General features: G+C 64.9%; 73 protein-coding genes and 1 tRNA gene. 50 read left to right on the top strand and 24 right to left on the bottom strand.

Going from position 1 to position 83,148, the window contains the following annotated elements:
- Window positions 1-174 precede the first annotated feature (174 nt).
- The 3 genes from B2W22_RS23620 to mpl form a co-directional block, all read right to left on the bottom strand.
- A complete protein-coding gene (locus tag B2W22_RS23620; RefSeq protein WP_175139137.1) occupies window positions 175-2,076 on the bottom strand; it encodes a ribonuclease catalytic domain-containing protein in 1,902 nt (633 codons plus the stop codon).
- A gap of 75 nt (window positions 2,077-2,151) precedes the next feature.
- Window positions 2,152-2,751, bottom strand: a complete 600-nt coding sequence (locus B2W22_RS23615; protein ID WP_175186478.1) for a YqiA/YcfP family alpha/beta fold hydrolase — start codon at window positions 2,749-2,751, stop codon at window positions 2,152-2,154.
- Window positions 2,752-2,883: 132 nt separating this feature from the next.
- On the bottom strand, window positions 2,884-4,254 hold the full coding sequence (gene mpl, locus B2W22_RS23610) for a UDP-N-acetylmuramate:L-alanyl-gamma-D-glutamyl-meso-diaminopimelate ligase (RefSeq protein WP_286939732.1): 1,371 nt from the start codon (window positions 4,252-4,254) through the stop codon (window positions 2,884-2,886).
- A gap of 97 nt (window positions 4,255-4,351) precedes the next feature.
- Between mpl and B2W22_RS23605 the strand changes: the two genes are divergently transcribed.
- From B2W22_RS23605 to B2W22_RS23545, 13 genes are all read left to right on the top strand, one after another.
- Window positions 4,352-4,885 carry a TlpA family protein disulfide reductase gene (locus tag B2W22_RS23605; protein ID WP_218342186.1) on the top strand — a complete coding sequence of 178 codons (534 nt, stop codon included), beginning with the start codon at window positions 4,352-4,354 and terminating at the stop codon, window positions 4,883-4,885.
- An 89-nt stretch (window positions 4,886-4,974) separates the two neighbouring features.
- Complete coding sequence (gene aroQ / locus B2W22_RS23600) at window positions 4,975-5,409, top strand: type II 3-dehydroquinate dehydratase (protein WP_175126271.1); 435 nt, start codon at window positions 4,975-4,977, stop codon at window positions 5,407-5,409.
- An 88-nt stretch (window positions 5,410-5,497) separates the two neighbouring features.
- Window positions 5,498-5,953 carry an acetyl-CoA carboxylase biotin carboxyl carrier protein gene (gene accB, locus B2W22_RS23595; protein ID WP_191578217.1) on the top strand — a complete coding sequence of 152 codons (456 nt, stop codon included), beginning with the start codon at window positions 5,498-5,500 and terminating at the stop codon, window positions 5,951-5,953.
- A 9-nt stretch (window positions 5,954-5,962) separates the two neighbouring features.
- Window positions 5,963-7,309, top strand: coding sequence for an acetyl-CoA carboxylase biotin carboxylase subunit (accC, locus tag B2W22_RS23590; RefSeq protein ID WP_175126241.1), 1,347 nt, complete (start codon window positions 5,963-5,965; stop codon window positions 7,307-7,309).
- 110 nt (window positions 7,310-7,419) lie between these two features.
- Window positions 7,420-8,349 carry a 50S ribosomal protein L11 methyltransferase gene (gene prmA / locus B2W22_RS23585; RefSeq protein ID WP_175186482.1) on the top strand — a complete coding sequence of 310 codons (930 nt, stop codon included), beginning with the start codon at window positions 7,420-7,422 and terminating at the stop codon, window positions 8,347-8,349.
- A 24-nt stretch (window positions 8,350-8,373) separates the two neighbouring features.
- Complete coding sequence (locus tag B2W22_RS28560; RefSeq protein WP_286939727.1) at window positions 8,374-9,894, top strand: DUF3426 domain-containing protein; 1,521 nt, start codon at window positions 8,374-8,376, stop codon at window positions 9,892-9,894.
- A gap of 12 nt (window positions 9,895-9,906) precedes the next feature.
- On the top strand, window positions 9,907-10,848 hold the full coding sequence (locus B2W22_RS23575; protein WP_175126238.1) for a carbohydrate kinase family protein: 942 nt from the start codon (window positions 9,907-9,909) through the stop codon (window positions 10,846-10,848).
- Window positions 10,849-11,052: 204 nt separating this feature from the next.
- The gene (locus B2W22_RS23570) at window positions 11,053-11,556 is read left to right on the top strand and encodes a glycine zipper 2TM domain-containing protein (RefSeq protein ID WP_175126237.1); all 504 of its coding nucleotides are present in this window, start codon (window positions 11,053-11,055) and stop codon (window positions 11,554-11,556) included.
- Window positions 11,557-11,884: 328 nt separating this feature from the next.
- On the top strand, window positions 11,885-12,124 hold the full coding sequence (locus B2W22_RS23565; RefSeq protein WP_008159625.1) for an acyl carrier protein: 240 nt from the start codon (window positions 11,885-11,887) through the stop codon (window positions 12,122-12,124).
- Window positions 12,102-13,289 carry a D-alanyl-lipoteichoic acid biosynthesis protein DltD gene (locus B2W22_RS23560; protein ID WP_175126236.1) on the top strand — a complete coding sequence of 396 codons (1,188 nt, stop codon included), beginning with the start codon at window positions 12,102-12,104 and terminating at the stop codon, window positions 13,287-13,289. Before B2W22_RS23565 ends, B2W22_RS23560 begins: the two co-directional genes overlap by 23 nt.
- Window positions 13,286-13,459, top strand: a complete 174-nt coding sequence (locus B2W22_RS23555; RefSeq protein ID WP_175126235.1) for a hypothetical protein — start codon at window positions 13,286-13,288, stop codon at window positions 13,457-13,459. Before B2W22_RS23560 ends, B2W22_RS23555 begins: the two co-directional genes overlap by 4 nt.
- A gap of 7 nt (window positions 13,460-13,466) precedes the next feature.
- Window positions 13,467-14,594: an MBOAT family O-acyltransferase gene (locus B2W22_RS23550; protein ID WP_175126234.1), complete on the top strand. Its 1,128-nt coding sequence runs from the start codon at window positions 13,467-13,469 to the stop codon at window positions 14,592-14,594.
- Between the two features lie 16 nt (window positions 14,595-14,610).
- Window positions 14,611-16,059 carry a D-alanine--poly(phosphoribitol) ligase gene (locus B2W22_RS23545; RefSeq protein WP_175126233.1) on the top strand — a complete coding sequence of 483 codons (1,449 nt, stop codon included), beginning with the start codon at window positions 14,611-14,613 and terminating at the stop codon, window positions 16,057-16,059.
- Between the two features lie 76 nt (window positions 16,060-16,135).
- Here B2W22_RS23545 and B2W22_RS23540 read toward each other — a convergent pair whose 3' ends face one another.
- The 5 genes from B2W22_RS23540 to B2W22_RS23520 all read right to left on the bottom strand — a co-directional run bounded on the left by B2W22_RS23540 (window position 16,136) and on the right by B2W22_RS23520 (window position 25,930).
- A complete protein-coding gene (locus B2W22_RS23540; RefSeq protein ID WP_056566878.1) occupies window positions 16,136-16,696 on the bottom strand; it encodes a YggT family protein in 561 nt (186 codons plus the stop codon).
- A 190-nt stretch (window positions 16,697-16,886) separates the two neighbouring features.
- Complete coding sequence (locus B2W22_RS23535) at window positions 16,887-17,618, bottom strand: histone H1-like DNA-binding protein (RefSeq protein ID WP_286939723.1); 732 nt, start codon at window positions 17,616-17,618, stop codon at window positions 16,887-16,889.
- Between the two features lie 350 nt (window positions 17,619-17,968).
- Entirely contained in the window at window positions 17,969-19,168 is a 1,200-nt protein-coding gene (locus B2W22_RS23530) for a ribonucleotide-diphosphate reductase subunit beta (protein WP_286939721.1), read from the bottom strand.
- A gap of 20 nt (window positions 19,169-19,188) precedes the next feature.
- Complete coding sequence (locus B2W22_RS23525) at window positions 19,189-22,119, bottom strand: ribonucleoside-diphosphate reductase subunit alpha (RefSeq protein ID WP_286939719.1); 2,931 nt, start codon at window positions 22,117-22,119, stop codon at window positions 19,189-19,191.
- 304 nt (window positions 22,120-22,423) lie between these two features.
- Complete coding sequence (locus tag B2W22_RS23520; protein WP_286939717.1) at window positions 22,424-25,930, bottom strand: indolepyruvate ferredoxin oxidoreductase family protein; 3,507 nt, start codon at window positions 25,928-25,930, stop codon at window positions 22,424-22,426.
- A 130-nt stretch (window positions 25,931-26,060) separates the two neighbouring features.
- Between B2W22_RS23520 and B2W22_RS23515 the strand changes: the two genes are divergently transcribed.
- The 3 genes from B2W22_RS23515 (at window position 26,061) to B2W22_RS23505 (ending at window position 28,547) form a co-directional block, all read left to right on the top strand.
- The gene (locus B2W22_RS23515) at window positions 26,061-26,510 is read left to right on the top strand and encodes an Lrp/AsnC family transcriptional regulator (RefSeq protein ID WP_175126229.1); all 450 of its coding nucleotides are present in this window, start codon (window positions 26,061-26,063) and stop codon (window positions 26,508-26,510) included.
- A 232-nt stretch (window positions 26,511-26,742) separates the two neighbouring features.
- A complete protein-coding gene (locus tag B2W22_RS23510) occupies window positions 26,743-27,249 on the top strand; it encodes a hypothetical protein (RefSeq protein WP_175186489.1) in 507 nt (168 codons plus the stop codon).
- Window positions 27,250-27,347: 98 nt separating this feature from the next.
- Entirely contained in the window at window positions 27,348-28,547 is a 1,200-nt protein-coding gene (locus B2W22_RS23505; protein ID WP_286939716.1) for an MFS transporter, read from the top strand.
- Between the two features lie 181 nt (window positions 28,548-28,728).
- Here the strand turns inward: B2W22_RS23505 and gltX are convergent, their stop codons facing one another.
- Window positions 28,729-30,135, bottom strand: a complete 1,407-nt coding sequence (gene gltX / locus B2W22_RS23500; RefSeq protein WP_279974955.1) for a glutamate--tRNA ligase — start codon at window positions 30,133-30,135, stop codon at window positions 28,729-28,731.
- 134 nt (window positions 30,136-30,269) lie between these two features.
- Here gltX and B2W22_RS23495 point away from each other — a divergent pair, with 134 nt between their 5' ends.
- A complete protein-coding gene (locus B2W22_RS23495; protein ID WP_175125499.1) occupies window positions 30,270-32,708 on the top strand; it encodes a GNAT family N-acetyltransferase in 2,439 nt (812 codons plus the stop codon).
- Between the two features lie 75 nt (window positions 32,709-32,783).
- Here the strand turns inward: B2W22_RS23495 and B2W22_RS23490 are convergent, their stop codons facing one another.
- From B2W22_RS23490 to yjgA, 6 genes are all read right to left on the bottom strand, one after another.
- Window positions 32,784-33,476 carry an isochorismatase family cysteine hydrolase gene (locus tag B2W22_RS23490; RefSeq protein ID WP_175125495.1) on the bottom strand — a complete coding sequence of 231 codons (693 nt, stop codon included), beginning with the start codon at window positions 33,474-33,476 and terminating at the stop codon, window positions 32,784-32,786.
- 9 nt (window positions 33,477-33,485) lie between these two features.
- A complete protein-coding gene (locus B2W22_RS23485; RefSeq protein WP_286939715.1) occupies window positions 33,486-34,322 on the bottom strand; it encodes an ABC transporter permease in 837 nt (278 codons plus the stop codon).
- A gap of 3 nt (window positions 34,323-34,325) precedes the next feature.
- A complete protein-coding gene (locus tag B2W22_RS23480) occupies window positions 34,326-35,141 on the bottom strand; it encodes an ABC transporter ATP-binding protein (protein ID WP_056564409.1) in 816 nt (271 codons plus the stop codon).
- Complete coding sequence (locus B2W22_RS23475; protein WP_414632015.1) at window positions 35,141-36,145, bottom strand: ABC transporter substrate-binding protein; 1,005 nt, start codon at window positions 36,143-36,145, stop codon at window positions 35,141-35,143. Before B2W22_RS23475 ends, B2W22_RS23480 begins: the two co-directional genes overlap by 1 nt.
- 382 nt (window positions 36,146-36,527) lie before the next feature.
- The gene (locus B2W22_RS23470) at window positions 36,528-37,202 is read right to left on the bottom strand and encodes an alpha/beta hydrolase (RefSeq protein ID WP_175125489.1); all 675 of its coding nucleotides are present in this window, start codon (window positions 37,200-37,202) and stop codon (window positions 36,528-36,530) included.
- 19 nt (window positions 37,203-37,221) lie between these two features.
- Window positions 37,222-37,773 carry a ribosome biogenesis factor YjgA gene (gene yjgA / locus B2W22_RS23465; protein WP_175125487.1) on the bottom strand — a complete coding sequence of 184 codons (552 nt, stop codon included), beginning with the start codon at window positions 37,771-37,773 and terminating at the stop codon, window positions 37,222-37,224.
- 58 nt (window positions 37,774-37,831) lie between these two features.
- On the opposite strand from yjgA, the gene pmbA reads away from it, so the two are divergent.
- The 12 genes from pmbA (at window position 37,832) to erpA (ending at window position 49,003) form a co-directional block, all read left to right on the top strand.
- Window positions 37,832-39,196: a metalloprotease PmbA gene (pmbA, locus tag B2W22_RS23460; RefSeq protein WP_175125485.1), complete on the top strand. Its 1,365-nt coding sequence runs from the start codon at window positions 37,832-37,834 to the stop codon at window positions 39,194-39,196.
- Between the two features lie 196 nt (window positions 39,197-39,392).
- Window positions 39,393-40,487 carry a TRAP transporter substrate-binding protein gene (locus B2W22_RS23455; RefSeq protein WP_286939712.1) on the top strand — a complete coding sequence of 365 codons (1,095 nt, stop codon included), beginning with the start codon at window positions 39,393-39,395 and terminating at the stop codon, window positions 40,485-40,487.
- A 254-nt stretch (window positions 40,488-40,741) separates the two neighbouring features.
- Window positions 40,742-41,896: an ABC transporter substrate-binding protein gene (locus tag B2W22_RS23450; protein WP_175139118.1), complete on the top strand. Its 1,155-nt coding sequence runs from the start codon at window positions 40,742-40,744 to the stop codon at window positions 41,894-41,896.
- Window positions 41,897-42,064: 168 nt separating this feature from the next.
- Window positions 42,065-42,946: a branched-chain amino acid ABC transporter permease gene (locus tag B2W22_RS23445; RefSeq protein ID WP_286939711.1), complete on the top strand. Its 882-nt coding sequence runs from the start codon at window positions 42,065-42,067 to the stop codon at window positions 42,944-42,946.
- 3 nt (window positions 42,947-42,949) lie between these two features.
- A complete protein-coding gene (locus B2W22_RS23440; RefSeq protein WP_105237282.1) occupies window positions 42,950-43,825 on the top strand; it encodes a branched-chain amino acid ABC transporter permease in 876 nt (291 codons plus the stop codon).
- Complete coding sequence (locus B2W22_RS23435; protein ID WP_286939709.1) at window positions 43,818-44,606, top strand: ABC transporter ATP-binding protein; 789 nt, start codon at window positions 43,818-43,820, stop codon at window positions 44,604-44,606. Before B2W22_RS23440 ends, B2W22_RS23435 begins: the two co-directional genes overlap by 8 nt.
- A 55-nt stretch (window positions 44,607-44,661) precedes the next feature.
- Complete coding sequence (locus B2W22_RS23430; protein ID WP_175139116.1) at window positions 44,662-45,372, top strand: ABC transporter ATP-binding protein; 711 nt, start codon at window positions 44,662-44,664, stop codon at window positions 45,370-45,372.
- Between the two features lie 290 nt (window positions 45,373-45,662).
- Window positions 45,663-46,091: a 50S ribosomal protein L13 gene (gene rplM / locus B2W22_RS23425; protein WP_056564379.1), complete on the top strand. Its 429-nt coding sequence runs from the start codon at window positions 45,663-45,665 to the stop codon at window positions 46,089-46,091.
- A 9-nt stretch (window positions 46,092-46,100) separates the two neighbouring features.
- The gene (rpsI, locus tag B2W22_RS23420) at window positions 46,101-46,493 is read left to right on the top strand and encodes a 30S ribosomal protein S9 (protein WP_008163098.1); all 393 of its coding nucleotides are present in this window, start codon (window positions 46,101-46,103) and stop codon (window positions 46,491-46,493) included.
- 195 nt (window positions 46,494-46,688) lie between these two features.
- A complete protein-coding gene (gene argC, locus B2W22_RS23415; RefSeq protein ID WP_175125472.1) occupies window positions 46,689-47,753 on the top strand; it encodes an N-acetyl-gamma-glutamyl-phosphate reductase in 1,065 nt (354 codons plus the stop codon).
- Between the two features lie 42 nt (window positions 47,754-47,795).
- A complete protein-coding gene (locus tag B2W22_RS23410) occupies window positions 47,796-48,545 on the top strand; it encodes a DUF6776 family protein (RefSeq protein ID WP_175186499.1) in 750 nt (249 codons plus the stop codon).
- An 86-nt stretch (window positions 48,546-48,631) separates the two neighbouring features.
- Window positions 48,632-49,003 (top strand): iron-sulfur cluster insertion protein ErpA, encoded by a 372-nt coding sequence (erpA, locus tag B2W22_RS23405; RefSeq protein ID WP_063951957.1) that lies wholly within the window; start codon window positions 48,632-48,634, stop codon window positions 49,001-49,003.
- A gap of 159 nt (window positions 49,004-49,162) precedes the next feature.
- Here the strand turns inward: erpA and B2W22_RS23400 are convergent, their stop codons facing one another.
- Together B2W22_RS23400 and B2W22_RS23395 are read right to left on the bottom strand one after the other, a co-directional pair.
- The gene (locus tag B2W22_RS23400; protein WP_286939706.1) at window positions 49,163-50,296 is read right to left on the bottom strand and encodes an anhydro-N-acetylmuramic acid kinase; all 1,134 of its coding nucleotides are present in this window, start codon (window positions 50,294-50,296) and stop codon (window positions 49,163-49,165) included.
- A gap of 87 nt (window positions 50,297-50,383) precedes the next feature.
- Complete coding sequence (locus tag B2W22_RS23395; protein ID WP_175125466.1) at window positions 50,384-51,793, bottom strand: M23 family metallopeptidase; 1,410 nt, start codon at window positions 51,791-51,793, stop codon at window positions 50,384-50,386.
- A 256-nt stretch (window positions 51,794-52,049) separates the two neighbouring features.
- On the opposite strand from B2W22_RS23395, the gene tyrS reads away from it, so the two are divergent.
- From tyrS to nrdR, 4 genes are all read left to right on the top strand, one after another.
- Window positions 52,050-53,279, top strand: a complete 1,230-nt coding sequence (gene tyrS / locus B2W22_RS23390) for a tyrosine--tRNA ligase (RefSeq protein ID WP_175125464.1) — start codon at window positions 52,050-52,052, stop codon at window positions 53,277-53,279.
- A gap of 71 nt (window positions 53,280-53,350) precedes the next feature.
- Window positions 53,351-54,004 carry a YbhB/YbcL family Raf kinase inhibitor-like protein gene (locus tag B2W22_RS23385; RefSeq protein ID WP_175125462.1) on the top strand — a complete coding sequence of 218 codons (654 nt, stop codon included), beginning with the start codon at window positions 53,351-53,353 and terminating at the stop codon, window positions 54,002-54,004.
- Window positions 54,005-54,285: 281 nt separating this feature from the next.
- A complete protein-coding gene (glyA, locus tag B2W22_RS23380) occupies window positions 54,286-55,536 on the top strand; it encodes a serine hydroxymethyltransferase (RefSeq protein WP_175139111.1) in 1,251 nt (416 codons plus the stop codon).
- Between the two features lie 225 nt (window positions 55,537-55,761).
- Complete coding sequence (gene nrdR, locus B2W22_RS23375; RefSeq protein ID WP_056327845.1) at window positions 55,762-56,241, top strand: transcriptional regulator NrdR; 480 nt, start codon at window positions 55,762-55,764, stop codon at window positions 56,239-56,241.
- A 49-nt stretch (window positions 56,242-56,290) separates the two neighbouring features.
- Here the strand turns inward: nrdR and B2W22_RS23370 are convergent, their stop codons facing one another.
- A complete protein-coding gene (locus B2W22_RS23370; RefSeq protein ID WP_286939704.1) occupies window positions 56,291-57,283 on the bottom strand; it encodes a GlxA family transcriptional regulator in 993 nt (330 codons plus the stop codon).
- 19 nt (window positions 57,284-57,302) lie between these two features.
- Complete coding sequence (locus B2W22_RS23365; RefSeq protein WP_175125459.1) at window positions 57,303-57,866, bottom strand: cysteine hydrolase family protein; 564 nt, start codon at window positions 57,864-57,866, stop codon at window positions 57,303-57,305.
- Window positions 57,867-58,079: 213 nt separating this feature from the next.
- Between B2W22_RS23365 and ribD the strand changes: the two genes are divergently transcribed.
- From ribD to B2W22_RS23320, 9 genes are all read left to right on the top strand, one after another.
- On the top strand, window positions 58,080-59,195 hold the full coding sequence (ribD, locus tag B2W22_RS23360; protein ID WP_414632017.1) for a bifunctional diaminohydroxyphosphoribosylaminopyrimidine deaminase/5-amino-6-(5-phosphoribosylamino)uracil reductase RibD: 1,116 nt from the start codon (window positions 58,080-58,082) through the stop codon (window positions 59,193-59,195).
- 755 nt (window positions 59,196-59,950) lie between these two features.
- A complete protein-coding gene (locus tag B2W22_RS23355) occupies window positions 59,951-61,867 on the top strand; it encodes a PrkA family serine protein kinase (protein ID WP_414632016.1) in 1,917 nt (638 codons plus the stop codon).
- Window positions 61,868-61,879: 12 nt separating this feature from the next.
- The gene (locus tag B2W22_RS23350) at window positions 61,880-63,139 is read left to right on the top strand and encodes a YeaH/YhbH family protein (protein WP_175125456.1); all 1,260 of its coding nucleotides are present in this window, start codon (window positions 61,880-61,882) and stop codon (window positions 63,137-63,139) included.
- Window positions 63,136-64,689, top strand: coding sequence for a SpoVR family protein (locus B2W22_RS23345; protein WP_175125455.1), 1,554 nt, complete (start codon window positions 63,136-63,138; stop codon window positions 64,687-64,689). Before B2W22_RS23350 ends, B2W22_RS23345 begins: the two co-directional genes overlap by 4 nt.
- 145 nt (window positions 64,690-64,834) lie before the next feature.
- Window positions 64,835-64,925, top strand: a tRNA-Ser gene (locus B2W22_RS23340).
- 115 nt (window positions 64,926-65,040) lie between these two features.
- Window positions 65,041-65,973 (top strand): LysR substrate-binding domain-containing protein, encoded by a 933-nt coding sequence (locus tag B2W22_RS23335; protein WP_175125454.1) that lies wholly within the window; start codon window positions 65,041-65,043, stop codon window positions 65,971-65,973.
- 196 nt (window positions 65,974-66,169) lie between these two features.
- Entirely contained in the window at window positions 66,170-67,108 is a 939-nt protein-coding gene (locus B2W22_RS23330; RefSeq protein ID WP_286939700.1) for a hydroxymethylglutaryl-CoA lyase, read from the top strand.
- Between the two features lie 29 nt (window positions 67,109-67,137).
- Window positions 67,138-68,316 (top strand): CaiB/BaiF CoA transferase family protein, encoded by a 1,179-nt coding sequence (locus B2W22_RS23325; RefSeq protein ID WP_286939698.1) that lies wholly within the window; start codon window positions 67,138-67,140, stop codon window positions 68,314-68,316.
- Window positions 68,317-68,385: 69 nt separating this feature from the next.
- Window positions 68,386-69,351, top strand: a complete 966-nt coding sequence (locus B2W22_RS23320; protein WP_175139102.1) for a Bug family tripartite tricarboxylate transporter substrate binding protein — start codon at window positions 68,386-68,388, stop codon at window positions 69,349-69,351.
- Between the two features lie 52 nt (window positions 69,352-69,403).
- Here the strand turns inward: B2W22_RS23320 and B2W22_RS23315 are convergent, their stop codons facing one another.
- Complete coding sequence (locus B2W22_RS23315) at window positions 69,404-69,631, bottom strand: hypothetical protein (protein ID WP_175125437.1); 228 nt, start codon at window positions 69,629-69,631, stop codon at window positions 69,404-69,406.
- 222 nt (window positions 69,632-69,853) lie between these two features.
- Here B2W22_RS23315 and B2W22_RS23310 point away from each other — a divergent pair, with 222 nt between their 5' ends.
- The 3 genes from B2W22_RS23310 to B2W22_RS23300 all read left to right on the top strand — a co-directional run bounded on the left by B2W22_RS23310 (window position 69,854) and on the right by B2W22_RS23300 (window position 72,756).
- Entirely contained in the window at window positions 69,854-70,783 is a 930-nt protein-coding gene (locus tag B2W22_RS23310; protein ID WP_286939696.1) for an NUDIX hydrolase, read from the top strand.
- An 82-nt stretch (window positions 70,784-70,865) separates the two neighbouring features.
- Window positions 70,866-71,750 carry a carboxylating nicotinate-nucleotide diphosphorylase gene (gene nadC, locus B2W22_RS23305; protein WP_286939694.1) on the top strand — a complete coding sequence of 295 codons (885 nt, stop codon included), beginning with the start codon at window positions 70,866-70,868 and terminating at the stop codon, window positions 71,748-71,750.
- Between the two features lie 19 nt (window positions 71,751-71,769).
- Window positions 71,770-72,756 (top strand): tripartite tricarboxylate transporter substrate binding protein, encoded by a 987-nt coding sequence (locus B2W22_RS23300; RefSeq protein ID WP_175139100.1) that lies wholly within the window; start codon window positions 71,770-71,772, stop codon window positions 72,754-72,756.
- Window positions 72,757-72,842: 86 nt separating this feature from the next.
- Here B2W22_RS23300 and B2W22_RS23295 read toward each other — a convergent pair whose 3' ends face one another.
- Complete coding sequence (locus B2W22_RS23295; protein ID WP_175139099.1) at window positions 72,843-73,520, bottom strand: tellurite resistance TerB family protein; 678 nt, start codon at window positions 73,518-73,520, stop codon at window positions 72,843-72,845.
- Window positions 73,521-73,729: 209 nt separating this feature from the next.
- Between B2W22_RS23295 and B2W22_RS23290 the strand changes: the two genes are divergently transcribed.
- Window positions 73,730-74,128: an OsmC family protein gene (locus B2W22_RS23290; protein ID WP_056327870.1), complete on the top strand. Its 399-nt coding sequence runs from the start codon at window positions 73,730-73,732 to the stop codon at window positions 74,126-74,128.
- Window positions 74,129-74,209: 81 nt separating this feature from the next.
- Here B2W22_RS23290 and fabI read toward each other — a convergent pair whose 3' ends face one another.
- The 3 genes from fabI to gloB form a co-directional block, all read right to left on the bottom strand.
- Complete coding sequence (gene fabI, locus B2W22_RS23285; RefSeq protein WP_286939692.1) at window positions 74,210-74,995, bottom strand: enoyl-ACP reductase FabI; 786 nt, start codon at window positions 74,993-74,995, stop codon at window positions 74,210-74,212.
- 140 nt (window positions 74,996-75,135) lie between these two features.
- On the bottom strand, window positions 75,136-76,554 hold the full coding sequence (locus B2W22_RS23280; RefSeq protein WP_175139097.1) for a transglycosylase SLT domain-containing protein: 1,419 nt from the start codon (window positions 76,552-76,554) through the stop codon (window positions 75,136-75,138).
- A 7-nt stretch (window positions 76,555-76,561) separates the two neighbouring features.
- A complete protein-coding gene (gloB, locus tag B2W22_RS23275) occupies window positions 76,562-77,383 on the bottom strand; it encodes a hydroxyacylglutathione hydrolase (RefSeq protein ID WP_286939691.1) in 822 nt (273 codons plus the stop codon).
- A gap of 20 nt (window positions 77,384-77,403) precedes the next feature.
- On the opposite strand from gloB, the gene B2W22_RS23270 reads away from it, so the two are divergent.
- From B2W22_RS23270 to B2W22_RS23255, 4 genes are all read left to right on the top strand, one after another.
- Window positions 77,404-78,183 carry a class I SAM-dependent methyltransferase gene (locus B2W22_RS23270; RefSeq protein ID WP_175139096.1) on the top strand — a complete coding sequence of 260 codons (780 nt, stop codon included), beginning with the start codon at window positions 77,404-77,406 and terminating at the stop codon, window positions 78,181-78,183.
- Window positions 78,184-78,233: 50 nt separating this feature from the next.
- Window positions 78,234-78,695, top strand: coding sequence for a ribonuclease HI (gene rnhA, locus B2W22_RS23265; protein WP_286939690.1), 462 nt, complete (start codon window positions 78,234-78,236; stop codon window positions 78,693-78,695).
- 198 nt (window positions 78,696-78,893) lie between these two features.
- A complete protein-coding gene (locus B2W22_RS23260) occupies window positions 78,894-79,976 on the top strand; it encodes an efflux RND transporter periplasmic adaptor subunit (protein ID WP_286939689.1) in 1,083 nt (360 codons plus the stop codon).
- 30 nt (window positions 79,977-80,006) lie between these two features.
- Window positions 80,007-83,105 (top strand): efflux RND transporter permease subunit, encoded by a 3,099-nt coding sequence (locus B2W22_RS23255; protein ID WP_286939688.1) that lies wholly within the window; start codon window positions 80,007-80,009, stop codon window positions 83,103-83,105.
- The last annotated feature ends 43 nt before the right edge of the window (window positions 83,106-83,148 follow it).

Here is an 83,148-nt window from a genome sequence, read left to right as displayed (position 1 = left end):
TCCGGACCGCAATCGTGGGCGATCGCCTCCCCGGTGACCGCGGCGTCGGGCGACCTACGAAGAACTGAAGAAAGCGACCTACGAAGAACGGATAAACGCGACCGACGAAGATCGGATAAACGCGACCGACGAAGATCGGATAAACGCGACCGACGAAGATCGGAAGAATGCGACCTACGAAGCCGCAGCCTCCCCCTTAACTTCGCCCACAAACCGACAATCCAACTCCAGAGACAACTCATCCATCCCCAGAATATCCACCTCAACCGCAGTCCCGCGCTCAAACTCGGGCATCCCCCCCACCCGAGTCACCAACGGCGCATTCGCAAACCGCACCAGGTCATCCCGGAGCACATGCGCCACCGTCCGCGTCACGCCGTTCTGCTTCAGCCAGCGCAGGCACCAGTAGCGTTCCATTGCGCTCTGGAACTCGGCCCAGGCCGCGTATTGCGCGTCGAAGGCGCCGATGATGGCGAACAGGTCTGCGTCGCGCGGCTTGAAGGGGGCGATCAGGCGGGCCGAGACACCGTGTTCCACCGCGGCGATCAGTTGCCATTGGTTGACCAGGTCGACGTAGCGGCGCAGCGGCGACGTGCTCCACGCGTATTGGGGAACGCCGATGGCCTCGTGGGGCAGCGCCTGCGTGCTCATGCGCACGCGGCCAGCTTGCTGTGAGCGGTAGATGCCCGGCACACCGTGCTGGTTCAAGAGGCCGCCCCACAGGTTGTTGGCCAGGATCATGTATTCGGCCACCATGCGATCCAGCGGCGCGTTGCGCTGGCGCGGGACCAGGCGCACGGGGGTGTCGGGATCGTCGGGGTTGCCGTCCAGGTAGAAGCTGTATTCCACCCGGGAATTGTTTTCCGGCTTGCCGCGGACGTTTTCGCGTTGCGCGGACAGAGCCTGCGCCAGCTTCCAGAGCGGGCGCAGCCAGTGGCCGTAGGGGAGGTCGGCGTCCGGATCGGACAGGCTTGCCTCGGTGACCTGGCTGTCCAACATGTTGTGGCGCAGGTTTTCGCGCACGACGATGCGTTCCAGGCGGGTTTCCGATTCGATGACTTCGCCGGTTTCCGGATTGGCGGTGACGTACAGCGATAGCGCGGGCACTTCGCGGCCGGCGTCCAGGGAGAACGCCTGGATGACGCTGTCCGGCTGCATCGGGATCTTGTCGCCGGGCATGTAGACGGTGGACAGGCGGGCGCGGGCCAGCTTGTCCAGTTCGCTGTCGCGGGTGACGGACAGGCCGGGCGCGGCGACGTGGACGCCGACGCGCACGCGGCCGTCGGGCAGCATGGAGACGGAGAGCGCGTCGTCGATTTCTGTGGTGGTGACATCGTCCACGGAATAGATTTCGGCGTCGGCAAGCGGCAGTTCGCGGTCGATGGGCGGCAGTTCCACGTCGGGGAAGGCCAGGCCGCGCGGGAAGTTGACGGCCAGGAAGCGGCGCTTGTGCAGCGCGAGCGCGTGCGGCCAGGCGCCCAGTTCGAGCAGCAGGCGGTCAGGTGTCTTGCCCAGTTTGGCGCACGCGGCGTCCAGGGCCTTCCATTGCTGCGAGTTCTTGTCCGGACGGATCAGGAGCGATTCGGCGGCCTGGGCGATGGGTTCGGGCAGGCGGCCCGCGGCCATTTCGTCGACCCATTCCTGCTGCTGTTCGGCCTGGCGCTGCTTCTTTTCCAGCGCGGCGAGCGCGGCGGCCAGGATGTCCGGCGGGGCGGGGCGGTAGCGGCCCTTGCCGCGGCGGTGGAAGTACGCCGGGGCGCCGTGCAGGCGCATCAGCAGCGCGGCCTGCTCGACGGGCGTGGGGGCGTGGCCGAAGTAGTCGGCGGCCAGGGCGGGCGAGTCGAATTCCTCTTGCGGCGCGCATTCCCACAGGAATTGCAGATCCAGCGTCTCGGCCGTGGCGGCCGCCTGGGTCATCAGGGCTGCCGGATCCGGCGAGGCGAAGTTGAACAGGGTATTGGCGCGCTTGATTTTGCTGCGCTTGCCCGACTCCGACTCCACCTGCAGGCTGGCGTCGGTCTCGGACAGGATATTGCCGGCCTTGAAGCTGCCGTCATCTTCGTAAAACACATACATGGTGGGGATCGTCCTGGGCGGCGGCCTCGCGCCGCCTTGCGCAGCTTTGTGGGTGTTGAAAGTCGATATTGATTATCAGGTGCGTACCGGCTTGCCGCCTAGGGCGAATTCAAGCACTTCGGGCATCCAATCCGCGAAATCGGACAGGCCGTGGTCGCTGCCTTGCACGATGCGCTGGCGGCAGCCGGCGTATCGGTCGCGCATCTCGCGCCAATCCAGCACTTCGTCGCCGGTCGCGGCCACCAGGAAATACCGGTCGGGCTGCGTGATGCGCGGCGCATGGATGGCGGCCAGTTCGTCCACATATTCGGGCAAAAAAACGAACGGCGCGCCGGAATGATACATGTGGTGCTCGCCGACCTGGGTGGCAAGGTCGCGCGCGGCGTGGACGGCGGGATTCAGCAACACGGCCTTGCAGCCCAGCTGCTCGGCGATCCAGGTGGCGTAGAAACCGCCCAGCGACGAGCCGATGACAGTCAGTTCGCGCGGCGAATCGGCGTCCGCCAGCCGGTCGCGCGCCATGCCCAGCGCCAGGTCGATGGCTTGGCGCGGGCTGGCGGGCAGTTGCGGGCAGGCCCACGCATCGGTCAGACCGCGTGCGGCCATGGCGTCCGCCATCAGGCGGGCCTTGAATGAATCGGGCGACGATCGGAAACCGTGTAGATAGAGGATCATTGTTTGCTGTTTCCGTGTGCGTTGCGGAAGGCGGCCGGCTGAGGGCTTGAATTCCGGACATGCGGGTCTGGCAGGGCCAGCCCGGCATGTCCGGCAGGGCGCGCTTTGCCGGGATCGGCCAAGCGGGCGGGATCAGCCGCGCGCCTGCAGCGCATCCAGCAGCTTGCCATGGATGCCGCCGAAGCCGCCATTGCTCATCACCAGCACCTGGTCGCCCGGCCGGGCGGCGCCGGCAACGGCGTCGACGAGCGCGCCGATGTCATCGTAGCTGGAAGCCCGGCCGCCCAGGGGGGCCAGCACTTCAGCCGGGTTCCAGCCCAGCGCATGCTTGCCCTCGCTGGCGCCAAAGCAGAACACCAGGTCGGCGTCGGCCAGCGCCTCGGGCAGCCGGGCGGCCATGGTGCCCAGCTTCATGGTGTTGGAGCGCGGCTCCAGCACGGCCAGGATTCGCGCTGACCCAACCTGACGGCGCAGGCCTTCCAGCGTGGTGGCGATGGCGGTGGGGTGGTGAGCGAAGTCGTCGTAGACCTTGATGCCGTTGACCGTGCCGCGCAGCTCCATGCGACGCTTGACGCCGCCGAAGCGGGTGAGGGCGTCGATGCCCTGTTCTGCGGGCACGCCAACGTGTTCAGCGGCAGCCAGGGCGGCCAGCGCGTTCATGCGGTTGTGTTCGCCGGTGAGCGACCAGCGGACGGTGCCGGCGTGGACGCCGGCGCGCGTGACCTCGAACGCGCCGTCAGCGTCCGGTGGCGACGCCCGCCACTGCCCTTGCGGGCCGAACGTGACGGTATCCGACCAGCATCCCCGTGCAATCACGCGGTCAAGCGCGTCCGATCGCGTCGGTCGGACGATACGGCCCGAGCCGGGGATCGTGCGAACCAGATGGTGGAACTGCGTTTCGATCGCCGTCAGATCGGGGAAGATGTCGGCGTGATCGTATTCCAGGTTGTTCAGAATGGCGGTGCGCGGGCGGTAGTGAACGAATTTGGAGCGCTTGTCGAAGAACGCCGTGTCGTATTCGTCCGCTTCGATGACGAAGGGGCGGCGCGCCGGGTCGTAGCGGGCAGATACGTGCAGGTCCTGCGCGACGCCGCCGATCAGGAAGTTCGGGGCCATGCCTGCGGCTTCCAGCACCCACGCCAGCATCGAGCTGGTAGTGGTCTTGCCGTGCGTGCCGGCCACCGCCAACACGTGCGCGCCTGGCAGGATGTTGTCGCCCAGCCATTGCGGCCCGGACACATAGCGCGCCCCGGATTCCAGAATGGCTTCCATCAGCGGGTTGCCACGGCTGACCACGTTGCCGATGACGTACAGGTCAGGCTTGAGCGTCAGTTGCTCGGCGCCAAAGCCTTCGATCAGTTCGATACCCTGTTCGGAAAGCTGGGTGCTCATCGGCGGGTACACGCCGGCGTCGCAACCCGTGACTTTATGGCCGGCGGCGCGCGCGATCAGCGCCAGTCCGCCCATGAAGGTGCCGCAGATGCCAAGAATGTGCAGGTGCATTGATAAATCTCCTGCCCCGCATTGTATATATAGCGGCCCGACAAGCCGGCGCCTCGCGCCTGCGGCGTAAAACGGCCGCAACGGTTATCATCGCGCCATGAATCGACGCCTACTTCTTTCCGCCGCCGTGGCGGTGGCCGCGACTGTCGCGGGCGGCTATACGCTGATGGGCCGCAAGCCCAAGAACGATGCCGCGCCGGCTGACGCGGGCGATCCGGTCGCGGGACTCATGCAGATGCAGCTTCCGGATCTGAACGGCGCCTCGCATTCGCTGGCCGGCTGGAAGGGTCAGCCCATCGTGGTCAATTTCTGGGCAACGTGGTGCGCGCCGTGCGTCAAAGAGATGCCCGCGCTCGACGCTTTGCAGAAAAAATACCCGCAAGTACGCTTTGTTGGCATCGGCGTTGATTCTGCCGCCAACATGCAGAAGTTTGTCGAGAAAGTACAGGTTTCATACCCTCTATGGGTAATCGGCGCCGGCGCCATCGATACGCTGCGTAAGCTGGGGAATCCTAGCGGTGGTCTGCCTTTTACTATCGTTTTCAACGCAGATGGCAGCATTAACCGGAAGATATTGGGTGAAGTCCAGCCCGACGATCTGGATCGCACCCTTTCGGGTTTGAAGGCGTAAGTCTGTTGGACAAATAGTAGGAATTGGCGTAAAAAGCTGGTTTATCGGCTCTTTTGCCAACAATTGGCAATCCACAATTTGGCACGCGCATGGCGCAAAACATACTGGTATTGCATGGCCCGAACCTGAACCTGCTTGGCACCCGGGAACCTCATATCTACGGCAGTCTTACTCTGACCCAGATCAATGAGCGTCTCGAGCTGCTCGCGGGCGAATTGGGCGCCACGCTGACTGCGTGGCAAAGCAATCACGAAGGTGCGCTGGTTGACCGCATTCAGGCGGCACGGCAGGACGGCACGGACTTCATCATCATCAACGCAGCGGCATACACGCACACCAGTGTCGCGATTCGCGACGCGCTGGCCGGGGTCGCGATCCCATTTATTGAAGTACATTTGTCCAATCTGTATAAGCGAGAGCCGTTCAGGCATCACTCTTATCTGTCCGACTTGGCGCAGGGCCTGATCAGCGGCCTGGGCGCGGACGGCTACGAGGCCGCGCTGCGTTACGCAGTGCGGCACTGATCTCGCATCAATTCAACGCTTTTACATCTTATACGGCGCGAACCCCGACGCTGGGACGACGCCGACACTATCTCGGGAAGCAGCTTCTATGGATCTTCGAAAACTCAAAACCCTGATCGACCTGGTGGCTGAATCGGGCATCGCCGAGCTGGAAATCACCGAAGGCGAAGGCAAGGTCAGAATCGTCAAGTTCTCGCAGACGCTGCAGCCGGTGGCCTACCACCAGCCCGAAGCCGGCGTGCCCGCCGCGCCCGTCGCCGCCGCCGCGCCCGCCGCTGCGCCGGCCGCGCCCGCTGCCCCGGTCATTCAAGGCCACGTCGTGAAGGCCCCGATGGTCGGCACGTTCTACCGTTCGCCGAACCCGGGCGCCGCCCCGTTCATCGACGTGGGCGCCACCGTCAAGGAAGGCGACCCGCTGTGCATCATTGAAGCCATGAAGCTGCTCAATGAAATCGAAGCCGACAAGGCCGGCGTCATCAAAGAAATCCTGGTCGAAAACGGTGAGCCCGTCGAGTACGGTCAACCCCTGTTCGTCATTGGCTGATAGCTGAACATGTTCGAAAAAATCCTGATCGCCAATCGGGGCGAAATCGCCCTGCGCATTCAGCGCGCCTGCCGCGAGCTGGGCATCAAGACCGTCGTCGTGCACTCCGAGGCCGACCGCGAAGCCAAGTACGTGCGCCTTGCCGATGAATCCGTGTGCATCGGGCCCGCGCCGTCGCGTGAAAGCTACCTGAACATGCCGGCCATCATCTCGGCCGCCGAAGTCACGGATTCCGAGGCAATCCACCCGGGTTACGGGTTCTTGTCCGAAAATGCCGACTTCGCCGATCGCGTCGAGAAGAGCGGTTTCGTGTTCATCGGCCCCCGCCCGGACACGATCCGCCTGATGGGCGACAAGGTCAGCGCCAAGCGCGCCATGATCGAAGCCGGCGTGCCGGTGGTGCCGGGCTCGGAAGGCGCATTGCCCGACGATCCGCAGGAAATCCTGCGCACGGCGCGCGAAGTCGGCTATCCGGTCATCATCAAGGCAGCAGGCGGCGGCGGTGGCCGCGGCATGCGCGTGGTGTACACCGAGGCCGCGCTGCTCAATGCCGTCACGATGACGCGTTCCGAAGCAGGCGCCGCGTTCAACAACCCGGAAGTCTATATGGAGAAGTTCCTCGAGAACCCGCGCCATATCGAAATCCAGGTGCTGGCCGACGGCGGCCGCAACGCGGTCTGGCTGGGCGAGCGCGATTGCTCCATGCAGCGCCGCCACCAGAAGGTCATCGAGGAAGCGCCGGCGCCCGGCATTGCCCGCCGCCTGATCGAGCGCATTGGCGACCGCTGTGCCGACGCCTGCCGCAAGATGGGCTATCGCGGCGCCGGCACGTTCGAGTTCCTGTACGAAAACGGCGAGTTCTATTTCATCGAAATGAACACCCGCATCCAGGTCGAACACCCGGTCACCGAGCTGATCACCGGCATCGATCTGGTGCAGCAGCAGATCCTGATCGCCGCCGGCGAGAAGTTCACGCTGCGTCAGCGTGACATCACGTTCAGCGGCCATGCGATCGAATGCCGCATCAACGCCGAAGATCCGTTCCGTTTCGTGCCCAGCCCGGGCCGCATCACGAACTGGCATACGCCGGGCGGCCCTGGCGTGCGTATCGACTCGCACGCGTTCAATGGTTACTTCGTGCCGCCCAACTACGATTCGATGATCGCCAAGGTCATCACGTACGGCGACACGCGTGACCAGGCGCTGGCCCGGATGCGCATCGCGCTGTCGGAAATGGTGGTGGAAGGCATTTCCACCAACATCCCGCTGCACCGCGAAATGCTGCAGGACGCCCGCTTCATCGAAGGCGGCACCAGCATCCATTATCTGGAACACAAGTTGGCGCAGCGTCCCTGACCGACTCTGGGGCCTCACGGCCCCTTTTGCGTTTTACCTTGTTGATGTTTTAAGGTTGATCGGGCCGCGGCGGATGCCGCGGCCCGTTGACCAGATGGAAGAGAAAAATCATGCGTGAACTCGTGCTCCATTGCTCGGAGACGCAGGCCGAAGCCCTGTCGGACGCCTTGCTCGAAGCCGGCGTGCTGTCGGTCTCCGTCGAAGATGCCGACTTCGGCACCGAAGTCGAGCGCCCGTTGTTCGGCGAGCCCGGCACCGAGCCCGACGTCCAGGCATGGGACCGCAATCTCGTCGTCGCCTTGCTGCCCGACGGCGCCGATCCCGCGCAGATCATGGAAGAAGCCGCCCAAACCGGGGAGCTCGATGCATCGGTGTTCGACGGCTGGAGCCTGCGCGACGTGCCGGACGCCGACTGGGTGCGCCTGACGCAATCGCAGTTCGGCCCGATCCACATCGCCGAACGTCTCTGGATCGTGCCCAGCTGGCACCGCGACAATCCCGATGTGCCCGGCCTGGACACGGCCTTGCCCGACCAGGACGGCGCCATTCATATCGAACTGGACCCGGGCCTGGCGTTCGGCACCGGCAGCCACCCGACGACACACCTGTGCCTGGCGTGGCTCGAAGCCGAGCTTCCCGCCGGCGCGACCCTGCTGGACTACGGCTGCGGATCCGGCATCCTGGCCATCGCGGCGCGCAAGCTGGGCGCCGGCCCCACGCAGGCGGTCGATATCGACGCGCAGGCGGTGCAGAGCACGGTGTTCAACGCCGAAGTCAACAAGGTCGAGCTGCAGGCCATGCTGCCCGACGGACTGGCGGACGGCACGTTCGAAGTCGTGGTCGCCAACATTCTGTCCAACCCCCTGAAGGTGCTGGCCCCCATGCTGGCTGGCCGCGTTGCCGCGGGTGGCCACCTGGTGCTGTCGGGCGTGCTGGAACGCCAGGCCGAGGAGGTCGCGGCCGCCTATGCGCCCTGGCTGGCCATGTCGGTCTGGCGTGCGCGCGACGGCTGGGTCTGCCTGCACGGCAAGAAGCCCTGAGTCCCGGCAGCAGGAGCACGCCTCATGGCTCTGACCACCCGCTGCCCGCAGTGCGGCACCTCGTTCAAGGTGGTGCCTGATCAGCTTCGGGTCCGCAATGGCCTGGTGCGTTGCGGCGCCTGCTCGACCGTTTTCGATGGCCGTGCGTGCCTGGTGTCCGCGCCGGGTGCGCCTGTCGCGATCACCCCGCCGGCCGCGGCGCCGCTGCCATCGTCCGCCGCGGCCGTGGCCGCGCCCGTGCTCGCCGCGCCCGAGCCGCATCCGCCCGCCGCACCGTTTCCGGAACCGGCCTTTACGCCGGTGTCGACACCGGCCCCGGCGCCTGCACCGGCGGTCACTCCGGCGCCTGCCCCCGCCTTCACCCCGGTGCGTCCGGCGGCGGTTCCGCCGCATGTGCCGCCGCATGTGCCGCCGCCCGCCATCGTGCCGCCCCGCGCAACGCCCGCCGTGCCGGTTGAGCCGCGTGTGATTCTGCCCTGGGAAGACGAGCCCGAGGCGCCGCCCGCCCCTCCGATTCCGACGGCGCCTTCGATTCCGCCCGCCGTGCTGCGCGGCCGCGACGACATCCGCAAGCGCGCCGAGCCGGAAGCGGCCATGCCGGATGACCACGCCGAAGACGACGACTATCTCGACGATGACGGCGAACCATTCCTGCGCGAGCCGGAGCCGCCTCGCACCGCGCCCGCGCCGCGGCCCCCCGTGTTTCGCAACGAACCCATCGTCGCCAGCCGGTCCGGCGAGCCAACGCTGGACTGGCGCGCCGGGCAGCCGCGCAGCGACGTGCGCAGTGATCCGCGCCATGATGTTCGCCACGACCCGCGCCAAGGCCCCCGCCAAGATCCTCGCCACGACATCTCCGACGACTTTCGCGACCAGCATCGCGACGATGTCCGCGACATCGAGCGCGACGACGAGTACGAGGACGAAGACGACCTCGATCACGCCGCCCACGAACCGGTGCTGGGCGACACGCGCACCCGTTATTCCAGCGCCACCGACGTGGGCCGTGCGCCGCCCGAGTTCCTGGACCAGGACCGGATCGAGCGCAGCGGCCTGGTGCGCAAGCTGTGGGCCTACGCCTGCCTCATCGGCCTGATCGTGCTTGCCCTGCAACTGCTCTACGCATACCGCACCGATATCGCCAATTCCGTGCCGGCGCTGCGACCAGTCCTGGAGGCCGTCTGCAAGCCGCTGGACTGCACGGTCGGCTACGCGCGCCGCCGCGATCTCATCAGCATTTCATCGTCGTCATTGCAGCCGCCCAAGGGTGCCGCCGCCATCGATGACGGCCGCACCCGCCTGGTGCTGACCGTGATGCTGCACAACCGCTACGACAAGCCGCAGCATTGGCCGGCGCTGGTGCTTGAACTGAACGACCTGTCGGATACGGTGGTCGTGCGCAAGGTGCTGATGCCCGAGAATTACCTCACGCCCGAGCAGTTGAAGGGACCGTTCGGTCCCCAGGGTGCATTGAAGATTTCAGTCCCCATTGAAGTGACCGGCGTTCAGGTCAATGGCTACCAACTCGACAAGTTTTTCCCGTAAAGGATGACAAGCATGGCAACTCCTGTTCTGGTCTGCGGTTCGATGGCGTTCGACACCATTGCGGTGTTTGAAGGCCGCTTCAAGGAACACATTCTTGCCGACCGCATCCAGTCGCTGAGCGTGTCGTTCCTGGTCCCCAGCATGCGCAAGGAATTTGGCGGCTGCTCGGGCAACATCGCCTACAACATGAACCTGCTGGGCGGCGCGCCGGTGCCGGTGGCCACTATCGGTGAAGACGCCGGCGAATACATGCAGCGGCTGTCGGGCCTGGGCATCGACGTCAGCCGCGTCAAGGTCATTCCGGACACGTTCACCGCACAGTGCTTCATCACGACCGACCTGGACGACAACCAGATCACTGCCTTCCACCCGGGCGCCATGTCGTTTGCCGCGCAAAACGACCTGAGCGACGCAGACGCCGCCTGGGCGATCGTTGCGCCGGACGCGAAGGAAGGCATGTTTGCCCACGCCGAGCGCCTGCACAAGCGCGGCATCCCCTTCATCTTCGACCTGGGCCAGGCCATGCCGCTGTTTGACGGCGCCGACCTCGAGCGCATGCTCAAGCTGGCGCAGGCCCTCACGGTCAACGACTACGAAGCCGGCGTGGTCGAGCAGCGTACCGGCCGCAGCGTCGCGGACATTGCGCGCACGCTGCAGGCGGTGGTCGTGACGCGTGGCGCCGAAGGCGCCACCCTGCACACCGAAGGCAAGACCATCCAGATCGAACCCGTGCGCGCCTCGCAGGTGGTGGATCCCACCGGCTGCGGCGACGCGCAGCGCGGTGGTCTGCTGTATGGCCTGACCAGCGGCTGGAGCTGGGAAGACAGCTGCCGCCTGGGCAATGTCATGGGCGCCATCAAGATCGCTTCGCGCGGCCCGCAGAACCATGTGCCGACGCGTGCCGAGATCGACGCCGTGCTGCACGCCACCTACGGCATCCATCTGCCTGCCTGATCGGCCAGGACTCCCGGGAACCGACACCTCGCACACAGGTCGAACGTCAGCGCATATTCAATGGCAACGGGCTGTAGCCCGTTGTTTCGCGCCTGAGTTTGCAGCTTCTGGCGGAGCGTTTCAGTCTGTTGCGGGTGCGCTTGCCGGGCGTTGCGGGCGGAGTATCATCAGTCACCGTCGGTCGTGCCCGAATGAGGAGTCCAAATGAATCATATAAAGTCTTTTTCCCTGGTGACGCCGCGTACCGGCCGTTGGCTGGCTGTCGCGGCTGTGGTGACGTCGATGGCAGTGCTTGGCGGTTGCGCAAACCCCAGCGCCTCCAGCGGCGTGTACAGCTACGATCAAGCGCAGCGCGAACAGATCGTCCGTAACGGAACGGTCACCGGCGTGCGTCCGATCGTCATCCAGAACGACAAGTCCAGCGGCGTCGGCATGGTGGCCGGCGGTGCGTTGGGCGGCGTGGCCGGCAACGCGATCGGCGGCGGCACGGGCCGCACCATCGCCACGGTCGGCGGCGTCATCCTTGGCGCGCTGGCCGGCAACGCCGTCGAAAACCGCGCACAGAAGAATTCCGGCCTGGAAATCACGGTGCGCCTGGATAACGGCGAGACCCGTGTGGTCGCCCAGGAAGCCGACGTGCCCATCAGCGTGGGCCAGCGCGTCCAGGTGATCAGCGGCGCCGGGCCGACCCGCGTCACGCCGATGTAAACGGCCCAGCCCCCAATCAAAAAGCCCGCGCAAGCGGGCTTTTTTGTCGCTCGCTCGCAACGCAGCCCCCCGGGATTTACCCGCGAACGTTACCTTTCCAAGCGTTTTCTCGCCATTTCCTCCATAAGTTTCATGGCGATTCGACGGCCGAAGTGCAATGATTGCGACGGCGCGGCAGTCCGGATTTAATGTAACCACGTGCTTCCGGAAGCCCCGCTTGCTGGCTGGAATTTTTCAGTTTGGTTTCAGCTGTTTTCTGTATCCTCGTCGCCTGAATCCCGGGGCGGGGGATGGTTTGCCGAACAGGCAACGTTACGCTGCAATACCTATGCATACCGAGCAAGAACTCCACACCAAGATCGGCGAGATCGTCGAGTCGATCGTCATGAAGAAAGTCACCCCCGACACGCAACTGATTGCCACCGGCCTGGTCGATTCGCTCGCCGCCGTGGACATCACGCTGGCGGTCGAGTCCGAGTACGGCTGCAGTATCCCGGCTCCCGAAATCGCAGAGCACCTTCAGTCGGTCCGCGTGCTTGCCGGCTATGTCGCTGCCCATACTTCGTAATACCCGGTTCCTGTCGCACGTTGCGGCGGCAGCGACGGCGGTGGCGTTGGCGGTAGGGGCGTATTGCGGGGCGGACGATCTGCTCAGCCGCGTCGTCAATCCGTCGTCATCGCCCTCGGCCATCGCGGCCGACAAGAGCAACTATCTGCCCAACCTCGGGCCGGACTGGGGCACCCAGCACGTCAACCTGAACCGTCTGGGCAACGCGCTCAGCGACGGCACGCTGGTGGTGCTGGGCTCTTCCGAGCTGTCCAGCCACGACCTGCGCTTCGTTCCCTACCGCTTCTTTCCCGAAGAGCTGAAGGTGCCGACGCTCGCGTACGGCCACGCGATGTTCCAGTCGTATGGCATCGTCAGCGTGCTGGAATCGGTATCTGATTCGCTCACGCCCAACACGCGCCTGGTCATCATGCTGTCGCCGGCCTGGTTCGCGTCGGGCGGGCAGCTGCCGCGCAGCGCGTTTGCCGAGCACGTCACGGGACCGGTCTGGGACCGGTTGTGGGACCAGCCCAGTACGCGCGAGCAGATGCAGAACTGGATCAGCGACAACGCGAACTGGGGGTTGCTGTGGCTCATCGCCAATGGTCAGGTGTCCGAGCTGAAAGACAAGCTGGCGCTGTGGTGGCATGCCCGCCAGGAGCCGGCGCCGGACAAGCCGCGCACCAAGCTGTCCGTGCCCGCGCACCGCTACGTGTCCTGGCCGATGTCCGCCCGCCTGAATGCCGGACAGTGGTCGCGGATCACGCACGAAGCGCGCGTCGTCGAACACAACCTGGGCGGCAACAACCCCTACGATGTGCGCGACGACTACTACCAGCAGTACCTCGCGCCGCTGTACTCGCCCGCGCGCAATGAATTCGCGGACGTCGATCCCATCACCCGCACCGAGCTGGGCGACCTCTCACGCGTGATGGCGCTGCTGCAAAAGCGCAAGGTCAAGGCGTACTTCGTCATCCAGCCGTTCAACCCCAAGCTCATCCTGGACGTCGAACGGTTCGACCCCGTGGTGGCCGCCATCACCGGCATGTGCACGCGCTATCAGATGGGGTGCCTCGATCTTTACAGCATTCCTTTCGAGCCGGGCATGCTGCGCGATGACATGCACCTGGCCGAACTTGGCTGGGCCATGGCCGATCAAGGCATTGCGGAGTATTTTTCCCGATGAAACTCTTTCGTAAAGACGAAGCCCGTAATGCGGGCGTGGCCTGGGCGCGCCGCTTCTTCTGGCACCTGTGCCTGTACGTGGGCGTGATCCTCGTGTTCGTGCTGCAGGCGCAGCCCACGACGGGCAGCGGCGGACCGATCAAGGTCGAATTCCAATACCAGCAGTTCTGAGCGCACCATGGAACTCTTCGCAAGCTTGAGCTTCTTCGGCGGCGCCCTGTTCGGCGGCCTCGGCCTGGTCGCCTACCGGTCGTCCGGCATGCCGCTGCGCATCGGCTATCGCCACATCATCGGCGTCATCTGCCTGGGCGTCTGGATGGCGGTGTTCTGGGCGCGGCCGTACCAGCCCATCGCGCTCTTCGCCATCTCCGGCGCGGCGCTGTGGGCCATGCGCCGCAACTACATCCCGACCTGGCTGGCGGTGATCATCACGATGACGCCGTTGCTGCTGGTCAAAACCGGCGTATCGCACCTGGGCGCCATGCTCGGGTTGTCCTTCGCCACCTTCCGCGCCATCGACGTGCTGCTGTTCGCGCCGCGCAACGAGCGCGTCTCGCCGCTGGATTACTTCATCTACCTGTTCTTCCCGCTGACGCTGCTGGCCGGTCCCATGTACCGCTGGCGGGCCTTCCAGGCCGATCTGAAGCGCGGCTATGAAGGCGTCAACCTGAACACCTGGCTGACCGGGCTGGAACTCATCATGGTGGGCGTGATCCAGAAGTTTGGCCTTGCCGAACTGATCTGGCGTTACGGGCTGGCCACGCTGGACGCGCACGACTATTCGTTCACGGGTGTGGCCCTGAATGCCTCGCTCTACAGCGCCTACCTGTTCTTCGATTTTGCCGGCTACTCGACCATGGCGATCGGCATCGGCATGCTGTTCGGCTTCACGCTGCCCATCAACTTCCGCAACCCGCTGGCCACGCTGAATCCGCAGGATTTCTGGCGGCGCTGGCACATCAGCCTGTCCGAATGGCTGCGCGATGTCGTGTTCATGCCGATTTACAAGGCGTTGAGCAAGACCAGCTTCTTCGGCCGCCATCGCCTTGCGGCGCAGAACATCGGCATCTTCGCGACGCTGCTGGCGATGGGCGTGTGGAACGGCCTGTCGCTGCACTACATCGTCAGCGGCCTGATGTTCGGCGCGTATTCAGTGGGCCACAACCTGCTGATCAACGCCGCGCGCACGCGGCCCGGTCTGCAGGCGCTGCTGGCCAAGCCCGTCATGCGCTTTCTGGGGCGCGTGCTCACCCTGATTCTGGCCGCGCTGGCGCTGTACGTGTTCAGCGGCCGCAGTCCCATCTGACGCCGGGAGCTTCGGCATGCGTTTCGACTTGAAGTCCTTCCAGTTCGCCGACGACGGCCGCGCGCCCGACGCGCTGGCCGTCGCCGCCGCCGACCGCAGCCTGACCTGGGCGCAGTTGCGCACCGAGGCCGAGGCCTGGGCCGACGCCGCCCGCCAGCACGGCGTGGCGCCCGACGTGCCGGTGGCCATCTACGGTCACAAGGAAGCCGCGTTCTTCGTCGCGATGGTCGGTGCGCTGCTCATCGGCGCGCCGTTCGTGCCGGTGGACACCATCTACCCTGCTGAGCGCCTGCGCCGCATCGTCGAGATCGTGCGCGCCGCCGCCGTCTTCGATGCCGCGGCCGGCACCTTCACGGCGGGCGAGGGCGAAGTGCTGCAAGAGCGTGGCCTGGCCTACGTGATGTTCACGTCGGGCAGCACGGGCGATCCGAAGGGCGTGCAGATCGGCCGCGAAAGCGTCGGCCTGCTCGGCGACTGGATGCTCGGCAGCTTTGGCCTGGGCGAGGCGCCCGTCTTCATGAACCAGGCGCCGTTCAGTTTCGACCTGTCGATGTACGAGGTCTTCGCCACGCTGGCGTCCGGCGGCAGCTGCGTGCTCAACGCGCGCGAACAGATCGCCGCGCCCGGCCCGTGGATGGAACGGCTGGCCGGCCACGGCATCACGGTGTGGGTGTCCACGCCGTCGTTCGCCCACCAGCAATTGGCCAACCGCGACTTCTCGCCCGTCACGCTGCCGACGCTGCGCACGTTCCTCTTCTGCGGCGAGCCGCTGCCGGCGGCGCTGGCCAAGAAGCTGCGCCAGCGTTTTCCCGACGCATCCATCCTGAACACCTACGGCCCGACCGAAGCCACGGTCGCCACCACCTGGATCGAAGTTACCGATGCGGTGCTGGCGGCGCACGATCCGCTGCCGGTCGGACACGCCAAGCCCGACAGCGTGCTGCTCGTGGACGAGGGCGAGATCTGCATCGTGGGAGACCACGTCATGCGCGGCTACCTGAACCGCGCCGACCTGAACGCGGCCAAGCTCTACACCTATGACGATGGCCGCCGCGCGTTCCGCACGGGGGACCTGGGTCTGATGGAAGAGGGCGGGCTGCTGTTTTGCCGCGGCCGGATGGACGATCAGATCAAGCTGAACGGCTACCGTATCGAGCTGGCCGAGATCGACGAGGCTTTGCACGGCCTGCCGGGGGTGGAAGGAAGCGCCTGCGCGGTGCTGCGCCGTCCCGACGGCACCGCGGTGCGGTTGATCGGCTTCGTGACTGGGCTGGACGGTGCGGGACAGGAGGCGTCGCTGCTTGCGCCGGAGACCTTGTCCGGCTGGAAGGAGCGGCTGGCCGAGCGCCTGCCGCCGTACATGGTGCCGTCAGAGCTGGTTGCCTGCCCGGCGCTGCCGATGTCGAACAACCACAAGATCGATCGCAAGAAGCTGATCGAGATCTACAGCGCCATTCCGGTCTAGCGCAAGACGCCGGCGGCCGGATGGACCAGCGCCCCGCTGATGGGGGCGCTGTGCAAAGCAATGGTGCGGCGGGCGATTACACGCCCATCATGCCGTAGCTCAGGCGAGCCAGGACCATCAAGAGGATCTGCGCGGCCACCAGCAGGATCAGCGGCGAGAAGTCGATCGAGGTGCGCGGCAGGATGCGGCGGATGGGATCGAGCAACGGCGCGGTCAGCGACTGCAGCAGCGGCATCATGGGCGCCATCGGGTTGACCCACGACAGCACGGCCTGGATCAGTGTCAACCAGACCACCAGATTCAGCGCCCATTTCGCGGTCATGATGAGCGCCGAACCCATGGCGGCGGGCAGCAGTGCGGCGGGAATCAGCGCGCCGATGGCCACCAGCCACAGCAGCACCAGATAGACCAGCGCCGACAGCCATGCGCACACGAGGCTGGTCCAGTCGATCTTGTTGCCCGCGGGAATGATCTTGCGCAGCGGCATCACGAGCCAGTTGGTGGCGCCGTAGATCGCGCGCGCCAGCGGGTTGAAGGGATGCAGCCGTATCGCGTGCATCCAGGCGCGGGCAATCAGTGCCGCGCCAAACAGCGTGAACACGATTTCGAGAAGGAAGCGGAAGATTTCACCGAGCATGGACGCGATCACCCCAAAAAAGAGGAGTCAATTGTCGCACGGCCAGACGTAAAAATTGCGTACGGTCCTAGTGCTTCAGGCCTAGTGCAAAGGGGCAGCCATTTGGATGGCATTGACGCGGGGACGACAAAAAAGCCGCCCGGTAAATACCAGGCGGCTCTGATGAAGCTAACGCTTCGGCGCGTCCGGATTAGGGACGGCCACCCGTCGGGAACGGCCACGACGCGGCGGGGTTCAGCGCGGTCTTCGCGCCCGGGGCGGCAGCCGTGGTGGGCGGCGTGGCGGGCTTCTTCGGAGCGGCTTTCTTCGCAGCGGGCTTCTTGGCGGCGGCGGGCTTCTTTGCGGCGACAGCCGGCTTGGAAGCGGGAGCCTTCTTGGCAGCGGGAGCCTTCTTGGCAGCCGGGGCCTTCTTGGCTACGGCCTTCTTGGCAACCGCTTTCTTGGCGGCCGGGGCCTTCTTGGCAGCAGCCTTCTTGGCTACGGCTTTCTTGGCGGCCGGGGCCTTCTTGGCGACAGCCTTCTTGGCAACAGCCTTCTTGGCGGCCGGGGCCTTCTTGGCTACAGCTTTCTTGGCAACCGCCTTCTTGGCGACAGCCTTCTTGGCTACGGCCTTCTTGGCGACGGCTTTCTTGGCAACTGCCTTCTTGGCAACGGCCTTCTTGGCGACAGCCTTCTTGGCGGCCGGAGCCTTCTTTGCTACGGCCTTCTTGGCGACTGCCTTCTTGGCAACGGCCTTCTTGGCGGCCGGCGCCTTCTTGGCGGCAACCTTCTTCACGGCCGGCTTCTTGGCGGCTGCGACTTTCTTCACTGCGACTTTCTTGACGGCAGCTTTCTTGGCCGGAGCGGCCTTCTTTGCTGCTGCCTTCTTGGCGGCGGGTTTTTTCACCGCTGCTTTCTTGACGGCTTTCTTGGCTGTTGCCATGGTCATGCTCCTTAGGTTCAGGGGTCCCAGAACTTAAACCCGTGCCCCGACCCGCCAATTGGCGGACCGTGCCCGGGCTATTCATCGGCGCATGCCGCTGTTCTGTGCGAGCAACAGCTACTACGGTTTGCGCTAATGAATTCGGCACAGCCATTTGATATGGCCCCCGCTCCTTTGGCGCGAGCCATTTCAAATGGCGCCGGCAGGCAGCCTGTCCACAGGCCGCCGACCGCTTGTTCTACGTGTTCGAAGACACCCTGACCAAGGAGATTGCCATCAAGCCTGTCGCGAACGCGACGCCCATCAACGAGAAGAGGGCGTGCCCGCGCCGGGCTCGATGGCGTACTGCGTTACTCCCAGCTCAGCGTGCCACCGGTTTGGTATTCGATCACGCGAGTTTCAAAAAAGTTGCGTTCCTTTTTAAGGTCGATCATTTCCGCCATCCACGGGAAGGGATTTTCTTCCTGGGGGTACAGAGGTTCGATACCGATCTGCTGGCAACGACGGTTGGCGATGAAGCGCAGGTAGGATTTGAACATGGGTGCGTTCAAGCCCAACACGCCGCGCGGCATCGTGTCTTCGGCGTAAGCGTATTCGAGTTCGACCGCTTTGCGGAAGAGTTCTCGAATTTCTTCGCGGAATTCCGGCGTCCAGAGATGCGGATTTTCCAGTTTGACGGTGTTGATCAGATCGATGCCGAAGTTGCAGTGCATGGATTCATCGCGAAGGATGTACATGTACTGCTCGGCAGCGCCGGTCATCTTGTTCTGGCGGCCAAGCGCCAGGATCTGCGTGAAGCCAACGTAGAAGAACAGGCCTTCCATGAGGCAAGCGAAAACGATCAGCGACTTCAGCAGCGTCTGGTCGGCTTCGGGCGTGCCCGTCTTGAAGTTGGGATCAGCGATCGCGTCGATGAACGGGATCAGGAACTCGTCTTTTGCCCGGATGGACGGCACTTCGTTATAAGCGTTGAAGATCTCGGCTTCGTCCAGATCCAGGCTTTCGACGATGTATTGATAGGCGTGCGTGTGGATGGCTTCTTCGAAGGCCTGGCGCAGCAGGAACTGGCGGCATTCGGGAGCCGTGATGTGGCGGTAGGTGCCCAGCACGATGTTGTTGGCGGCCAGCGAGTCGGCGGTCACGAAGAAGCCGAGGTTGCGCTTGACGATGCGGCGCTCGTCCTCGGTGAGCCCGTTCGGGTTCTTCCAGAGGGCGATGTCGCGCGACATGTTGATCTCTTGCGGCATCCAATGGTTGGCGCAAGTGGCCAGGTACTTTTCCCACGCCCACTTGTACTTGAAAGGCACAAGCTGGTTGACGTCGGTCTGGCCATTGATGATGCGCTTGTCGGCAACCTTCACGCGCTGCGAGGTGGCGGCGCCGCTGCTGGCCAGACCGGCCGCGTGTTCAGGCGCGGCCGGCGTGGGCATGGCGGTGTCGCCGAAAACACCCGTCGCCGCCCGGACTTCCGGGGCAGCCTGACCGCCCGCCGCGGGCGCGGCAGGTTGTGCAGGTTGCGTGGCGGTGGTGTCGTCGTCCCAATTAATCATGATTCATTCTCCGGAGGCGGTTATTGGCAGGCTTCGCACTCTTCGAAGCCGGGGTCGCCCGGCCGCATGGTGCAAACCGCCCCGAGAACTTCGGGTTCCGGCAAAACAGGTGCTGCGGCAACGGCGGAAGCAGTGGACGGATTGCCTGCGCTGACGGCGTTCAGTTCGCCGCCGCGTCCGGTGGACTTCTCGGCGCTGGTCGCGCCAAGGGTGCGCAGGTAGTACGTGGTCTTCAGGCCACGCGTCCATGCCAGCTTGTAGGTGTCGTCCAGTTTCTTGCCCGATGCGCCGGCCATGTAGATGTTCAGCGACTGGGCTTGATCGATCCACTTCTGACGGCGCGACGCGCATTCAACCAGCCAGCTCGGTTCGACTTCGAACGCGGTGGCGTAGAGTTCGCGGAGTTCGGACGGAACGCGATCGATTCGGGACAGGCTGCCGTCGAAGTACTTGAGGTCGGCGACCATGACTTCGTCCCAGAGACCGAGTTTCTTCAGGTCACGCACGAGGTAATCGTTAACGACCGTGAACTCGCCGGAGAGATTCGATTTGACGTACAAGTTCTGGAAAGTGGGTTCGATGCACGCAGATACGCCAATGATATTGGAAATAGTGGCGGTTGGGGCGATTGCGATGCAATTGGAGTTGCGCATGCCGTGTTCTTTGATGCGCGTGCGCAACGTATCCCAATCGAGCGTGCTCGATTCATCAACCTCAACGTGACCACCACGTTCATCACGCAGCATCTTCAACGTGTCTTGCGGCAAGATGCCACGCGACCACAGCGAGCCTTCATACGATTGATAGCGGCCGCGTTCTTCAGCGAGCAGGCTCGACGCGAAGTACGCGTGATAGCACACCGCTTCCATCGAACGGTCCGCGAATTCAACAGCGGCTTGCGATGCGTACGGCACGCGCATCATCTGCAGGCAATCCTGGAAGCCCATGATGCCCATGCCCACCGGACGATGGCGCGCGTTGGAATTGCGGGCCTTGTCGACGGCGTAGTAGTTGATGTCGATCACGTTGTCGAGCATGCGCATGGCGATGCTGACCGTGCGCTTGATCTTGTCGTGGTCCAGTTCGAAACCGCCGCCGGCAGTCGGCTTCATGTGTGCGACCAGGTTCACGGAACCCAGATTGCAAACCGCGATTTCGGATTCGTTGGTGTTCAGCGTGATCTCGGTGCACAGGTTCGAGCTGTGGACGACGCCCACGTGCTGCTGCGGCGAACGGATGTTGCACGGATCCTTGAACGTGATCCACGGGTGGCCGGTTTCGAACAGCATCGACAGCATCTTGCGCCACAGCGTCAGCGCCGGCATCTTCTTGAACAGCTTCAGTTCGCCGCTGGCGACGCGGGCTTCGTAGCCCACGTAGGCTTCTTCGAACGCGCGGCCATACTTGTCGTGCAGGTCGGGGCAGTCGGACGGCGAGAACAGCGTCCACTCACCGCCTTCCATGACGCGCTTCATGAACAGGTCGGGAATCCAGTTCGCCGTGTTCATGTCGTGCGTGCGGCGGCGTTCGTCGCCGGTGTTCTTGCGCAGTTCCAGGAATTCTTCGATGTCCAGGTGCCACGACTCGAGGTACGTGCAGACCGCACCCTTGCGCTTGCCACCCTGGTTCACGGCGACGGCCGTGTCGTTGACGACCTTCAGGAACGGCACGACGCCCTGGCTTTCGCCGTTGGTGCCCTTGATGTGGCTGCGCAGCGCGCGGACCGGGGTCCAGTCGTTGCCCAGGCCGCCGGCGTACTTGGCCAGCAGCGCGTTTTCCTTGATGGCGTCGTAGATGCCTTCCAGGTCGTCCGAGACGGTGGTCAGGTAGCACGACGACAGCTGCGAGTGCAGCGTGCCCGAGTTGAACAGCGTGGGCGTGGAGCTCATGAAGTCGAACGAGGACAGGATCTCGTAGAACTCGATGGCGCGCGTTTCGCGGTCGGTCTCGCGCAGCGCCAGGCCCATGGCCACGCGCATGAAGAAGACCTGCGGCAGTTCGATGCGGGTGCCGCGGATGTGCAGGAAGTAGCGGTCGTACAGGGTCTGCAGGCCGAGGTAGCCGAACTGCAGGTCGCGCTTGGCATTCAGTGCCTTGCCCAGCTTGGTCAGGTCATAGTTGGCCAGTTCGGGCGACAGCAGGCCGCCTTCGATGCCGCGGGCAATGAACGTGGGGAAGTATTCGGCGTAACGCGCGCCCATGCCGTCTTGCGAGACTTCCTCGCCCAGCACTTCCTTGCGGATCGTGTGCAGCAGCAGACGGGCGGTGACCTGGCTGTAGGCCGGATCCTTTTCGACCAGCGCGCGCGCGGACAGGATGGCGGACTTGAAGACTTCGTCGACGGGGATGCCGTCGTACAGGTTCTTGACCGTTTCCTTCAGGATGGCTTCGGCGTCGATGAATTCAGACAGGCCTTCGCCGGCGGCGACGATGGTCGCGCGCAGTTCGGCGACGTCCAGCGGACGGCGCACGCCGCCGTCGGTGACGTTCAGCACGTGTTCCTGCGGCGCGGCGGCGGCCTTCTGCTGGCCTTCGGCGGCAGCGGCGGCGGCGCGTTCCTGCGTGCGCTTTTCGCGGTACAGGACATAGGCGCGCGCGACGTCATGCTCGCCAGAGCGCATCAGCGCCAGTTCGACCTGGTCCTGGATGTCTTCAATATGGAAGGTGCCGCCGTTGGGGCGGTTGCGAACCAGCGCGTTGACGGCTTGGCCGGTCAGCGTTTCGACGAGTTCGCGCACACGGGCGGATGCGGCGCCTTGGCCGCCATTGACGGCCAGGAAGGCCTTGGTCATGGCGATGGCAATCTTGCTGGGCTCAAAGCCAACCACCGAGCCATTGCGGCGGATGATGTTGTAGCTGGCCCATTTGCCGCTATTGGCGTCGGCGGGGGAGTCGGTTTGGGAGGGCGGCACGGCCGAAGGCCGGGTCACAGAGGCGATCGTAGTCTGCATGGAAGCTCCTGTGCGTAAAAGCGCGTAGATAACGGCATGACGGCGTCATGTCGGGTCAAAATTGGATCTTGTAATGGGGGTCGCAACGTCCGGACGGGCTAGTCCGTAAGGCGTGGCCGGCGGGAATCCGCGCTTGGGCGACCACAAGATGTAGTGTAGCACCCCTCGTTGGCCACTAATTCTAGTGATCGAGGTTTACAGGGACAAGAAGAAGATAAGACGAATCCCACAAAAGATTGTAACCAAATGCACTAGGCGCGCCCCGTAAGGCGCGCCCAGGTCAGTGACCACTCAGACCGGCTGTTTATGCGGTTTTCCGCAAGGCGATGGCGTGCGAAGCCGGTGCTGTATAGCTCTGCATGAGTCGGGCCGATTCGGTCCGATACTTGTCGACATTCGCGGCCTTCACGTGGCCAAAACCGCGAATGTTTTCTGCCAGGGCGGCGATTGTAGCCGCTTGCGCGAGGTTGTCCGAGGTCAACCCTGCAACGAGCTGGTCTATGGTCTGGCGGTACTCCTGGACCAGCGCCCGTTCCATCTTGCGCTCGGCCGTGTGGCCGAACGGATCGAACCACGTGCCGCGCAGGCCCTTCAGACGCGTCAGCAATTTCAGTGCCGACATCGTGCGCGGACCCAGCGTCATCTTGCGCGGCACCCCGGTGCGCGGATCCTTGCGCGCGAAGATCGGCGGGGCCATGTGAAAGCGCAGGCTGTACTCGCCTTCGAACTGACCCTCCAGCTGCGCCTTGAACGCGTCGCCGGTATAGAGGCGCGCTACTTCGTATTCGTCCTTGTAGGCCATGAGCTTGTACAGGCCGCGCGCCACCGCCATCGCCAGGCGCGGCGACTTGGCATCCGGCGCCAGCTCCCGCTCGCGTGCCGCGACGGCGTCGACGACCTGCTGGTAGGTGCGGGCATACGCGGCGTCCTGATAAGCCGTCAGGTCTTCGACACGGCGCGCCACGGCGCGGTCGAACGTTTCGGGGACGTGAAGCTGCACGACCTGGGCCCGGGGACGCAAGGCGCCTTGCAGCGCGTCAGGTTGATGCGCCGCGAGCCGGCCGTTGTCGAAGGCGGCGCGATTGGCCGCGACCGCCACGCCGTTCAGTTCGATCGCGCGGTAGATGGCGGCCTGCGACAGCGGCACGCCGCCGCGTTGCCAGGCATAGCCCAGCATGAACATGTTCGACAGGATGCTGTCGCCGAAGAGCGCGAGGGCCGCTTCGTGCGCGTCGATCGCCGCGGTGTGCGTGTCGCCGGCCGCGTGGCGGATCTTGGCGAGCAGCGCTTCCGGGCGCATCGCGGCATCGGGATTGCGCGTGAAGTCGGAGACCGGCGCCACGTAGGTGTTCACCGTGACCTTGGTGTGGCCGCGGCGCAGGGCGCCCAGCGAATCGGGCGCGACGGCGGCGACCGGATCGCACAGGATGGCCGCGTCGGCCTGCTGCCAGTCCAGGCGCACGGGGCCGGCGGTTGCGCCGGCGGGTGCAAGACGGATGTGGCTGACGACGGTGCCGCCTTTCTGCGCCAGCCCGGTCAGGTCCAGCACTGCTGCGGACAGGCCTTCCAGATGCGCGGCCATCGACACGATGGCGCCGATGGTGATGACGCCCGTGCCGCCCATGCCGGCGACCAGCAGGCGATAGGGATGCTCCAGCGCGTGGATGTCGGGCAGCGGCAAGCCGGCGATCAGGCCTTGCAGGCGTTCCTGGTCGGCCTTCGGCGCCGCGCTCTTTCTGGGCTTGCCGCCCATCACGGACACGAAGCTGGGGCAGAAGCCCTCCGCGCAGGAATAGTCCTTGTTGCAGCTGGATTGATCGATCGCACGCTTGCGGCCATAAGGCGTTTCCAGCGGAACGACCGACAGGCAGTTCGACTTCACGCCGCAGTCGCCGCAGCCTTCGCACACCGCGCTGTTGATCAGCATGCGGCGCGCCGGATCCGGGAACTGGTTCTTCTTGCGGCGGCGGCGCTTTTCGGCGGCGCAGGTCTGGTCATGGATCAGCACGGTCACGCCGGGAATTTCGCGCAGCTCGCGCTGCAGCGCGTCCAGCTCGCGGCGGTGGTGGACCTTGATGCCGGGGCCCAGGTCCACGCCCTGGTACTTCTCGGGCTCGTCCGTGGTGACCACGATGCGCGCCACGTTCTCGCCGCGCAACTGCTGGCAGATCTGCGGGACCGAGATCGGGCCATCGACCGGCTGCCCGCCCGTCATCGCCACGGCATCGTTGAACAGGATCTTGTAGGTGATGTTGGCGCGCGCCGCGACGGCCTGGCGGATGGCCAGGTAACCCGAGTGGTAGTACGTGCCTTCACCCATGTTCTGGAAGATGTGCGGCATCTTCGTGTAGCGGGACAGGCCGATCCAGTCGACGCCTTCGCCGCCCATCTGCGTCAGGCCACCCGTGTCGCGGTCCATCCATGCAGCCATGTAATGGCAGCCCACGCCGGACAGCGCCTGGCTGCCCTCGGGCACCTTGGTCGACGTGCTGTGCGGACAGCCCGAGCAAAAGTAAGGGCGGCGGCGCATCCCGTCCGCGTCGTTGGACAGCGGGGCCTGGCATTCGAATGCCGACAGGTCGCGGTTCACCGGAAGTCCTGCGGCGCGCGACAGCCAGCCGGCCAGCGGCGCGGCCAGCAGCGACGGGCGCAATTGGCCGGCCGACGTCACCATCGGCTCGCCGTCCAGACCCTTCTTGCCGACGACCGTGGGGCGCTCGGGCAGGTTGAACAGCATGTCCTTGATCTGGAGTTCGACCACGGCGCCTTTTTCTTCGACGACCAGGATGTGCGACAGGCCGCGTGCAAATTCGAGCAGACGGCCCTCGTCCATCGGCCAGGTGAGACCCGGCTTGTAGATGCGTACGGGCGCGTTCGCCGTGACCGTATCCACGCCCAGTCGCGCCAGCGCTTCCATGGTGTCCAGGTGCGCCTTGCCCACGGTGACGATGCCCACCGTTGCCTTGGGCGCCGGACAGGTCAGCTTGTCCAGGCTGTGGCGGCGCGCGAAGGCAGCCACCGCCTTCATGCGCTGGTTCATGCGCGTCTCGACCGCCAGGGACAGAAAGTCGCGGGCCGAATATTCAAGCGATCCGGACGGCATGTCCGGATCCGCGGGCATGTCGTAAGTCTGGATCGGGGCAGGAGTGAACGAGTGGCCGCTTTCGATGGTCTCGGACACCGCCTTGAAGGCGACCCAGGTGCCGGCATAACGCGACAGCGCCCAGCCCCACAGCGCGAAGGTCTCGTATTCGTCGATGGACGTCGGATGCACGATGGGCATCTGCCAGCCGATCAGCGAGGCCTCGCTGGCGTGCGGGATCGAGGAGGACACAGCGGTGTGGTCGTCGCCCACCACCACCAGCACGCCGCCGTTGCGCGAGGCGCCCGCGGCATTGCCATGATGCAGCGCGTCGCCGGCGCGATCCACGCCCGGGCCCTTGCCGTACCACATGGCAAACACGCCATCGACATTGCGGTCGTCGCGCACGCCGGCCTGCTGCGTCCCCATCACCGCGGTGGCGGCCATGTCTTCGTTGATGCCCGGCAGGAAGGTGATCTGGTTGGCGTCCAGCGCCTTCTGCGCCTTCCACATGGCCATGTCCACGCCGCCCAGCGGCGATCCGCGGTACCCCGACACGAAACCGGCCGTGTTCAGACCGCGCTCGCGGTCCACCCGGCGCTGCGTGAGCATCATGCGCACCAGGGCCTGCGTGCCGGTCAGGAAGATGCGGCCGGACTCGCGCGTCAGGTTGTCGGCGAGCTGATACTCAAGGTCCAGCTCGGGTGCGGCGGCGGGGGTACCGTCCATAGTCAATGCTCCTCGTATTTGGCACCATGATAGGTTCGCGAGGGATCAGGTTTATTGCGTTTTTGGATCGTGCTATCCCTATAATTCGCAATGAACATTTCGTATTCCAAAAAAATCAGGAGACAAACGAATGGACAAGACCGATATCGGCATCCTCAAGGCCCTGCAGGAAGACGGCCGGGCCTCGGCGCAGCAGCTTTCCGAGAAGGTGGGGCTGTCCGCCGCGCCGGTGTGGCGGCGGGTGAAGGCGATGGAGGCGAGCGGGGTGATCCAGGGCTACAGCGCCCAGGTCGACCGCAGCAAGGTGGGGCTGGGCTGCATGTTTGCGCAGATCAGCCTGGAGCGGCACTCGGCCAACACCGTTGAACACTTCGAGCGGTCGGTGCGCGATGCGCCGGAAATCCTGGAGTGCTATGCGGTCACCGGGGATTCGGACTTCCTGTTGAAGATCCTGGTGGAAAGCCCCGAAGCCTATGACCGCTTCCTGCACCGGTTCCTCTTCAACATGCCGGGCATCCGCCAGACGCGCACCATCGTGGCGCTGCGCGAGATCAAGCACGAACAGCGGCTGCCGCTCTAGCCGTTTCGGGGCACTCTATATATAGAGAGGCTCTGTCGCTTGAAACCAACGCATTTTTGCGGTTTCCGCGCGGATTCCGGGCGCGCTCGCGGCCGCACTGTTGCGCATTTGCACACGGCGCGGATCCTCGTTGATTCTTCCCTGGCGCCTATTTAGAGTGCGTGAAGTCCGCTGCGCCTGGGACGTGCCGGTGTGATCGGCGCGGCGCGTCGGCGGACGTCTTGAGGAAGTCATGAGCAGTGTGTTTTTGCGTACGGCAGGCGTTGCCTGCGCCCTCGTGATCCTGGCCGGTTGCGCCGCCAGGAAGCCCGCCGCCATCACCGAGGCCCAGCCTGCGGATCCGCCCAAGCCGGTGGCTTGCACGCCCGCCAAGGCTGGTGACCCGATGGTCGGCACCTGGTTGTCGAATTCGCGTCCGCGCGACGTGGCTGGCGACATGCAAGCGCTGATCGTGCTGTCAGCCGACGGCACGATGTCCTACGAATCCCTGCTCAAGATCGGCCGCAAGACGCGTCCCGCGCTGCGCGAGACGGGCTGCTGGAGCGTGGAGAACGGCGTCTACACGATGCGCACCACCAAGTCGGCGGGCGAGCCGGTGGACCCCACCGATCCGATCTATCTGAACCGCTACCGCGTCGAAAAGGTCGAGCAATCCAAGCTGTCGCTGCGTGAACTCAAGAGCGGCGGCATGCTGCTCACGGCGCGCCGCATGCCGGCGGGCTATCGCCTCGCCTACTGAGCGTTGCGCCGGGCGGACACTTCGCCCGGCGGTTTCGCCAAGCCGGCCGCGCTGCGGTAAGGTGCGGGCTTCGACTTTCGCCCCGCCGCCGGTTATCCATGCCCGCCCTGTCCTCCGAAGCACGCGCGATCGCGTTGCTGGCGCTGGCCGCCTTCGTCAGCGCCAGCGCTTTCCGTATCTGTGATCCCATGCTGCCGCAACTGGCGGCGGAATTCGGCACCACCACCGGGCAGGCCGCGCGCGCGGTCACGGCGTTTGCCGTGGCGTATGGCGTGCTGCAGATGTTCTTCGGTCCGGTGGGCGACCGTTACGGCAAATACCGCGTGGTCAGCGTCGCCACCGTGGCGTGCGCGCTGGGCAGCGCCGGCGCCGTCATGGCCGGATCGCTCGATATGCTGGTGTTCTGCCGCGCCTTGTCGGGCGCCGCGGGCGCTGGCATCGTGCCGCTCTCCATGGCCTGGATCGGCGACAACGTCCCCTATGAACGCCGGCAGGCGACGCTGGCGCGCTTTCTGACCGGCACCATCCTCGGCATGTCCGCCGGCCAGCTTGCGGGCGGCCTGTTCGCCGATACCGTCGGCTGGCGCTGGGCCTTCGCCGCGCTCGTGGCGGGCTATCTGATCGTGGGCGTGCTGCTGCATCTGGAAGTGCGTCGCCAGCGCGCGGCCGGATTTGCGCAGGTCGATCCCAGTGCGCCACGGCAAGGTTTTATCGCGCAGGCGCGGCTGGTGCTCGGCACGCCATGGGCTCGCGTGGTGCTGGCGACGGTGTTCATCGAAGGCTTGCTGGTGTTCGGCGCGCTGGCCTTTGCGCCGTCGTACCTGCATGAGCGATTCGATATCTCGCTGACGGCCGCGGGCGCGCTGGTGGCCGTGTACGCGGTGGGCGGGCTGATCTACACGGTCGTCGCGGGGCGCATCCTGAAGCGGCTCGGCGAGCGCGGCCTGGCTGTCGCGGGCGGACTGGTGCTGGGCGTGGCGTTCCTGTCGTACCTGTTGGGACCGGTGTGGATGTGGAGCCTGCTGGCAAGCGTCCTGGCGGGTTTTGGGTACTACCTGCTGCACGCGACGCTGCAGACGAACGCAACACAGATGGTGCCGTCGGCGCGTGGCACGGCGGTCGCGTGGTTCGCGTCGTGCCTGTTCATGGGGCAGGCGGCCGGCGTGGCGCTGGCGGGGGCGGTGGTGGACGAGATCGGACCGGGCGCGCTATTCGGCGGCTCGGCCGTGCTGTTGCCGCTGCTGGGGGCGTTCTTTGCCCGGGCGCTCAAGGCGAGGGCGGGGATGCAGCAGGGGTGAGGGCGTTGGCGTTACGCCAGATTGAAAACAGAAAGGGCCTTGTTCATCGTTGGATGAAAAGGCCCTTTCTTTATGCAGGTGTCAGACACCCTGCCGAGACCGTCGCGGGTTTGTGGCGTTATCTCTCAAGGGTGTCAGACACCTGGGCAGTAGGCTTTCGGAGAGTGTCTGACACCCGGATTCAAATCGCCGACAGCCGCTTGAGCACGGTTTCCTTGCCCAGCAGTGCCAGCACCGCATCCACCGCAGGCGTCTGCGTCTGACCGGTGACCGCCACGCGCAGCGGGATGGCCAGTTGCGGCATCTTCAGCCCGCGGTCGGCCAGCACGCCCTTGATCAGCGCGGACAGCGCTTCGCGCGTCCACTCCGAATCCTGCGCGCGCTGCGCGAAATCGGCCAGCGCCTCGCGGGCCGGCGCGGTCAGGTGCTGTTCGGCCAGCTCCGCCGGTGCGCCCTTGAATTCGCCGCAGAACAGCATGGCGCCGTCGGCCAGTTGCTCCAGCGTCTCGGCGCGGTCCTTCAGGAGGCCCATGACGCCCGGCAGGTCGATCTGCTCGGGATAACCGCCGCGCGTCGCCACGCGCGTGGCGACGCGTTCGGCCAGTTCGGCGTTGTCCATCTGCTTGATGTAGTGGGCATTGACCCAGTTCAGCTTCTTGGGATCCCACTGCGACGCGGACTTGGACAGATGCTTGGTGTCGAACCACGACACGAGCTGGTCGCGCGAGAAGAGCTCGTCGTCGCCGTGGCTCCAGCCCAGACGGGCCAGGTAGTTGATCATGGCTTCGGGCAGATAGCCCTCGTTGTCGTACTCCATGACATTGACCGCGCCGTGGCGCTTGGACAGCTTTTCGCCGTCCGGGCCCAGGATCATCGGCACGTGGCCGTATTCCGGCAGGGTGGCGCCAAGCGCGCGCAGGATGTTGATCTGGCGGGGCGTGTTGTTGACGTGGTCGTCACCGCGCAGCACGTGCGTGATGCCCATGTCCCAGTCGTCGACCACGACGCAGAAGTTATAGGTGGGCGTGCCGTCCGGACGCGCGATGATCAGGTCGTCGAGTTCGGTGTTGTCGAAGCTGATCGTGCCCTTGACCATGTCGTTCCAGGACGTGGCGCCATCCTGGGGATTCTTGAAGCGCACCACCGGCTTGCGGCCTTCGGGGATGGCGGGCAGCGTCTTGCCGGGTTCCGGGCGCCAGGTGCCGTCGTAGCGCGGCTTGTCGCCGCGGGCGCGGGCGGCCTCGCGCATCGCTTCGACTTCTTCGGGCGAGCTGTAGCAATGGTAGGCGGTGCCGGCTGCCAGCATCTGGGCCACGACTTCGCGGTACCGGTCCATGCGCTGCATCTGGTAGAACGGGCCCTCGTCTGGCTGCATGCCCAGCCATTCCATGCTGTCCAGAATGGCCTGCACCGCTTCCGGCGTGGACCGCTCGACGTCCGTGTCCTCGATGCGCAGCACGAAGGTGCCCTTGTGGTGGCGCGCGAAGGCCCAGGAGAACAGCGCGGTGCGCGCGCCGCCCAAATGCAGGAAACCGGTGGGCGAGGGCGCGAAGCGGGTGCGAATGGGAGTAGTGGCGTTGGAAGTCATAGGTGGCAGTGTTAGCGGCTGCGGCGCCACAAAGCGGCGTCGGGCAGTGTCCTCATCAAGCGGACAGCGGGCTTGTCTTGATACGATGAACGCTATTTTAGATTAGTGTGAACAGGCCCTGGCCCGACCTCCCCATGTTGAGACACGCTCTTGCGCCGATGTTCGAACCCGCCTCGCTGGTGATCGTGGCCGATCGGCCGCTGCCCGCGGCAAGTTCCCTGTCTCCCTCCCTGAAGACAAAGACCACGGTTGTCGCCGTCGAACCCGGCGCAGCCCCCGACCTGCCGGACAGGCTTGAAGGCCTGGCCCAGGGCGACCGGCCTGATCTGGCCCTGGTTTGCGTGTCGCCTGCCGTGCTGCCCGAAACGCTGCGCCGCCTGGCGCCGTTGTCGCCCCGCGCCGTGATCCTGCTGCCGCACGAACTGCCCGACCCGTACCCGCGCGGCACGCTGGCGTTGTGCCGGGCCTGGGCCGAGGAAAACCACTGCGAACTGCTGGGGCCGCGCTCCTTCGGCGCGCAGCGGCCGCACGCGGGCCTGAACTTCAGCCAGCACCCGGTTCTGGCGCGCAGCGGCCGCGTGGCGCTGGTGGCGCAGTCGCGCTCCATCATGGCCGCCGTCATGGACTGGGCCGAGGACGTGCACATCGGCTTTTCCACCGCCGTGTCGCTGGGCGACGAGGCTGTGGTGGGCCTGCCCAAGCTGCTGGACTACCTGGCCAGCGATCCGCGCACGGACAGCATCGTCCTCTACCTGGAAGACGTCGGGCCCGCCCGCGAGTTCATGAGCACGCTGCGGGCCGCGGCCAGCATCAAGCCGGTCATCGTGCTCAAGGCCGGCCGCTCCGATGCCGACAGCAGCGACGCCGTTTTCGATGCGGCGCTGCGCCGGGCTGGCGCGGTGCGTGTGCGCTACTTCGTGCAGCTCTTCTCGGCCGTGAAGGTGCTGGGCTACACACGCCGCCCCAAGGGCCGCCGGGTGGCGCTTATCTCCAACGGCAGCGGACCCCCGCAGCTCGCCATGGATCTGATCGGCCCCGACGCCGCCGTCCTGCGCGCCGACCTGGCGCCCGCCACGCAGCGCGCGCTGGCCGAGATGCTGGAGCCCGACGCCGGCACCGCCAACCCCGTCATCACCTATCTGCCGATGACGCCCGAGCGCATCCGCGCCATGCTCGAGGCCGTCCTGGACGACGCCGGCGTGGACGGCGTGCTGGTGCTGCTGGCGCCCGACGCCTTGGCCGACATGCCCGCAGTGGCGCGCGAATTGGCGCAGATCGCGCCGTCCGCCAAGAAACCCGTGGTGACCTGCTTCATGGGCGATGCCGGCATGCGGCCGTTGCGGCGCATGCTGGACGATGCGGGCACGTCGGCGTTCCGCACGCCCGAGTCGGCCGCGGACGCGTTCGGCGTGCTGGCGTCGCACCACTACAACCAGCAGTTGCTGTTGCAGACGCAGCCGCCCGAACCTGCCAGCCACGTGCCGGACCTGGCGGCGGCGCGCGAAATCGTTGCGCGCGTGCGCGCCGATTGCCGGCGCGAACTGAATACTGCTGAAATCCGCACGCTGCTGGGGCTGTTCTATGTGCCGTTGTCCGACGCGGCCGCACCATCGGCAGCCGACGCCGAATCACGGCCCATGGCGATCCGCGTGCGTCGCGATCCGCAATTCGGCCCTGTCATCCGCTTTGGCGCGGGCGGGCCGGACGCGGTGCTGTCGCTGGCCGAGCGCGGCATGGACTTGCCGCCGCTGAACGGCTATCTGGCGCGCCAACTCATCGAGCGCAGCAGGCTGTGGCGACGCGTGCTGGCCCCCCGGGTCGGCCACCTGGCTGCCGAGGCGCTGCAGCAAACCTTGGTGCTGGTGTCCGAGCTGGTGTCGGAACTGCCCGACATCGAATCCCTGGACATCGACCCGCTCTATGCGGGCGAAACGCATCTGCGCGCCGGCGGCCTGCGCATGACGCTGACCGATACGCCGGGCTGCGCTTCGCCGCAGACCACGGGCTACCCGCACATGGCGATCCACCCGTATCCGGCTCGGCTGGTGCAGGTGCGCCGGTTCGATGACGGCATCCCGTGGGTGCTGCGCCCGATCCGCCCCGAAGACGGCGAGGCGCTGCAGGAATTCATTCGCGGCCTGTCGGAGCGGTCGCGCTACATGCGGTTCGTGTCGATGATGCGCGAACTCACGCCGCGCATGGTGTCGCGCTACACGCAGGTGGACTATCACCGCGAACTCGCCCTGGTGGCGGCGACGCAGGTGCCCAATCCCGCCAATCGTGGCCATCCGCGCGAGGTGCTGGTGGGCTTTGCACACTACCTGCGCAATCCCGACGGGCGGGGCGCGGAATACGCGCTGGTGATCGGCGACGACTGGCAACGGCGCGGGTTGGGACGTCAGCTCATGACCGCGCTGATCGACGCCGCGCGCGAGCAGGGTCTGGAATACATCGACGGCCTGGTGCTGTCGACGAACCGGCCCATGCTGGCGCTGATGACCAGCCTGGGATTCACGAACGATCGCGATCCCGAGGATCCGACGATGCGCCGGGTCTGGCTGGACCTGGGCTGAGTCTGATTCAGGATCCGGGTCTGGACCTTGGGCTGGGCCCGGGTCTGGACCCGTCACCCGTCGCGCCGGGACGCTTCAGGCGGTCCGGCGCGACGGCTGCGCGGGTTTGAGCCGCGCGGCCGCTTCGTCCACCGACAGGACGTCGCCGAAAAACAGCATCCAGCCGTGCAGTGCGTTTTCGTGTTCCGCCGGCGTCACCGCGGCCAGCGCGTCGTCGATCATGATGGTCCGAAAGTCCCGCATCATTGCGTCGCGCGCGGTGGATTCGCAGCACACATTCGTGACGGTGCCGCATATCAACAGCGTATCCACGCCCAGCCCGCGCAGCAGCGGTTCCAATTCCGACGAACCCGGCGCCATGGCGCTGTAAAAGCGCTTGACCACGCGCGGGTCCGTGGCCTGCGCGTGCAGGTCCGGATGCAGCGCAAAGCCCGGCGAGTCGCGCCGCAGGGTCTCCAGGCGGCGGGCGCTGCGTTCGGGCGTGAGCATCACGCCATGATGATGCGACCAGAACACGTCCGCGTTGTCCGACGCCGTCTGCACCCACACCACGACCCCGCCCGCATCGCGCACGGCGCCGCACAGGCGGTTGATGGGGTCGATGATCTCGCGCGCGGGGGCGCATTCGCCCTGATAACCCGGCATCACGAAATACTGCTGCATGTCGATCACCACCACCGCGGTGCGCGCGGCCGGCAGTTCGTCATAGGGATGCAGGCAGCCCTGACGGGCCACGACGCGATCCTTCACCCAGTGGGGGAATTCCATGCTTCCTCCTTAGCCGTAACGCCGCGCCACGGCGGACTCGACGCGGTAGATGATGAGATACATGACGCTGGAAATCAGCGCCAGCATCACGATGGCGGTCATGACGATGTTCAGCTTGAACACCTGGCTGCCGTTCATGATGAGAAAGCCCAATCCCGAATCCGCCGACTGGAACTCGCCCACGATCACGCCCACCAGCGCCAGGCCGATGTTCATCTTCACGGCCGCGATCATCGTGGGCACGCTGCCCGGCAGTACGACCTTGGTCAGCACCTGCCAGCGGCTGGCGCCGAAGGTGTGGGCAAGCTTCACCTTGTTCAGGTCGATGCCGCGGAATCCCGCGTATACGACCATGATGGTCACGAACACCGCAATGGCGACCGCCATGCCGTAGACCGCGTAATCGGAACCCAGCCACAGATAGAAGATCGGCACGAATGCGATCTTGGGCATGGCGTTGGCCACCACCAGGAAGGGGTCCAGCACCTTGTACAGAAAGTCGGACCACCACAGCGCCGCCGCCACCACGATCCCGATGCCCATGCTGAGCACAAAGCCGACCAGCGTCGCCGACAGCGTCGTCATGATGTGCTTGCCCAGGCTGCCGTGGTTCCACAGTTCCAGGAACGTGGGCCACAGCGCGCTGGGATAGCTGGTGAGCAGCGGATTGACGATGTGCATGCGCGGCAGGATTTCCCACGCGCATAGAAAGACCACCAGCAGCAGTGCCTGGGCCACGCGGATGTTGCGGCGGCGCGCGCGGTCGCGGCGCAGGTAGTTCAGGTATTTCTCGCTGGGGCCGGGCACGGCGCGCAGCGGAACGGTATTGGCAATCGGCGCGTTCATGGATCAGCCCTCCACGTGAACATCCAGCTCGTCCCAGAGCTGTTTGAAGTAGGTGTTGAACTCCGGCCGCGAGCGCGCCTGGAATGGCGTGGGGCGGACCTGGCCGTCGCCGTAATGAATGCGGTACTGGCTCTTTAAACGTCCCGGCCGGCGCGACAGCACGATCACGCGGTCGGTCATGGCGATGGCCTCGCCGATGTCGTGCGTCACCAGCACCACCGTCTTGCCTTCGCGCCGCAGGATGTCCACGACTTCGTCGGAAATCGCCAGCCGCGTCTGCGAATCCAATGCCGAAAACGGTTCGTCCAGCAGGATCACGTCGGGCTCGGTGACCAGCGTGCGCGCCAGCGCCGCGCGTTGACGCATGCCGCCGGACAGCTGCCGCGGCGTGTGCGACAAAAACGCGCCCAGGCCGCATTTTTCAAGCAGGTGCACGGCGCGCGCCTCGCTGCGTGCGTCGCGCCGCCCCTGGATCTCGGCGCCCAGCATCACGTTGTCCAGGATGGTGCGCCACTCGAACAGATAGTCCTGCTGCAGCATGTAGCCGATGCGGGCATTCGGCTTGGTCACCGCCTGCCCGTCGACCAGCACCGCGCCCGAGGTCGGCGGAATCAAACCCGCGATCAACGACAGCAGCGTGCTCTTGCCACAGCCGCTTTGCCCGATCAGGCTGACGAACTCGCCCGGCGCCAGACTGAACGAGACGTTGGACAGCGCCTCGGTCTCGCCTTCCGGCGTGAAGTACGAAAGACAGACCTCGCGCAGTTCGATCTTGGCCGTCGCGGGCGCCGGCTTCAGGTTATGGATGGCGGCGCCCATCATTGCGCCTTCCTGGCAAAGTCGGCGATCACCACGTCCTCGTACTTGACGCGGGCGGTGTCCTTCATCACGGCGCTGGCCACCAGCATGTCCTGCAGTTGCGTCATCGCCTGCGCGGTCACCAGCGGCGTGGTCTTCCAGATCTGATATTGCTTGTAGCGTTCGATCGCCTCGGTCACCGCGGCCTGGTCCATGCCGGGAAAGAAGGTCATGATCTGCGGGGCCAGCGTGGCGGCGGGCGTGTCCTTCACGTATTTCTCGGCGCGCGCGACCACGTCGGTCCAGGCCTGGATGACCTTGGGGTTGTCGCGGATGTATTTGTCGGTGGCGGTGAAGACCGTGTAGTCCACCTGGCCCACTTCATGTCCCACGGATGCGACGATGTGCCCCTTGCCGTTGCGCACCAGCTCGCCGGCCTCGGGCTCCAGGAAGATGCCGTATTCGCCCTGGCCCGCCATCCAGGCGCCGGCTCGCGCGGGGATGCCGATGTTGTTGAGCAGCTTCACGTCCTTTTGAGGATCCAGGCCATGCTTGCGCAGCGCGGTCTCCAGGAACACGATGGGATTCGATCCCGGGCGAAAGCCGATCACTTCCTTGCCCTTGAGCATGGACCAATCGAACTTGTCGACCGGCTTGCGCGACAGCAGGAAAAAGCCGTCCGTGGCGGTCAGGCCGGCAAAGATCTTGGGCTTGACCGGTGATTCGCTGTTCTGCACGTAGATGGACGCCTCGGGCCCGATCAGCACGATGTCCGCGCTGCCCGACAGCAGGGCGGTCATGCCCTTGTCGGTGCCTTGCGAGGTTTTCATGGACACGTCCAGGCCGGCGTCCTTGAAATAGCCCTGCGATAGCGCGACATACTTCGGCACGTAAAGGATCGATCGCACCACTTCTTCGTAGCGCACCTTCACGGGAGGGTTCAGGGCTTCGGCCTGAGCGGCCAGAGGGGCAAGCAGCGCGAGCAGCGCCGCGCCTGCCAGGCGGGGCAAGGGCAAGGTCTTCACGGGACTTTCTCCTGCGTCTTGAATGCGCCGACGGATCGGCGCAACACGGCCAATGGGATGGATCGACTGCAACAACAGGGAAGCCCGAACAGAGAAGGCCCGGGCCGGTAAGGCTTGGATCGAATACTATATTCAAGACAAGGAGGCGACAAGCGTTTTGAGATTGGCGTTTTTCTCTATGGACGCAAGCATTCCGAGCCGGGACAATGCGAGGCTGGAATACCAGTTGGTATACAAAATAAGATTTTGAGCCGCTTCAGATTTGAATCGTGACGGGGCAGGGCTCATCCCATCGTAGGCGCGCAATGCCGGCGCGCCCATCAGCCAGGAACACGAGCCGCGTCTTGCACGCCGCCCGTCGTCGTTCCTGGCCCGTGCTGCGCTAGACCAGCACTTCGTTCAGGAAGTCCGAAATGTCCGCCACTTCCTCGGCGCAGACCGAGTGCGGCATCGGGTACGTGTGCCAGCGCACGTCGTAACCCAGGCGCTTCAATTCCGCCAACGACGCTTCAGCGCGCGCCAGCGACACCACTGGATCGTATTGGCCATGCGCCATGAAGATAGGCGTGGCATTGTTGGCGGGCTGACGCTCAGCTTCGGCCGTGTCCAGCAGCGGCAGATAGCCAGACAGCGCCATCATGCCGGCCAGCTTCTCTTTCAGGCGCAGACCCGTGTGCAGGGTCATCGCGCTGCCTTGCGAGAACCCTGCCAGCACGATGTTCGACGTCGGGATGCCACGCGCGTTCTCGCGCGCGATCAGTTGGTGGATGGCGGCTTCCGAGGCGCGGATGCCGCGGCCGTCTTCCACGCGCACCAGATCCATCACCAGGATGTCGTACCAGGAACGCATCGACATGCCGTTGTTGATGGTGACCCGTTGAACCGGCGCATTCGGAAACACGAAGCGCACGCCACGCCCGGCGGGCAGGCGCAGTTCCGGCACGATGGGCGCGAAATCGTTGCCGTCGGCGCCCAGGCCGTGCAGCCAGATCACGGCGTGCGTGGGGTTGGGAGCGGTTTCGATCTCGATGCAGTCGAGCAGGTCGGGTGCGGTCATGGGCGGGCCGTAGGGAATATCAGAGGGTAAGGGTCTTGAGCGCCTGGAACAGCGCGCGATAGTGCTTTTTCTGCGGCTCCTGGCCCTGCAGCAGCGATGCGTTGGCCAGCTTTTCCTTGCGCGCGGCGCGGATCAGCGTGCGCAATTGCTGCACGTCGGCCTGCGGGTTGTTGGTCAGGAGGCGGGTCAGGGCGTCGTCGTCGTCGAGCAGGCGGTCACGCAGCCCCTCAAGGCGGTGCATGGCGGCCGTTTCCTCGCGGGAGCCGTTCTCCCAGACGTCGAGCTGCTTGCGGATGACGTCAGCCGGCGCGTCGCGCATCAGCTTGCCCACGAAGTGAACCTGACGCCGCAAACCTTCGCGGCCGGTGGTGCGCTGGGCCATGCGGATGGCCTCGTACAGCCGTTCTTCGAGCGGCAGTTGCTTCAGACGTTCGGGCGACAGCGCGATCAATTGCTTGCCCAGGTCCAGCAGGGCGTGCATCTCACGCTTGACCTGGGACTTGCTGGGACGGTCGTAGCCGTTCTCGTCGTAACCGTCGTCGACGGAATCTTCTTGGGGATGGGAATTCATGGAAAACTGCGCAATGACAGACTTGGCTATGATAACCGTCTCTGCAAATTGGACTGCAATGGTTAAAACCTCCTCATCCTTGCCGCTGGCGGCGAATCACGCGCGTTTTTCCGAACTTGTCGAACAAACCCTGGCCTACGCGCGCCAGATTGGCGCTTCCGACGCCGCCGCGGAAGTCTCCGAAAGCCTGGGACTGTCCGTCTCGGTCCGCAAGAACGACATCGAAACCGTTGAGCAGACGCGCGACCGGGCGCTGGACCTGACGGTCTACGCCGGCCAAAGCCGCGGCTCCGCGTCGACGTCCGACTTCTCCGAGGCCGCCCTGCGCCAGACGGTCGAAGCCGCCTGGCACATCGCCCGCCATACCGCCGCCGACCCGGCCGCCGGCCTGCCCGACGCCGACCAGCTGGCCACCGAATTTCCCGATCTGGACCTGCACCGCGCCTGGACCGTCTCCACCGAGGAAGCGGCCGAACTGGCGCTGCGCGCCGAGCGCGCCGCACGCGAGGTCGATCCCCGCATCACCAACACCGACGGCGCCACGGTTGGCACGTACGAAGGCCAGTTCGTGATGGGCAACACGCGCGGCTTCCTGGGCGGCTACCCGTATTCGCGCCACAGCCTGTCGGTTGCGCCCATCGCGGGCCGCGGCAACGGCATGCAGCGCGACTACTGGTACACGTCCGAGCGCGATCCGGCCAAGATGGCTTCGCCCGAAGCGATCGGCCGCTACGCCGCCGAACGTACGCTGTCGCGCCTGTCGGCCCGGCGCGTGCGCACCGGCAAGTTTCCGGTCCTGTTCGAGGCGCCGCTGGCGCTTGGCCTGGTCGGCGCGCTGACGCAGGCCGTCAACGGCGGCGCGCTGTACCGCAAGGCCAGTTTTCTGGTGGATTCGCTGGGCAAGCCGCTCTTTCCCAAGCACATCAATCTGGTCGAAGATCCGCACATCCGCGGCGCCATGGGCAGCTCGCCGTTCGACGACGAAGGCGTGCGCACGCGCCGCCGCAACGTGGTGTCGGGCGGGGTGCTGGAAGGCTATTTCCTGTCGTCCTACACCGCCCGCAAGCTGGGCATGACCACCACCGGCAACGCCGGCGGCTCGCACAACCTGGTGTTCAGCTCCACGCAGACCCGCCGCGGCGACGATTTCGAAGCCATGCTCAAGAAGCTCGGCACGGGCTTTCTCGTCACCGAACTGATCGGGCAGGGCGTCAACTACGTGACGGGCGACTACTCGCGCGGCGCCTTCGGCTATTGGGTCGAAAACGGCCAGATCCAGCATGCCGTGCAGGAAGTCACCATTGCCGGCAACCTGGCCGACATGTTCAAGCAGATCGTCGCGATCGGCGCCGACACGATCTCGCGCGGCACAAAGACCACCGGCTCGATCCTCATCGAGCAGATGGCAATCGCCGGAATCTGATCCCGCGAGCCGGCGGCGCGCAATGCGCCGCCGGGTTCCTGCATTTGTCCGCTTGGCAATCCCCCCGCATGGCAATCCCGCGCATTGCAACCCCTTTACGCTCGGGATTTCCTCTAGCCGTTCCGGCCATTGCCACCGTGTAATATCCGGCGGGTATTGCTCAAAGTCCCGGGTGTTGCCGTATAGGAGCAAAGTGATGCAACGACGTTCATTCCTGAAGCGCGCCAGCCTGGGCGCCGTCGCTGGCGCCGCCGTCAGTGCGCCCGCGTTCGCCCAGGACATGCCCTCGGTGAGCTGGCGCCTGTCTTCAGGCTTTCCCAGCGCCCTGGACCTGCGCGTCGGCGCCGCCGAAAACTTCTGCAAGTTCGTTGCCGAATCCACCGGCGGCAAGTTCAACATCCGCCACTTCCCCGACGGCGAAGTCGTTGCCGCCGCCGACCTCATGGAAGCCGTGTCCACCAAAAAGGTGGAGTGCGGCCACGTCTCCTCGCGCCTCTACTACGCCAAGAATCCCGCGTTCAGCTTTGACGCGGCTGTGCCGTTCGGCCTGAATGCGCGCCAGATGAACGCCTGGATGAGCGAAGGCGAGGGCCTGCGCCTGACGCGCGAACTCTTCAAGCCCGAAAAGATCATCAACTTTCCGCTGGGCAACACCGGCGCCCAGATGGGCGGCTGGTACGTCAAGGAAATCAAGCGCACCGGCGACCTGAAAGACCTGAAGATGCGAGTCGGCGGCTTGGCCGGCGACGTGCTGTCCCGTCTGGGCGTTGTCCCCCAGCAGGCCGATCTGGCCAAGCTGGCCGAGCTCTTCGAAAAAGAGGGCCTGCAGGCAGTGGCGGGGGCGGGCGCGTATGAAGATGCCAAGCTTGGACTGAATAAAGTAGCTAAGTATTACTACGCACCTGGTTGGTGGGCAGGCGGCGAACAGCTGTCGCTCTATATCAACGACGAGGTCTGGAACCAGTTGCCCAAGCACTACCAGGCCGTCGTGCAGTCCGCCGCGCTGGCTGCGCACACCTCGGCAACGGCGCGGTTCGATGCCCTCAATCCGCAGGCGCTGGCGCAATTGACCGCGAATGGCGCACAAGTGCGCGCATTCCCCCGGTCAATCATGGACGCCGCGTTTGAAGCATCGCAGCAGGTCTACAAGGACTTGAGCGCCAAAGACCCCAGATTCAAGGCATTGCATGATAGTTACATGGGCTTTCGCGACAGCGAGATGCCGTGGTTTCGCCTGACCGAAGGCGCGTTCGGCCAGTACCTGGGCGTGGCGCTGTCGGCCAGGAGTTAGGAGGAAGCCGGTGCCGAATGGCATTCGGTGAGTTTCAGGGTTTGTGCTAGTAACCACACGTTTTTTACAAAAAAATGGGCGGTTTTGAGGCTTTTGTTGAACGGCATTCGAGTTTCGGCCTGATACAAAGGAGTAATATCCCGGGTCTTGACGCGCATACATGCGGCCTTTAGGCGGCATCGACGTCAATCCGGCAGGATTACATCAGCCCGGATTACCAATATTCCGAGACAGACTTTAAGGTGGTAACAACCATGCAATCCAAGACCAAAAAGCTGCTGGCCGCGCTGATCGCCGCCGGTATCGTCCCGGCCGCCAACGCTGCCGACATCAAGCTGGGCGTGGCTGAAGCCCTGTCCGGCGGCGCCGCCCAATACGGCGTGTCGATCCGCAACGGTTTCCAGCTCGCTGCCGATGAAATCAATGCCGCAGGCGGCATCAACGGCAACAAGATCGTCCTGGTGATCGAAGACGAACAAGGCAAGAAAGAAGAAGCCATCAACGTCTTCAAGAAGCTGATCTTCAAGGACAACGTCCTGATGGTCTTCGGTCCCACCCTGTCGAACTCCGCCCAGGCCGCCGACCCGGTCGCCCAGGCCGCCAAGACGGTCGCTTTCGGCACCTCCAACACTGCTGACGGCATCACCTCCATCGGCAACTACGTGTTCCGCAACTCGGTCACCGAAGCCGACGTGCTGCCCGCCACCATCTCCACCGTCAAGGCCAAGACCGGCCTGAAGAACGTGGCGGTGCTCTACGGCAACGACGACGTCTTCACCAAGAGCGGCTACGACAACTTCAAGAAGGCCCTGGAAGACCAGAAGATCCCGGTCACCACGACCGAAACGTTCGCCAAGGGCGACGTGGACTTCAAGGCCCAGCTCACCAAGATCAAGGGCACCAACCCCGACGCCATCGTGCTGTCCGCACTGCTGGCCGAAGGCGCCCCGATCATGGTCCAGGCCCGCCAACTCGGCCTGAACGTGCCGGTCATCGGCGGCAACGGCATGAACTCGGTCAAGATTTTCGACCTGGCCCCCGGCGGCGCGTCGAACAATCTCTGGATCGGCAGCCCGTGGTCGATCGAGAACAAGGCCCCCGAGAACGTCAAGTTCATCGACGCCTACAAGGCCAAGTTCACGAATGCCCCCGACCAGTTCGCGGCGCAGTCGTATGACGCCATGTACATCGTTGCCCAGGCCCTGAAGAACACCAAGATCACCGGCGAACTGGCCAAGGATCGCGCTGCTCTGCGCGATGCCCTGCCGTCCGTGACCTGGACCGGCGCCACCGGCCCGTTCAAGTTCCGCCAGGCCACCGACCGCGCCGGCAAGCCGGCCGGTTACGACGCCGACCAGGCGCCGATCGTCAGCGTGACCAAGGACGGCAAGTACGTCATCGAGAAGTAAGCAGTACGCATCCCCGCGCGGGGGGATGCGCCTTGCGGATGGCCTGCCGGCCGTCTGCAAGGCGCTTTTTATCGCAGGGCCGTCCCAAGTAAAAAGCTTCCCCGGAAGCAGAAAAGACCTCGCTGTGGGCACGGCGAGGTGGCCCTCTCAGATCTGGAAAGTCCCATCATGTTCGAACAACAATTCGTCAATGCCTTGTCGCTGGGCTGTGTGTATGCACTGTTCGCGCTGGGCTTCACGCTGATCTTCGGCGTGCTCGGGGTGATCAACCTGGCGCATGGCGCCGTCTTCATGGTTGGCGCCTACGCAGCACTTGTCGTGGTCCAGCAGTTCAGCCTGCCCTTGTGGGCCGCGCTGATGGTCGCGTTCTTCGTCGCCGGCTTCACCGGGGTCATCATCGACTACCTGGTCCTCAAGCCGCTGCGCAAGCGCAACGCACCCCACCTGATTCCCATGATCGCCACCATCGGTGTCGGCATCATCCTGAACAACGGCGCCCAAAGCATCTTTGGCGCCAGCAACCTGCGCTTCCCGCACGGCACCGTGCCCGAGGAAGTCATCGAAATCGCCGGCCTGCACCTGACCGTCATCGAACTGGGCATCATCTTCCTGTCGTTCGCGCTGATGGCTGTGCTGATGTACGTCATGCGCCGCACGCAGTTCGGCCGCGCGCTGCGCGCCATTGCCGAATCGCCCAAGGCCGCCTGGCTGCTGGGCATCAACGTCGAAAAGCTGTTCATCACCACCTCGTTCGCCGCGGCCGCCCTGGGCGGCGTGGCCGGCGTGCTGATCGGCCTGTACTCGAACGCGCTGTTCCCGCTGATGGGCCAGCCGATGCTGCACAAGGGCATCGCGGTCATCATCCTGGGCGGCATGGGAGACATTCGCGGCGCCATGCTGGGCGGTCTCTTCCTGGGCTTCGCCGAGGTGCTGTCCGTGGCTTACATCGGCTCCACCATGCGCGACGCGGTGGCTTTCGGCCTGCTGTTCCTGATCCTGCTGGTCCGCCCGCAAGGTCTGTTCGGCAAAGTGGTTCAACGCAAGGCTTAAGGTATGAGCGGATTCGAAAATTTCTGGGCCATCTACGGCAACCTGGTGCTGACGCTTGGCACCAATGCACTCCTGGCCCTCTCCATCTGGCTGACGCTGGCCTGCGGCATGCTGGCCATGGCCAACGCCGCCTTCATGGGCATCGGGGCGTACACCGCCGCGCTGCTCACCATGAATTACGACGCTCCGTTCACGGTGGCGCTGGCTGGCGGCATGGCCGCGCCCGCGCTGGTGGCGGCCTTGATCGGCCTGCCGACGTTGCGGCTGTCCGGGGTCTACCTGGCGATGGCCACGCTGGGCTTCGGTGAAGTGGTCCGCGTGACCATCCTGAACACCGAGTCCATCACCGGCGGCGCGCTGGGCCTGAACGGCATCCCGCAACTCACGCAGTGGTGGCACGTCCTGTTGGCCGTCATCATCGTGCTGTTCGTGCTGTGGCGCGTGCGTGCTTCCAAGATCGGCCGCTCCTTCGACGCCATCCGTGGCGACGAGACGGCGGCGGGCCTGATGGGCATCAACGTGCGTTCGAACAAGATGCTGGCCTTTGTTGCCGGCGCCATGATCGCCGGCCTGGCTGGCGCGTTGAACGCGCACCTCACGTTCTTCATCGGTCCCAACGAATACGGCTTCGACCGTGGCGTCGAAATCCTGACGATGGCGATCCTGGGCGGCATCGGCGGCCTGGCCGGTCCGGTGATCGGCAGCTTCATCATTACGGTGCTGCCTGAATTGCTGCGCGGATTTGCGGATCTGCGCCTGATCGCGAATGGAGTGATTCTGGTGGTGATTGTGTTGTTCCTGCCGCAAGGCATCTGGGATCCGGCGCGCTTCAAGCGCTGGATGCGTCAAAGCCGCCAGGGAGGGAAGCGTCATGCTTGAGCTGTCCTCCGTCTCCAAGAGCTTTGGCGGCCTGCATGTGCTGCATGACGTCAGCCTGTCCGTGCCCGAAGGCGCCATCTTCGGCCTGATCGGCCCGAACGGCGCCGGCAAGACCACGGTCTTCAACCTGATCACCGGCCTCTTGCCGCCCAGCGGCGGCACCATCACGTTCCAGGGCGAAAGCGTCCTGCGCAAGAAGCCGCACAGCATCACGCGCATGGGCATCGCCCGCACGTTCCAGAACATCCGTCTGTTCAAGGAAATGACGCTGCTGGAGAACGTCGTCGTGGGCGCCTACCGCCACATGAACTACGGTTTCCACAGCCTGCTGCTGGGCTTGCCCGGCTACCGCGAGCACGAGCAGCGCGCCCGCGAACGCGCACATGAACTGCTGACGTGGATGCGCCTGGATCACAAGGCCAACGATCTGGCCGACAACCTGTCCTACGGCGAACAGCGCCGCCTGGAGCTGGCGCGCGCGTTGGCCACCGAGCCCAAGCTGCTGCTGCTGGACGAACCCGTCGCCGGCATGAACACCGGCGAACGCGCCGAACTGATGCGCGAGATCCTGGCGATCCGCGACCGCGGCTACACCATCCTCATGATCGAGCACGACATGCGCTTCGTCATGGGCTTGTGCGAACGCATTGCGGTGCTGAACTTCGGCAAGATCATTGCCTGCGGCGGTCCCGAGGAAATCCGCAACAACGAGCAGGTCATCGAGGCTTACCTGGGCCGCGAAGACGACGAAGACACCGAACAAGCGGAGGCCGCCAAATGAGTCGCCGGGCCGCTCCCAAGACGAATACCGCAGCGCGACGCGCGGAGGCTACACAATGAGCGCCATGCTGGAAGTCCGCGGACTCGAGGTCAACTACGGCCACATCGAAGCCGTGCGCGGCATCGACCTGGACCTGAACGCCAACGAAATCACCGCCCTGGTCGGCGCCAATGGCGCCGGCAAGTCGACCACGCTGCTGGCGCTGTCGGGCCTCTTGCCCAAAGCGCGCGGCCGCATCCTCTTCGAGGGCGAAGACGTCACCAACCTCGCGCCGAACCAGCTGGTCGCGCGCGGCATCGTGCAGGTGCCGGAAGGGCGGGCCATCCTCACCACCATGACGGTGCTGGAAAACCTGGAACTCGGCGCCTATCGCCGCGGCCTGAAGAACGTCGCCACCGATCTGGAATACGTCTTCAACCTGTTCCCGCGCCTGAAGGAACGGATCAATGGCATGGCCGGCAACCTGTCCGGCGGCGAACAGCAGATGCTGGCCATCGGCCGCGCCTTGATGGCCAAGCCGCGCCTGTTGCTGCTGGACGAACCGTCGATGGGCCTGGCGCCGATCGTGGTCCAGGAAATCTTCCGTTCGCTGCGCGCCATCAATGCCGACGGCCTCACGCTGTTCCTCGTTGAGCAAAACGTGCGCCAGGCCTTGAAGATCGCGCAACACGGCTACGTGCTTGAAAACGGCGCGTTGGCGCTGAAGGGCACCGGCCGCGAACTGCTGGGCCATCCCCGCGTCCTGGAAGCCTACCTGGGCGCCTGACGAGGCAGGGGGCATTATTTGTCCCCTTATCCAAATTGCGGCTGCCGTCTGGTGGCGGCCAGCCGCAAGTCACCCGAATTCTTTCCGCTTGCCCATTTTTTGAGCAACCGTGTTAGAATTTCAGGCTTTCCCTCATTTTGACCTTTGCACGGGCGGATTCATAACGCTTAGGCGGGGGGCGATTAAGGGCTGCAGTTTGTGGCCAAAGTGCTGCAATACGCGACCTAGTTTGGGAAAGAACACTGGCGGGATGTTCCGGCCAGAGCAAATTTTTATTCTTAGGAACCATCATGAAGACCTTTGTGGCCAAGCCGCATGAAGTCCAACGTGACTGGTTTGTGATCGACGCCAAGGGCAAAGTCCTCGGTCGTGTGGCCAGCGAAGTCGCACGTCGTCTGCGTGGCAAGCACAAACCTGAATTCACGCCTCACGTTGATACCGGTGACTACATCGTCATCATCAACGCGTCCGATATCGTTGTTACCGGTGCCAAGGCGAAGGACAAGAAGTACTTCCGCCACACGACGTACCCGGGCGGTATCCGTGAAACGAACTTCGAGAAAATGCAAGAGCGTTTTCCCGGCCGTGCCATTCAGAAGGCCGTCAAGGGCATGCTGCCCAAGGGTCCTCTGGGCTACGCCATGATCAAGAAGCTTAAGGTCTATGCCGGTGCCGAGCACCCGCATACCGCCCAGCAGCCCAAGACGCTGGATCTCTAAGGAAACGCCATGATCGGTAACTGGAATTACGGAACCGGCCGTCGCAAAACTTCGGTGGCTCGCGTTTTCATCAAGAAGGGCACTGGCAAGATCGTCGTCAACGGCAAGCCCGTCGACGAGTTCTTCGCTCGTGAAACCGGCCGTATGGTCGTGCGCCAGCCGCTGGAACTGACCGGCCACCTGGAATCGTTTGACATCAAGGTCAACGTGCACGGCGGCGGCGAAACCGGCCAAGCCGGCGCAATCCGTCACGGCATCACGCGTGCCCTGATCGATTACGACGCCACGCTGAAGCCCTCGCTGTCGCAAGCTGGCTTCGTCACGCGCGATGCCCGTGAAGTCGAACGTAAGAAGGTCGGCTTCCGCAAGGCGCGTCGTCGCAAGCAGTTCAGCAAGCGTTAATGCCCTGCAAAAAAGCCCGCTTCGGCGGGCTTTTTTGTTTTTGGGCCGGCAATGCGTCATCGCCGGCCCCGCGCGGAACTCCGCGCCACCCGCCCGGTCGGAAAAAAGGTTTGCAGTGCCAAATCCGGCACGCCGGTGCAATCCGCCGTTTCCCGAGCGATACAATCGTCATTCGTTCTCCGAAGAGCATCCATCATGGCCCAAGCATCGAACACCCGCATCAAGGTTGGTATCGTCGGCGGCACCGGATATACCGGCGTCGAACTGCTGCGCTTGCTGTCGCAGCATCCCAACGTGGAACTGACTGCCATCACGTCCCGCAAGGAAGACGGCCTGCCCGTCGCCGACATGTATCCCAACCTGCGCGGCCGTGTGAAGCTTGCCTTCTCGGCCCCGGAAAAGGCCTCGCTGACCGACTGCGACGTCGTCTTCTTTGCCACGCCGCACGGCGTGGCCATGGCGCAGGCGCAAGAGCTCATCGCCGCCGGCACCCGAGTCATCGACCTGGCCGCCGACTTCCGCCTGCAGGACATTCCCACGTTCGAGCGCTGGTACAAGATTCCCCATACCTGCCCGGACATCCTGGCCGAATCGCAATACGGCCTGGTCGAACTGAACCGCGAAGCCATCTCCAAGGCTCGCGTCATCGGCAACCCCGGTTGCTACCCGACCACGGTGCTGCTGGGCCTGGCGCCGCTGCTTGAAGGCGGCAAGGCGCTGGTCGATACGCAAACGCTGATCGCCGACTGCAAGTCGGGCGTGTCCGGCGCGGGCCGCAAGGCAGAAGTGGGCTCGCTGTTCTCCGAAGCCTCCGACAACTTCAAGGCCTACGGCGTGGCCGGCCATCGTCACCACCCCGAGATCTCCGCCCAGCTCGAAAAGCTGGCCGGCGGCAAGGTGGGCCTGACGTTCGTGCCGCATCTGGTGCCGATGATCCGCGGCATGTTCTCCACCATCTATGCCCGCATCAAGCCCGAAGCGCGCGACACCGACTTCCAGGCGCTGTTCGAGCAGCGCTATGCCGACGAGCCCTTCGTGGACGTCATGCCTGCCGGCAGCCATCCCGAAACGCGTTCGGTGCGCGGCTCCAACAACCTGCGCATCGCGCTCAGCCGCCCGGACAACGGCGACCTGCTGATCGTCATGGTGGTGCAGGACAATCTGGTCAAGGGCGCCGCCGGCCAGGCGGTGCAGAACATGAACCTCATGTTCGGCATCCCCGAAACGGTCGGCCTCGACCAGGTCGCCATCCTGCCGTAAGGCCAGGGCGGCCCGCTCGGCGGGCCGCCAATATTGCTCTTTATGCCTGCAGATCCGTCAGTCAGTTCCCCGCCTCGCGCCCGTCATGGCGCCATCGTGCGTCTCTGCGCGATGCTGCTGCTGGGCGTGCTGGCGGGTGGCGCCGCCGGGTTCTTTCACGCGCGGCACCTCTACCGTCCGCAGGACGCCGTGGTCATCAGCGTCCAGCAGGCCGAAGCCCAGGACGAGGCCATGCGCCAGCAGGCCACGCAGCTGCGTTACATCCGCGGCCAACTCGATACCGCCGACGGCGAACTGGTCATCGAACGATCCGCCCGCCAGGAACTCGAAACCCAGCTCCACGCCGCGCAAGCCGAAGTCGGCCGCGTACGCGACCAGCTCGCGTTCTATGAGCAACTGCTGCCGCCCGGTCCTGAAGGGTCTGTGGACATCCGGGGCGTGCAGATCGACCGTGAAGGCGGCGGTCTGCGCTACAAGGTGCTGCTGATGCGCAGCGGCCGCAATGGCGGAACGCCCTTCGCGGGCGCCCTGCGCTTTCAGGCCACAGGCGTGCTCAAGGGCGAAACCGTCACCGTCGACCTCGCGCCCATGCAAGTCAAGGCTGAAACCGGTCCCGTCACGGCCACGGGCGAAAACCTGGCCGCCGCCTCGCTTGCCCTGCAGTTCGACCAATACCAGCGCAGCCAGGGCATCCTGGCCGTGCCCGAGGGATTTGTCCCCGAAAGTGTGACCGTTAGCGTCCTCGAGGGTGAAACCGTCCGCGCATCGCGCAGTGTCAAACTGGAACTTTGAGTCTGGTCAAGCCCTGCGCTATAGTGACACCATACGAGCGGCGACGCCGCTCACTGAAATATGGCCGATTCGGCCAGGAGTGAACCATGAATGCAGTGACCGAAACCGTCGACCTTCAGGCCCCCCCGCCTGTTCCCCTGGTGTTCACCGACTCGGCTGCCGCCAAAGTGAAAGACCTGTTGGCCGAAGAAGGCAACCCCGAACTGAAGCTGCGCGTATTCGTCCAGGGCGGCGGCTGTTCCGGCTTCCAGTACGGTTTCACGTTTGACGAAGTCGTCAACGAAGACGACACCGTGCTGGACAAGGACGGCGTGCAATTGCTCGTTGACCCCATGAGCTTCCAATACCTGGTCGGCGCCGAGATCGACTACAAGGAAGACCTGGAAGGCGCGCAGTTCGTCATCCGCAATCCCAACGCCAGCACCACCTGCGGCTGCGGCTCCTCGTTCTCGGTGTAATCGCCAAGGCAGGAAAGGAAAAAGCCCTTCGGTTTTCCGAAGGGCTTTTTGCATTGGGGCGGCGCTTGGCGCGCGGCGGGGATTCTGCGCGCGATGCGCTGCGTCCCTACGGTGGGCCTGGCACCAAGCCCAGATCGCCGCCTGGGCCTGATGCGGAGCTCAAGCCGGATACAGCGCTCCAAGTATCCTCGGGCCGCGTGCGCCGGTCACGCTGGGCAGGCCGGCTGGCTTGCCCTTTATGAACGCATGCGCCAGCCACGCAAATGCCAAGGCCTCCACCTGCTGCGCGGGCACGCCTAGCGCATCGGTGGGACGAACGGGGCGTTGCAGGCAATACGCCAGTTCCTGCATCAGGCCGGCGTTGTGCGCCCCGCCGCCGCACACAAAGACCTCCTGCGTCCCCGCCGCGGCCCGGTCGATCGCGTCGGCGACCGTCCTGGCGGTCAGCCGCTGCAGCGTCGCCTGCACATCTTGAGGGGCAGGCGCGGCACCGTCGAACTCCGCCAGTCGGGCGTCCAGCCACTGCATGTTGAACAGGTCGCGGCCCGTGGATTTGGGGGGCGGCAAACCGAACCACGGCTCGCTGCCGATCAGTTGTTCGAGCAGGGGCGCCAGCACCTGTCCCTTCGCGGCCCAGCGGCCGCCGGCGTCGTAAGGTCGGCCCAGATGGCGCTGGCACCAGCCGTCCAGCAACACGTTGGCTGGACCGGTGTCAAAGCCGCGCGCTGGCTGCCCCGGCTCAAGCAGTGTCACATTGGCAATGCCGCCCAAGTTCAGTACGGCGCGGCCGTGGCTGGCGCCGAAGATGGCGGCGTGAAACGGCGGCACCAGCGGCGCGCCCTGGCCGCCTGCGGCGACGTCGCGCGTACGGAAGTCGGCGATCACCGAAATGCCGGTCTGTTCCGCCAGCAGGGCAGGCGCGTTGAGCTGCAGCGTGTAGCCCAGGTCAGGTCGGTGCCGCACGGTCTGGCCGTGTGCCCCAATGGCGCTGACGTCGGCTGCGGCCACGCCGGCATCCGCAAGCAGCTTTGCCACGGCCTGGGCATACACGCGCGCCAGTGCATTGGCCGCGAGCGCGGCGCGGGCAAGCTCGTCGCCTCCCGAAACGTTCAGTGCCAGCAACTCCCGGCGCAGATTCTCCGGCATGGGCAGGCTGGCATTGGCCAGCACCTGCGGCGGTTGTCCGTCTTCGAGGCGGGCCAGCACGCCGTCGACGCCATCGACGCTGGTGCCCGACATCAGGCCGATGTAGAGCGGGCGACGGTCTTGCTGCAAGGGCAGGGTGGCATTCACGGGCGCCTCCAAATAAAAAAGGCGGCTGGGGCTTTTCGCCCCGCCGCCGCACCCGCTGCGCGCGGGCCTGTTTAGTGCGGACCTGCCTTAGCGGCTGGCCACGTTGGTCAGCGCGTCAGGCAGCGTCTGCTGGAATTGCGTCAGCAACTGGATCTGCTGCTTGTACGGTCCGACCGCCTGGTTGAACGCGCGGACTTCCGCGGGTTCGAGGGCGCGGGCTACGGGCAGGTCCACCGACAGCGGGTCGATGGGCTGGTTGTCGACGCGGAATTCGTAGTGCAGGTGCGGTCCGGTGGCCCAGCCGGTGGAACCGACATAGCCAAGCAGTTGGCCTTGCGAGACCTTGGAGCCCTTGGTGACGCCTTCGGCGATGCGGCTCTGGTGCGCGTACAGCGTCGAATACTTGCCGTGGTGCTTGACGATGACCACGTTGCCGTAGCCGTTCTGCCAGCCCGAGAATTCGACCGTGCCGTCCGCGGTGGAGTGGATCGGCGTGCCCGACGGCGCGGCGTAGTCGACGCCCTTGTGTCCCGTCCAGGTCTTGTGGATGGGATGCATGCGCATGCCGAACGTCGAGCTGATGCGGCTGAACTTCAGGGCAGTGCGCAGGAATGCGCCGCGCAGGCTGGTGCCGTCGAAGTCGTAATAGGAGCCCGACTTTTCGTCGGGGCTGAACCAGACGGCGTTGAAGGTCTTGCCGCCGTTGATGAATTCCAGGGCCAGCACGCGGCCAGCGCCAGCGTAGCGGCCGTCGTGCGAACGCACTTCGTAGACCACGCGGAATTGATCGCCTTGGCGCAGGTCGCGCAGGAAGTCGATCTTGGCGCTGAGGATGTCGGCCATTTGCATGGTGACCGAGTCCGGGATGCCGGCGGAGTCCGTGGCGCCGAAGAGCGAGGACTTGATGGTGCCGACTGCGACGCGGGTCTGGCGTTCGGTGCTTTCGGTGACTTCCTCGGCCTTGTAGCTGTCGCCGGACGGGGCCACGTGCAGCATGCGCGTCACGACCTGGCCGTCGGATTCATTGCCGGGAGTGTGGATGTAGCGCAACCAGACCAGGTTGCCCTGTTCGTCCGTGGCGGCCTGCACCGAGCGGCCCGGGTACAGCTTGTAGATGCTGCGGGCGCTGGCGTCGTGCGTCAGGAAGGATTGCAGGTTGGGGGCGTCGAGTTCCAGGCGCTGCAGCACTGCCGACAGCGTGTCGCCCGGACGGATCCGGGTTTCGCTGATGTAGGGGGCGGCGCTGGGGGTGCTGACTTCGACTTGCTCGGCGGTCAGCGGCAGAATGCTCTGGATGACGCGCGAGGGGGGGAGTTCGGTGCGGTCGGGTTGCTGCACCATGCCGAGAGCGGCGGCGCCTGCGAACAGACCAATTGCGGTGACGAGAAGCGTGCGGCGGAAAAGTCCCGAGCGATGGGGCTTGGGCTCAACGGGCGCAAATACGGCAGCGACTTTGCGCTTGAGGCCACTCGCCAGTTCGTGGAGGCCACGAGTCATCGTGAAAATACCCTCTCAGGTGGCTTGAACTCTCAGGGTGCGGTACACGAACGGCCCTCGCGCGCCACGTTTCCGGGGCAAGGGCTGGCGCGGGGCGCATCTTGTGAACAAGGGATGGTAGAGCGAACGCACCTGCGTACATATGGCAGTTGCGTATGATTAGGCCGGTATCCTAGCCGATTCGGCTAGAATTTACGATAGTTTTCGTCACTTTTTACACCTTTTTGTCGGCTGAAGCCGCCTTGGGCCCCCTGTCATGTCACCCACCGAAGCCCCCATCACCCCCGAAGTCGAAGCGGATCTGCGTATAGCCAAGCGCGGCTGCGATGAACTGCTGGTCGAGTCCGAATTCGCCCGCAAGCTGGCCAAGAGCCGCGCCACCGGCGTGCCGCTGCGCATCAAGCTTGGCCTGGATCCGACCGCGCCGGACATTCACCTGGGTCATACGGTGGTGCTGAACAAGATGCGCCAGTTGCAGGACCTGGGGCACAACGTCATCTTCCTGATCGGCGATTTCACCTCGACCATCGGCGACCCCAGCGGCCGCAACAGCACGCGCCCGCCGCTGACGCGCGAACAGATCGAGGCTAACGCCAAGACCTATTACGCCCAGGCCAGCCTGGTGCTGGATCCGGCCCGCACCGAGATCCGCTACAACTCCGAATGGTGCGATCCCCTGGGCGCGCGCGGCATGATCCAGCTGGCGTCGCGCTACACGGTCGCCCGCATGATGGAGCGCGAAGACTTCACCAAGCGCTTCAAGGGCGGCATCCCCATCTCGGTGCATGAATTCCTGTATCCGCTGATGCAGGGTTACGACTCGGTCGCGCTGAAGTCCGATCTGGAGCTGGGGGGCACCGATCAGAAGTTCAACCTGCTGGTGGGACGCGAGCTGCAAAAGGAATATGGACAGGAGCCGCAGTGCATCCTGACGATGCCGCTCCTGGTCGGGACGGACGGCGTAGAGAAGATGTCCAAGTCCAAGGGCAACTACATCGGCATTTCGGAGTCGCCCGATTCCATGTTCGGCAAGCTCATGTCGATTTCCGACACGCTGATGTGGCGCTACTTCGAGCTGCTGTCCTTCCGCTCGCTGGAGGACATCGCGTCGCTCAAGCAGGAGATCGACGGCGGCCGCAATCCGCGCGACGCCAAGGTCATGCTGGCCCAGGAAATCATCGCGCGGTTCCATTCGGCCAAGGCGGCGGACGACGCGCTGGCCTCGTTTGAGGCACGGTTCCGCGACGGCGCCATCCCTGACGACATGCCCGAAGTCAACATCGGCGGCGCGCCGGTGGGCATCCTGAAGCTGTTGCGTGAAGCGGGGCTGGTCGCTTCCGGCTCGGAAGCGCAGCGCAACGTCGAGCAAGGCGGCGTGCGCGTCAACGGCGATCGCGTAGAAGACAAATCGTTGCAATTGCCGGCCGGGACTTACGTCGTTCAGGTGGGCAAGCGCAAGTTTGCGCGTGTTAACTTGAACCCGTAAATGCGAAGTTTTGATACGCTCAGGGTACATACAAACGCCTGGCGCCTTTGCGGCATTTAAAGGAGCACGACATGGAACTTTCGAGTTTGTCTTTTTCCGATCACGAGTCGATTCCCGAACGCTATGCTTTCGGCAAGATCGATGCGCAATCGCACGTCGCGCTGGCAGACAACTGCAACCCGCAATTCTCCTGGGACGACGTCCCCGCGGGCACGCAGTCGTTTGCACTGATCTGCCACGATCCCGATGTGCCCTCGCGTCCTGACGACGTCAACCAGGAAGGCCGCGAAGTGCCCGCCGACCTCGCTCGTGTCGACTTCTTCCATTGGGTGCTGGTCGATTTGCCGGCCGACCTGCGCGAGATCGACGAAGGCGCGTTTTCCAACGGCATCACGCCGCGCGGCAAGGGCGGCCCGTTGGCCCCCATGGACGCGCGCCAAGGCATCAATTCCTATTCGTCGTGGTTCGCCAATGACCACGACATGAGCGGCGAGTACTTCGGCTACGACGGTCCGTGCCCGCCCTGGAATGATGCCCTGGTCCATCGCTACATCTTTACGCTGTACGCCCTGGACGTGCCCAGCCTGAACTTGCAGGGCTCTTTCAACGGCGAAGACGCACTGCGGGCCATTCAGAAGCATGTGCTCGCGCAAGCGTCGCTGACCGGCACCTATACGCTCAATCCGGCGCTGGCGCCCAAGCAAATCGGGGCCACGTCGGCCTGATCGACACCGCCATGTACGCAGGGCCGCCAAGCGCGGCCCTTTTTATTGCCCGCGCCCTTTGCATGAATCTTTCTCAAGTCGTCATGAGAGCCGTTTCCCGACCCGCGGCGATGCCGTGGTTTTCGCGCCCGTCCGCCGGAAATTGGGCCGGTTCGGGCCGTTTTGAGCGCAAATGATCCCGCTTGACGGGGTAAACTACTCAGCATTCTGCGGGTTTACCCGCCCGACGCCGTTTTCTTCTCTCTCGTTTTTTCCTTTTACCGCCTCAGGAAACCCCCGTCATGTTTGACCGCAACCTCACCTTGTCCAAGGCTGACCCGGACGTTTGGGCCGCCATCCAGAAGGAAGATCAGCGCCAAGAGCAGCACATCGAGCTGATCGCTTCGGAGAACTACGCCAGCCCGGCCGTCATGGAAGCGCAAGGCACGCAGCTCACGAACAAGTACGCCGAAGGCTACCCGGGCAAGCGCTACTACGGTGGTTGCGAATACGTGGACGTGGTCGAGCAACTGGCCATCGACCGCCTGAAGCAGATCTTCGGCGCCGAGGCCGCCAACGTGCAGCCCAACTCCGGCTCGCAGGCGAACCAGGGCGTATACATGGCCGTGCTCAAGCCGGGCGACACCGTGCTGGGCATGAGCCTGGCCGAAGGCGGTCACCTGACGCACGGCGCGTCGGTCAACGCGTCGGGCAAGCTGTACAACTTCATTTCGTACGGCCTGGATGAAAACGAAGTCCTGAACTACGAGCAGGTCGAACAGCTGGCCAAGGAACACAAGCCCAAGCTGATCGTGGCGGGCGCATCGGCCTATGCCCTGCATATCGACTTCGAACGCATGGCCCGCATCGCCCGTGAAAACGGCGCGCTGTTCATGGTCGACATCGCCCACTACGCGGGTCTGGTCGCCGGCGGCGCCTATCCCAACCCGGTTCCGCATGCCGACTTCGTCACCTCGACCACGCACAAGTCGCTGCGCGGCCCGCGCGGCGGCGTCATCATGATGAAGGCCGAGCACGAGAAGATCATCAACTCGGCAATCTTCCCCGGCATCCAGGGCGGTCCGCTGATGCACGTCATCGCCGGCAAGGCCGTGGCCTTCAAGGAAGCGCTGGAACCCTCGTTCAAGGACTACGCGCAGCAAGTGGTCAAGAACGCCAAGGTGCTGGCCGACACGCTGGTCAAGCGTGGCCTGCGCATTGTCTCGGGCCGTACCGAAAGCCACGTCATGCTGGTGGACCTGCGTTCCAAGGGCATCACGGGCAAGGAAGCCGAAGCGGTGCTGGGCCAGGCCCACATCACGGTGAACAAGAACGCCATCCCGAACGACCCGGAAAAGCCCTTCGTGACCAGCGGCATCCGCCTGGGCACGCCGGCCATGACCACCCGCGGTTTCACCGAAGCCGACGCCGAGCTGACCGCCAACCTGATCGCCGACGTGCTGGACAACCCGCGCGACGAAGCGAACATCGCCGCCGTGCGCGCCAAGGTCAATGAACTGACCTCGCGTCTGCCGGTGTACGGCAAGAAGTAAGCAGGTGCCCCGGACGCGGCCTGGCCGCTTCCGGGCAAAACCATACCAAGGGACGGCGCCGCAAGGCGCCGTCCCTTAATCTTTCTGAGCGGGTAGGGGGGCATCCTGCCGCACGAGGGGGGGCAATACGGCGGCCGCGCCGGATTCGTCCCTAATGACGCTTTGCATCGTGCCCGTCGTTACAATATGCTCAATTTTTGCGTCCAGCGCCTTTAGGGATCACACATGCGGTGTCCATTTTGCGGCAATGCCGAAACGCAGGTCGTCGACAGCCGGGTCTCCGAAGAGGGCGACGCCATTCGCCGTCGCCGCCGTTGCCTGTCCTGTGACAAGCGGTTCACCACCTATGAACGGGTGGAGCTCGCCATGCCTTCGATCGTCAAGCGCAATGGCAGCCGCAGCGAATACGATCCGGTCAAGCTGCGCGCCAGCCTGAGCCTGGCCCTGCGCAAGCGCCCCGTCAGCACGGAGGACGTGGATGCGGCCGTCGCGCGCATCGAGGAACAACTGCTGGCCAGCGGCCAGCGCGAAGTGCCGTCCGAACACATCGGCGAACTGGTCATGAACGAACTGCGCAAGCTCGACAAAGTGGCCTACGTGCGCTTTGCCTCGGTCTACAAGAGCTTCGAGGACATCGGCGAGTTCGTCGAGGCGATCCGCGAGATGCAGGGGCCGCTGCTGCCCGGCAAGCTGCGCAAGGACTAGCGCCGCACGGCGCGGCCTGACCGATCATGAACGGCGCCTGGGGCGCCGTTCATTGCATTGGCGTCCGGCGCAGGGCATCTCCAGGCGTGAACTCCCCCCGCATCAGGCTTGGCGTCAGGGGCTGAAACTTGCGCCATACCCGGCGCATGTGTTGCGCCGACCCGAATCCGGACTTTTCCGCCACGCGCTCCAGGTCCAGCCGGGTGTCGCGCAACAAGTCGCGCGCCAGCGCCACGCGGATCTGATACAGGTAGTCCATCGGCGTGCAGCCGGCGTGTTCACGAAAGAGGCGCGTCAGATGGCGGGCGCTGGTGTGCGCCTGATCTGCCAACGATTGGGCCGACCAGGGCGCAGCCGGATCGCGGATGACGGCATCCTGGACCCGGTGCACGCCAGGGTGCATATGGCTGCGATGGTCCAGCCAGGGCGACAACGCGGAATCCGAGCCCGCCCGGCGCTGGTAGACGACCATGTCGCGCGCCGCCTCGCTGGCCGCGCGCGGGCCGCAATGGCGCGACACCATGTGCAATGCCAGATCGATCCCGGCCGTGATGCCCGCGCTGCTGACTAGGTTACCGTCCTCGACGAAGATGCGGTTGTCCAGCACGCGGGCAGTGGGATCCAACGCGGCAAGCTGTTCCAGACAGGTGTGATGCGTGGTGCACTCGCGCTGCCGCGTCAGGCCGGCCGCGGCCGCGAACAGCGCGCCAGCGCAGACCGTCATCAACGTGAAGCCGTCGGCCGGATGGCGAACCGCCAGCCAGTCGACGATGGCGCGCGCATTGTCGTCTTCCAGGCGCGTGTGTTTGCCCACCACGCCCGAGATGATGACCAGCGCATTGCGGAGCACGGCAGCCGGCAGCGGTTGCACGTGCGCCAGGTGCAGGCCCGGAATGCCGCTTTCGACGTCGCGGGAAGGGCCGCAGAAATGCTGCGCGAACGTGCCCGGACACAGCTTGTTGGCCACGCGGAAGGCTTCCGCCGGACCCGCGAGGTCCAGCAGGACGATGCCCCGCGGCACGACGAAATACACCGGGATCATCTGCGCCTCCCGCCGGACGCTACGCGGCCAGCGCGTCGGCCGCGCGCACGATGCGGGCAAAGCGGCCCTGCAGGACCAGCTCGGTCCGGTCGCGGATCTCGGCCGGCGTGTAGTTCCTGCCGGACGGGCTTTGCATGGCAAAGGTCAGCGTGGCGTCGGTGGGAAACACCACCTTGAAGCCGGCGTCGCTGGCATGGCGCGACGTCGTTTCGCAGCATTGTTCCGTGCGGATGCCGACCACGATGATGCCTTCGATGCCGTGTTTGAGCAGCCAATCGTGCAACGAGGCGCCGTGCTCGTCCTTGGCGTACAGCGACGAATGCACTGTCTTATGAAATACCGCCGTGGGAGAAATTCGCAATTCCTTGAGCGTCCTGACGTGGCCGGAGGCGAGCGAAAACGGATTGGCAGGGTCGTCGGCGGGGCTGGTGTGGAATACCTGCAAGACCGGCATGTCCTTCGCGGCGGCGGCGTCGATCAGCGGCTGGATCTGCGAAATGAACGCCGGATACTCCGATTCGTCCCAAAACGGACGTTGGCGAAAGGATTCCTGGACGTCGATGACGATAAGTGCCTGTTTCATTTCCGGGCCTCCTGGCCATGGATTCGTGGGGGTGACGCCATTTTTACTCCCGATTGGCCGGATCCGCGAGCGCGTTCCAAGACGGCCGGCGGCCCAAAACGGACATGGCGGGGTGGCAGCCGGAAAGCGCCCGGGCCGCGCGGCAGATTCGTGCGCGGCGGACATACAATCCTCGGCATGGACATTACCCGCGACTCCGACGATCTCTTCTGGATGCGACGCGCCCTGGCGCTGGCGCACACCGTTATGTTCACCACCGCACCCAACCCTCGGGTCGGCTGCGTGATCGTGCGTGACGGCCGCGTGCTGGGCGAAGGCGCGACGCAGCCGCCGGGCGGCCCGCACGCGGAAATCTGCGCGCTGCGCGATGCGCAAGCGCGCGGCGAGACGGTCGTCGGTTCCACGCTGTACGTCACGCTGGAACCGTGCAGCCACTTCGGCCGCACGCCGCCATGCGTCGATGCGGTGCTGGCGGCGCGGCCGGCGCGCGTGGTGGTCGCCATGGGTGATCCGAATCCGCTCGTCAACGGGCAGGGGCTGGCGCGGCTGCGCGAAGCGGGCATCGCGGTGACGACCGGCGTCTGCCGCGAAGAAGCGCTGGCGGTGAACGCCGGCTTCATTTCGCGTATGAGCCGCGGCCTGCCGTGGGTGTGGATGAAGATGGCGGCGTCGCTGGACGGCCGCAGTGCGCTCCATAACGGCATGTCGCAATGGATCACCGGACCGGAAGCACGGGCCGACGGACACCGCTGGCGGGCGCGCAGCTGCGTCGTGCTGACCGGCATGGGCACCGTGCTCAAGGACGATCCGCAGCTGAACGTGCGCGACGTCGATACGCCGCGCCAGCCGCGCAAGGCCGTCGTGGACGGCCAATTCCAGATCCCGGAGACCGCGCGGCTGTTCGATGGCGCAGAGGTCATCGTGTTCACCGCGCGCGAAGATGCCGCGAAGGCAGCGCGCCTGGCGGACAAGAATGCGCGCGTGGTGTGCTTGCCGGGCACGGAACCTGGCCGCGTCGATCTGCCTGCCATGATGCGCTGGATGGCCGAGCAGCAGTTCAACGAGGTTCACGTCGAGGCAGGCGCGGGCCTGAGCGGTGCGCTGGTGTCAGCCGGCTGCGTCGACGAACTGCTGTTGTATCTTGCGCCGGTGCTGCTGGGCGACGCGGCGGGCATGGTGCGCTTGCCGATGCTCGAACACCTGGACGCCGCGCGGCGCTACGAATTTACCGATATCGCGCGCGTGGGCGCCGATCTGTCTGTGCGCGCGCGCGTGGCAGGCACGTGGCGGCATTTGATGGAAAGCGTGGCGTTGCCCACGTTGTCGTAACGGATTTGCTGTTAGCACTCCGCGCGTTCGGCTGCCAATCGTTTGAAAGCCGCGCACAGCTTGCGTCTGCACGATTCACCCTATCGATGCGTGCGGATCGGCATACGCGATGGGCGCGCACCACACCGTGCACCACACCGCGCACGAAGGCGTTTCGCGTGATTACGCGAGCAAATATTCGCGCAAAATGAATTGCCACAAAAGAGTCACGGGCTTAGCATAAGCAGCATGACTTGGCGCTACGCGCTCACGGACCACCCGCACAGCCGCTGCGCGCCCTCGTCACCACGGATTCCCGTGCCGCGAATCGGCGCAGTTCAACACCGACCGGCACGCCACTGAACGAAGTCGCCCAGCGCCGTTCAGCCCGTTCGCTGCGATCGCATGGCGAACGCTCCGGGTTTATCCCGGGCCAACAAGAATCCATCGGATATCGCTCATTCCGTCGTTTCGTTGCCGACCATTTCATGTGCGGTTGCGTCAGGCACGCTATATGCGGGTCTATGCTCGAGACGACGAGTTAACTTGCTCACGTTAGTTGCAATCCCTGACGGAACTAGTGCGAAAGGGGTGCAGCCTAAACACAAAGGGTCCGATCGTGCTTATGGTTGATGTGTGGCGAAAGCAACATAACAACTTGCCGAAAACGCCAACAGCGAAGTTGTTTAGTAATTCGCAGGCGCTGATGCACAATGGGCATGTAGGGACGTATTGAATTTTTCGCGTGTTGTATGTAGGAGGTTTCCGTGCAAAACATCGTCGAAGGCTTCAAGTCGCAGTATGCAAGAGAGCAGGAATCAGAGCTCTCGCTCGAGGAGTATCTGAGCCTCGCCAAGAGCGATCCCATGGCCTACGCCAGCCCCGCTGAGCGCATGCTGGCCGCGATTGGCGACCCTGAAATCGTGGATACGCGCAACGACCCACGTCTTTCCCGTTTGTTTTCCAACCGGACCATCCGGCGCTATCCCGCGTTCCAGGAGTTCTACGGCATGGAGGACGTGATCGGACAGATCGTCGCGTTCTTCAAACACGCCGCGCAGGGACTGGAAGAGCGCAAGCAAATCCTCTATCTGCTGGGACCGGTGGGCGGCGGCAAGTCGTCCATCGCCGAACGGCTCAAGGCGCTGATGGAAAGTTTTCCCATCTACGCGTTGAAGGGATCGCCGGTGAACGAATCGCCGCTCGGGCTGTTCCATCCGGAACGATTCGGCGACATGCTCGAAAAGGAATACGGCATCCCCAAGCGTTACCTGACCGGCATCATGTCGCCGTGGGCAGTCAAGCGCCTGAAGGAGTTCGACGGCGACATCTCGAAGTTCCGTGTCGTGCGCCTGAACCCGTCGGTGCTGCGCCAGATCGCCATCGCCAAGACCGAACCGGGCGACGAGAACAACCAGGACATTTCGTCGCTGGTGGGCAAGGTTGATATCCGCAAGCTGGACCGCCATTCGCAGGACGACCCGGACGCGTACAGCTATTCCGGCGGGTTGTGCCTGGCGAATCAGGGGCTGCTCGAGTTCGTGGAAATGTTCAAGGCCCCGATCAAGATGCTGCATCCGCTGTTGACGGCTACCCAGGAAGGCAACTTCAAGGGCACGGAAGGCTTCTCGGCCATCCCGTTCAACGGCACGATCCTGGCCCACTCGAACGAATCGGAATGGCAGACCTTCCGCAACAACAAGCACAACGAGGCGTTCCTTGACCGTATCTATATCGTCAAGGTGCCTTACTGCTTGCAGGTGTCCGAAGAGGTCCGCATCTACGAAAAACTGCTGCATCACAGCTCGCTGTCCGAAGCGCCGTGCGCGCCCGGAACGCTGGACATGATGGCGCAGTTCTCGGTGCTGACACGCCTGAAGGAACCCGAGAATTCCAGCATCTATTCCAAGCTGCGGGTCTACGACGGCGAAAGCCTGAAGGACGTCGATCCCAAAGCCAAGGCGCTGCAGGAATACAAGGACTACGCGGGCACGGATGAAGGCATGACCGGCGTCTCCACGCGTTTCGCGTACAAGATCCTGTCCAGCGTCTTCAACTACGACCAGACCGAAGTGGCGGCCAATCCGGTGCACCTGATGTACGTGCTGGAGCAGCGCATCGGCCGTGAAGACTATCCCGACGAAATCCGCCGGCGCTATCTGGAGTTCATCAAGGGCTTCCTGGCGCCGCGTTACGCGGAGTTCATCGGCAAGGAGATCCAGACCGCTTACCTGGAGTCCTACTCCGAATACGGCCAGAACATCTTTGACCGCTACGTCACGTTTGCCGACTGCTGGATCCAGGACGAGGAGTTCCGCGATCCTGAAACCGGCGAAAGCTTCGACCGCAGCGCGCTGAACGATGAGCTGGAGAAGATCGAGAAGCCCGCAGGCATTGCCAATCCCAAGGACTTCCGTAACGAGATCGTGAACTTCGTGCTGCGGGCGCGCGCCAACAACAGCGGCCGCAATCCGAACTGGACCAGCTATGAAAAGCTGCGCGAAGTGATCGAGAAAAAGATGTTCTCGAACACGGAAGACCTGCTGCCGGTGATTTCGTTCAACGCCAAGGCCTCGGCCGAGGACAAGTCGAAACACCAGAGCTTCGTCGACCGGATGGTGGAGAAGGGCTACACGGAAAAGCAGGTCAGGCTGCTGTGCGAGTGGTATCTCCGTGTGAGGAAGTCTTCCTGAGCGAGGTGAATCATGAATTCACTGATCGATCGCCGTCTTAACGGTCGCAACAAGAGCGCCGTTAACCGGGAACGCTTTCTGCGGCGTTACAAGGATCAGATCCGCAAGGCGGTACACGGGATGATCCGTGACCGCTCGATCCAGGACATGGATCAAGGCGGTGAGATCAACCTGCCCGCCCGCGATATTTCCGAGCCGACATTCCGGCACGGCGCGGGCGGCGACCGCGAAATGGTCCATCCGGGCAACCGCGAATTCGCCAAGGGCGACACCTTCGACCGGCCGCAGGGCGGGCAGGGCGAGGGCGGCTCCGAGCCGGGTGAAGGTGAGTCGGTGGACCAGTTCACCTTCAGCCTGTCGCGTGCTGAATTCCTGAACCTCTTTTTCGAGGATCTGGAACTGCCGCACCTGGCGCGCAACCAGCTTGGCGAAGTCAGCCAGAAGAAGTGGCAGCGCGCCGGCTACACCACCACCGGCTCGCCCAGCACGCTGAGCATCAGCCGCACGCTGAAGTCATCGCTGGCACGTCGGGTGTCGCTGGGCGTGAAGGCGCGCGCCGACCTGCGCGATGCCGAGGACGCGCTGGAAGAGGCCAAGGCTGCCGGCGTGTCGCAGGCCCGAATCCGCGAGCTGGAACAGGAGGTCGAGGATTGCCGCGAGCGTCTGGCGCGCGTGCCGTTCCTGGACGACCTGGATCTGCGCTATCGCAACCGCGTGTCGGTCGCCATCCCCATGGCGCGCGCCGTCATGTTCTGCCTGATGGACGTGTCCGGCTCGATGGACGAGGGCAAGAAGGATCTGGCCAAGCGCTTCTTCACGCTGCTCTACCTGTTCCTGTCGCGCAAGTACGAGCACGTCGATCTGGTGTTCATCCGCCACACCGACAACGCCGAGGAAGTGGACGAGCACACGTTCTTCTACGACCCCAAGAGCGGCGGCACGATCGTGTTGTCGGCATTGGAGCTGATGCGCGAGATCCTTGAAAAGCGCTATCCGCCGTCCGCGTGGAACGTCTACGCGGCGCAGGCCAGCGACGGCGACTCGTTTGGCGCCGATGCGGGCAAGAGCGCGCGATTCCTGGCCGAGCATCTGCTGCCTTCGTCGCGCTACTTTGCCTACATCGAAATCCCCGACTCGCAGGAAGCCCGCAAGAGCAGTCTGTGGGCCGAGTATGAACAGAAACTGGAACCGCACTTCGTCATGCGGCGCATTTGCGACCGCGGGGAAATCTTTCCCGTGTTCCACGACCTGTTCAAGAAGGAGACCGCATGAACGCCAACATGGGTGCGCTCGTGGAGCCGGGATCGGACGGCGGTGTCCGGCCGATCTCGCAGGGTTCCGAATGGACGTTCGAACTGATCCAGACCTATGACGACGCGATCTCGCAGATTGCGCGCGAATATGGCTTGGACACCTATCCGAACCAGATCGAGGTCATCACCTCGGAACAGATGCTGGACGCGTACGCGTCGGCGGGCTTGCCCATTGGCTACCCGCATTGGTCGTACGGCAAGGAATTCATCCGCAACGAGCAGTACTACCGACGCGGCATGCAGGGGCTGGCGTACGAAATCGTCATCAATTCCAACCCGTGCATTTCTTACCTCATGGAAGAGAATTCCATGCCGATGCAGGCGCTGGTGATCGCGCATGCCTGCTACGGGCACAATTCCTTCTTCAAGGGCAACTATCTCTTCCGGCAATGGACAGACGCCGACGGCGTGCTGGACTACCTGGTGTTCGCGCGCAAGTACGTGATGGCGTGCGAAGACCGCTACGGCATCGACGCCGTGGAGTCGCTGCTGGACTCGTGCCATGCGCTGTCGCATCACGGCGTCGACCGCTACAAGCGCCCGACGCCGGTCTCCTTCAAGGAAGAGGCCACCCGCCAGGCCGAGCGCGAGGAACACGCGCGCCTGCAGTACAACGACCTGTGGCGCACGCTGCCGCGCATCGAAGCGGACAAGGACACGCGCGTCGCGGCGTCCGTGTTTCCGCCCGAGCCCGAGGAAAACCTGCTGTACTTCATCGAGAAGTACTCGCCCAAGCTGGCCCCGTGGCAGAAGGAGCTGGTGCGCATCGTCCGCAAGGTCGCGCAGTATTTCTATCCGCAGACCCAGACCAAGGTCATGAACGAAGGCTGGGCCACGTTCTGGCACTACACCATCCTGAACCGCCTGCACGAGAAGGGCCTGGTGAACGACGGCTTCATGATGGAGTTCCTGCAAAGCCACACCAACGTCGTCAGCCAGCGCGGCTTTGACGAGCGCGGCTATGGCGGCATCAACCCGTACGCGCTGGGCTTTGCAATGATGTCGGACATCCGCCGCATCTGCGAAGCGCCCACGCCCGAAGACCGCCGCTGGTTCCCCGACATCGCGGGCGGCGACTGGTTGAAGACGTTGGACTTCGCCATGCGCAACTTCAAGGACGAGTCCTACATCTCGCAGTATCTGTCCCCGCGCCTGATCCGCGAATTCCGCTTCTTCGCGATCTCGGACCACCAAGCCAACCCCAAGCTGGAAGTGGCCGCGATCCACGACGACGAGGGCTACCGCGACATCCGGCGCCTGCTCGCCGCGCAGCACAATCGCGACAACCTGGTGCCCGACATCCAGGTCGTCCGCTTCAACCGCGACACCGACCGCTCGCTGGTGCTGCGCCACTTGAAGAGCCGCGGCCGGCCGCTGGCCGGTGAAGATGCCGAACAGGTCATGAAGCATCTGGCACGTCTATGGGGATTCCGCGTCCGGCTGGAAGAAACCGAACCGGACGGCACGATCAGCTCCTACCGGGAGCAGGACCCGCCCGCGTCGAAGTAATGGCGCCGGCAGGGGAAGGGACGCGCGTAGTGCGTCCCTTTTTGTTTGCCCGCTTGCTGTGCTGTTGCCGATTCTGCTAGAATCGCGGATTCGCATTTTCAGCAGCGTCTTTCATCAGCACCGAAAGGCCCCTGGAAGTGCAGTAGGACAGGTGGCCGAGTGGTTGAAGGCGCACGCCTGGAAAGCGTGTATACGTCAAAAGCGTATCGGGGGTTCGAATCCCCCTCTGTCCGCCAGGAATACTGGCAAGGCCGCCAAGCCCCCAAAAAGCGGCCAAGCCAAAAAAGGCCCCGATCTCCCAGAGACCGGGGCCTTTTGCATTTCCGGGAATCGTTACGGTACGCTCGTGCCATGACTTTCGACCTGCCGATCCGATCATCCGCGCCTCGCCTGGATCTCTACAGCCTGCAGGTCTTTGTGGCCGTGGTTGAAGAGGGCAGCATTGCCGCGGCCGCCGCGCGTGAGCACATTGCGCCCTCGGCGCTGAGCAAGCGGCTGTCGGAGCTGGAGCGCATCCTGGATGTGGTGCTGATCACGCGGCATGCTCGAGGGGTGGCGGCGACGGGCGCGGGGCATGCGTTGGCGCGCCATGCGCGGGCGCTGCTGCATCAGGCGCGCGGCCTCACCGACGAGATCCGCGATTTTTCGTCGGGCGTGCGCGGGCATGTGCGCATCGCGGCAAACCTCTCTTCCATCACGCAGTTCCTGCCCCAGGATCTGCGGCGCTTTCTGACGCTGCACCCCGGCGTGCAGATCGATCTGGAGGAGAACGTCAGTTCCGCGGTGACGCGAGCGGTGCAGCAGAACATGAGCGATATCGGTATCTATACCCAGACCGACGACGACAGCGGGCTGCAGAGTTTTCCGTACCGGCGCGATGTGATGACGCTGCTGGCCAACCGGTCTCATCCGCTGGCTGCGCGGGAGCGCGTGGCGTTTGCCGACACGCTGGAATATGACCACGTCGGCATGCACCGGGGCAGCGCGGCGAACTACCTGTTCACGCGCGAGGCGGCAGCCATCAATCGGACGGTGCGGCTGCGGTTCCAGGTCACGTCATACGATGCGCTGGTATCGATGGTGCGCTGCGAGCTGGGTATCGGCATCGTGCCCGTGGAGGCGCTGTCCCTCTTCGATTGCGGCGATCTACGGATTATCCCTTTGACGGACGCGTGGGCGCGTCGCCAGCTCAAGTTGTGCGTGCGCAGCAATGAGCCCCTGTCCGGCGCTGCCAGGTTGCTGATGGAGCACCTGCTGCAAGAGGCCGCCGCCTCCGGCAATTGAGGCAGGTCTTTCCGGATTCGGATCCGGATGTTGCGTAGCAAAATCCGGACGGCCAATGCAGGCGCCGCCGCGCGCAGCCATCGCGAATGGCGATGCCCCGCTGAAGAATCGCGATTTGTGCCACGCCGGCGGACCTCGGAAGATAGCTCATCAAGCCCATGGACCGCCCGCCGCGCGGGCGCGAGGAGAGAGAGACGTGAGCCTTCCAAGCCGAGTGCAGATCGTGGAGGTGGGACTGCGGGACGGACTGCAAAGCGAGCCCGAGTTCGTGCCCACCGAGACCAAGGCTGCCATCCTGAATGAACTGATTGCCGCCGGCGTGCGGCATATCGAGGCGACCTCGTTCGTGTCGCCCCGGGCGGTGCCGCAGATGCGCGACGCCGCAGAGTTGCTGGCGCTGGCGGACAAGCGGCCGGGCGTCGTGTTGAGCGCGCTGGCGCCGAACGCGCGCGGCGTTGAACGTGCGCTGGCATCGCGTGCCGATGAAGTCGTGGTGTTCCTGTCGGCCAGCGAAAGCCACAACAGAAAGAACCTGAACCGGTCCGTGGAGCAATCGCTGCGCGACATCGAGGATGTGGCGGCGCTGTTGCAGGAACATCCCATGCGGCGCAAGGGCGCCATCGCGGTCGCTTTCGGTTGTCCGTTTGAAGGCGATGTCGATATCGCCACGTTGAAGACCATCGTGGCCGAGTTTGCCCGCCTGGATTTCGACGCCGTCACGCTCGGCGACACGACGGGCATGGCGACGCCGCGGCTGGTGCGCAAGACGGTGGACGCGCTGCGCGCCGCTTTTCCGGCCATGGACTTTTCGCTGCATTTTCACAACACGCGCGGCCTCGGGCTGGTGAATGTGGTCGAGGGGCTGCATGCCGGCATCACATCCTTTGAATCGTCGCTGGGCGGCTTGGGCGGCTGTCCTTTCGCGCCCGGGGCGACGGGAAATGTCTGCACCGAGGACACGGTCAACCTGCTGCACGAGATGGACATCGAGACGGGCATCGACCTGGCGGCGCTGATCCAGGCGTCGCGGCATCTTGAGCAGGTGATGAAGCGCCGGTTGTCAGGACAGGTGATGAAGGCCGGGCCGCGTCTTGCCTTGCACGATTACGACGGCGCCGTGGCCGCCGTCGGCTGATTTCCGCAACCCTGGATTCAAAAGAACCCATGCCTTTATCCGGATTCCGCATTCTGGACCTGACCCGCATCATCTCGGGTCCGTTCTGCACCTCTCTGCTTGCCGACATGGGCGCAGAGGTCATCAAGATCGAGACGCCGGGCGAAGGCGACCCGGTGCGCGCCCAGGGCGTGATACGCGACGGCCTGAGCTGGTACTTCGCCAACTACAACCGCAACAAGAAATCTGTCACGCTCGACCTTTACAGCGAGGAAGGCAAGGCCGTGCTGCGGCGCCTCATCGCCGAATGCGATGTCATCGTCGAGAACTACCGGCCGGGCGTAATGCAGAAGATGGGGCTGGGCGACGAGGCGCTCAAGGCGCTCAAGCCCGACATCATTCATTGCAGCATCAACGGCTTTGGTACGACGGGGCCTTATCGCGACCGGCCGGCATTCGATTTCATCGCGCAGGCGATGAGCGGGTTCATGAGCCTGAATGGCGCGGAAAGTCAGCCGCCCATGCGCGCGGGCCCCCCCATCAGCGATCTGGTGGCCGGCATGAATGGCGCGCTCGGCATCGTGGCGGCACTGCTGCGGCGCGAGCGCACCGGGCAGGGTGACAGCGTCAGCGTGAGCCTCCTGGGCAGCATGATCGGCCTCTTGAGCTTTCAGGCGTCGAACTATTTTGCCGACGGCCGGCTGCCTGCGCGCACGGGCAACGATCACGGCATCGCGTCGCCCTACGGGCTGTTCGAGACGGCCGACGGGCAGGTCGCAATCGCGCCCAGCAACGACGTCGTCTATCACAAGCTGCTGGACGCGTTGGAGCTATCGGAACTGCGCGCCGATCCCCGTTTTGCGACGAACGCCGATCGCATGCGCAATCGTGGCGCCATCACCGAGGCCATCCAGACGCGCACGCGCCAGCACACCAGCGCCCACTGGATCGAACGCCTGAACCGGTTCGGCGTGCCGTGCGGTCAGGTGCTGAACCTGCAGGAAGTGTTCGAGGATCCTCAGGTGCAGGACCAGCGCATGGCCATCGACGTGCCGCATGGCGACCACGGCGATGTGCGGATGCTGGGCTTCCCGATCAAATTTGCGCAGGCCGAAGCCCGGCCCGTGCAAGCCGCGCCCGCGCTGGGCGCCGATACTCGCGATGTGCTGCTGCGATTCGGATTCGCGCAGGAGGACATCCGCGGTTTGCAGGAACGCGGCGTCATCTGAATGCGCCGCGGCAGGACCACCAAGGCGACACAGCCTGCCCATAAAGCAATAACGACGGAGACAAACGACATGCTACGCAACCTTCTGCTTTCAGCTTGCGTGCTGGGCGTCGCGGCAGGCGCCCACGCCCAGGAGTCCTACCCGAATCAACCCATCCGCATCATCGTGCCGTTCACGCCGGGCGGCGGCACGGACTTCCTGTCGCGCACAGTGAGCGCCAAGCTGGGCGAGACGACCAAATGGAACGTGGTGGCCGAGAACCGGCCGGGCGCCGGCGGCACCATCGGCATCGGCGCGGCCGCGCGGGCCAAGCCGGACGGCTATGAGATCGTCATGGGGCAGGTCGACAACCTGGCGGTGGCGCCTTCCATCTACAGCAAGCTTTCCTACGACCCGATCAAGGACTTTGCGCCGATTGGCATCGTGGGCGAAGCACCCCTGGTCATCGTGGCGGGCAAATCCAGTCCCTACCAGACCTTGCAGGCGCTGATCGAAGCGGCCCGCAAGGCGCCGGGAGCCGTCAACTACGGGTCGCCGGGCGCCGGCACCATCACGCACCTGGCTGCCGAACTGCTCCAGCAGCGCGCGGACGTCAAGCTGGTCCACGTGCCGTACAAGGGGTCGGGGCCCGCCATGGCGGATCTGCTGGGCGGGCAGGTGCCGGTGATCTTCACGTCCATCCCGTCGGCGGCGCCGCAGCTCAAGGCCGGCAGCGCGGTCGCGCTGGCCGTCACTTCGCCGCAGCGCAGCCCGGCGCTGCCCGACGTGCCGACCGTGGCGGAACTGGGTTATCCCGGCTTTGACGTACGGGTCTGGTATGGCTTGCTGGCGCCCGCCAAGACGCCCAAGCCCATCATCCAGACGCTGAACACGGAACTCAACAAGGTGCTGGCATTGCCGGCGATGCAGGAGGCCTTGGCGGCTCAGGGCGCGCAGGCCATGCCCACGACGCCGGAACAGTTCGCGGAGACCATCAAGCAGGACTACCAGAAGTGGAAGCCTGTGATCGAGGGTGCGAAGGTGAAGCTGGACTGAGGGGATCGCCGGCTTTGCGCCGGCGATCCCTATGCGCGGAACGCCGTGCGCGTCACGTCTTGGGTGTGTCGTACGACGTATCCAGCACGTCGTCTTCCGGCGTGATGACGCCCGGTTCTCCGGGTTCCGCAATGGCGCGGCCACGCCGCGGCATGCCTGCGACGACGTTGCTTTCATCCGGCATGGGCAGGGTCTCGGTACCCTTGCGCGGGTCTGTCGGGGGCTTTTGTTCGTCCGCACCCTTGGACGCAGTGGTGGGATCAGGGGTGGTTTTCAGCATGGCGATTGCTCCGACTGCGCGCGAGGCCAGGATGGCGCCGCGCCTGGACATTGATCCATCTTAGAACCCCCGTCCCGGTGAGGCAGCGTTCTGGATGTCACGATTGCAAGGGGCTGTTGCAGGACGAGGCCATCAAAACTTGCCACACTGCGTCCTTATAATCTCGAGCTTCGCGCCGCCATTTTCTGCCGACCGCCCATTCTCGATATCCCCACGCCCACCTTGACCGAATCCGTCGAACGCTCCGTCCATGCTGAACTCGTTGCCGTGCTGGTTGCGGTGACCAACGGCGAGCCGCGGGTGCTGACGACGGACGATGCCAGGGCGTTGCCGGCCGGGCCGTTCGAGTTGTCGCACCGGTCGCTGCAGGCCGGCCTGCGCGATTGGGTCGAGGCGCAGACGCATCATCCGTTGGGGTATGTCGAGCAGCTCTATACCTTTGCGGACGGCGATCGCTCGGATGAGTCCGGCGGGCGGGTCATCTCGGTCAGCTACCTGGGCCTCACGCGCGAAGCGGGCGAGACGGGCGTTGCGCAAGTCGGCTGGCAGGACTGGTATCGCTACTTTCCGTGGGAAGACCGGCGCGCGGGCACGCCGGCGCTCGTCGAGGATGTGATCGTGCCGCGGCTCACCGCGTGGTGGGAAGGCAGCGCGGACGCATCGGTCCGCGCGCGCCGCCAGCAGCGCGCGGCGATCACCTTTGGACTGGAAGGCGCGGCGTGGAATGAGGACATGGTGCTGCAGCGCTACGAACTGTTGTTCGAAGCCGGGCTGGTGCCCGAGGCGGTGCGGCGCACCGGCGAAACCGCGGTGGTGCCCGGACAGCCGATGCGCCACGACCATCGGCGCATCCTGGCCACCGGCATTGCGAGGCTGCGCGCCAAGATCAAGTACCGCCCGGTGGTGTTTGAACTGATGCCGGACGAGTTCACGCTGTTGCAGCTGCAGATGGCGGTCGAGGCGCTGGCGGGGCGTGGGTTGCACAAGCAGAACTTCCGCCGCTTCATCGAGCAGCAGGATCTGGTCGAAGAGACCGGCGCCATGGCGACCGGCACCGCCGGCCGACCCGCCAAGCTGTTCCGGTTCCGGCGCGACGTGCTGCTGGAGCGGGCCATTGCAGGCAGCAAGTTGCCGGTGTCGCGCGTCGTTTGACGCTTGACAAGGCTTATACTCATAATTAGCATAAGTGGTGCGCAATTCTTGCGCGCCTTTTTTTACGCTACAAATACTCAAAATGAGCATTAAAGCCGCAAAGCCCCTCGCAGCCGATCGCCTTCCCGTTCCGCCGCTGCCGGACGTCATGCTGGAGCCGCTCGTGCGGGCGGCGTTGCTGGAGGACCTGGGCCGCGCTGGCGACCTGACGACCGACGCCATCGTGCCGGCCGATGCCACGGCCGAAACGCGGCTCGTGGCGCGGCAGGAGGGCGTGTTGGCGGGGTTGGATCTGGCCCGGCTGGCGTTCCGCACGATGGACCCGAACCTGGCATTCACGGTGTCGCGTCGCGATGGCAGCGATCTCGAGCCCGGGATGGAAATCGCGCGCATCCAGGGCAATGCGCGCGCGATGCTTAGCGCGGAGCGGGTGGCGCTCAATTTTCTGTGTCACCTGAGCGGCGTGGCGACAGCCACGGCGTCGATCGCCCGGGCCATCTCGGATTTCGGCGCGCGTGTCACGTGCACGCGCAAGACCATGCCGGGGCTTCGGGCGGTGCAGAAGTACGCGGTGCGCGTGGGCGGCGGCAGCAATCACCGTCATGGGCTGGACGACGCGGTGCTCATCAAGGACAACCACATTGCGCTGGCCGGCAGCGTGGCGACCGCCGTCGAACGGGCGCGCGCCGGCGTGGGCCACATGGTGAAGATCGAGCTGGAAGTGGACACGCTGGAGCAGCTTGAAGTGGCGCTGTCGCTGGGCGTGGACGTGGTGCTGCTGGACAACATGAGCCTGGATGACCTGCGCCGCGCCGTCGCGATGGCGCGGGGCCGGGCGATTACGGAAGCCTCGGGCCGGATCACGCCCGAAACCGCGGCCGTCGTGGCCGCTACCGGCGTGGACCAGATCGCCGTGGGTTGGCTGACGCACAGCGCCAAGGTGCTGGACATTGGTCTGGACGCCTGACTTTTCATTGGTCCCGAACATGAAACGCCTGCTGCTCTCGTCTCTTACGCTTGTTGCTCTGTCGCTGACGGCCTGCGGTAATCCGCCCTCGGGCGAGGCGCCGGGCGATGCGTCGTATCCGTCGCATCCCATCACGATCGTCGTGACGTTCCCGCCCGGCGGCGGGACCGATCTGCTTGCACGCCGCATCGGCGCCAGTCTGCAGGAGTCGTTGGGGCAGCCGGTGGTGGTGGAGAATCGGCCGGGCGCCAGCGGCAACATCGGTGCCCGGATCGTGGCCGAGTCGCCGCCGGACGGCTACACGCTGCTGATGGTGAACAGCTCGTTTGCGATCAACCCGGGCGTCTATCGCAATCTGGGCTTCTCGCCGAAGCGGGATTTTTCGGCGGTCATCAATGTGGCTTTCGTGCCCTCGGTGTTTGTCGTGCCGGCGGCGTCGCCTTTGCGCAATCTTGATGACGTGATCTTGGCCGCCCTGCCGGACAAGCCGCTGGCGTTTGCGACGTGCGGCAACGGCACACCGCAGCATCTGGCGGGCGAGATGCTGTCGCGCAAGACGGGTGCGGTGATGCAGCAGGTGCCGTACAAGGGATGTGGTCCGGCGCTGACCGATGTGATGGCTGGGCAGGTGGGCGTGGGGGTGGTGACAGCTTCCAGCGCGGCGCCGTTGATCGCCGCGGGCAAGCTGCGCGCGCTGGCCGTGACGTCGCCCGCGCGGTCACCGCTCATGCCCACCGTACCGACGGTGGCCGAGCAGGGCGTGTCAGGCTATGCGCTGGATCAGTGGCACGGGCTGTTGACCCCGGCGGCGACGCCGCCCGCAGTGGTGGACAAGCTGAATGCAGCGGTGGGGAAGATCGTGCGGCGGCCGGATGTGCAGGCCGCACTGCGTGAGCAGGGCTTTACGCCTGCCAGCAGCTCGCCGCAAGAGTTTCAGCAGATGATCGGCGCGGATATCGACCGCTATACGGCGTTGACCGAGGCGATCGGGTTGCGGGCGGATTGAACGGCAAAGCGGCCGATCCGGCGCGTGATGCGCGGCATCGGCCGCGGAGGGGGCTGAAACTACGGTTGCAGCGTCAGCCGCTGCTATCAGACAGCCGCTTTGGCGTGCTGCTCCAATTGCTCCTTCAGGCCCGGTTCCAGCTTGAGCTGACGCGCCAGCTCATCCAGGTACGCGCGCTCCATGTAGCTTTCCTCGTCCACGACGAGCAGGCTGGCCAGGTACATTTCCGCCGCCATTTCGGGCGTCTTGGCTGACTGGGCGATCACGCTGGGATCCAGCGGGCGGGACAGCTCGGCTTCCAGCCAGCGGCGGTCCTGGGCGTCGGATGACAGCTTGGCCAGTTCCGTTTCCAGCAGGGTTTTTTCCTCGGGACCGATGTGGCCGTCGGCCTTGGCCGCGCCGATCATGGCGGTGAGGACGGCGTTGCTATGCTGTTCGGCCTCGGGGGCGGGCAGGCGGTCCAGCGTCTGGGGCGGGGCAGTGGGCGCGCCCGCCTGCTTGCGCTGCCAGTCGCCGTAGGCGCGATAGGCCAATGCGCCCAGCGCGGCCATGCCGCCGTACATGGCGACCTTGCCGCCGATCTTGCGGGCCTTCTTGCTGCCCATCAAGAGGCCTAGGGCGCCTGCGCCCAGGGCGCCGCCGCCCAAGCCGGAAAGCAGGGACGATCCCTTGCCGCCGGTGGCGTTCTGCACGCGGTTCGTCGTGTCGGAAAGCAGCCCTTGTCCGGACTGCAACAGTTGATCAAGTAATTGCCGGGCGCTCATGCGGCCTCCTGTAAAACGATCGGTCAGGGATATCGGACCGTGGCCGTCGCAGGAAGTTCAGCTAACCGTCAGGCGGTTGATCCGGCCCCGGAAGGCTGCGGCAAGTGCTACAACCGTCCTTGTCGCCGGCCGACCGGCCGCCCCATGCACAGGCGCAGCCAGATCATCCAAGGCTGTCCCTGGTAGTCCCAACACAGGAGAACCGATCCATGAGCATCCGCGTGCGCCAGAATGCGCCCCAGTCTCTGCAATTCACCGCAACGGCCGAAGGCCACGACCTGCCGCTGGACATGCCCAAGCCGCAAGGCGAGGGGCCGGATCCCCACGACTACTTCGATACCGCGCTGGGCGGCTGCAAGGCGATGACGCTGATGGTCTACGCGCAGCGCAAGGGCCTGCCGCTGGAATCGGTGGGGGTGGAAGTGGTGCGCGATGCCAGCGAGGAACGCCGTGGCATCTACCGCCTGACTGCCAAGCTGACGCTGCACGGCGAGTTGTCCGATGCGCAGATCGACGAATTGCTGGCCGTGGCCGAGAAGTGCCCGATCCACAAGCTGATGACGGCGGTGGACGTGCAGGTGTCCACGCTGATCGTGCGGCCGGACTGAGAAACCGGAAATTTGAGAAGGGGCCGGAGAAACCGGCCCCGTTCGACAAGGCGGGGCGCCAGGCCCCGTCCCAAGAAAGTCTTACTCTTCCATGCCCGGAACGATGGTCGAGAAGCCGCCGTCCACGTGGGTGATCTCGCCGGTCACGCCGGCAGCCAGGTCCGACAGCATGAAGGCCGCGACGTTGCCGACGTCTTCGATGGTGATGTTGCGGCGCAGGGGGGACTGGTTTTCCACGAACTTCAGGATGGCCGAGAAGTCCTTGATGCCGCTGGCGGCCAGGGTCTTGATCGGGCCGGCGGAGATGCCGTTGGCACGGATGCCGCGCGGGCCCAGCGCCGTGGCCAGGTAGCGCACGCTGGCTTCAAGCGACGCCTTGGCCAGACCCATCGTGTTGTAGTTGGGAACCACGCGCTCGGCGCCCAGGTACGTCAGCGTCAGCACGGAACCGTTGCGGCCTTCCATCAGGGGCAGCGCGGCCTTGGCCATGGCGGCAAAGCTGTAGGCCGAAATGTCGTGGGCGATGCGAAAGCCTTCGCGCGACAGGCCGTCCAGGAAGTTGCCGGCAATGGCTTCACGCGGGGCGAAGCCAATGGAGTGGACCAGGCCGTCCAGGCCGTCCCAGCGCTTGCCCAGTTCGGCGAAGGCGCCGTCGATCTGGCTGTCTTCGGCCACGTCGCAGGGCAGCACGATGTTGCTGCCGAATTCGGCGGCGAATTCGCTGACGCGGTCCTTGAAGCGGTCGCCCACGTAGGTGAACGCCAGTTCGGCGCCTTGCTGATGACAGGCGCGCGCGATGCCGTAGGCGATGGAACGGTTGGAAAGCACCCCGGTGACCAGGATGCGCTTGCCGGCAAGAAAGCCCATAGATGTGTCCTTGAAATTTTTCCCTTCTGGAGGCCGCCTATTTTAGGGAATTTGGCGGTCCAGCGGGCAAGACGGCGCGGCCCCCTTGCGGGGTGCCGCGCCGGGGTGTCGCGCCAAGGGTGCGGCGATTGTGGCGGGGGTTACCCGCGCGCGTTTGTGCCCGGCACGCGGAGCTGCGTGCCGATCTTCAGGGCACTGCCCTTGATGTTGTTGAGCGCACGCAGCGCGTCGACCGTGGTGCCGTATTGCTTGGCCAGCGAGAACAGGGTGTCGCCCTGGCGGACCTTGTGGCTGCGGACGTTGGGGCGGGCGCTGGAAACGCGGGCGGCGGGCGCCTGCGTGGTGCGGCCACGCGGGGCGGCGGCCTTGTTGTCCTGCGGCGCCGCGTCCAGCGCGCCCACCGGCGGGGCCAGCGATGCGATCTGCACGCCGCCCGTGCCGGGGTCGCCCGGCACCAGCAGCGCCTGGCCGTTCGCGGATTTCTGGCGGCGGCTGATGTCGTTGGTCTCGCGCAGCGAGGCTTCGGATACGCCAAAGCGCTTGGCGATGGCCGCGTAGGACTCGCCGCGCCGGGAGTGGTAGACCTTCCAGGCGGACAGGTCGCCCTTGTAGTTGGTGAGGTTGGCGTTGAAGATTTCAACGCGGTCGGCCGGCAGCAGCAGGGTGGGGCCGTGGTCGCCGCGGATGACCGGGCGGTTGAAGGACGGGTTCAGGGCCTTGAATTCGTCCAGCGGCATTTCGGCCAGCTTGGCGGCGATTTCAAGGTCGATGTCGCTGTTCTTCTGCACCGTCACGAAGTACGGGGTGTTGCCCACGGGCGGCAGGGCCACGGCATAGCGCTGCGGATCCGCAATGATGTTCTTGATGGCCTGCAGCTTGGGCACGTAGTTGCGGGTCTCGTCCGGCATGTTCAGCGACAGGTAGTCGGTGTTCTGGCCGGCGGCCTCGTTCTTGGCCATGGCGCGCTGCACCGAGCCTTCGCCCCAGTTGTAAGAGGCCAGGGCGAGGTACCAGTCGCCCTGCATTTCAAACAGCTTTTCCAGGTAGTCCAGGGCCGCGTTGGTCGAGGCGATGGGATCGCGACGCTCGTCGCGCCACCAGTCCTGCTTCAGGTTGAAATGCTGGCCCGTGGCCGGCACGAACTGCCACAGGCCCGAAGCCTGCGCGCGGGACAGGGCCGTCGGGTTGTACGCGCTTTCCACGAAGGGCAGCAGCGCCAGCTCGGTCGGCAGACCGCGGCGGTTGATCTCGTCGACGATGAAATACAGGTACTTGCCCGCGCGTTCCGCCATGCGCTGCACCGCCTCGGGGTGGGACGCGTAGTAGTCGGTCCACTGCTTGGAGAGGTCGGTATTCAGGTTGGGGATCGCGAAACCGCGGCGGATGCGGTCCCAGGCGTCGGCCGGCGGGTTGGTCAGGTCGATCGTGCGGGAAGTGTCCCGGGCGATGTATCGGCCTTGGGAATTGGTGGTGAGGTTCTTGCTATCGGGGGCTTTGGTTCCTGCGCAACCGGCGAGGACTGCCAGCATGAGCGGCAGAAGGAGTCGGGATAGATTCATCAGGTGGTCACTTGAAATCGTTCTTCCATTCACGAAGGGAGGCAAAAACCTCTACCGGCGTTTGCTGGTGGCGTCCGGCCCAGCTTGCGGCGGCCTGGACGACGTCGGGCTGCTGCGTGCGCAAGAACGGATTGGTCGCGCGTTCCTGGCCGATGGTCGAAGGAAGCGTGGGGTGACCATCCGCGCGTAATTGCTGGGCCCGCAGGTGCCACGTTTGCAGGTCGCGGTTGGCCGGTTCGACGGCCGATGCCCAGCGAAGGTTCGCTAGAGTGTACTCGTGTGCGCAAAAAACTTTTGTATCCGGCGGTAAAGCGGAAAATTTTTCCAAGGAATCAAACATTTGCGCTGGGGTGCCTTCGAAAAGCCGGCCACAGCCCCCCGCGAAAAGCGTGTCGCCACAGAACAGCGTGTGCTCGACGCCGGCCGCGCGGCCGGCATAGGCGATGTGCCCGGCGGTGTGGCCCGGGACGTCCAGCACGGTCAGGTCCAGGTCCAGTTCCGGCAGCGTCACGCGGTCGCCTTCGGCCAGACGGACGTCGCAGCGCGGCAGCTTTTCGCGCGCCGGACCATATACGGTGATGCCCTCGATGCGGGACAATTCGAGCACGCCGCCCACATGGTCGCCATGGTGGTGCGTGAGTAGAATGGCGCGCAGCTTCAAGCCATGCTGATCCAGGAACTGCAACACGGGGCCGGCTTCGCCGGGGTCCACGACAGCCGCCAGGCCGTCCTGGACGATTGCCCAGATGTAGTTGTCGGAAAAGGCTGGCAAAGGCAAGACCGCGGCGTTGCGTTCGCGGCCGCCTGCGGGGGCGGTCAAGGCTTGCATGGGATTCGAAGGAAAAAAACGTGGCAGAAGAAACTCCGCCGATTGTAGAACTGGCCGAATGGTTCCAGACGCCGCCGGGCCAGTACGTGCTGGCCTGGGAACGGGCCCAGTTCGACGCGGCCGTCGCGGATGTCTTCGGATATTACGCCTGGCAGGTCGGCCTTGCCGACCTGAACCTGTTGCGGGCGAACCGGATGCCGTTCAAGGGCTATGTGGGCACCGAGACCCCTGCGCCGGAGAACATGCCTGGCTGGCAGTCGCGCGTGGTCGTCGCAGAGCCCGAGGCCCTGCCGTTCGAATCGCAAAGCGTCGACCTCCTGATCCTGCCGCACACCTTCGAACTCACGCCCGATCCCCACAACGTGCTGCGCGAGGTCGAGCGCGTGCTGGTGCCCGAGGGGCGGGTCGTCATTTCGGGGTTCAATCCCTGGAGCATGTGGGGCGCGCGCACCCGCATGCCCGGCATGGAGCCCTGGCTGCCGCAGCCGCCGTCGTCCCAGGTGTCGCTGGTGCGGCTCAAGGACTGGTTCAAGCTGCTGTCGCTGGAGGTCGATGAAAGCCAGTTCGGTTGCTACGCGCCGGCCTGCCGCAGCGAAAAATGGCTGCAGCGCTGGGGCTTCCTGGAATCCGCCGGCGCCCGCTGGTGGAGCCTGGGCGGGGCGGTTTACATGGTCTCGGCGGTCAAGCGCGTGACCGGCATGCGTATCATCGGGCCTGCCTGGAAGACCAAACCCAAGCGCGCACGCGCGGCGTCGGTGGTGGTCAACCGCCAGGCGGACGACGGCTTCGACCCCTCCTGAACGGCCGGGCCGGCCTCACATTGCAAGAACAAGGACACGCACGCAGCACCATGCAGGACAACAAAGCGAACGATCAGAAAGTGGAAATGTGGACCGACGGCGCCTGCAAGGGCAATCCGGGTCCCGGCGGCTGGGGCGTGCTGATGCGCGCCGGCGCGCACGAAAAGACGCTGCATGGCGGCGAACTCCAGACCACCAACAACCGGATGGAACTGCTGGCGGTCATCGAAGGCCTGCGCGCCCTCAAGCGCCCGTGCGTCGTCATCATCCACACCGACTCGCAATACGTCATGAAGGGCATGACCGAGTGGCTGGCCAACTGGAAACGGCGCGGCTGGATCACCGCCGAGAAAAAGCCGGTCAAGAATGCCGAGCTCTGGCAGGCGCTGGATGAGCAGGTGCAGCGGCACACGGTGTCGTGGCGCTGGGTTCGCGGTCACGCGGGCGACCCCGGCAACGAGCGCGCCGACCAGCTTGCCAACATGGGCGTCGACGTCGCGCGCCGCGCCTGACCGGAATCGGCCGCCCCGCCGGCATCCGGAAATACCCTCAAATCGGCCCACTAGGGCAGATTTAGTTCTTTCATCGCGCTTCAGGATTGTTCCAGTATGTAAATCCGGGTGCTAAAGTGCCTTCCCTTCCTCCAGTTCCTGCGGCGACGTCCGAGTGGGGCATGCCCGGTCCGCGCCGCAACACCGCCACTTTCGCGCATGAAAAAAGCTGTACTGCTGGCCGCCGTCGCGGCAGGGTTGGCCGCGGGGGCCGCGCTCGGCGTGTTTGTGCCGCGCTGGCTGGCGCCGTCCGCCGCTCCCGCCCCGGTCACCACCAAATCTCAAGCCGCGCCCGCCGCGCCGTCCCGCGTGGCCGTGGCCGCCGTTCAGGAAATCCCCTTTGCACGCGGCCTGTCCGCAGTGGGCAGCCTGCGTTCCGATGAGTCCGTCGTCCTGCGCCCCGAAGTGGCCGGGCGCATCCAGGCCATTGATTTCAAGGAAGGCCAGCCCGTCAAGCAGGGTCAGTTGCTCATCCGCCTGGAAGATTCGGTGCCGCGCGCTGAACTTGCGCAGGCGCGCGCGAACCTCACGCTGGCGCAAAGCCATTACCGCCGCGCCGTCGAGCTGCAGGGCAAGGGCTTCGTCAGCCAGCAGGCGCGCGACGAGTCGGCCAGCACGCTGAAGGTGCAAGAGGCCGCCGTGGCGCTGGCCCAGGCGCGGCTCGACAAGATGACGATTACCGCGCCGTTCGCGGGCATCGTCGGCCTGCGCAGCGTTTCGGTCGGCGACTACGTGAACCAGGGCCAGGACCTGGCGCCGCTCGAGGCGATCGATCCGCTCAAAGTGGATTTCCGCGTGCCCGAGATGTACTTGAGCAAGGTGCGGGTCGGCCAGCAACTGACGCTGCGCCTGGACGCCTTGCCCGGCCAGGAGCGCCGGGGACTCGTCTACGCGGTCAGCCCGCTGGTCGACGCGGGCGGCCGGTCGATCCTGCTGCGCGCCACCGTGGCCAACCAGGACGGCGTGCTGCGCCCCGGCATGTTCGCGCGGGTGCAACTGCTGTTCAACGAGGACAAGGCGCTGGTCGCGCCCGAGGCCGCGCTATCGCCGTCGGGCGAAACGCAGTACGTTTACCGGGTCGAGAACGGCGTGGCGCATCGGCGCGAAGTGACCATCGGCGAGCGCCGCGAGGGCCGTGTCGAGATCCTGACCGGCGTCGCCCTGAACGACCAGCTGGTGGTCTCGGGCCTGCAGCGCGTGACCGATGGCGCGCCCGTGACCATCGTGGGCAACGGCCAATAGCCGGCCCCTTACCCTTTCAGCGATAGCGCCATGCGTATCTCGGAAACCTGTATCAAGCGCCCGGTGTTCGCGTCGGTCCTGTCGCTGATCATCGTGCTGATCGGCCTGATCTCGTATTCGCGCCTGACGGTGCGCGAATACCCCAAGATCGACGAACCCATCGTGTCGGTCGACACCACGTACAAGGGCGCCTCACCCGAGGTGATCGAATCGCAGGTGACCAAGCCGCTGGAAGACCAGCTGGCCGGCATCGAAGGCGTCAACGTGATGACCTCGCGCAGCCGGTCAGAGCGCAGCCAGATCAACATCAAGTTCAACCTGACGCGCGACCCGGACGCCGCGGCGGCCGAAGTCCGCGACAAGGTCTCGCGCGCGCGGCGCTTTCTGCCGGATGAGATCGACGAGCCCATCATCGGCAAGGTCGAGGCGGATTCCCAGCCCATCATCTACATCGCGGTGGAATCCGGATCGTTCTCGGCCATCCAGACGTCCGACTACATCAACCGCTATATCAAGACCCGTCTGTCGGTGCTGCCGGGGGCGGCCGAGGTGCGCGTCTTTGGCGAGCGGCTGCCGTCCATGCGCATCTACGTCGACCGCGACAAGCTGGCCGCGTACGGCCTGACGGTGCAGGACGTCGAAGCCGCGCTGCGCAGCCAGAACGTGGAAATTCCGGCGGGGCGCATTGAATCGCGCGCGCGGGAATTCTCGGTGGTGTCCGCGACCGATCTGCAGACTCCGGCCCAGTTTGAGGACGTGATCGTCGCCAACGTGAAGGGCTATCCGGTGCGGATGCGCGACGTGGCCAAGGTCGAGATCGCCGCCGCCAATGACCGCATCCTGTCCCGCTTCAATGGCAAGCCCGCCATCAACATCGGCGTCACCCGGCAGTCCACGGCCAACCCATTGGAACTGTCCAAGGCGGCCCGCCAGGAAGTCGCCCGGCTGAACGAGACGCTGCCCGCCGGCATGAAGCTGAACATCGCGTACGACTCGTCGGTGTTCATCGAGCGGTCCATCGATTCCGTGTTCCACACCATCGTTGAAGCCATCGTGCTGGTGGTGCTGGTGATCTTCTTCTTCCTGCGCAACCTGCGCGCCAGCATCATTCCCATCGTCACCATCCCGGTGTCGCTGGTGGGCGCATGCGCGCTGATGTACCTGTTCGGCTTTTCCATCAACACGCTGACCCTGCTGGCCATGGTGCTGGCGATCGGCCTGGTGGTGGACGACGCGATCGTGGTCCTGGAGAACATCTACCGCCACATCGAGGACGGGATGCCACGCAAGGAAGCGGCGCTGCGCGGCTCCAAGGAAATCGGCTTTGCGGTGGTCGCCATGACCATGACGCTGGTCACCGTATATGCGCCGCTGGCGTTCGCCACGGGGCGCACCGGCCGGCTGTTCATTGAATTTGCGCTGGCGCTGGCCGGCGCGGTGCTGGTGTCGGGCTTCGTGGCGCTGACGCTCACGCCCATGATGTGTTCCGTGCTGTTGCGGCACGAGACCAGCCATAGCCGCTGGTACAACCTGATCGAAGGCTGGCTGAACGGCATGAGCAACGGCTATCGCCGCATGCTGGGCGCGTCGCTGCGGCATCGTTGGATCGTCGTGGTGATCGGCCTGGCCGTGGCCGCGGGCAGCGGCGTGCTGTTCAAGGTGGTCAAGAGCGAGCTGGCGCCGGTCGAGGACCGCGGCGTGGTGTTCGGCATCGTGAACGCGCCCGAGGGCGCGACCCTGAACTACACGCTGGACAGCATGCTGGGCATCGAGAAGTTCTATGCCGACATTCCGGAAGCCAGCGGCAGCCAGGTCACGGTGGGCTTTCCCACGGTCACGGACGGCACGGCGATCCTGCGCTTGAAGCCCTGGGAAGAACGCGAGCGCAAGCAGCAGACCATCACGCAGCAACTGCAGCCGCAGTTCGCATCGCTGCCGGGCGTGCGCGCCTTCCCGACCAATCCGCCGTCGCTGGGCCAGTCGGCCCGATCCAAGCCGGTGGAGTTCATCACCATGAGCCAGGCCTCGTACGAAGAGCTGTCGCGGCTGACCCAGATTTTCCTGACCGAGCTGCGCAAGTATCCCGGCCTGCTGAACCTGGACACCGACCTGCGCCTGAACACGCCGGAGCTGCGCGTGCGCGTGGACCGCGACAAGATGGCCGACGTGGGCGCCAACGTGGACGTCGTGGGCCGCACGCTGGAGTCGATGCTGGGCGGCCGCCAGGTCACCCGCTACAAGGACGAAGGCGAGCAGTACGACGTGATCGTGCAGGTCACGCCGCGCGACCGCGCCAATCCCACCGACATTTCTGGCATCTATGTGCGCGCGCGCGACGGCAGCATGGTCCAGCTGGACAACCTGCTGGGCGTGCACGAAGGCGTGTCGCCGCAGTCGCTCAACCACTTCAACCGCCTGCGCGCCGTGAAGATCGATGCGGCTGTCGCGCCCGGCTATGCGCTGGGCGAAGTGCTGGAACACATGCACCAGGTGGCGCGTGAGGTCCTGCCCAACACGATCATCACGGACCTGGACGGCCAGTCGCGCGAGTTCCGCGATTCGTCGGGCAGCATCTATCTGGTGTTCGGCATGGCGCTGGCGTTCATTTATCTGGTGCTGGCCGCGCAGTTCGAAAGCTGGCGCAATCCGTTCATCATCATGCTGTCGGTGCCGCTGTCCATGACGGGCGCATTGCTGGCGCTGTGGCTGACGGGCGGCACGCTGTCCATCTACAGCCAGATCGGGCTAATCACGCTGGTCGGCCTGATCACCAAGCACGGCATCCTGATCGTGGAATTCACGAACCAGTTGCGCGACGAGGGCAGGGAACTGTTCGAGGCCGTGGTCGAAGCCAGCGTGCTGCGCCTGCGGCCCATTCTGATGACGACGGGCGCCATGGTCCTGGGTACCGTCCCCCTGGCGCTGTCCACGGGCGCGGGGGCGGAATCGCGGCAGCAGATCGGCTGGGTTCTGGTCGGCGGGCTGTTGCTGGGTACACTACTGACCTTGTTCGTCGTGCCGGTGGCCTACACGCTGATTGCCACCGCACGCAAGAAGCCAGGCGAGTCCGGCAGCGAAGCGCATCAACCGCATACGCCGCCGGCCTCGCAGCCTCAAGCATCGGAATAAACCCTTCGGAATAGACGCGTCGAAATCGACGCGTCGGAATCGT

The organism is Achromobacter sp. UBA4530, assembly GCF_002388205.1.
GTDB classification, from domain to species: domain Bacteria; phylum Pseudomonadota; class Gammaproteobacteria; order Burkholderiales; family Burkholderiaceae_B; genus Achromobacter; species Achromobacter animicus.
This window is presented reverse-complemented; position numbering and strand designations above follow the sequence as displayed.

What these genes read in the sequence shown, in the direction of transcription:
- B2W22_RS23620 (WP_175139137.1), bottom strand. Translation starts at nt 2,076, where the DNA reads ATGTATGTGTTTTACGAAGATGACGGCAGCTTCAAGGCCGGCAATATC.
- B2W22_RS23615 (WP_175186478.1), bottom strand. Translation starts at nt 2,751, where the DNA reads ATGATCCTCTATCTACACGGTTTCCGATCGTCGCCCGATTCATTCAAG.
- mpl (WP_286939732.1), bottom strand. Translation starts at nt 4,254, where the DNA reads ATGCACCTGCACATTCTTGGCATCTGCGGCACCTTCATGGGCGGACTG.
- B2W22_RS23605 (WP_218342186.1), top strand. Translation starts at nt 4,352, where the DNA reads ATGAATCGACGCCTACTTCTTTCCGCCGCCGTGGCGGTGGCCGCGACT.
- aroQ (WP_175126271.1), top strand. Translation starts at nt 4,975, where the DNA reads ATGGCGCAAAACATACTGGTATTGCATGGCCCGAACCTGAACCTGCTT.
- accB (WP_191578217.1), top strand. Translation starts at nt 5,498, where the DNA reads ATGGATCTTCGAAAACTCAAAACCCTGATCGACCTGGTGGCTGAATCG.
- accC (WP_175126241.1), top strand. Translation starts at nt 5,963, where the DNA reads ATGTTCGAAAAAATCCTGATCGCCAATCGGGGCGAAATCGCCCTGCGC.
- prmA (WP_175186482.1), top strand. Translation starts at nt 7,420, where the DNA reads ATGCGTGAACTCGTGCTCCATTGCTCGGAGACGCAGGCCGAAGCCCTG.
- B2W22_RS28560 (WP_286939727.1), top strand. Translation starts at nt 8,374, where the DNA reads ATGGCTCTGACCACCCGCTGCCCGCAGTGCGGCACCTCGTTCAAGGTG.
- B2W22_RS23575 (WP_175126238.1), top strand. Translation starts at nt 9,907, where the DNA reads ATGGCAACTCCTGTTCTGGTCTGCGGTTCGATGGCGTTCGACACCATT.
- B2W22_RS23570 (WP_175126237.1), top strand. Translation starts at nt 11,053, where the DNA reads ATGAATCATATAAAGTCTTTTTCCCTGGTGACGCCGCGTACCGGCCGT.
- B2W22_RS23565 (WP_008159625.1), top strand. Translation starts at nt 11,885, where the DNA reads ATGCATACCGAGCAAGAACTCCACACCAAGATCGGCGAGATCGTCGAG.
- B2W22_RS23560 (WP_175126236.1), top strand. Translation starts at nt 12,102, where the DNA reads ATGTCGCTGCCCATACTTCGTAATACCCGGTTCCTGTCGCACGTTGCG.
- B2W22_RS23555 (WP_175126235.1), top strand. Translation starts at nt 13,286, where the DNA reads ATGAAACTCTTTCGTAAAGACGAAGCCCGTAATGCGGGCGTGGCCTGG.
- B2W22_RS23550 (WP_175126234.1), top strand. Translation starts at nt 13,467, where the DNA reads ATGGAACTCTTCGCAAGCTTGAGCTTCTTCGGCGGCGCCCTGTTCGGC.
- B2W22_RS23545 (WP_175126233.1), top strand. Translation starts at nt 14,611, where the DNA reads ATGCGTTTCGACTTGAAGTCCTTCCAGTTCGCCGACGACGGCCGCGCG.
- B2W22_RS23540 (WP_056566878.1), bottom strand. Translation starts at nt 16,696, where the DNA reads ATGCTCGGTGAAATCTTCCGCTTCCTTCTCGAAATCGTGTTCACGCTG.
- B2W22_RS23535 (WP_286939723.1), bottom strand. Translation starts at nt 17,618, where the DNA reads ATGGCAACAGCCAAGAAAGCCGTCAAGAAAGCAGCGGTGAAAAAACCC.
- B2W22_RS23530 (WP_286939721.1), bottom strand. Translation starts at nt 19,168, where the DNA reads ATGATTAATTGGGACGACGACACCACCGCCACGCAACCTGCACAACCT.
- B2W22_RS23525 (WP_286939719.1), bottom strand. Translation starts at nt 22,119, where the DNA reads ATGCAGACTACGATCGCCTCTGTGACCCGGCCTTCGGCCGTGCCGCCC.
- B2W22_RS23520 (WP_286939717.1), bottom strand. Translation starts at nt 25,930, where the DNA reads ATGGACGGTACCCCCGCCGCCGCACCCGAGCTGGACCTTGAGTATCAG.
- B2W22_RS23515 (WP_175126229.1), top strand. Translation starts at nt 26,061, where the DNA reads ATGGACAAGACCGATATCGGCATCCTCAAGGCCCTGCAGGAAGACGGC.
- B2W22_RS23510 (WP_175186489.1), top strand. Translation starts at nt 26,743, where the DNA reads ATGAGCAGTGTGTTTTTGCGTACGGCAGGCGTTGCCTGCGCCCTCGTG.
- B2W22_RS23505 (WP_286939716.1), top strand. Translation starts at nt 27,348, where the DNA reads ATGCCCGCCCTGTCCTCCGAAGCACGCGCGATCGCGTTGCTGGCGCTG.
- gltX (WP_279974955.1), bottom strand. Translation starts at nt 30,135, where the DNA reads ATGACTTCCAACGCCACTACTCCCATTCGCACCCGCTTCGCGCCCTCG.
- B2W22_RS23495 (WP_175125499.1), top strand. Translation starts at nt 30,270, where the DNA reads ATGTTGAGACACGCTCTTGCGCCGATGTTCGAACCCGCCTCGCTGGTG.
- B2W22_RS23490 (WP_175125495.1), bottom strand. Translation starts at nt 33,476, where the DNA reads ATGGAATTCCCCCACTGGGTGAAGGATCGCGTCGTGGCCCGTCAGGGC.
- B2W22_RS23485 (WP_286939715.1), bottom strand. Translation starts at nt 34,322, where the DNA reads ATGAACGCGCCGATTGCCAATACCGTTCCGCTGCGCGCCGTGCCCGGC.
- B2W22_RS23480 (WP_056564409.1), bottom strand. Translation starts at nt 35,141, where the DNA reads ATGGGCGCCGCCATCCATAACCTGAAGCCGGCGCCCGCGACGGCCAAG.
- B2W22_RS23470 (WP_175125489.1), bottom strand. Translation starts at nt 37,202, where the DNA reads ATGACCGCACCCGACCTGCTCGACTGCATCGAGATCGAAACCGCTCCC.
- yjgA (WP_175125487.1), bottom strand. Translation starts at nt 37,773, where the DNA reads ATGAATTCCCATCCCCAAGAAGATTCCGTCGACGACGGTTACGACGAG.
- pmbA (WP_175125485.1), top strand. Translation starts at nt 37,832, where the DNA reads ATGGTTAAAACCTCCTCATCCTTGCCGCTGGCGGCGAATCACGCGCGT.
- B2W22_RS23455 (WP_286939712.1), top strand. Translation starts at nt 39,393, where the DNA reads ATGCAACGACGTTCATTCCTGAAGCGCGCCAGCCTGGGCGCCGTCGCT.
- B2W22_RS23450 (WP_175139118.1), top strand. Translation starts at nt 40,742, where the DNA reads ATGCAATCCAAGACCAAAAAGCTGCTGGCCGCGCTGATCGCCGCCGGT.
- B2W22_RS23445 (WP_286939711.1), top strand. Translation starts at nt 42,065, where the DNA reads ATGTTCGAACAACAATTCGTCAATGCCTTGTCGCTGGGCTGTGTGTAT.
- B2W22_RS23440 (WP_105237282.1), top strand. Translation starts at nt 42,950, where the DNA reads ATGAGCGGATTCGAAAATTTCTGGGCCATCTACGGCAACCTGGTGCTG.
- B2W22_RS23435 (WP_286939709.1), top strand. Translation starts at nt 43,818, where the DNA reads ATGCTTGAGCTGTCCTCCGTCTCCAAGAGCTTTGGCGGCCTGCATGTG.
- B2W22_RS23430 (WP_175139116.1), top strand. Translation starts at nt 44,662, where the DNA reads ATGAGCGCCATGCTGGAAGTCCGCGGACTCGAGGTCAACTACGGCCAC.
- rplM (WP_056564379.1), top strand. Translation starts at nt 45,663, where the DNA reads ATGAAGACCTTTGTGGCCAAGCCGCATGAAGTCCAACGTGACTGGTTT.
- rpsI (WP_008163098.1), top strand. Translation starts at nt 46,101, where the DNA reads ATGATCGGTAACTGGAATTACGGAACCGGCCGTCGCAAAACTTCGGTG.
- argC (WP_175125472.1), top strand. Translation starts at nt 46,689, where the DNA reads ATGGCCCAAGCATCGAACACCCGCATCAAGGTTGGTATCGTCGGCGGC.
- B2W22_RS23410 (WP_175186499.1), top strand. Translation starts at nt 47,796, where the DNA reads ATGCCTGCAGATCCGTCAGTCAGTTCCCCGCCTCGCGCCCGTCATGGC.
- erpA (WP_063951957.1), top strand. Translation starts at nt 48,632, where the DNA reads ATGAATGCAGTGACCGAAACCGTCGACCTTCAGGCCCCCCCGCCTGTT.
- B2W22_RS23395 (WP_175125466.1), bottom strand. Translation starts at nt 51,793, where the DNA reads ATGACTCGTGGCCTCCACGAACTGGCGAGTGGCCTCAAGCGCAAAGTC.
- tyrS (WP_175125464.1), top strand. Translation starts at nt 52,050, where the DNA reads ATGTCACCCACCGAAGCCCCCATCACCCCCGAAGTCGAAGCGGATCTG.
- B2W22_RS23385 (WP_175125462.1), top strand. Translation starts at nt 53,351, where the DNA reads ATGGAACTTTCGAGTTTGTCTTTTTCCGATCACGAGTCGATTCCCGAA.
- glyA (WP_175139111.1), top strand. Translation starts at nt 54,286, where the DNA reads ATGTTTGACCGCAACCTCACCTTGTCCAAGGCTGACCCGGACGTTTGG.
- nrdR (WP_056327845.1), top strand. Translation starts at nt 55,762, where the DNA reads ATGCGGTGTCCATTTTGCGGCAATGCCGAAACGCAGGTCGTCGACAGC.
- B2W22_RS23370 (WP_286939704.1), bottom strand. Translation starts at nt 57,283, where the DNA reads ATGATCCCGGTGTATTTCGTCGTGCCGCGGGGCATCGTCCTGCTGGAC.
- B2W22_RS23365 (WP_175125459.1), bottom strand. Translation starts at nt 57,866, where the DNA reads ATGAAACAGGCACTTATCGTCATCGACGTCCAGGAATCCTTTCGCCAA.
- ribD (WP_414632017.1), top strand. Translation starts at nt 58,080, where the DNA reads ATGCGACGCGCCCTGGCGCTGGCGCACACCGTTATGTTCACCACCGCA.
- B2W22_RS23350 (WP_175125456.1), top strand. Translation starts at nt 61,880, where the DNA reads ATGAATTCACTGATCGATCGCCGTCTTAACGGTCGCAACAAGAGCGCC.
- B2W22_RS23345 (WP_175125455.1), top strand. Translation starts at nt 63,136, where the DNA reads ATGAACGCCAACATGGGTGCGCTCGTGGAGCCGGGATCGGACGGCGGT.
- B2W22_RS23335 (WP_175125454.1), top strand. Translation starts at nt 65,041, where the DNA reads ATGACTTTCGACCTGCCGATCCGATCATCCGCGCCTCGCCTGGATCTC.
- B2W22_RS23325 (WP_286939698.1), top strand. Translation starts at nt 67,138, where the DNA reads ATGCCTTTATCCGGATTCCGCATTCTGGACCTGACCCGCATCATCTCG.
- B2W22_RS23320 (WP_175139102.1), top strand. Translation starts at nt 68,386, where the DNA reads ATGCTACGCAACCTTCTGCTTTCAGCTTGCGTGCTGGGCGTCGCGGCA.
- B2W22_RS23315 (WP_175125437.1), bottom strand. Translation starts at nt 69,631, where the DNA reads ATGCTGAAAACCACCCCTGATCCCACCACTGCGTCCAAGGGTGCGGAC.
- nadC (WP_286939694.1), top strand. Translation starts at nt 70,866, where the DNA reads ATGAGCATTAAAGCCGCAAAGCCCCTCGCAGCCGATCGCCTTCCCGTT.
- B2W22_RS23300 (WP_175139100.1), top strand. Translation starts at nt 71,770, where the DNA reads ATGAAACGCCTGCTGCTCTCGTCTCTTACGCTTGTTGCTCTGTCGCTG.
- B2W22_RS23295 (WP_175139099.1), bottom strand. Translation starts at nt 73,520, where the DNA reads ATGAGCGCCCGGCAATTACTTGATCAACTGTTGCAGTCCGGACAAGGG.
- B2W22_RS23290 (WP_056327870.1), top strand. Translation starts at nt 73,730, where the DNA reads ATGAGCATCCGCGTGCGCCAGAATGCGCCCCAGTCTCTGCAATTCACC.
- fabI (WP_286939692.1), bottom strand. Translation starts at nt 74,995, where the DNA reads ATGGGCTTTCTTGCCGGCAAGCGCATCCTGGTCACCGGGGTGCTTTCC.
- B2W22_RS23280 (WP_175139097.1), bottom strand. Translation starts at nt 76,554, where the DNA reads ATGAATCTATCCCGACTCCTTCTGCCGCTCATGCTGGCAGTCCTCGCC.
- gloB (WP_286939691.1), bottom strand. Translation starts at nt 77,383, where the DNA reads ATGCAAGCCTTGACCGCCCCCGCAGGCGGCCGCGAACGCAACGCCGCG.
- rnhA (WP_286939690.1), top strand. Translation starts at nt 78,234, where the DNA reads ATGCAGGACAACAAAGCGAACGATCAGAAAGTGGAAATGTGGACCGAC.
- B2W22_RS23260 (WP_286939689.1), top strand. Translation starts at nt 78,894, where the DNA reads ATGAAAAAAGCTGTACTGCTGGCCGCCGTCGCGGCAGGGTTGGCCGCG.
- B2W22_RS23255 (WP_286939688.1), top strand. Translation starts at nt 80,007, where the DNA reads ATGCGTATCTCGGAAACCTGTATCAAGCGCCCGGTGTTCGCGTCGGTC.